General features: G+C 71.8%; 106 protein-coding genes (1 of these 106 only partly in view). 48 read left to right on the top strand and 58 right to left on the bottom strand.

Features of this window, described 5'->3' with window-relative positions; all coding sequences use genetic code 11:
* Positions 1–380, bottom strand: partial view of a tetratricopeptide repeat protein gene (locus tag ACTWPV_RS37245; RefSeq protein ID WP_443155389.1) — the start only. It extends 1,006 nt beyond the left edge of the window; the window shows 380 of its 1,386 coding nt (coding positions 1–380); it begins with the start codon at positions 378–380; its stop codon lies beyond the left edge, outside the window.
* A 240-nt stretch (positions 381–620) separates the two neighbouring features.
* On the opposite strand from ACTWPV_RS37245, the gene ACTWPV_RS37240 reads away from it, so the two are divergent.
* Positions 621–905: a hypothetical protein gene (locus ACTWPV_RS37240; RefSeq protein WP_443155388.1), complete on the top strand. Its 285-nt coding sequence runs from the start codon at positions 621–623 to the stop codon at positions 903–905.
* 133 nt (positions 906–1,038) lie between these two features.
* Here the strand turns inward: ACTWPV_RS37240 and ACTWPV_RS37235 are convergent, their stop codons facing one another.
* The 6 genes from ACTWPV_RS37235 to ACTWPV_RS37210 form a co-directional block, all read right to left on the bottom strand.
* The gene (locus ACTWPV_RS37235) at positions 1,039–1,977 is read right to left on the bottom strand and encodes an urease accessory protein UreH domain-containing protein (protein ID WP_443155387.1); all 939 of its coding nucleotides are present in this window, start codon (positions 1,975–1,977) and stop codon (positions 1,039–1,041) included.
* A 320-nt stretch (positions 1,978–2,297) separates the two neighbouring features.
* Positions 2,298–2,597 carry an SHOCT domain-containing protein gene (locus ACTWPV_RS37230; protein WP_443155386.1) on the bottom strand — a complete coding sequence of 100 codons (300 nt, stop codon included), beginning with the start codon at positions 2,595–2,597 and terminating at the stop codon, positions 2,298–2,300.
* A 235-nt stretch (positions 2,598–2,832) separates the two neighbouring features.
* The gene (locus ACTWPV_RS37225; protein WP_443155385.1) at positions 2,833–3,204 is read right to left on the bottom strand and encodes a VOC family protein; all 372 of its coding nucleotides are present in this window, start codon (positions 3,202–3,204) and stop codon (positions 2,833–2,835) included.
* Positions 3,188–3,952 carry a class I SAM-dependent methyltransferase gene (locus tag ACTWPV_RS37220; RefSeq protein ID WP_443155384.1) on the bottom strand — a complete coding sequence of 255 codons (765 nt, stop codon included), beginning with the start codon at positions 3,950–3,952 and terminating at the stop codon, positions 3,188–3,190. The genes ACTWPV_RS37225 and ACTWPV_RS37220 overlap by 17 nt, the downstream gene beginning before the upstream one ends.
* 46 nt (positions 3,953–3,998) lie before the next feature.
* A complete protein-coding gene (locus ACTWPV_RS37215; protein ID WP_443155383.1) occupies positions 3,999–4,454 on the bottom strand; it encodes a Clp protease N-terminal domain-containing protein in 456 nt (151 codons plus the stop codon).
* A gap of 8 nt (positions 4,455–4,462) precedes the next feature.
* Positions 4,463–4,666, bottom strand: a complete 204-nt coding sequence (locus ACTWPV_RS37210) for a helix-turn-helix domain-containing protein (RefSeq protein WP_165974823.1) — start codon at positions 4,664–4,666, stop codon at positions 4,463–4,465.
* A gap of 51 nt (positions 4,667–4,717) precedes the next feature.
* Here ACTWPV_RS37210 and ACTWPV_RS37205 point away from each other — a divergent pair, with 51 nt between their 5' ends.
* On the top strand, positions 4,718–6,187 hold the full coding sequence (locus ACTWPV_RS37205) for an FAD-dependent monooxygenase (protein WP_443155382.1): 1,470 nt from the start codon (positions 4,718–4,720) through the stop codon (positions 6,185–6,187).
* A 124-nt stretch (positions 6,188–6,311) separates the two neighbouring features.
* On the opposite strand, the gene ACTWPV_RS37200 is transcribed toward ACTWPV_RS37205, so the two are convergent.
* Both ACTWPV_RS37200 and ACTWPV_RS37195 read right to left on the bottom strand, forming a co-directional pair.
* A complete protein-coding gene (locus ACTWPV_RS37200) occupies positions 6,312–6,959 on the bottom strand; it encodes a response regulator transcription factor (protein ID WP_347616335.1) in 648 nt (215 codons plus the stop codon).
* Positions 6,956–8,062 carry a sensor histidine kinase gene (locus ACTWPV_RS37195; protein WP_443155381.1) on the bottom strand — a complete coding sequence of 369 codons (1,107 nt, stop codon included), beginning with the start codon at positions 8,060–8,062 and terminating at the stop codon, positions 6,956–6,958. The genes ACTWPV_RS37200 and ACTWPV_RS37195 overlap by 4 nt, the downstream gene beginning before the upstream one ends.
* A gap of 47 nt (positions 8,063–8,109) precedes the next feature.
* Here ACTWPV_RS37195 and ggt point away from each other — a divergent pair, with 47 nt between their 5' ends.
* Positions 8,110–9,888: a gamma-glutamyltransferase gene (gene ggt, locus ACTWPV_RS37190; RefSeq protein ID WP_443155380.1), complete on the top strand. Its 1,779-nt coding sequence runs from the start codon at positions 8,110–8,112 to the stop codon at positions 9,886–9,888.
* On the opposite strand, the gene ACTWPV_RS37185 is transcribed toward ggt, so the two are convergent.
* Complete coding sequence (locus tag ACTWPV_RS37185) at positions 9,878–11,326, bottom strand: flavin-containing monooxygenase (RefSeq protein ID WP_443155379.1); 1,449 nt, start codon at positions 11,324–11,326, stop codon at positions 9,878–9,880. The genes ggt and ACTWPV_RS37185 overlap by 11 nt on opposite strands.
* 136 nt (positions 11,327–11,462) lie before the next feature.
* Positions 11,463–11,636 carry a hypothetical protein gene (locus tag ACTWPV_RS37180; RefSeq protein WP_347643405.1) on the bottom strand — a complete coding sequence of 58 codons (174 nt, stop codon included), beginning with the start codon at positions 11,634–11,636 and terminating at the stop codon, positions 11,463–11,465.
* A 129-nt stretch (positions 11,637–11,765) separates the two neighbouring features.
* Here ACTWPV_RS37180 and ACTWPV_RS37175 point away from each other — a divergent pair, with 129 nt between their 5' ends.
* Together ACTWPV_RS37175 and ACTWPV_RS37170 are read left to right on the top strand one after the other, a co-directional pair.
* Positions 11,766–12,548: an SURF1 family protein gene (locus ACTWPV_RS37175; RefSeq protein ID WP_443155378.1), complete on the top strand. Its 783-nt coding sequence runs from the start codon at positions 11,766–11,768 to the stop codon at positions 12,546–12,548.
* A gap of 3 nt (positions 12,549–12,551) precedes the next feature.
* Entirely contained in the window at positions 12,552–12,863 is a 312-nt protein-coding gene (locus ACTWPV_RS37170) for a DUF3817 domain-containing protein (protein ID WP_347643407.1), read from the top strand.
* Positions 12,864–12,881: 18 nt separating this feature from the next.
* Here ACTWPV_RS37170 and ACTWPV_RS37165 read toward each other — a convergent pair whose 3' ends face one another.
* The 3 genes from ACTWPV_RS37165 to ACTWPV_RS37155 form a co-directional block, all read right to left on the bottom strand.
* Positions 12,882–13,076: a hypothetical protein gene (locus ACTWPV_RS37165; protein ID WP_132340063.1), complete on the bottom strand. Its 195-nt coding sequence runs from the start codon at positions 13,074–13,076 to the stop codon at positions 12,882–12,884.
* 123 nt (positions 13,077–13,199) lie between these two features.
* Entirely contained in the window at positions 13,200–14,297 is a 1,098-nt protein-coding gene (locus tag ACTWPV_RS37160; protein WP_443155377.1) for a protein kinase domain-containing protein, read from the bottom strand.
* Positions 14,298–14,306: 9 nt separating this feature from the next.
* Entirely contained in the window at positions 14,307–15,161 is an 855-nt protein-coding gene (locus ACTWPV_RS37155) for an arylamine N-acetyltransferase family protein (protein WP_443155376.1), read from the bottom strand.
* Positions 15,162–15,233: 72 nt separating this feature from the next.
* On the opposite strand from ACTWPV_RS37155, the gene ACTWPV_RS37150 reads away from it, so the two are divergent.
* From ACTWPV_RS37150 to ACTWPV_RS37125, 6 genes are read left to right on the top strand one after another with little or no spacing between them, the layout of a single operon-like run.
* Complete coding sequence (locus tag ACTWPV_RS37150) at positions 15,234–15,917, top strand: response regulator transcription factor (RefSeq protein ID WP_443155375.1); 684 nt, start codon at positions 15,234–15,236, stop codon at positions 15,915–15,917.
* Positions 15,914–19,408: a DUF4153 domain-containing protein gene (locus tag ACTWPV_RS37145; protein WP_443155374.1), complete on the top strand. Its 3,495-nt coding sequence runs from the start codon at positions 15,914–15,916 to the stop codon at positions 19,406–19,408. Before ACTWPV_RS37150 ends, ACTWPV_RS37145 begins: the two co-directional genes overlap by 4 nt.
* An 8-nt stretch (positions 19,409–19,416) precedes the next feature.
* A complete protein-coding gene (locus ACTWPV_RS37140) occupies positions 19,417–21,003 on the top strand; it encodes an N-acyl-D-amino-acid deacylase family protein (RefSeq protein ID WP_347643411.1) in 1,587 nt (528 codons plus the stop codon).
* A 56-nt stretch (positions 21,004–21,059) separates the two neighbouring features.
* Positions 21,060–22,136 (top strand): alanine racemase, encoded by a 1,077-nt coding sequence (locus ACTWPV_RS37135; protein WP_443155373.1) that lies wholly within the window; start codon positions 21,060–21,062, stop codon positions 22,134–22,136.
* Between the two features lie 6 nt (positions 22,137–22,142).
* The gene (locus ACTWPV_RS37130; protein WP_165975130.1) at positions 22,143–22,526 is read left to right on the top strand and encodes a RidA family protein; all 384 of its coding nucleotides are present in this window, start codon (positions 22,143–22,145) and stop codon (positions 22,524–22,526) included.
* A gap of 9 nt (positions 22,527–22,535) precedes the next feature.
* Positions 22,536–23,726, top strand: a complete 1,191-nt coding sequence (locus ACTWPV_RS37125; protein ID WP_347643413.1) for a hypothetical protein — start codon at positions 22,536–22,538, stop codon at positions 23,724–23,726.
* A gap of 44 nt (positions 23,727–23,770) precedes the next feature.
* Here ACTWPV_RS37125 and ACTWPV_RS37120 read toward each other — a convergent pair whose 3' ends face one another.
* Positions 23,771–24,385, bottom strand: coding sequence for a LysE family translocator (locus ACTWPV_RS37120; RefSeq protein WP_443155372.1), 615 nt, complete (start codon positions 24,383–24,385; stop codon positions 23,771–23,773).
* A gap of 102 nt (positions 24,386–24,487) precedes the next feature.
* Between ACTWPV_RS37120 and ACTWPV_RS37115 the strand changes: the two genes are divergently transcribed.
* On the top strand, positions 24,488–27,259 hold the full coding sequence (locus ACTWPV_RS37115; RefSeq protein ID WP_443155371.1) for a helix-turn-helix transcriptional regulator: 2,772 nt from the start codon (positions 24,488–24,490) through the stop codon (positions 27,257–27,259).
* Between the two features lie 240 nt (positions 27,260–27,499).
* Here the strand turns inward: ACTWPV_RS37115 and otnK are convergent, their stop codons facing one another.
* The 10 genes from otnK to ACTWPV_RS37065 form a co-directional block, all read right to left on the bottom strand.
* The gene (gene otnK / locus ACTWPV_RS37110) at positions 27,500–28,729 is read right to left on the bottom strand and encodes a 3-oxo-tetronate kinase (RefSeq protein WP_443155370.1); all 1,230 of its coding nucleotides are present in this window, start codon (positions 28,727–28,729) and stop codon (positions 27,500–27,502) included.
* Positions 28,730–28,913: 184 nt separating this feature from the next.
* A complete protein-coding gene (locus tag ACTWPV_RS37105; protein WP_443155369.1) occupies positions 28,914–29,873 on the bottom strand; it encodes a hypothetical protein in 960 nt (319 codons plus the stop codon).
* 70 nt (positions 29,874–29,943) lie between these two features.
* Complete coding sequence (locus ACTWPV_RS37100) at positions 29,944–30,711, bottom strand: MauE/DoxX family redox-associated membrane protein (protein WP_443155368.1); 768 nt, start codon at positions 30,709–30,711, stop codon at positions 29,944–29,946.
* 10 nt (positions 30,712–30,721) lie between these two features.
* Positions 30,722–31,321 carry a cell wall protein gene (locus ACTWPV_RS37095; protein WP_443155367.1) on the bottom strand — a complete coding sequence of 200 codons (600 nt, stop codon included), beginning with the start codon at positions 31,319–31,321 and terminating at the stop codon, positions 30,722–30,724.
* A gap of 10 nt (positions 31,322–31,331) precedes the next feature.
* Positions 31,332–31,781, bottom strand: coding sequence for a hypothetical protein (locus ACTWPV_RS37090; RefSeq protein WP_443155366.1), 450 nt, complete (start codon positions 31,779–31,781; stop codon positions 31,332–31,334).
* Positions 31,782–31,922: 141 nt separating this feature from the next.
* On the bottom strand, positions 31,923–33,182 hold the full coding sequence (locus ACTWPV_RS37085) for a cytochrome P450 (protein ID WP_443155365.1): 1,260 nt from the start codon (positions 33,180–33,182) through the stop codon (positions 31,923–31,925).
* Positions 33,179–33,778: a GTP-binding protein gene (locus ACTWPV_RS37080; RefSeq protein ID WP_443155364.1), complete on the bottom strand. Its 600-nt coding sequence runs from the start codon at positions 33,776–33,778 to the stop codon at positions 33,179–33,181. The genes ACTWPV_RS37085 and ACTWPV_RS37080 overlap by 4 nt, the downstream gene beginning before the upstream one ends.
* Complete coding sequence (locus ACTWPV_RS37075) at positions 33,759–34,112, bottom strand: DUF742 domain-containing protein (RefSeq protein WP_443155363.1); 354 nt, start codon at positions 34,110–34,112, stop codon at positions 33,759–33,761. Before ACTWPV_RS37075 ends, ACTWPV_RS37080 begins: the two co-directional genes overlap by 20 nt.
* Positions 34,109–34,537 (bottom strand): roadblock/LC7 domain-containing protein, encoded by a 429-nt coding sequence (locus tag ACTWPV_RS37070; protein ID WP_443155362.1) that lies wholly within the window; start codon positions 34,535–34,537, stop codon positions 34,109–34,111. Before ACTWPV_RS37070 ends, ACTWPV_RS37075 begins: the two co-directional genes overlap by 4 nt.
* Positions 34,538–34,605: 68 nt before the next feature.
* Positions 34,606–36,222, bottom strand: coding sequence for a sensor histidine kinase (locus tag ACTWPV_RS37065; RefSeq protein ID WP_443155361.1), 1,617 nt, complete (start codon positions 36,220–36,222; stop codon positions 34,606–34,608).
* A gap of 355 nt (positions 36,223–36,577) precedes the next feature.
* Between ACTWPV_RS37065 and ACTWPV_RS37060 the strand changes: the two genes are divergently transcribed.
* Positions 36,578–37,615 (top strand): endo-1,4-beta-xylanase, encoded by a 1,038-nt coding sequence (locus tag ACTWPV_RS37060; RefSeq protein WP_443155360.1) that lies wholly within the window; start codon positions 36,578–36,580, stop codon positions 37,613–37,615.
* A 27-nt stretch (positions 37,616–37,642) separates the two neighbouring features.
* Here the strand turns inward: ACTWPV_RS37060 and ACTWPV_RS37055 are convergent, their stop codons facing one another.
* Genes ACTWPV_RS37055 through ACTWPV_RS37040 form a run of 4 tightly spaced genes read right to left on the bottom strand, consistent with a single transcriptional unit; the run spans position 37,643 to position 40,750 of the window.
* The gene (locus tag ACTWPV_RS37055; protein WP_443155359.1) at positions 37,643–38,872 is read right to left on the bottom strand and encodes an MFS transporter; all 1,230 of its coding nucleotides are present in this window, start codon (positions 38,870–38,872) and stop codon (positions 37,643–37,645) included.
* Entirely contained in the window at positions 38,872–39,315 is a 444-nt protein-coding gene (locus ACTWPV_RS37050; protein ID WP_347643427.1) for a MarR family winged helix-turn-helix transcriptional regulator, read from the bottom strand. Before ACTWPV_RS37050 ends, ACTWPV_RS37055 begins: the two co-directional genes overlap by 1 nt.
* Before the next feature lie 35 nt (positions 39,316–39,350).
* Positions 39,351–39,881: a GNAT family N-acetyltransferase gene (locus tag ACTWPV_RS37045; RefSeq protein WP_443155358.1), complete on the bottom strand. Its 531-nt coding sequence runs from the start codon at positions 39,879–39,881 to the stop codon at positions 39,351–39,353.
* A gap of 11 nt (positions 39,882–39,892) precedes the next feature.
* Positions 39,893–40,750 carry an SAM-dependent methyltransferase gene (locus ACTWPV_RS37040; protein ID WP_443155357.1) on the bottom strand — a complete coding sequence of 286 codons (858 nt, stop codon included), beginning with the start codon at positions 40,748–40,750 and terminating at the stop codon, positions 39,893–39,895.
* Between the two features lie 201 nt (positions 40,751–40,951).
* On the opposite strand from ACTWPV_RS37040, the gene ACTWPV_RS37035 reads away from it, so the two are divergent.
* Together ACTWPV_RS37035 and ACTWPV_RS37030 are read left to right on the top strand one after the other, a co-directional pair.
* A complete protein-coding gene (locus ACTWPV_RS37035; protein WP_443155356.1) occupies positions 40,952–41,947 on the top strand; it encodes a hypothetical protein in 996 nt (331 codons plus the stop codon).
* A 136-nt stretch (positions 41,948–42,083) separates the two neighbouring features.
* On the top strand, positions 42,084–44,873 hold the full coding sequence (locus ACTWPV_RS37030) for a BTAD domain-containing putative transcriptional regulator (protein WP_443155355.1): 2,790 nt from the start codon (positions 42,084–42,086) through the stop codon (positions 44,871–44,873).
* Here ACTWPV_RS37030 and ACTWPV_RS37025 read toward each other — a convergent pair.
* Positions 44,809–45,573 carry an NADPH-dependent FMN reductase gene (locus tag ACTWPV_RS37025; protein ID WP_443155354.1) on the bottom strand — a complete coding sequence of 255 codons (765 nt, stop codon included), beginning with the start codon at positions 45,571–45,573 and terminating at the stop codon, positions 44,809–44,811. The genes ACTWPV_RS37030 and ACTWPV_RS37025 overlap by 65 nt on opposite strands.
* Between ACTWPV_RS37025 and ACTWPV_RS37020 the strand changes: the two genes are divergently transcribed.
* The gene (locus tag ACTWPV_RS37020) at positions 45,560–46,231 is read left to right on the top strand and encodes a TetR/AcrR family transcriptional regulator C-terminal domain-containing protein (protein WP_443155353.1); all 672 of its coding nucleotides are present in this window, start codon (positions 45,560–45,562) and stop codon (positions 46,229–46,231) included. The genes ACTWPV_RS37025 and ACTWPV_RS37020 overlap by 14 nt on opposite strands.
* Before the next feature lie 54 nt (positions 46,232–46,285).
* Complete coding sequence (locus ACTWPV_RS37015; protein ID WP_443155352.1) at positions 46,286–47,230, top strand: alpha/beta hydrolase family protein; 945 nt, start codon at positions 46,286–46,288, stop codon at positions 47,228–47,230.
* Between the two features lie 40 nt (positions 47,231–47,270).
* On the opposite strand, the gene ACTWPV_RS37010 is transcribed toward ACTWPV_RS37015, so the two are convergent.
* On the bottom strand, positions 47,271–47,681 hold the full coding sequence (locus ACTWPV_RS37010; protein WP_443155351.1) for a DUF7144 family membrane protein: 411 nt from the start codon (positions 47,679–47,681) through the stop codon (positions 47,271–47,273).
* A 325-nt stretch (positions 47,682–48,006) separates the two neighbouring features.
* On the opposite strand from ACTWPV_RS37010, the gene ACTWPV_RS37005 reads away from it, so the two are divergent.
* The gene (locus ACTWPV_RS37005; RefSeq protein WP_443155350.1) at positions 48,007–49,455 is read left to right on the top strand and encodes an ankyrin repeat domain-containing protein; all 1,449 of its coding nucleotides are present in this window, start codon (positions 48,007–48,009) and stop codon (positions 49,453–49,455) included.
* A 72-nt stretch (positions 49,456–49,527) separates the two neighbouring features.
* Here ACTWPV_RS37005 and ACTWPV_RS37000 read toward each other — a convergent pair whose 3' ends face one another.
* Both ACTWPV_RS37000 and ACTWPV_RS36995 read right to left on the bottom strand, forming a co-directional pair.
* Positions 49,528–49,866, bottom strand: a complete 339-nt coding sequence (locus ACTWPV_RS37000; protein WP_347643437.1) for a YciI family protein — start codon at positions 49,864–49,866, stop codon at positions 49,528–49,530.
* A gap of 148 nt (positions 49,867–50,014) precedes the next feature.
* The gene (locus tag ACTWPV_RS36995; protein WP_443155349.1) at positions 50,015–51,151 is read right to left on the bottom strand and encodes an MFS transporter; all 1,137 of its coding nucleotides are present in this window, start codon (positions 51,149–51,151) and stop codon (positions 50,015–50,017) included.
* Between the two features lie 204 nt (positions 51,152–51,355).
* On the opposite strand from ACTWPV_RS36995, the gene lnt reads away from it, so the two are divergent.
* The gene (lnt, locus tag ACTWPV_RS36990; protein WP_443155348.1) at positions 51,356–52,900 is read left to right on the top strand and encodes an apolipoprotein N-acyltransferase; all 1,545 of its coding nucleotides are present in this window, start codon (positions 51,356–51,358) and stop codon (positions 52,898–52,900) included.
* Positions 52,901–52,933: 33 nt separating this feature from the next.
* Here lnt and ACTWPV_RS36985 read toward each other — a convergent pair whose 3' ends face one another.
* Together ACTWPV_RS36985 and ACTWPV_RS36980 are read right to left on the bottom strand one after the other, a co-directional pair.
* Complete coding sequence (locus tag ACTWPV_RS36985; RefSeq protein WP_443155347.1) at positions 52,934–53,185, bottom strand: hypothetical protein; 252 nt, start codon at positions 53,183–53,185, stop codon at positions 52,934–52,936.
* 136 nt (positions 53,186–53,321) lie between these two features.
* Positions 53,322–54,377, bottom strand: a complete 1,056-nt coding sequence (locus ACTWPV_RS36980) for a LacI family DNA-binding transcriptional regulator (RefSeq protein WP_443155346.1) — start codon at positions 54,375–54,377, stop codon at positions 53,322–53,324.
* A gap of 170 nt (positions 54,378–54,547) precedes the next feature.
* Between ACTWPV_RS36980 and ACTWPV_RS36975 the strand changes: the two genes are divergently transcribed.
* The 5 genes from ACTWPV_RS36975 to ACTWPV_RS36955 are packed head-to-tail and all read left to right on the top strand — an operon-like array spanning position 54,548 to position 64,036.
* Positions 54,548–57,706, top strand: coding sequence for a family 78 glycoside hydrolase catalytic domain (locus tag ACTWPV_RS36975; RefSeq protein ID WP_443155345.1), 3,159 nt, complete (start codon positions 54,548–54,550; stop codon positions 57,704–57,706).
* A 14-nt stretch (positions 57,707–57,720) separates the two neighbouring features.
* A complete protein-coding gene (locus ACTWPV_RS36970; RefSeq protein WP_443155344.1) occupies positions 57,721–58,611 on the top strand; it encodes a carbohydrate ABC transporter permease in 891 nt (296 codons plus the stop codon).
* Complete coding sequence (locus ACTWPV_RS36965) at positions 58,608–59,432, top strand: carbohydrate ABC transporter permease (RefSeq protein WP_443155343.1); 825 nt, start codon at positions 58,608–58,610, stop codon at positions 59,430–59,432. The genes ACTWPV_RS36970 and ACTWPV_RS36965 overlap by 4 nt, the downstream gene beginning before the upstream one ends.
* 49 nt (positions 59,433–59,481) lie before the next feature.
* Entirely contained in the window at positions 59,482–60,924 is a 1,443-nt protein-coding gene (locus ACTWPV_RS36960) for an ABC transporter substrate-binding protein (RefSeq protein WP_347643445.1), read from the top strand.
* Between the two features lie 13 nt (positions 60,925–60,937).
* Positions 60,938–64,036: a DUF5722 domain-containing protein gene (locus tag ACTWPV_RS36955; protein ID WP_443155457.1), complete on the top strand. Its 3,099-nt coding sequence runs from the start codon at positions 60,938–60,940 to the stop codon at positions 64,034–64,036.
* A 64-nt stretch (positions 64,037–64,100) separates the two neighbouring features.
* Here ACTWPV_RS36955 and ACTWPV_RS36950 read toward each other — a convergent pair whose 3' ends face one another.
* Complete coding sequence (locus ACTWPV_RS36950) at positions 64,101–64,703, bottom strand: response regulator transcription factor (RefSeq protein WP_443155342.1); 603 nt, start codon at positions 64,701–64,703, stop codon at positions 64,101–64,103.
* Between the two features lie 353 nt (positions 64,704–65,056).
* On the opposite strand from ACTWPV_RS36950, the gene ACTWPV_RS36945 reads away from it, so the two are divergent.
* The 4 genes from ACTWPV_RS36945 to ACTWPV_RS36930 are packed head-to-tail and all read left to right on the top strand — an operon-like array spanning position 65,057 to position 67,605.
* Entirely contained in the window at positions 65,057–65,941 is an 885-nt protein-coding gene (locus ACTWPV_RS36945) for an ATP-binding cassette domain-containing protein (protein WP_443155341.1), read from the top strand.
* Between the two features lie 34 nt (positions 65,942–65,975).
* Positions 65,976–66,695, top strand: coding sequence for an ABC transporter permease (locus ACTWPV_RS36940; protein WP_443155340.1), 720 nt, complete (start codon positions 65,976–65,978; stop codon positions 66,693–66,695).
* A 48-nt stretch (positions 66,696–66,743) separates the two neighbouring features.
* On the top strand, positions 66,744–67,184 hold the full coding sequence (locus tag ACTWPV_RS36935) for a helix-turn-helix transcriptional regulator (protein WP_443155339.1): 441 nt from the start codon (positions 66,744–66,746) through the stop codon (positions 67,182–67,184).
* A 10-nt stretch (positions 67,185–67,194) separates the two neighbouring features.
* The gene (locus ACTWPV_RS36930) at positions 67,195–67,605 is read left to right on the top strand and encodes a VOC family protein (RefSeq protein ID WP_443155338.1); all 411 of its coding nucleotides are present in this window, start codon (positions 67,195–67,197) and stop codon (positions 67,603–67,605) included.
* 32 nt (positions 67,606–67,637) lie between these two features.
* Here ACTWPV_RS36930 and ACTWPV_RS36925 read toward each other — a convergent pair whose 3' ends face one another.
* The 10 genes from ACTWPV_RS36925 to ACTWPV_RS36880 all read right to left on the bottom strand — a co-directional run bounded on the left by ACTWPV_RS36925 (position 67,638) and on the right by ACTWPV_RS36880 (position 76,331).
* Positions 67,638–68,258, bottom strand: a complete 621-nt coding sequence (locus tag ACTWPV_RS36925) for a dihydrofolate reductase family protein (RefSeq protein ID WP_443155337.1) — start codon at positions 68,256–68,258, stop codon at positions 67,638–67,640.
* Entirely contained in the window at positions 68,258–68,764 is a 507-nt protein-coding gene (locus ACTWPV_RS36920; protein WP_443155336.1) for an SRPBCC family protein, read from the bottom strand. The genes ACTWPV_RS36925 and ACTWPV_RS36920 overlap by 1 nt, the downstream gene beginning before the upstream one ends.
* Complete coding sequence (locus ACTWPV_RS36915; protein ID WP_347616298.1) at positions 68,764–69,111, bottom strand: ArsR/SmtB family transcription factor; 348 nt, start codon at positions 69,109–69,111, stop codon at positions 68,764–68,766. The genes ACTWPV_RS36920 and ACTWPV_RS36915 overlap by 1 nt, the downstream gene beginning before the upstream one ends.
* Before the next feature lie 104 nt (positions 69,112–69,215).
* Entirely contained in the window at positions 69,216–70,421 is a 1,206-nt protein-coding gene (locus ACTWPV_RS36910; protein ID WP_443155335.1) for an erythromycin esterase family protein, read from the bottom strand.
* An 82-nt stretch (positions 70,422–70,503) separates the two neighbouring features.
* Positions 70,504–71,247, bottom strand: a complete 744-nt coding sequence (locus tag ACTWPV_RS36905) for an ABC transporter ATP-binding protein (RefSeq protein WP_443155334.1) — start codon at positions 71,245–71,247, stop codon at positions 70,504–70,506.
* Positions 71,244–72,344, bottom strand: coding sequence for a FecCD family ABC transporter permease (locus tag ACTWPV_RS36900; protein WP_443155333.1), 1,101 nt, complete (start codon positions 72,342–72,344; stop codon positions 71,244–71,246). Before ACTWPV_RS36900 ends, ACTWPV_RS36905 begins: the two co-directional genes overlap by 4 nt.
* A complete protein-coding gene (locus ACTWPV_RS36895; RefSeq protein WP_443155332.1) occupies positions 72,341–73,348 on the bottom strand; it encodes an ABC transporter substrate-binding protein in 1,008 nt (335 codons plus the stop codon). The genes ACTWPV_RS36900 and ACTWPV_RS36895 overlap by 4 nt, the downstream gene beginning before the upstream one ends.
* A 229-nt stretch (positions 73,349–73,577) precedes the next feature.
* Complete coding sequence (locus ACTWPV_RS36890; protein WP_443155331.1) at positions 73,578–74,333, bottom strand: helix-turn-helix domain-containing protein; 756 nt, start codon at positions 74,331–74,333, stop codon at positions 73,578–73,580.
* A 418-nt stretch (positions 74,334–74,751) separates the two neighbouring features.
* Complete coding sequence (locus tag ACTWPV_RS36885) at positions 74,752–75,963, bottom strand: RNA polymerase sigma factor (protein ID WP_443155330.1); 1,212 nt, start codon at positions 75,961–75,963, stop codon at positions 74,752–74,754.
* Positions 75,960–76,331: a YciI family protein gene (locus ACTWPV_RS36880; RefSeq protein WP_347774481.1), complete on the bottom strand. Its 372-nt coding sequence runs from the start codon at positions 76,329–76,331 to the stop codon at positions 75,960–75,962. Before ACTWPV_RS36880 ends, ACTWPV_RS36885 begins: the two co-directional genes overlap by 4 nt.
* A gap of 285 nt (positions 76,332–76,616) precedes the next feature.
* Between ACTWPV_RS36880 and ACTWPV_RS36875 the strand changes: the two genes are divergently transcribed.
* Positions 76,617–79,595, top strand: coding sequence for an FAD-binding and (Fe-S)-binding domain-containing protein (locus ACTWPV_RS36875; RefSeq protein WP_443155329.1), 2,979 nt, complete (start codon positions 76,617–76,619; stop codon positions 79,593–79,595).
* 4 nt (positions 79,596–79,599) lie between these two features.
* Here ACTWPV_RS36875 and ACTWPV_RS36870 read toward each other — a convergent pair whose 3' ends face one another.
* Both ACTWPV_RS36870 and ACTWPV_RS36865 read right to left on the bottom strand, forming a co-directional pair.
* The gene (locus tag ACTWPV_RS36870) at positions 79,600–79,797 is read right to left on the bottom strand and encodes a hypothetical protein (protein ID WP_347643461.1); all 198 of its coding nucleotides are present in this window, start codon (positions 79,795–79,797) and stop codon (positions 79,600–79,602) included.
* A 261-nt stretch (positions 79,798–80,058) separates the two neighbouring features.
* The gene (locus ACTWPV_RS36865; RefSeq protein WP_443155328.1) at positions 80,059–81,315 is read right to left on the bottom strand and encodes an erythromycin esterase family protein; all 1,257 of its coding nucleotides are present in this window, start codon (positions 81,313–81,315) and stop codon (positions 80,059–80,061) included.
* Between the two features lie 372 nt (positions 81,316–81,687).
* On the opposite strand from ACTWPV_RS36865, the gene ACTWPV_RS36860 reads away from it, so the two are divergent.
* Together ACTWPV_RS36860 and ACTWPV_RS36855 are read left to right on the top strand one after the other, a co-directional pair.
* Positions 81,688–82,287, top strand: a complete 600-nt coding sequence (locus ACTWPV_RS36860) for a hypothetical protein (protein ID WP_443155327.1) — start codon at positions 81,688–81,690, stop codon at positions 82,285–82,287.
* A gap of 81 nt (positions 82,288–82,368) precedes the next feature.
* Positions 82,369–82,584 carry a hypothetical protein gene (locus tag ACTWPV_RS36855; protein WP_347643464.1) on the top strand — a complete coding sequence of 72 codons (216 nt, stop codon included), beginning with the start codon at positions 82,369–82,371 and terminating at the stop codon, positions 82,582–82,584.
* A 155-nt stretch (positions 82,585–82,739) separates the two neighbouring features.
* Here the strand turns inward: ACTWPV_RS36855 and ACTWPV_RS36850 are convergent, their stop codons facing one another.
* A complete protein-coding gene (locus ACTWPV_RS36850) occupies positions 82,740–83,942 on the bottom strand; it encodes a hypothetical protein (RefSeq protein WP_347643465.1) in 1,203 nt (400 codons plus the stop codon).
* 190 nt (positions 83,943–84,132) lie between these two features.
* On the opposite strand from ACTWPV_RS36850, the gene ACTWPV_RS36845 reads away from it, so the two are divergent.
* Positions 84,133–84,717, top strand: coding sequence for a hemerythrin domain-containing protein (locus ACTWPV_RS36845; protein WP_347643466.1), 585 nt, complete (start codon positions 84,133–84,135; stop codon positions 84,715–84,717).
* A 34-nt stretch (positions 84,718–84,751) separates the two neighbouring features.
* Here ACTWPV_RS36845 and ACTWPV_RS36840 read toward each other — a convergent pair whose 3' ends face one another.
* Complete coding sequence (locus ACTWPV_RS36840) at positions 84,752–85,657, bottom strand: DMT family transporter (protein WP_347643467.1); 906 nt, start codon at positions 85,655–85,657, stop codon at positions 84,752–84,754.
* A 69-nt stretch (positions 85,658–85,726) separates the two neighbouring features.
* Between ACTWPV_RS36840 and ACTWPV_RS36835 the strand changes: the two genes are divergently transcribed.
* From ACTWPV_RS36835 to ACTWPV_RS36815, 5 genes are all read left to right on the top strand, one after another.
* Complete coding sequence (locus ACTWPV_RS36835) at positions 85,727–86,314, top strand: TetR/AcrR family transcriptional regulator (RefSeq protein ID WP_347643468.1); 588 nt, start codon at positions 85,727–85,729, stop codon at positions 86,312–86,314.
* 100 nt (positions 86,315–86,414) lie between these two features.
* Complete coding sequence (locus tag ACTWPV_RS36830; protein WP_443155326.1) at positions 86,415–87,023, top strand: glyoxalase; 609 nt, start codon at positions 86,415–86,417, stop codon at positions 87,021–87,023.
* A 342-nt stretch (positions 87,024–87,365) separates the two neighbouring features.
* Positions 87,366–88,403 carry a LacI family DNA-binding transcriptional regulator gene (locus tag ACTWPV_RS36825; RefSeq protein WP_443155325.1) on the top strand — a complete coding sequence of 346 codons (1,038 nt, stop codon included), beginning with the start codon at positions 87,366–87,368 and terminating at the stop codon, positions 88,401–88,403.
* Positions 88,404–88,578: 175 nt separating this feature from the next.
* Complete coding sequence (locus tag ACTWPV_RS36820; protein ID WP_443155324.1) at positions 88,579–90,780, top strand: rhamnogalacturonan lyase family protein; 2,202 nt, start codon at positions 88,579–88,581, stop codon at positions 90,778–90,780.
* A gap of 49 nt (positions 90,781–90,829) precedes the next feature.
* Positions 90,830–91,300, top strand: a complete 471-nt coding sequence (locus ACTWPV_RS36815) for a TspO/MBR family protein (RefSeq protein ID WP_443155323.1) — start codon at positions 90,830–90,832, stop codon at positions 91,298–91,300.
* A gap of 87 nt (positions 91,301–91,387) precedes the next feature.
* On the opposite strand, the gene ACTWPV_RS36810 is transcribed toward ACTWPV_RS36815, so the two are convergent.
* Together ACTWPV_RS36810 and ACTWPV_RS36805 are read right to left on the bottom strand one after the other, a co-directional pair.
* Positions 91,388–92,263, bottom strand: a complete 876-nt coding sequence (locus ACTWPV_RS36810) for a DUF4394 domain-containing protein (RefSeq protein ID WP_443155322.1) — start codon at positions 92,261–92,263, stop codon at positions 91,388–91,390.
* A 199-nt stretch (positions 92,264–92,462) separates the two neighbouring features.
* Entirely contained in the window at positions 92,463–92,774 is a 312-nt protein-coding gene (locus tag ACTWPV_RS36805) for a hypothetical protein (RefSeq protein WP_443155321.1), read from the bottom strand.
* A 93-nt stretch (positions 92,775–92,867) separates the two neighbouring features.
* On the opposite strand from ACTWPV_RS36805, the gene ACTWPV_RS36800 reads away from it, so the two are divergent.
* Positions 92,868–93,797, top strand: a complete 930-nt coding sequence (locus ACTWPV_RS36800; protein ID WP_443155320.1) for a helix-turn-helix domain-containing protein — start codon at positions 92,868–92,870, stop codon at positions 93,795–93,797.
* A gap of 258 nt (positions 93,798–94,055) precedes the next feature.
* On the opposite strand, the gene ACTWPV_RS36795 is transcribed toward ACTWPV_RS36800, so the two are convergent.
* Positions 94,056–94,418 (bottom strand): MerR family transcriptional regulator, encoded by a 363-nt coding sequence (locus ACTWPV_RS36795; protein WP_443155319.1) that lies wholly within the window; start codon positions 94,416–94,418, stop codon positions 94,056–94,058.
* Positions 94,419–94,469: 51 nt separating this feature from the next.
* On the opposite strand from ACTWPV_RS36795, the gene ACTWPV_RS36790 reads away from it, so the two are divergent.
* Positions 94,470–95,567: an alkene reductase gene (locus ACTWPV_RS36790; RefSeq protein WP_443155318.1), complete on the top strand. Its 1,098-nt coding sequence runs from the start codon at positions 94,470–94,472 to the stop codon at positions 95,565–95,567.
* Positions 95,568–95,576: 9 nt separating this feature from the next.
* Here ACTWPV_RS36790 and ACTWPV_RS36785 read toward each other — a convergent pair whose 3' ends face one another.
* The 4 genes from ACTWPV_RS36785 to ACTWPV_RS36770 all read right to left on the bottom strand — a co-directional run bounded on the left by ACTWPV_RS36785 (position 95,577) and on the right by ACTWPV_RS36770 (position 99,251).
* Entirely contained in the window at positions 95,577–96,401 is an 825-nt protein-coding gene (locus ACTWPV_RS36785; protein ID WP_443155317.1) for an ion transporter, read from the bottom strand.
* A 121-nt stretch (positions 96,402–96,522) separates the two neighbouring features.
* A complete protein-coding gene (locus tag ACTWPV_RS36780) occupies positions 96,523–97,242 on the bottom strand; it encodes a haloacid dehalogenase type II (RefSeq protein ID WP_443155316.1) in 720 nt (239 codons plus the stop codon).
* Positions 97,239–97,889, bottom strand: a complete 651-nt coding sequence (locus tag ACTWPV_RS36775; protein ID WP_443155315.1) for a GntR family transcriptional regulator — start codon at positions 97,887–97,889, stop codon at positions 97,239–97,241. The genes ACTWPV_RS36780 and ACTWPV_RS36775 overlap by 4 nt, the downstream gene beginning before the upstream one ends.
* Before the next feature lie 111 nt (positions 97,890–98,000).
* Positions 98,001–99,251, bottom strand: coding sequence for a S1C family serine protease (locus tag ACTWPV_RS36770; RefSeq protein WP_443155314.1), 1,251 nt, complete (start codon positions 99,249–99,251; stop codon positions 98,001–98,003).
* 357 nt (positions 99,252–99,608) lie between these two features.
* On the opposite strand from ACTWPV_RS36770, the gene ACTWPV_RS36765 reads away from it, so the two are divergent.
* The 6 genes from ACTWPV_RS36765 (at position 99,609) to ACTWPV_RS36740 (ending at position 104,839) form a co-directional block, all read left to right on the top strand.
* Positions 99,609–100,040, top strand: coding sequence for a S26 family signal peptidase (locus ACTWPV_RS36765; protein WP_443155313.1), 432 nt, complete (start codon positions 99,609–99,611; stop codon positions 100,038–100,040).
* Positions 100,030–101,925: an ABC transporter ATP-binding protein gene (locus tag ACTWPV_RS36760; protein ID WP_443155312.1), complete on the top strand. Its 1,896-nt coding sequence runs from the start codon at positions 100,030–100,032 to the stop codon at positions 101,923–101,925. Before ACTWPV_RS36765 ends, ACTWPV_RS36760 begins: the two co-directional genes overlap by 11 nt.
* Positions 101,898–102,059 (top strand): hypothetical protein, encoded by a 162-nt coding sequence (locus tag ACTWPV_RS36755; RefSeq protein ID WP_347643489.1) that lies wholly within the window; start codon positions 101,898–101,900, stop codon positions 102,057–102,059. Before ACTWPV_RS36760 ends, ACTWPV_RS36755 begins: the two co-directional genes overlap by 28 nt.
* Before the next feature lie 23 nt (positions 102,060–102,082).
* Complete coding sequence (locus ACTWPV_RS36750) at positions 102,083–102,268, top strand: hypothetical protein (RefSeq protein ID WP_347643490.1); 186 nt, start codon at positions 102,083–102,085, stop codon at positions 102,266–102,268.
* A gap of 473 nt (positions 102,269–102,741) precedes the next feature.
* A complete protein-coding gene (gene sigJ / locus ACTWPV_RS36745; protein ID WP_347643491.1) occupies positions 102,742–103,614 on the top strand; it encodes an RNA polymerase sigma factor SigJ in 873 nt (290 codons plus the stop codon).
* Between the two features lie 79 nt (positions 103,615–103,693).
* Positions 103,694–104,839 (top strand): NAD(P)/FAD-dependent oxidoreductase, encoded by a 1,146-nt coding sequence (locus ACTWPV_RS36740; protein ID WP_443155311.1) that lies wholly within the window; start codon positions 103,694–103,696, stop codon positions 104,837–104,839.
* Between the two features lie 93 nt (positions 104,840–104,932).
* Here the strand turns inward: ACTWPV_RS36740 and ACTWPV_RS36735 are convergent, their stop codons facing one another.
* A complete protein-coding gene (locus tag ACTWPV_RS36735; protein WP_443155310.1) occupies positions 104,933–105,934 on the bottom strand; it encodes an ArsR/SmtB family transcription factor in 1,002 nt (333 codons plus the stop codon).
* 139 nt (positions 105,935–106,073) lie between these two features.
* Between ACTWPV_RS36735 and ACTWPV_RS36730 the strand changes: the two genes are divergently transcribed.
* From ACTWPV_RS36730 to ACTWPV_RS36720, 3 genes are all read left to right on the top strand, one after another.
* Entirely contained in the window at positions 106,074–109,067 is a 2,994-nt protein-coding gene (locus ACTWPV_RS36730; protein ID WP_443155309.1) for a BTAD domain-containing putative transcriptional regulator, read from the top strand.
* Positions 109,068–109,232: 165 nt separating this feature from the next.
* A complete protein-coding gene (locus ACTWPV_RS36725) occupies positions 109,233–110,504 on the top strand; it encodes an FG-GAP-like repeat-containing protein (RefSeq protein WP_443155308.1) in 1,272 nt (423 codons plus the stop codon).
* 62 nt (positions 110,505–110,566) lie between these two features.
* A partial coding sequence (locus ACTWPV_RS36720) for a hypothetical protein (protein ID WP_443155307.1) occupies positions 110,567–111,288 on the top strand: 722 nt, incomplete at its 3' end.

Genomic DNA, 111,288 nt, shown 5'->3' with positions numbered 1-111,288 from the left:
CCGTCGCGCGCCGCGGCCTCGAACCAGCCCCTGGCGGCCTCCGCGTCGCCGCGCTGTTCGAGCAGCAGCGTCGCCAGGTTGGCCGCGGCCTCGGCGTCGCCGGTGCTCGCGGCCAGCTCGTACCAGGAGACGGCCTCCTCCAGGCTGCCGTGCTTCTCGTGCCAGATGCCCAGGTTGTAGGCGCTGTCGACGTTGCCGCCCGCGGCGGCCCGCTCCCACCAGTGCTTGGCGGCCGTGCGGTCACCGTGCTGGGCGTAGAGCCTGCCGAGCCGGTGCGCGGCCTGCGCGTCGCCCGCCCGCGCAGCGGCCAGCAGCTCGTGCTCGTCTCCCATCCGTGGCGCCGGTACGGCCGGCGCCGTCACCTCTCCTTGCCAGGCCATGGCGACAGAGTGGCACGTGATCACGCGATCGCGAACCGTAATCGCCGACAAGTGCTCCAGGGTGCACGCCGGGGCGCGGTCTCTCGTCGCGCCGTTGTGTCCGCTGAAAGTCCTCATGAGGCCCTGGCCCGGTCTGTCCGGGCGCATGACGATGAAGATCGCACACAGTAACGCCGCTCACTCCTGGAGCTGGACAGCGGCTCCGTACAAGGCGGGAGCGCACCCGAAGGGAGAAAGACGATGATGCGTAAGAGGACCGCCACAGGCATCCTCGCGGCCGTCGTGGCTGCGACCGGGCTGTGCCTGGCCTTCCCCGGAACCGCCGCCGCGGCAGCCTGCGACGGAGTGGCGCCCGGTGCCGGGCTGTCATCGCCATCCGTGTGGTGGTGCGAGGGCTACTACATGACCTGGCAGGAGTGCCGCGACGCGGGGGCGGCGTACGTGGGTGCTCAAGGCGCGAGGGCGTGGGCTTGCGATGAGGTGGGTCCCCCGAACTACCCCTGGGGGCTCAGCATCCTGGACTGAGGCAGCGTCGCGGATCGTCGCTCCTCCATGCCCGTATGAAGGGGCGGCGACCAGGGGTGCTGACCAGCGACAGAACAACGGCCCCGAGCGGTGCGACCGGCAGCACCGCTCGGGGCAGGCCGGCGAACCGGGTTCAGGAGAAGGTGAGGATCCCGGAGTACATGCCCATGCCGCAGACGTAGCGCAGGCTTCCCGGTGGATGCGGCGGCAGGCGTACGGTGGCCGGCAGCGCGACGTCACGGCCGCCGATCACGACGGTGTCCGTGCAGCCGTGCTCGGCCACCTTGAAGACGACCTCGACGGGGACGCCCGCGCGGGCCGACACGATCGCCGGGCGGTAGCCGTCGCGGGTGGCCCACACCGTGACGGTCTGGCCTCCCGGCCCGGTGACCGCCTGTGCGGGGTCGGGGGCGGGCAGCCAGCCGCCGAGGCTGACCCCGGAGGCGGCGGTCCAGAGCCCGGCGGAGATCGCGACGACCCCGGCCAGCCTGGCAAGCCGGGTGCGGGAGACCCGCCGCAGCACGTAGCCGAGCAGCGCGAACGCCGGAGCCGTACCGATGACGAACCCCGCCATGGCCGCCGCCCCCGCCACCGGCGACCCGCTGGAGACCGCGACCAGTTCCACGCCGAGCGTCACGCCGCAGGGCACCAGGATGGTGGCCGCGCCCAGCAGCGGCGCCTTGTACCTGGACAGAACCCCGAACGGAGTCCTCAGCGAAGCCTCGGACGGGGCTTCCGACGGGGCTTCCGACGGGGCCGCCGCGCAGCCGGCGTGCCCGCGCCGCATGAGCCGGATCGCGAACACGATCACCGTGAGGCCGGCCACGACGAGCAGCACGGCCCGCGCCCGCGGCGGCAGGGTGACGGCCGAGCCGAGCAGCCCCAGCAGCGCGCCGGCGATCGTGTGGGAGGCCAGCCGACCGGCCAGGAACCAGGCCACGAGCGCGGGATCGCGCCCGTGGCGGCCGTCGGCGAGCCCCATGAGCAGCCCGCCCTGTGCGGCGGTGCACGAGGCGGTGCCGGCCACGAGCCCGGCGGCGACCCCACCGGCGAGCAGGGCGGCGGCGCTCACGCCCAGCGGGCGAGCGCGGCGCGGCCGGCGAACGTACGGCGGAAATCGGTGCTGGACCGCATTGTCGTCCCCACTTCCTACGAAGCCCGTACACGCAACGTAACCCGGCGCCCCGCTTGCGGCGAGTGACAGTTGTCGCACCGGCGGTGACGTTTGGGTGGAAGCGACGCAAGGCCCGGGGTTGCGGAGATCCGACCCGCTGCGGGGTGAGGTCGCGCATCGCGTGGGCACACGAAAACGGCGGTTCGGGGCGCGGGTGGCGCGCCGCGAACCGCCGCTCGAGCGGCACGGGAATCCCGGAGGTCAGGCCGGGGAGCAAGTCACGATGCCCCGCTCTTGAGAACGGAGAGCTTCTCGTAGTATTCGTCGTCGCCCATCTCGCCGCGGGCGTACCGCTCGGCGAGGATCCGCTCCGCGGACGCGGTGGGCGACCCGGCAGTCCCGGCAGCTCCGGCGGGCCCGGCCGGGTGAGCGTGCCGAGGGCCCCACCAGCCCTTGCGCCGGGCGGTGATGGCGAGTGCCACGACGCCGACCCAGAACAGGCCCCAGAACAGCGGGATGATCGGCCAGAACCCGCCGGAACCGCCCCAGTGGGGCACCAGCAGTGCGATGGTGTTCATGTCTCCTCCTTGACGGTTGCCTCCAGAATCCGCCAAGGGGCCGTCCGGCGAATCGCACGCCGGGTCCTGTTTCCCCTGCGCCCGAGGGAGTGCTCAGGGCGGGCCGGTGTACGCCCGACGAAGTAGGCGCGACGCTCGACCTGGTCCGCTCGTCCGCGACCCGGGAAGGCGGGCGCGGCTCTTCGCCTGGGCCGCTCGTCCGTGCGCGGCGCCTTCTACCGTCCGCGAGCCCGGGTCAGAACACGCAGAACTCGTTGCCCTCCGGGTCGGCCATGACCACCCAGTCGTCGTGGGTGGCCACCACCCTGGCGCCCAGCTCGGTGAGGCGGTCGATCTCCACGCCGGGGTCGTCGGAGTCGACGTCGAGGTGGAGGCGGTTCTTGACCACCTTGTGCTCCGGCACGTGCTGGAACCACAACCGGGGCGGCCCGCCCTCGACCAGCACCGTCGGGTCGTCCTCCGGGTCGTCGATCCCGTCGGCGCGCAGCCGCGCGAGCTCGGCCTCGTCGTAGGGGGCCACCGCGTAGCCGTCGAGCACCGCCGCCCAGAACCTCGCCAGTGAGGCCGGGTGCCGGCAGTCGACCACCACGTCACGCAGTCTGGCCATGACGTTTCCTCGCTTCGATCAGGAACCTGGCGGAGTGGGCCACGAACGGTCCTTCGCTTTCGATCCGGTCGTGCAGCGCGCGCAACCTCTCCTGGTGGTGCTCGACGGAGAAGCCCGGCACGATCCAGATGACCTTGCGCAGGAAGTAGACGACCGCCCCGATGTCGCGGAACTCCATGCGCAGCCGCTCCGACCGCAGATCGACCACTTCCAGCCCGGCGGCCTCGGCCTCCTGCCCGACCTGCTCGGGGTCGCGGGCCGAGCCGTCGAGCGGGCCGAGGAAGAACTCCGCGAGCTCGAACACGCTCCTGGGCCCGACCTGCTGGGAGAGGTAGGAGCCGCCGGGGCGCAGCACGCGGGCGATCTCCTTCCACCACGTCTGCACGGGGTGGCGGCTGGTCACCAGGTCGAAGACGTTGCTCGCGAACGGCAGGCGCGGCTCCTCGTCGTCGGCCACCACCCAGGCGCCGCGCCGGCGCAGCCGGGAGGCGGCCAGCTTGAGGTTGGGCGGCCACGACTCGGTGGCCACGGTGACCGGCGGCAGCGTGGGCACCCCGGCCAGGATCTCGCCGCCGCCCGTCTGGATGTCGAGCACCGACCCGACCGTGGCCAGGCGCTCGCCGAGCAGCCTGGCGTAGCCCCATGAAGGGCGCTCCTCGGTGGCCCGGCCGTCGAGCCAGGAGAAGTCCCAGCCGTCGACGGAGACGCCGGCCGCCTCCTGGACGAGGTCGTCGTACGTGCGCCGCATCCTCCGACCCTGTCAGGGGCCGGGCCCGGCGTTCAACCATATTTCGTCACGCGAGGCGGCCACGCACCGCCGCGCGGTCGATCCCGAGCTGGTCGATGACCTGTGCGGCGGGATCGGGATGCGCCTGCGCCAGCAGGCCGAGCGCCAGGTGCCGGGGCATCTGCGCCTCCCGCGTCTTCATCGTCGTGGCCTTGATGGCCTGGTTGAGCACGGCGCGGGCGCTGGAGGTGAGCGCGGTGTCGGGGACCCGCGGATGTTTGCGCGGCGACTTGGGCACGTCGCCGACCTCAAGGCCCAGCATGCGCAGGGCCGCCCGGTCGAGCTCGTCGAGCGCGGCGCGGGCGGCGGCCGTGTCGACGCCCAGTCTCCGCGCGGACTCCTCGTGGTGGAGGAGGCCGAGCAGCAGGTGCTCGGTGCCCATCCGGCGGTCGCCGCGGAGCCGGGCCTCCTCGAACGCGGCCTTGATGATCACTGTGACCGTGCTCTTCTGTCTGCCGAACATCGCCGGCCTCACTTCCCGTATTTGGCGTGCACCGACTGCCGCGACATGCCGAGCGCGTCGCCGATCTGCTCCCAGGTCCAGCCCTGCTCCCTGGCCAGCGCCACCGACGTCGCCTCGACCTGCTCGGCCAGCCGGTGCAGCGCGCCGACCGCCCGCAGGCCCATCGCCGGGTCTCCGGCCCTGATCCGCTCGGACAACTCCGTAACATCCACGCTGTCAGGCTAGCTTGACAGCCGGAGAATTGTCAATCTAGCCTGACAGGCATGGAAGACGTGTTGATCGTGGGGGCCGGGCCCGTGGGGCTGATGCTCGCGTGCGAGCTGAGCCTGGCGGGAGCCCGCCCGACCGTGCTGGAGAAGAGGACCGAGCCGAGCGAGCTGCCCAAGGCCAACGGGCTCGGCGGCCAGATCGTCGACTTACTCGACCACCGGGGGCTGCTGGGACGTTTCAGCGCGGGCAGCCCGTTCGCGGGCCGGGCGCCGGGGTTCCCGTTCGGAGGGGTGCCGCTGCGGTTCGACGGGCTCGACGACATCGCGCTTCGGCTGCTGCTCATCCAGCAGCCGCGGCTGGAGCGGCTGCTCGCAGAGCGGGCACGGGAGCTCGGCGTCGAGGTCAGGTGGGGACGCGAGGTGCTGTCACTCTCCCAGGACGAGGAAGGAGTGACGCTCGACGTCGCCGGCGACGGGACCGTCAGGGCGCGGTACGCGGTGGGCTGCGACGGCCCCCGGAGCCTGGTCCGCGAGCAGGCCGGGATCGCCTTCCCCGGCACCACCGACGACGAGGGGTTGACGATCGGCCACTTCAAGGCCGACGTGAAGGTGTTCGACTCCCTGGAGGGCGACGGCCTGCAGCCCGGCTGGAACCGCACGCCGCACGGCCGCGTGCTGCTCACCTCGCTCCACGACGGCGTGCTCGTCGCCGGCGTACGCGAGCGCGGCGGGCTCCCCGACGGCCCGGTGACGCTGGAGGGCTTCCGCTCCGCCGTCCGCCGCGTCCTGGGCCGGGACGTGCCGCTCGGTGAGCCGATCTGGATGTCCAGCACGGCGACGCAGGCCAGGCTGGCCGAGCGGTACCGCGCCGGCCGGGTGTTCCTGGCGGGGGACGCCGCCCACCTGTTCCCCGCGGGCGGGTCGGCGCTCAACGTCGGCATGACGGACGCGGCCAACCTCGGCTGGAAGCTGGCCGCCGCGCTGCGCGGCCGGGCGCCCGCCGGGCTGCTCGACACGTACGAGGCCGAACGGCGGCCCGTCGGTGAGCGCACGCTCCTGCAGACCCGCGCTCAGGCGGCGATCGACCGCGCGGAGGGCGAGGACGGCGCGGCGCTGCGCGAGCTGCTCGCCGAGGTGTTCGCCTTCGAGCAGCCGGCCCGCCACCTGGCCGGGTTGTTGCACGACGCCGGTGCCCGCTACGGCTCCGGGGACCATCCGCTGACCGGCCGGTTCGTCCCCGACCTCGTCCTGGACGACGGGCGCCGGGTCGCCGAACTGATGCCAGCGGGCCGTCCCGTGCTCCTCGACCTCGGCGGCGGCGCCGGGCGGCCCGGCGACGTCGGCGGTGGAGCGGGCGGTGGCGCGGGCGTGCTCGACGACGAGTGGATCGAGGTGGTCAGGGCCCGCTGCGACGACCCGCCCGCCGACGCGCTGCTGATCCGCCCCGACGGGTACGTGGCCTGGGCGGGCTCGGGGGACATGACGGGCCTGGCCGCCGCGGTGACCTCCTGGTTCACCCCCTAGGCAGCTCACGCCCGGCCCTGCCGCAGCACCGGGGACGGACGCGCTGCGTCAGCGGGCGGCGTACACGCATGCCGTCTGGTTAGCCAGAACGCAGTTAGCCCAACTCCATTCCGGCTGGCTGATTTCAGGCCCAGCCCGGCTTCACCAGGCCGGACTCGTAGGCGATGACGACGAGCTGGGCGCGGTCGCGGGCGTGCAGCTTCATCATGGCCCGGCTCACGTGCGTCTTGGCCGTGGCCGGCGACATGAACAGCTTGGCCGCGATCTCGTCGTTGGTCATGCCGGTGCCCACCAGGGCGAGCACCTCCCGCTCGCGCTCGGTGAGCTGGTCGAGCCCGTCCACGGCGACCGGGGCCTTGGCGCGGGTGGCGTACTCCGCGATCAGGCGGCGGGTCACGCTGGGCGACAGCAGCGCCTCGCCGGCCGCGACCACCCGGACGGCCTGGATCAGCTCGGCCGGCTCGGTGTCCTTGACCAGGAAGCCGCTGGCGCCGCCGCGCAGGGCCTCGAAGACGTACTCGTCCAGCTCGAACGTCGTCAGGATGATGATGTGCGGCCCCGGCGGCATCTGGCGGGTGGCGGTCAGCCCGTCGGTGCCCGGCATGCGGATGTCCATCAGCACCACGTCGGGCTGGTGCTCGCCCGCCAGCCGCACCGCCTCCGCGCCGTCGGAGGCCTCGGCCACCACGGTCATGTCGGGCTGGGCGTCGAGCAGCGCCTTGAAGCCCGCGCGCACCAGTGCCTGGTCGTCGGCCAGCAGCACCTTGATCATGGGGTCTCCTCAGGTAGGGGGAGCCGGGCCTCGACCTGGAAGCCGGTGCCTGACGGGCCTGCGACCAGCGTGCCGCCCAGGGCGGAGGCCCGCTCGCGCATGCCGGGGATGCCGTTGCCGCTGCCGGCCTCGGACAGGAGGGGGACGTCCGTCGCGCCCGTGTCGGCCACCGCGACGACCAGCTCGCGCTCGCCGTATTCCAGGCGCACGGAGACCTCGGAGCCGGGGGCGTGCCGGGCGGCGTTGGTGAGCGACTCCTGCACGATCCGGTACGCGGCCCGCTCCACCTGGGACGGCAGCGGCCGGGAGCCGACGCGTTTGAGCGTCACCTGCACACCGGAGCGCTCCACCAGGTCGTCGAGGCGGTCGAGCCCGGAGGTGGGGGCACGGGGGGCGCCCTCGCGCAGGACGTTCAGCACCGAGCGCATCTCGCCGAGCACCTCCTTCGACGCCGTCTTGATGGTGGACAGGGCGGTCCTCGCCTGCTCGGGGTTGGCGTCGATGAGGTGCAGCGCGGTGGAGGCCTGGACGTGGATGAGGGAGATGTTGTGCGCGAGCACGTCGTGCAGCTCCTGCGCCATGGTCAGGCGCTCCTCGCTGGCCTGCCGCCTGGCCTCCTCCTCCGCCGTGCGCTCGCGCTCGGCCCGGCGTTCCCTGATGATCCTGACCAGCTCGGCCAGCACCATGAGCAGCATGATGAAGGTCAGGATCCACACGCTGTGCAGGACGTCGCGGTTGCCCATCAGCCAGGCGTAGGCGATGAACGACACCAGCGTCGCCGCCGCCATGATCCAGGCCATCAGCCGCCTGCCCCGCGTGACGAGCAGGAACAGCAGGACGGCCGGGCTGATGAAGCTGGGGCCGTAGGCGTACCCGGCGATCAGGAACAGGTCGTTGGCGGCCAGCGCGACGGCGGTCGTGAGCAGCGGGAAACGCCGGTGCAGCAGGATCGCCATCGGCCCGACCAGCAGCAGCCCGTAGGCATAGGGGTCGAGCGGCTCCCTGAAGAGCCGCTGCCCATAGGAGGCGCCCTTCGCGATGACGAACTGGGCGGCGGTCACGATGAGGGCGAGGTAGGGATCGAATCCGTACTTCCTGCGCACGTCAACCACGCTAGATCAAGGCTTTGACCAGCGCATCATCCCTGCGTGTGAGGGGGCCCTACCACGACGGGCGTACCTGGGTCATCGTGGACACCATGCGCCGAGTGATCGTTCCCGCAGCAACAGTCCTCGTCCTGCTCGTGCCGGCGGCGCCCGCGCCGGCCCGGCCCCAGCAGAAGGTACCGGTCGCGGAGGGGTACGGCGGCGCCGTGGCCACCGTCGACCTCGACGCCTCCAAGGCCGCCGTCTCCGTGCTCAGGAAGGGCGGCAACGCCATGGACGCCGCCGTCGCCGCCGGCGCGGTGCTCGGCGTCACGGAGCCGTACTCGTCGGGCCTGGCCGGCGGCGGCTTCATGGTCTACTACGACGCCAGGAAGCGGAAGGTCTTCACGATCGACGGCCGCGAGACCGCGCCCCGGGCGATGACCGCGACGACGCTGGAGGGCATCCCGTTCGAGGAGGGCGTCACCAGCGGCCTGTCCGCCGGAGTGCCTGGCACGGTCGCGAACTGGGACCTCGCCCTGCGGAAGTTCGGCACGATGTCGCTCGGCAAGGCGCTGCGCCCCGCCATCGAGGTGGCGTCGAAGGGCTTCGTCGTCGACCAGACCTTCCACGACCAGACCGCCGCCAACGCCGGCCGCTTCAAGGACTTCACCTCCACCGCCAAGCTGTACCTCCCGAACGGCGCCCCGCCGCCCGTCGGCTCGGTCTTCAGGAATCCGGAGCTCGCGGCCACGTACCGCGAGCTGGCCAGGCGCGGCCCCAGCTGGTTGTACGGCGGTCAGCTCGGCAAGGAGATCGTGGCCACCGTCAAGCGCCCGCCGGTCACCCCCGGCAGCACCCGTGACGTCCGGCCCGGCCTGATGGAGCTGTCCGACCTGCGCGCCTACCGGGCGCTGCTGCGCGAGCCCACAAAGATCTCCTACAGGGGCATGGACGTGTACGGCATGGCCCCGCCGTCCTCCGGCGGCTCCACGGTCGGGGAGGCGCTCAACATCCTGGAGGCGCTGCCCGAGGTCGGCCTGCACGAGTATCTGGAGGCGTCCAGGCTGGCCTTCGCCGACCGCGGCGCGTACGTCGGCGACATCCCCGGCGTGCCGCTCGAGCAGTTGTTGTCCGACGGTTTCGCCAAGGAGCGGGCCTGCCAGATCGGCGACACGGCGATGGCGCACCCGGCCGCGCCCGGCAGCCCTGACGGCCAGTACGAGCCGTGCCCGCACCCTACGGGCAGCGCCGCGCCGATCGCGACGGAAGGCCCCGAGACCACTCATCTGGTCGTCGCCGACCGCTGGGGCAACGTGGTGGCCTACAACCTGACCATCGAGTCCACCGGCGGCAACGGCATCGTCGTGCCGGGGCGGGGTGTGCTGCTCAACAACGAGCTGACCGACTTCACGTTCGGCCCGGCGCCCGGCGACCCGAACCTGCCGGGCCCCGGCAAGCGGCCGCGCTCGTCGATGGCGCCGACGCTGGTGTTCGACCACGGCAGGCCGGTGCTGGCGGCCGGCTCGCCGGGCGGCTCGACCATCATCACGACCGTGCTGCAGATCATGGTCAACCGGTACGAGTTCGGCATGAGCCTGCCGGACGCGCTGGCCGCGCCGCGCGCCACTCAGCGCAACACCGAGCAGACGCAGGCCGAGCAGGCGTTCCTGGACGAGCACGGGGCTGAGCTGGAGGCCAGGGGGCACGGCTTCGCGCTCAACCCGGAGATCGGCGCCGCGACGGCGCTGGAGTTCGTCGGCAGGGGCCGGATCCAGGCCGTGGCCGAGCCGAGCCGCCGGGGCGGCGGCAGCGCGATGGTCGTGCAGCCGGCTAGAAGATGAGCTGGTAGGCGCCGGGTTTCACCTTCCGCGTACGCGCCCAGTACTCGAAGGTGAAGCCCGGCCAGATCGTCCTGTTCACTCCGTGCTCGTCCAGATACCAGGATCGGCAGCCGCCCGCGTTCCACACGAGCGGGTCGAGCCGTTCGCGCAACCTCCGGTCGAACGCCCGTTGCGCTTGCGGCCTGACGTCGAGGGCCCTGGCCCGGGTCCTGGACAGCAGGCGCAGGCAGCCGATCACGTACCGCACCTGCGACTCGATCATGAAGGCGACGGAGTTGTGCCCGAGGCCGGTGTTGGGGCCGAGCAGGAAGAACAGGTTGGGGAAGCCGGAGGTGGTGATGCCGTAGTAGGTCTGGATGCCGTGCTGCCAGGCTTCCTGGATCTTCACGCCGCCCCTGCCGACGATGTGCTGCTCGGCGAGCGAGTCCAGCACCCGGAAGCCGGTGCCGTAGATGATCGCGTCGGCGGGGTGCTCGCGGCCGGCGGCGTCCACGATCGAGTGCGGCCTGATCCGCGTGATCTCGTCGGTGACCAGGTTGACGTCGTCCCTCATCAGGGCCGGGTAGTAGTCGTTGGAGATCAGGATGCGCTTGCAGCCGATGAGGTAGCCGGGGGCGAGCCTGCGGCGCAGGTCGGGGTCGGGGACCTGGGCTGCCAGGTGTCTGAGCGCCAGCTTCTCGTGCACCTTCATCAGCCGCGGGTCGACGGCGAATCCGAGCGCGCGTGACTCCAGGGCCCAGTAGAGGGCGGTGCGCAGCGTCCTCGCCATGCCGGGCAGGCGCAGGGCGTCGCGGGCGCGGGGCGGGATGGCGAAATCGGGTTTGGGGTGCAGCCAGGGCGCCGTGCGCTGGAAGACGGTGAGCTGGCGGGTGACGGGGGCGATCTGGGGGACGAACTGTACGGCGGAGGCGCCGGTGCCGATGACGGCGACCCGCTTGCCGGTCAGGTCGACGGTACGGTCCCAGGAGGCGGAGTGCATGGCCGGTCCGGCGAACGACTCGCGTCCCGAAATTTCGGGGTATTTGGGGATGTGCAGGGCGCCGATCGCGGAGACCACGGCGTTCGCCCGCAGCGTGGCGCCGTCGTCCGTGGTGACCGTCCAGTCGCGGCGGGCGTCGTCGTACTCGAGGGCGGTGACGTGCTTGGCGTACCGGATGTGCGGGGTGACGCCGTGCCTGTCCGCGCATGACCGCAGATAGTCGTGGATCTCCCGCTGCGGCGCGAACATCCGCGACCAGTCCGGATTGAGGTCGAACGAGTAGGAGTACATGTGCGACGGCACGTCGCACGCGCATCCGGGATAGGTGTTGTCGCGCCAGGTGCCGCCCAGGTCGCCGGCCTTCTCCAGGATGACGAAGTCGTGGTGGCCGGCTGCTTTGAGCTTGATGGCCATGCAGACGCCGGCGAGGCCGGCGCCGACGATCACTATCCCAGCCATGTGACCTCCGCGGCGCATCTATTGGACATTATGTCCAATGTACGGAGCGGTCGCGGACCGGGTCCAGAGTGAGAACCATCGCAGGAACGACGAAAACCCGCCACGGCCTCCGCGGCGGGTCGTCCTGGCCGGATGCCTACTGGAGCAGGAGGAAGGCGACGACGCCGACGATCACGACCGCGACGACGACGGCGATGATGGGAACGATGGGCGACTTCTTCGGCGGGACCGAGGCTTCCTGCTCGCGCCGCTGCGCGAACGCGCGGAACTGCTGGGTGTTGCCCGCCGGGTCGATATGCTGGTCAGACATGAGCAGCAGCTTAGCGTGAGCGCCTGTGACATTTGCGGAGTTTGGCGGGATCTGTAGGGGTGGGGCACGCCCTGCCGCAGGGGCGGCCTGATTAGGGGACCACCCCACCCGGCGGATAGTTTTGACAACATGCTGAGGACCCTGCTCTCCCCGCGCATGCTGGGGCTGCACCTGCTGACCATCGGGGTCCTCATCGCGTTCATCCTGCTCGGTCGCTGGCAGCTCGGCGTCTTCAACGACTCGGGGAAGCCGCGCGCCTCCACCGACCCCGCGCCTGTCGCGGTCACCACGCTCGCCCAGGTGAGCTCCCAGCTGAACGGTGAGGCCGTCGGCCGCAGGGTCACGGCGGAGGGCTCCTATGACGCCGGCCGCCAGCTCCTGGTGGCCGACCGGCGGCCCGACGTCGACGCCCCCGGCGGCAACGTCTCCCGCGACCACGGCTACTGGGTGCTCACGCCGCTCCGGCTCGACGACGGCACGCTGATGCCGGTGGTGCGCGGCTGGGTGAAGACGCCGGACGATCCCGCGGTGGCGGCCGTTCCCGAGGGCCGGATCGCGGTGCCGGGGAGGCTGCGCCCGCAGCAGGGCACCGACAGCGTGCAGCGCCGCGGCGAGGGCCTGCCGGCCGGTCAGGTGCAGACGGTGTCCACGGGCGAGCTGGTCAACCTGTGGACGGGGCAGAAGGTGCGCGCCGGCTATGTCGTCGCACAACCGCCGTCGGGCTCGCTGGCACAGGTCAAGGTCGACCCGCCCGTGGTCGGTGGCACGCTCACCTGGCGTAACCTCGCTTACGCCGCCAACTGGTGGATCTTTGCCGGATTCGCCGTTTTCATGTGGTTCCACTTCGTACGCGACGCCGTACGAGCGGATCGGGACCGTGGCAAGTCCCCTGAGATGGCTCTGGAAGGTTAAATCGTGGAATCGGCTCTGAAGCCCTTCCGGGTGCTGGCATACGTGGTCGGCGTCATGCTGCTGGTGTTGTGCGTCGGCATGGTGCTGCGTTACGGCTTCGACGAGCCGGCCCTGTCGAAGATCATCGCCCCCATCCACGGCGGGCTCTACATGATCTATCTCGTCACCGTCATGAACCTGGGCATGAAGGCACGCTGGACGTGGCCGTACATGCTCGGTGTCATGCTGGGCGGCACGGTGCCGTTCCTGTCGTTCTACGTCGAGCGCAGGGTGACCCAGCGGGTGCAGGCGGCGCTGACCGCGGCGGAGGCCTGAGGCCTCCGCCGGGCGGGCTCAGCGGCCGATGCCGCGCTTGCGCGCCCTCTTGAGGCGCTCGCGCTGTGACGGGTCGAGCATCAGGTAACCGATCACCGGAGCGGCGACCACGCCGAGGACAACCAGCAGGGTGACAAAGCCGGTGCCAAAGATCATCAGCGACAGCAGGACCGCGGCGCCTGCGCCAATGGCGTACTTCTGGACTGGCGACATCCTCAACATCCTCCGAACGCGGAGCGCGCGCCCCGCCTCTTCCACATTGTGCGTCGCCTGTCCAACGAGTGGGGCCGCCGCCGTTGTTCCGCTCGCGATGTATCGCAATCGTTGCGCAGTCTTTCAACCCTGTCGAGCCATGATCGCGAGAAGGCCGGAGCGGAGCTCGTCGGGCGTCGGGCGGTCCTGCGGATGCCCCGCGAGCAGCCGTAACAGGACAGGCGCCAGCGCTCCCGCCCTCGTCAGCCGCGCGCCAGGGGCGGGGGGAGCACCTTCGACCGCGGCGAAGAGCGTCGCGCCCAGCGACCACAGGTCGGCCTCCTGGCTCTGGGTGGCCTCGGGGGCGGTGTAGGCGGGCAGCGTGCCCGCGCGCAGCAGCGGCAGGAGCCGCGCCCGCCCGCTCCCGTCGATCATGACGTTGCCCGGCTGCACCCCGCCGTGGAACTCGCCGACGGCCAGCAGCCCGTCGAGCAGGGCCAGCCCGATCGCGGCCGCGCCCGCGGGCGGCAGCGGGCCCGAGGCCGCGATGACCGCGTCGAGCGGGCGGTCCACGGCCAGCCGGTCGAGCGTCTCGCGCACCACGTCCATCGGCGGCGCCCCCGCCGGGTGCAACATCGCCCTGACCAGGGACCTGAGCGGGTCGGCGCCCTCCGCGGGCATCTGGCCGGGCGGGCGGCCCTCGATCGCGAAGTGCAGCGTGGCGGCCATCGACCACAGGTCGGCCGACGGCAGCATGCTGAGGCTGGGGAAGCCGAACCCCGTGAGCACCGCCCGCCCCGTCGTGGTGAGCAGCACGTTGCCGGGATCGACCCGCCCGTGCACGACGCCCGCCTCGTGCGCCGTGGCCAGCGCCGTCAGGACGCACACCCCGACCCGCGCCGCCTGCGGGACGGGCAGCGGCCGGCGCGAGCGCACGGCCTGCTCAAGCGAGGCGCCCGAGACGAACTCCATCACCAGCCACGGCGTGCGATCCTCGATCACGACGTCCAGCACCCGCACGATCGAGGCGTGCCGCAGCGTGGTGGCCCTGCGGGCCTCGTGCAGCGCGGCGTCGCGCAGCTCGGCGGGCACGCGCAGCCGCCTGACCGCGACGTCGCGATGGCGAACCTCGTCGAAGGCCAGGAGGACGGACCCCGCGCCCAGGGGGTTGAGCAGCCGGTAGCGGCCGGCCAGCTTGCTGGTCTCACCCATCTCGAGGTGCACGATAGCGCCCGTGCGCACGCGTGGCCATCATGCGGGATCGCCTGCCAGCCAGGCCCTGTGCGCCTCGTCGATCTTGCGCCAGAGCTTCTCCTTCTCCTCGGGGCTCACGTCGTCGAGCGGCAGCGCGAACACGTCCGCCAGGGCCGCGAAATAGTCGCGGGCCGTGTCCAGCATGATCGTGTGCGCGCCCGTCCCCACGCGGCGCAGCTCCAGCCCGCGCAGGAGGTCGACGCCCGAGCCGTCGCGCCGTTGCACGACGGCGACCCGGACGAACCCGGACGTCGGAGACGTCGTCAAATGGTCATGCATGCTGACGAAGGCCGATATATCCGTGGGCGCCGGATCAAAATCCATACCTTCGAACGAACCACTCGGATCGTGGTCGAACCGCCAGCCGCCGGGCGCGACCTCCGAGGGGCGCAGCCCGTACGTGAAAGGGCCCTGCCGGGAGGAGCCGGCGACCAGCGGGATCGGCTCGTGGAGGCCGTCGCCCAGCCCGACGTCGACCAGCCACTCGCCGCCCGGGTTGCCGTCAGCCGGCAGGCCGCGCACGGTGAGCACCAGGTGGTTGCCGGTGACGCCCGGCCCGATGCCGCGAGTCTGGACGCCGCCGACATGCCGGGTCACGTCGTAGCCGAGCGCCCCGATCAGCTCGGAGAACGCGCCGTTGAGGTGGTAGCAGTAGCCGCCCCGGCCGCGGATGATCCGCTCGGCCGACTCGACGGGATCGACGGTGGTGGGGCGGCCCAGCCAGATCTCCAGGACCTCGTACGGGACCCGTTCGACGTGCGCGACGTGCAGCGCCCGCAGGTTCTCGACGCTGACGGGAGCGCCTCGCAGACCGGGCAGGCCGAGGCGGCGCAGATATGCGGCGGTGTTCACCCGCCCAGTCTGCACCGGATGTGCACAGATTCAGCAGTGTCGTCTGCACAGGGCGCTTCTAGGCTTCCGTACGTGGCAGAGCAGCGGCGCATCCTCGTGGTCGAGGACGATGTGACGATCGCCCTGGCCGTCAGGAACAGGCTGGCGGCCGAGGGCTTCCACGTCAGGGTGGCGGGCGACGGGCAGGACGCCCTCGTCCAGTACGGCAGGGCCGAACCCGACCTGGTGATCCTCGACCGGCTGCTGCCCGGTCTCGACGGACTAGAGGTGTGCCGCCGGATGCAGGCGGCCAGGCCGGTGCCCGTGCTCATGCTGACCGCGCTCGGAGACGAGACCGACGTGCTCGTCGGGCTCGGCGTCGGCGCGGACGACTACCTGGCCAAGCCGTTCAGCATGCGCGAGCTGGTCGCGCGGATCCACGCGCTGCTGCGCCGGGTCGAACGCGCCTCCCAGCTCGCCGTCGAGGACACCGTGATCAGGGTCGGCGAAGTCGAGATCGACACCGCGGCGCGCAGGGTGTTCGTGCGCGGCGTGGAGGCGCAGCTCACCAGGACGGAGTTCGACCTGCTGCGGCGCCTGGCCGAGCGGCCGGGACAGGTCTTCGAGCGCGACCGGCTGCTGTCCGACGTGTGGGGCTTCTCCGAAGCCGCCGCGACCAGGACCGTCGACAGCCACGTACGGGCGCTGCGCCGCAAGCTCGGCTCCGACGTGGTGCGCACCGTCCACGGCGTCGGCTACGCGCTGGTGCGCCAATGAGGCCGCTCGACTTCCTCGGCCGGATCAAGGTCAAGCTCGGCATCGTCATCGTGCTGGCCGTGGGCACGGCGTTCGTGGTGAACGAGGTCGGCATCGCCTCCGGCCTGGCCGGCGAGGTGCGCATCGCGGTCGCCGTCGTCCTGGCGTTGATCATGGTGCAGGTGCTGGCCATGGGCATGACCAAGCCGCTGCGCCAGATGGCCAGCGCCGCCCAGACGATCGCCAAGGGCAGCTACACGCTGCGCGTCAGCGCCACCTCGCGCGACGAGGTGGGGGAGCTGGCCAGGGCGTTCAACGCGATGGCGGCCGACCTCGGCGAGGTCGACCGGCAGCGGCGCGAGCTCGTCGCGAACGTCAGCCACGAGCTCCGCACGCCCATCACCGGGCTCCGCGCCATCCTCGAGAACGTCGTGGACGGCGTCTCCGCGCCCGACCCCGTCACCATGTCGACGGCGCTCGCCCAGACCGAGCGGCTCGGACGGCTCGTCGCCCAGCTGCTCGACCTGTCGCGGCTGGACTCCGGGGTCCGCCTCATCGAGCCCGAGCCCGTCGAACTGGCGCGGCACGTCGAGCAGGCGGTCCGCGAGGCGTCGCTGGCCCGCGACGACGTCACCATCCGGTGGGTGGTCCCGGGCCGGCTGGGGGTGCGCGCCGACCCCGACCTGCTCGCCCAGGTCCTGTCCAACCTCCTCGACAACGCCGTACGCCACAGCCCGCCGGGCGGCGTGGTCACCGTCAGCGGCGCCGAAGAGGGCGACGCGGTACGGCTCGCCGTCACCGACCCGGGGCCCGGCATCCCGGCGGCGGCCAGGGAACGCGTCTTCGAACGCTTCTCCCGGCTGGACGCGGGACGCACCGCCGACGCGGGAGGCGCGGGACTGGGGCTGGCCATCGTGAAGGAGATCGTCGAGCTGCACGGGGGTTCCATCCGCATCGACGACCGGCCGGGGTGCCGGATGGTCGTCGAATTACCAGGGAGGACGACGATGGCGGACACGCCATTGGAACACGAACGAAGCACGGGGGACGAACGGTCGCCGGCCGTCGGGAGCGAGGCGCTGGAAAGGGACGTCGCCGATCCCGCCGCTGATCCCGCCGCTGATCCCGTCGCCGACCGCGGCACGGTCACCGCATCGGCGCCTGAGGGCGCTCCCGCACCGGCCGGCGCTCCGACGCATGAGGCCGGTTCCGCGCCGGCTGCCGCTTCCGCACCGGGAGCCGCATCGGAGGCCGTTCCAGCGGCGGGGGCCGTTGCGGGGCTTGTCGCGGGACGGGGGACCGACGGTGTGGAGGGCGCGGTCGCGACGGCGGACGGCGGAAGGTCACAGCCGGGATCTCCGGGGACATCTCCGGGTACTCAGGCCGCTCCCGCCGGCGCCGTGATGAGCGTCGCGACCGGACCTTCGTCCCCGGGTGGCGGCGGGGATCCGGCGCCTGCCGAAGGCGCCACGACAGGGCGCGCACCGGAGGCCGGCCGTGGTGTCGAGGGCGCTCCCGCGGCGGACGCCGGTGCCGTTGCGGCGGCCTCGGCGGGTCATGCGGCCGGTGGCGTCGTGGCGACGGCTGGGGGGAGAGCCGTGGACGCGACCGTGCCCGGCGGGTCGCCGCCCGTCGGCGCGAGCTACGCCAGGATGATCGGCGGCGGGGTCATCGGGGTGCTGGCCGGGTTCGCGGTGGGGCTGTTCGCCGCCGCGTTCGCCGGTATCGCGGTGGGAGCCGGATTCGCCCTGGTCACGCTCGTGGTGAGCGTCGCCGTCATGGGCGCCGTGGGCGTGGCCATGGGGGCGGGGTCAGCGCGGCGCACAGCTGCGGTGGCGTACCAGGTGGGTCCCTACCGCGGGCAGGCGGGAGGCGCGGGCTGGCAGGCGGGGGCGATGGCCGGTCACGGCGGCGCGGCGTCCGGACCGTCACGTCCCGCAGGCGGCCAGGCCGGACCGGGCGTCCCCGCGGGGCCGGGCGCCTACGCGGGCCCGGGTGTTCAGGTGGGGCCTGGGGGCGGGCCGGTGGGGCCGCCGCCGTACGTGCCGCCGCCGCTGTTCCCCAAGCCCGACCTGCCCGACGCGCCCCGCTGGTTGTTGCCCGCCGCGGTGGGGGCCGGGGTGTTCGCGGCGGTGGCGTTGCCGGACGCCCAGGTGGGCCTGGGGTTCGTGCTGGTGGCGCTGGTGCTGGGCGCGGCGGCGTTCCCGGCGGTGACGCGCCGGATGACGCCGTGGACGGTGGCGTTCGGGGTGCTGGCGTATTTCCTGATCGCCATGGCGGCGGTGCGCGACGCCGACTGGCTGGTCGCGATCCTGCTCGTGGCGGGGGCCGGGCTGGGCGCGCTGGCGGTCTCCGGGGCGGGCGCGGGCTGGCTGGGCGTGATCAGGGGCGGCGTGTCCGTGGTGCTCGCGCTGGGCCCCGTGCACTGGTTCCTGGCCGGGCCGCTGAAGAAGCTGACGGCCAGGCGGCGCGTCATGCCCACGCTGGCCGCCCTGGCCATCACGGCGGTGCTGCTGGCGGTGTTCGGCCTGCTGTTCGCCTCGGCGGACGCGGTGTTCGCCAGCTATCTGGAGCGGCTGACCACCACGCCGGACTGGGTGGAGTCCGCGCCGCTGCGGATCTTCCTCTTCGTGCTCTTCGCCGTGCTGCTGGCCGCCGTGGTGCTGGTCGCGCTGCGGCCGGTGAACGATCCCGTGGGGCCGCAGAAGAAGTTCAAGGTGAGCAGGAGCATCTGGCTGGTGCCGCTCACGGCGGTGAACCTGCTGTTCGCGTCGTTCGTGGCGGTGCAGATCACGGCGCTGTTCGGGGGCGATGCCCGGGTGCTGAGGACGGCGGGGCTCACCTACGCCGAGTACGCCAGGCAGGGCTTCTTCCAGCTGGTCGTGGTCAGCGTGTTCGTGCTGGGCATCGTGGCCGTGGCGGGCGGGCTGCTGAAGGCGGAGCGGCGCGAGCGCTGGGTGCTGGCGGGGCTGCTCGCGATGTTGTGCGGGCTGACGATGGTGGTGCTGGTGTCGGCGCTGCACCGCATGAACCTCTACACCGACGCCTACGGCCTGTCCAGGCTGCGGTTGTCGGTGCAGGCCACGGTCTGGTGGCTGGGATCGTTGTTCGCGCTGGTGCTGCTGGCCGGGGCGGTACGGTTCGCGGGGCGCGGCTCCGGCTGGCTGCCGCGTACGGTCGTGCTGGTCACCGCGCTCGGCCTGGGCGCGTTCGCGGTGGTGAACCCCGACCTGCGGGTCGCGTACTCGCAGGTGGAGGTGCGCGGCGGCACCCAGCTGGACTCCGACTACCTGGGCGATCTCGGCGCGGAGGCGGTGCCGGCCCTGGACCGGCTGCCCGAGCCGCAGCGCAGTTGCGTGCTCGCCGACGTGGTCGAGGCCAACGGGCTGGACCGTCCCGATCCGTGGAACGGCTGGAACCTCGCCCGCTCGCAGGCCCGCGACCTGCTGGCCGAACATCCGGTCAACGAGTCCGTGGAGTGCGGCCAGAAGCCGTACCGCGGCTCTGATTGAATCCTTGGGTGAGGTTCGACGTAGTCATCAGCGGCGGCAGGGTGCTCGACGGCACGGGCGCCCCGCCGTTCCGGGCGGACGTGGCGGTCTCCGGCGACAGGATCGCGGCGGTCGGCAGGTTGGGCGATGCGCAGGCCGAGACCGTGATCGACGCGACGGGCCGGTTCGTCGCGCCCGGCTTCGTGGACTGCCACGCCCACGGTGACGCGGCCGTGTTCGACCCGGTCGTGCAGCGGGCGGCGCTCCGGCAGGGGGTGACCACGTTCGTGCTCGGGCAGGACGGCCTGTCCTTCGCGCCCGGCTCGGCCGCGACCGTCGCCTACGCCGCCCGCTATTTCGCCGCCGTCAACGGGCCGCTGTCCGACGGCGCGCTGTCCGACGGGGCGCCGCGGGGCGGGGCTCTGCCCGGCCGGGCTCCTCAGGACGGGCCGCTGACCGTGGGAGAGCTGCTCGACGGCTACGACCGGGCGGTGGCGCTGAACACCGCCTACCTCCTGCCGCACGGCACCATCCGCTACGACGTCATGGGCCCGTCGCCCGCTCCCGCTTCGGCGGGCGACCTCGCGGCGATGGTGCGGCACGTCGAGCGCGGGCTCTCCGAGGGCGCGGCGGGCCTGTCGAGCGGGCTCGAATACCTGCCGGGCCGCTACGCCTCCGCCGAGGAGCTGGCCGCGCTGTGCGCCCCGCTCGGCGGGCTCCCCTACGTCACCCACATGCGCGCCTACGGTCCGCAGGCCGGGGTCGGCATGGCGGAGGTCGTGGACATCGCCCGGCGCTCCGGCGCCGCCGTGCACGTCTCCCACCTGCACGGCCCCGCCGGCGTGCTGCTGCCGCTGGTCGAGCAGGCGCTCGGCGAGGGCGTCGACCTGACCTTCGACACCTACCCCTACCTGCGCGGCAACACGATCCTGGCCATGGTCGTGCTGCCGCCGTCCGTGCCCGGCGCCGAGACCGACCGCGCCCTGGAGATGATCGCCTCGGACGGGCTGGACGACTGGTGGCCGACGCTGGCCGGCACCTGGCCGAGGCTGACCGTCTCGCACGCGCCCGGGCTGGAGTGGGCGGAGGGCCTGACCATGGTGGCGGCGGCCGAGCGGGCGGGGCTGGACCCGGCCGCGTTCTGCCGCCGCCTCCTGACGGAGACGCGGCTGGAGGCGGGCGTGGTGTCCGCCCGCCCCGACGAGGGCCCCGAGGGCGAGGAGTCCGTACGCCGGATGTTGCGCCATCCGTCCCAGACCGGCGGCTCCGACGGGATCTATGTGGGCGGTCATCCGCATCCGCGTGGGTTCGGGGCCTTCGCCCGGTTCCTTGGCCGGCATGTCAGGGAGCTCGGCGACTGGACGTGGGAGCAGGCCGCGGTGCATCTGGCGGCGCATCCGGCCCGGCGGTTCGGGCTGGCCGACCGGGGGCTGGTGCGGGGCGGGTTCGCGGCCGACGTGGTGGTGTTCGACCCTGACACGGTGGCCGACCTGGCCACGTACGCCGCTCCGCGCACGCTCGCGTCCGGCGTGGACGACGTGCTCGTGTCGGGGGTGCGCGTGCTGGCCGGGGGAGAGCTGACCGGCGCCACATCTGGGCGGGCGCTCAAGCCGTGATGCCCGGGATGCCCGGGATGTCAGGATGGCGTCGGACGCTGAGGGAAAGGGAGCTTGTGCAGGAGACGCTCGGGCGGTCGATCTTCGACGGAGCGCTCGGTTTCCCGCTGATGGTGGTGCGCCAGGACGCGCTCGAGCACAACGTGGCGACGATGGCGGCCTTCGCCCGCGACCACGGCATGGAGCTCGTGCCGCACGTCAAGACGCACATGTCCGCCGAGATCGCCGCGCTCCAGCTCGGAGCGGGCGCCTGGGGTCTGACCGTCGCCACGCTGCGCCAGGCCGAGGCGGCCAGGGGGTTCGGGGCGAGCCGGATCATGGTCGCCAACCAGGTCGTCGACCCGGCGGGGCTGGCCTGGGCGGCCGGCGAGCTGGAGCGCGATCCCGCGTTCGAGTTCCTGAGCTTCGCCGACTCCGTGGCCGGCATCGGCATCCTGGCCCGCCACGCGGGGGCGCGGCCGTTCCGGGTGCTGGTGGAGCTGGGGCACGAGGGCGGGCGTGCCGGGTGCCGTTCGCTGGACGACCTGCTGGCGGTGGTGGCCTGCGCGCAGGAGACGCCTGGGGTCGAGCCGGCGGGGATCGCGGGGTACGAGGGCGCGCTCAAGACCGCCGACGATGTGCGGAAATATCTGGACTCGTTGCAGGAGGCGCTCGCCTACCTCCGCGTCCGCGACCCGATCCTGACCGTGGGCGGCAGCCAGTGGTTCGACGTGATCGGGCGCGAGCTCGTCGCCACCCAGGCCCGCATCCTGCTGCGCAGCGGCGCCTACGTCACCCACGACGACGGCTACTACCGCGAGCGCACGCCGTTCACCCGCATCCAGGGCGAGCTGCGGCCGGCGCTGGAGGTGTGGGCGCACGTGCTCTCCACGCCCGAGCCGGGGCTGGCGGTCGTCGGCATGGGCAAGCGGGACGCGCCGTACGACGAGGGGCTGCCCGTCCCGCGGCGCGCGGGCGTCACCGTCACCAGGATGCAGGACCAGCACGCCCTGGTGCGCGGCGACGGGCTGGAGGTCGGCGACCTGCTGGCCTTCGGCATCTCGCACCCGTGCACCGCGTTCGACAAGTGGCGCGAGCTGCCTCTGGTGGACCAGGACTACCGTGTCGTGGGCACGATACACACCAACTTCTAGGGAGAAATCGTGAAGAAGGAGCTCAGGACCACCGAGGGCGCCGCCCCGATCGGCGCCTACTCCCAGGGTCTCGTGGTGGGCGACTTCGTCTACACCTCCGGCATGGGGCCGATCGACCCGCAGACCGGCGAGGTCGACGGCGACGACGTCGCCACCCAGACCCACCGGGTCATGCGCAACCTCGGCGCCATCCTCGCCGCGCACGGCCTCGGCTTCGACGACGTGGTCAAGGCCACGGTCCACCTCCAGCACCTCAAGCGCGACTTCGCCGCGTACAACGAGGTGTACAAGTCGTACTTCAACCCGCCCTTCCCCGTACGCACCACCGTGGGGTCCGAGCTGATGGACATCCTGGTGGAGATCGACTTCGTCGCGCACAAGAGCGCTTAAGGTCTGTTTGTGGACAGTTCGGTATACGCCTTCGTCGAGGACCTGCGCGGCGAGGGCGTCGAGCGGGTGCTCGACAACATCAGCGCGTACGGCGTGCGCGGCGTCACCGTCGGCGCCGTGCACCACGCCTCACGCGACGTCACCCCGCACGGACTGTCCCGGCTGACCGTCCGCCACGACGGCGCCCACTTCACCCCGCCACCCGACCTGTTCGCCGGGCTCCGGCTCGCTCCCGTGCCGGGCTACCAGGATGCTTTCGACGGGCTTCGCGAGGCCTGTGCGCAGCGCTCCATGAAGCTCCACGGATGGACGGTCTTCCTGCGCAACGCCACGCTCGGCGAGAGACATCCGGACGTGACCGTCCGCGACTGCTTCGGCGACCGTGGCTCGCTCGCCGACCTGTGCCCCGCCCACCCCGACGTGCGCGAATACGCGGTCGCGCTGGCCAGGGCGGTGGCCAGGCTCGGAGTCGACAGCGTGGTGGCCGAATCGCTGCACTTCAGGCCGCTCAGACCGCAGCGCTCGTTCGTGCCGCTCGGGCCGATGGACACCTACCTGTTCGGGCTCTGCTTCTGCGACTACTGCATGCGCAGGGCCACCGACCTGGGCGTGAACGCCGACGTGGCGCGCGACGAGTGCGCGAGGATCGTGGGCGGCGTGCTCGACGGCGACCCGGCCGCGCAGGGCGAGGTGACCAGGGCGGCGCTGACCGCGTACGCGGGGCCGGAGGTCGTGGCCTACGCCAGGGCCCGGTCGGAGACCGTGACCACGCTCGTGTCCGAGGTGGCCTCCGCCGTCGCGGACGAGGGCTCCAAGCTGGTGTTCATCGACTCCACGGGCGCGGTCAAGGGCTACGCCGACGGGCTGCCCACGCCGGGGCTTGCCGCCCATGACGCCTGGCAGCTCGGCGTCGACCTGGTGGCGCTCGGCGACCTGGTGCCCGCCTTCGGGGTGCTGGCCTACGCGCGCGACGCGGCCAGGGTGGCCGACGACGTGGCAGCCTACCTGCGGTCCGTGGGCAAGGATCGTGAGGTGCGTGCCGTGCTGCGGCCGGGGCATCCCGACAGCGACTCGGCCGACCGGCTGGTGGCCAAGGCCCGCGGCGCCAAGGCGGCGGGCGCGCTCGCGGTCGACTTCTACGCGTACGGGCTGGCGCCCCACCCCGTGCTCGACCGCATCCCGGCCGCGCTGGCCCTCTGAACCGCCGTACCCGTCCCGCGGCGCGGCTTCGGCACCGGCACGGATCATCTTCTTCCGGCGAACGCGGTGGCCACTCCCAGACCGAGGTAGACGACGCCGCTGACGTACCGCAGCGCCCTGGCCCTGCGGCGCAGGCGGCGGCCCAGCGCGCCGGCGGCGAACGCGTACACGACGTCCGACACCAGCCCCAGGAGCAGCGCCGTGAGCCCGAACACCACCACCTGCACGGTCGGGGAGCCCGCGCCCGGGTCGACGAACTGCGGCAGGAACGCCAGGAAGAACAGCGCCACCTTGGGGTTGAGCACGTTGACCAGCACGCCTTCGAGGAACACCTTGCGCAGCGGCTGCCGAAGCGGTGTCCCGGTCTCGGCGTCCTTGCCGGTGAACGCGCGGATGCCCAGGTAGACGAGGTAGGCGACGCCCGCCCACTTGACGATCGCGAAGAGCGCCGCCGACTGCGAGATCACGTACGACAGGCCCGCGGCGGCCGCCGCGATGTGCACGAGTGTGCCGATCTCCACGCCGAGCGCGCTGGCCAGGCCGGCCGCCCGGCCCTGGGCGAGGCCTCTGGCGGTGATGTAGAGATGGTTCGGCCCCGGGATGAGGATCAGGGCGAGCGAGGCGGTCACGAAGAGGGCGTACGTTGTTGGAGGAATCACGAAAGAGCAGCGTAAAATGCTTTTGGTAGGGAGATCAGGGCCAATCGGAGGCCGTTTCCCCGGACCAATAAAGTGTCGGAGGGGCGTGGCATCGTTTCTGGCGTGAAAGGTCTCCTCGTCGGGCGCTCTGCCGAGCTGGCCAGGCTCGTGCGGGTGGTGCGGTCGGCCGCCGACGGCATGGCGGGCGTCGCCCTCGTCGGCGGTGACGCCGGCATCGGCAAGACCCGGCTTGTCACCGAGCTGGTCGCCGAGGCCCGTGAATGGGGTTTCCACGTGCTGGCCGGCCAGTGCGCCGAGCTGGGCGACGCGCTGCCCTACCTGCCGCTGGCCGACGCGCTGCGCGGCGCGGAGCCGAAGGTGCGCGAGGCCGCCGCCGCCCATCCGATGCTGGGCCAGCTGCTCCCCGGCACGGAGAGCGCGCAGTCGGCGGGCCTCACCCAGCAGCGGTTGTTCGGGTCGCTGCTCGGGCTGCTGGCCGACGTGCAGCCGGTGCTGTTCGTGATCGAGGACCTGCACTGGGCCGACCGGTCCACCCGTGACCTGCTGGTCTTCCTCAGCCGCATGGTGCAGACCGAGCGCGTCTGCGTCGTCGGCACCTATCGCACCGACGATCTCCACCGCCGCCATCCGCTGCGCTCGGTGCTGGCGGAGCTGAAGCGGCTCCCGACGGTGACGCACGTCGAGCTGGGGCCGCTGAGCGAGGGCGACATGTCTGACTATGTCGCCACGATGGGTGAGGTGGGCGTCCGGGAGCTCGGGCTCATCGTGTCCAGGGCCGACGGCAACCCGTTCTACGCGGAGGAGCTCTTCGCGGCCATGGCCGAGGGTGACGAGCTGCCCGACGAGCTCGCCAGCCTGCTGATGACCAGGGTCGAGGTGCTGTCGGAGGCCGGGCAGCGCGTGTTGCGGGCCGCCGCCGTGGCGGTGCGCAGGGTGGAGGACGCGCTGCTGCGGGAGGTGTCAGGGCTGCCGCTGGCGGAGTTCGAGGAGGCGGTGCGGGAGATCGTCTCGCGCGGGCTGCTCAGGGTCGACGGCTACGGCTACGCCTTCCGCCACGCGCTGCTGCAGGAGGCCGTCTATACCGACCTGCTGCCCGGCGAGCGCACCAGGCTGCACGCCGCCTTCGCCCGGTTGCTGTCCTCTCCCGCCGAGCTGGCCCACCACCATCTCGCCGGCCACGACCTGGCCGGGGCGCTGGCGGCCTCCGTCGAGGCGGGCCGCCAGGCCGCGCTCCTCGGCGCGCCCGCCGAGGCCCACGAGCACTACGAGCGGGCGCTCAGCCTGTGGGAGCGGGTCGACGGGGCGGCCGGGCTCGCCGGGGAGAGCCGGGAAGGGCTGGCGTTCCGCAGCGCCGTCACGGCGGCCGACAGCGGCGACAACCACCGGGCGATCATCCAGCTCAGGGCCCTGCCACCGACGTCCGAGGTGCTGGAGCGGCTCGCCTACTACCTCTACGAGGTCGACGACCGGCAGGCCGCGATCGCGGCGGCGGAGCGCGCGGTCGAGACGGCGCGCGACCGGCCCGAGCTCGCCCGCGCCCTGGCCACCCAGGCCCGCACGCTGCTCTGGAGCCCCCGCCACCACGAGATCGAGGGCCTCACCGCCCGCGCGCTCGACGTCGCCCGCGCGTCCGGGGCCAGAGACGCCGAGGTCGGGGCGCTGCTCACGCTGGCCACCTACGTCGAATACCGGGGTGACGCCGGCAGGGCCCACGAGCTGGTCAACATCGCCGCTGCCGAAGGCTCCGGCGACCTGGCGATGGACCTGCGCGCCCGCTTTCACCACGCCCGCATCCACTACGAAGGCGGCCTGCTCGACCACGCGGCGGAGGTGACCGACGAGGGCATCCGCATGGCGTTCGAGACCGGCCTCAAGTGGAGCACCTACGGCACCGACCTGCGCTTCCTGCGCTTCCTCATCCACTACGTCGCGGGCGAGTGGGACGAGGCGGAGACGGTCGCGGGCGGCTTCCCCGCCCGGGTGGGCACGCTGCCCGAGGCCATCCTGTCGTCCTTCGCGCTGTTCGTCGAGGTGGGGCGCGGCCTGCCGGCGGTGGAGAGCCGGCTGGGGTGGTTGCGGCCGTTCTGGTCCGACGACCTGGCCGCCTACATGTCCCGGGGGCTGGCCGCCGAGCACGCCCTGTGGAACGGCGACCCCCAGGCCGCGCTCGACCACGTGCACGCGGTCATGGCCCGGCTGACCGACGGCGAAGCGGGCAACATCCGGCTGGCCGCCATCGGGCTGTGGGCGCTGGCGGAGCTCGGCAGCACCGACGGCGCCGACGCCCTGCGCCGCCGCGCCCGCGACGCCATCGAGGCCGGCCCCACCGGCGAAGGCAACCATCTCGGTCCCGAGGGCCGGGCCTGGGGCCTGCGCGTGGAGGCCGAGTGGCACCGCGCGCACGGCCGGCTCGACGTGGAGCTGTGGCGGCAGGTGGTGGAGACCTTCGACTACGGGTTCGTCTACGAGACGGCCCGTGCCCGCTGGCGGCTGGCCGAGGCGCTGCTCGCCGCCGGCGACCGCGAGGAGGCCCAGGCGGAGTGGGATCTCGCCAGGGAGACGGCGGGCAAGCTGCGTGCCGCGCCGCTGGAGAACGCGCTGCACGAGTTCGGGCGCAGGGCCCGCTTCGGGGACGCGGGGCGCGGGGGCCGTTCCGGCGCTGGCCACAGGGCCGGCGGCGGAGGGCTCACGGCCCGCGAGTCCGAGGTGCTTCGCCTGGTCGCGGAAGGGCTCACCAACCGGGAGATCGCCGAGCGGCTGTTCATCGCGCAGAAGACCGTGAGCGTGCACGTCTCCAACATCCTGGCCAAGCTGGAGGTGTCCACCCGCACCCAGGCCGCCGCGGCGGCCCGCCACCGGGGGCTGCTCGACTGAGTGCGTGGCCAGACCAGGGATACGCCCGCTGAGTGCGTGGCCAGACCAGGGATACGCCCGCTGAGTGCGTGGCCAGACCAGGGATACGCCCCGCGCCGCCGCCCGGCCCTCCCACTCGACCGGGTCTTCGTGAGGGCCCGGTCGGCGGGTTCGGCTCGCAAGGTCGTTGTGAGGGTCCGGTCGACGCTCGGGCTCGCGGGGGTCATTGTGAGGGCTCGGCCGGCGGCTCGGGCCTGCGGGTTATCGCGAGGCGTCCACCAGCAGGCCGGCGTCGCCGAAGTTGCCTGACTTGAGCAGGAGCGCGAGACCGGAGGCCGTGTGGATCCAGGGCACGCCGCGCGCCGCCTCCACGCCGATCAGCCCGCCCGGCACGCCGAGCGCGCTCACGATGGCCCCCGAGGTCTCGCCGCCGGCCGAGACCACGCGGGTGACACCCCGCTCGACCAGCCCCTGCGCGACGCGGCCCAGCGCCGACTCCAGGATCGCGGCCGACTGCTCCGCGCCCACGACCTCCTGCACGCGGCGCAACACCGAGGGTTCGGCCGATGCGTAGACGAGGGGCGCTCCGGCCTCGACATCCAGCGTGTCGTACCAGGCGAGCGCGTCCCGGGCGAGCGACCCGGGGTCCTGGTCGGCCAGCGCGTCCAGCCGGTAGGCCGGCCTGCCCGCCTCGATCATGGCGGCGACCTGCTCCAGCGTACGGGCCGAGCAGCTGCCCGCCAGCACCGCCGCGGCACCCTGCGGCGCCGGGGCGGGCGGGTCGTCGTGCCCGGACCGCGCGTGCGCCGCGGCGAGCCCGCCGGCGAGCCCGGCCGCGCCCGCGACCAGCGGCGCGCCCGCCAGCGCCTGCCCCGCGGTCACGAGGTCGGCGTCGTCCACGGCGTCGACGAGGGCGTAGCGCACGCCCTCCGCCCGCAGCTCGGCCAGCCGCCGCCCCATCGCCCCGGCCCGGACCTGCGCCAGCGTCACGACGCCCGCCCGGTGCGCGCTCTGGCCCTCCATCAGGCGCGGCAGGTACGAGTCGGTCATCGGGGTCAGGGGATGGTGCCGCATGTGCGATTCGGAGAGCAGCACGTCACCGACGAAGAGGTAGCCGTTGTACTGCGTGCGCCCATGCTCGGGCGAGCTGGGCGTCATGGCGACCAGGGGCACGTCCATGGCGCCGGCCAGGGCGTCGAGGACCGGCCCGATGTTCCCCTCGGCCGTGGAGTCGAACGTGGAGCAGTATTTGACGTAGACCTGGCGGACGCCGCGCGAGCGCAGCCGGCCGAGCGCGGCGAGCGACTGCGCGACCGCGTCCGCCCTGGGGGCGGTCCGGGTCTTCAGCGCGATCACGACCGCGTCGTGCCCGGGTGGTTCCGCCGCCTCCGGCGGAAGCCCGAAGAACAGCACGGTGGGGATGCCACGGCGGCGCAGGGCCACCGCGACGTCGGTCGCACCGGTGAAGTCGTCCGCGATGGCGCCGATCATCGAAGCCCCGAGGCCTGGTGGGAGTCGAACATGATGCAGACGCTATCGGCGTGCGCCGCCGCTGCTGACCGGGGGGCATCGTGTGTGTCCCCGAGGTTCGGGGGACTCGGGACCCGCGGTCTCGGGGCTCAGGACGGCCGCCGTGCGCCGCCGTGGCCGCCGTCCACCGGCTCGGCCCGGGGACTCACAGGTCGCGGAAGAGGAAGTAGTTCTTGTGGTCCGCCTGGAGGTAGTGGTGGAACTTCGTGGCCTTGGCACGGGCCGTCCTGTCGGCGGTGACGGCCGTGACGACGACGTACTTCTCGACCGCTCCTGAGCGGATCTTTCCGTAGACGAAGTCGTCGAGCACCTGGTCGCGGCGCCACTTCACGGCCTTGGCGGGCAGCTTGGCCAGGCGCGTCGCGGCGGTCTTGGCGGCAGCCTCGTTCGGGAACGACATGATGACCTGGACCGCCTTGAGATGCCCCGAGTAGGCCGAGTAGGCGAGCTCGACGGCGCGCTCGCACTGGTTCCTGGCCAGCTCGCCCTGCCCGTCCAGCGTGTCGCAGCTGTCGTACGTCCAGCCGCCCGTCTTGTCGGCGGTGAAGCTCACGCCGTCCAGGCGGAACTTCCAGTGGGGGAACTCGTCGTGCGTGATCGGCGCCCCGGGCTCGGGGCGGTTCGGCTCGCCGGGGTTGGTGCTCGGCTGTGCTGAGGGTTCCGACGTGGGATCGGCACTGGGCTCGGATGGAGGGCTGGACGTGGGGCTAGACGTGGGGCTGGACGTGGGCTCGCCGGACGCCGAACTCGACGGAGCGTCCGACTGCGACGGGGAAGGGGTCTGCAGGGCGACGGTGGGGACCGGGTCCGGGGCACCCGTGTACGCGTACACGCTGTACGCGCCGCCGGCCAGCAGGATCACCGCCACGGCCGCGACCACGCTGACGATCAGCACCTTGTTGGGCTGCTCGGGCGGGGAACCGTACGGGATCGGGCCGGAGTAGCCGGGCGGGCCGTACGGCGAGGCCGGGACCGTCGGCGGGTCGTAGCCGCCGCCCTGAGGAGATCCGTAGCCGCCCTGGCTCGGAGGAGGCCCGTAGCCGCCCTGGCCGGGCGGGGGACCGTAGCCGGGCTGTGGTTCCTGAGGCTGCGGAGGAAATCCCATCACCCCATTGTGGGGGTATTCATCCCTTCTGTACCACCTGCCCCGGCAATGCGTGCCCGATGGCCCCCGGTCAGACGCCCGTCGGCTCGCGGACCAGGCTGACCCGGACGGTCGAGGGGTCCTCGCCGGTGAGGGGGACGGCGAAGACCGCCGTCCGCTCGCGTGCCCCGTAGACGACGAAGCGCAGGCCGTCCTCGTCCCAGGTGTCCTGGACGTCCGTGGTGAGCTGCGCGGACGCCGAGCAGTACGCGGGGCTGCGGTAGAGCAGGTGCAGCGAGGTCGCCAGCGGGACCTGTGCCGGAGGGGGAGCGGCGAGGGGGCGGCGCAGCCGTACCAGGAGGCGCCGCGAGGGGACGAGCCAGTGGCGGTCCAGCTCCGCTGAGAGGGCCAGCAGGACGGCGACCTCCGCGAGGGCGAGCGCCGCGAGCGGCGGGCCGGGGTCGGCCGGGAGCGCGAGCAGGCTCGCGACGAGCAGGAACGCCGCGCGGGCGAAGGCGCGCAGGTCCACGGGGCGGGAGTGGGTGCCGAGGCACCCGCACGACGCGGTGGGCGCGGCGACGTGCGCGTAGGCCAGGTACGCGAGGAAGCCGGCGCAGAGCGCCGCGGCGGCCGCGGCCTCCAGCGGAAGGAGGGGTGGGAGCAGGAGCGCGGCGGCCACCGCGAGTTCTGCGAGCGCCACGAGCCGGAACGCGGGGACCGCGCGCGCCGGGCTGACCAGCCGGGCCAGGGCGGTGTGCCCCGCCCCTGCCCGCATCCGCCGGCTGAGCAGTTTCATCAGGCCCGCCCAGACCAGGAAGAGGGCGATCACGTACGGCTGCGACGCGGCGATCCCGTGCATGTGGACGCTCCTAGTGCGGGGAGAAGACGGTGGCGATGTCGACCTCGTTCGTGTCCGGCCGCCAGGCGCCCAGGATCTGCACGTGCTGGCTCACTTTCAGCATCGACAGGTCCTCGGACGGCGGCGCGTCGGACCGGATGGCGACCGACTTCCCGGCCACGACGTGGCAGAGCACTTCCTTGCCGTGGTGGTCGAGGTGGAGGGTCTGGTCCTTGATGTTCGTGATGTGGCCCTTGATGTTGACGATGTTCAGCCACACCGATTCGGCGGCGAGTTCGCCGTCCGGCATGCGCACGCCGCGGGCGTAAAGGCCGTCACCGGGCTTGGCCTGGTCGAACGGTACGGGGCCCAGCTTCCACAGGCTCGTGCCGTCGACGACCCTGATGCGGTGGAACACCGCGTTCGAGCCCAGGACGAGGAGCGTGTTGTCCTTGATCGAACGGATGCGGCCCTCGGCGAAGTCGGGGTCGGGGGCGCCGGGTTCGAGGTCGGGGCCTGACGTGGTCGCGAAGGCGGCCTCGGGGCCGAGCGAGCCCAGCGCTGTGGCGGCGACCACGCCGGCGCCGCCGCCGAGCACGGCGGACTTGAGCAGGTCTCTTCTGCTTCTCATCGTCGCCCCCTCACCCGGTCGCGATCTCGCACGGCCGCAGGCCGGTGGACAGGCTGGCGATGCGGCTGTAGGCCGCCGGGGTGAGGTCGATCAGCCGGTTGTTCGCGCAGGTCGAGCCGCAGCAGCTGCGCTCGCCGCAGAACAGGTCGGTCTGCGGGCCGCAGTCGGCGATCGCGGTGACGACGCTGGCGCCACCGCACAGGGACGTGGTGCGGTGCCGGAATCCGCAGGTCCTGCGGGAGAGGCTGACGCCGCACCTGTCGGGACGGGTGATCGACCAGCAGGCGTCGGAGGCGTTCGGCCAGGCGTGCTGCAGGCTTCCCGAGTTGCAGGTGCCGCAGGCGCCCTTTCCTGTGCTGCTGCACGGTCCCCATGCGGTTCCGCAGCAGAACCAGGAGACTTCGCCTTGGACGGGGCCGAGTAAGTCGGCGGCAGGGTCGGTGGACGGGTTACGCGCCATGCGCGTCCTCCTAGGGGGTGGGCTCCGGACGAACCTTGAGGAGGTACTGAAACTTTCCGACTCGATCTATGAGTACCATGTAAGGATTTTTCGTCAATATCCCAATTGAGTCGGGATTCGCCCGGTATGATCCCTCCGGCGTTACACCAAGTCCCAGGAGCCCTGCCGGGGAGCGGTCGGGCTGAAGTGCACCGGCAACGTCTCCAGGTTCCGCATCCACATCGACCGCCGCCAGCGCAGCGCGTCCGGCGGGACCGCGAGATCCACGTCGGGCAGCCGGTCGAGGAGCACCTCGACCGCGGTCTCGGCGATGACCTCGCCGAGCTCCGGCGCGGGATAGGGGCAGCTGTACTCGCCGTGCCCGAAGGACATGTGGGCCCGGTTCGCGCCGGGATCGGACTCGTCCGCCGGCTGCACCTGCGGGTCGGCGTTGGCGGCGGCCAGGCCGAGCACCAGCAGGTCGCCCTTGCGGATGCGGCGCCCGCCCAGCTCGCACTCCTGGGTCGCCCAGCGTCCCGGCGCGTTGCGCAGGGGCGGATCCCGCCACAACACCTCGTTCATGGCCTGCCCGACGCTGCTGCGGCCGCCCTGCAAGGTGATCGAGAACCGGTCGTTGACCAGCATGAGGCGGAGCGTGTTGCTGATCCAGCCCGCGGTCGGGGTGTTGGCCACGACGAGCATCACCCCGAGATCCATGTCCGCCTCCTCGTCGCCGAGCCCCGCCGGGTGCGCGATCAGCCGCGAGGCGATGTCGTCGCCGGGAACCTCCCGCTTGGCGGCCATGAGCGTGCTCATCCTGTCGCGGAGCCAGGTGTAGGCCGCGTAGGTCTCGCTGGTGGCGTCGAGCACCACGTTGACGTTCGTGACCACGTCGTCCATGTCGGCCTCGGGCATCCCCATGAGCCGGGCGATGACCTGGGCCGGGATCCGTCTGGCGTACTGGGTGACCAGGTCGGCCCTGCCGTCGCCGGCGAAGCCGTCGATCAGCTGGTCGGACACCTGCTCCGCCAGCATGGCCAGCTCCGTGCGGTCTACGCCGTCCATGGCGTCGCCGATCGCACCCGTACGCCGCTGCCGCTCCGCGCCCTCGGTGAACAACACCGTCGGCTGCCAGCGGAAGGTCGCCGTCAAGGGCCCGTCAGGGGGCACGTGGTCCCACACGTTCCAGCGCCTGGAGTCGCGGCCGAACAGGTGCGGCATGCCGAACACGTGGTGCAGCTCGCGGTAGCCGATCACGAACCACGCGGGTACGCCGTCGTCGAGCAGCACCGGCACCACGGTGCCGTGCTCGCGCCGGAGCCGCTGGTAGAGCTCGTCCGGGTCCTCGTCGAGGGCCGGCCCGTGGAGCGGCACGGCGTCGGCGTGGTCGGGATAGCCGGACAGCGCGGCCTTCTCCGTCATGACAGGGTCTCCTGGGCGGGGGCGTACCAGGTGGTGAGGTGGCGCAGGAGCGTGACCAGCACGTCCTTGCAGGAGTGCCGGAGCCGGGCGTCGCAGTCGACGAGCGGCACCGAGGGCGGCAGCGACAGGGCATCGCGTACGGCGGCCACGCCCGGCCCTTCCGTGAACCGGTTGACGGCCACGACGAAGGGCATGCGGTGGTGTTCGAGCCGGTCGATGGAATACCACGAGTCCTGCAGCCTGCGGGTGTCCACCAGGACGACCGCGCCGAGGCTGCCCGAGAAGAGCTGGTCCCAGACGTACCAGAAGCGCTGCTGGCCGGGCGCCCCGAACAGGTAGAGCACCTTGCTCTCCGTCAGCGTGATCCGGCCGAAGTCGAAGGCCACCGTGGTGGTGGTCTTGCCGCGCACCCGGCGGGTGTCGTCGATGCCGGCGCCCGCCTCGGTCATGACCTCCTCGGTGCTGAGCGGGCGGATCTCGCTCACCGCGCCGACCATGGTCGTCTTGCCCACTCCCAGGCCGCCCACGATCACGATCTTCAGCGCGTCCGCCGCGGTCGCGCGCAGCGGTGCGCGCTCAGATGTTCTGGAGGGCAACCAGCACCTCCTTCAGCAGCTCAGGACTCGGCCGGGCCGACCGGAGCGCGGACGGATGGCGTACGGTGATGCGGCCCGTGTCCAGCAGATCGCACAGCAGGATCTTCACCACGCTGACCGGCAGCCGCAGCTGCGCGGAGAGCTCCACCACCGCCGTGGGCCGCCGCGTCAGCCGGAGGATCTTCGCGTGCTCCGATTGCATGCCGGGGGCGGGCTCGCACTCGCTGACGATGAGCGACACCGAGTCGAAGGTGCTCTCGTCGGCGCGGGTGCGTCCCCCGGTGACCATGTAGAGCCGGTCCGGAGCCTCGTCGTCGACGGGCCGCTGCCTCATCTGGAACCGCCGGCCGCCGGCCGCGGCGCCGCGCTGAGGTAGGTGCCGATCTGCTCGACCAGCTCGTTCATGTTGTGGCCGACCAGGCCGACGTCCGCGTCCTCCGCGGCGATCACGGCCAGATGGGCGCCCGCGCCCGCGGGCACGATCAGCAGCAGGCCGCCGGGGAACTCCACCATCGCCTGCCCGGACCCGATGGTGGTGCCGAACTCGGCCGACGCGCTCACGGACAGGCTCTGGATCCCGGAGGCCAGCGCGGAGAGCTGGTCGGCACGGTCCCGGTCGAGCCCGGAGGTGTGGCAGAGCTTGAGCCCGTCCCTGGTCAGGACCAGCACGTGGGCGATGCCCGGGGTCTTCTCCCTGAGGTTCTCCAGCAGCCAGTCGAGACTGCTGTCCGTGGTCGTCAAGGCGTCCGTAGAGTTCATCGGGAAAGAATGGGGCGCAGCGTCCCGCACGTCGGCCCCTGCCTCCTATCTGTGAATCGGAAAGCCGGTCAGGAGTCGGGGCTCGCGGCGGGCCCGCGCCCGCCGGCCTGGCGGAACGCGGCGAACCTGGCGGCCGGGTCGCCGCCGTCGCGTACGCGCTCGGCGGCCGGGGCGGGCCTGTCCCTGGTCGCCTCGGCGAGGGTCTGGCCGCGGCGCCGCTTGGGCAGCGGCCCCTGGGTCTCCTCCTCCGGATCGGGCGCCGGCGGCGCGGGGGCGGGCACGGCGGGCGCAGCGGGCACGGCGGGCGCGGCGGGCGCGGTGGCCACGGCGGGCGCGGTGGCCACGGCGGGCGGCTCGTCGTCCGGGCGCGGCTGGGTGATCAGGCGGCGCGGAATCAGCACCACGACGCCGGTGCCGCCTCTGGCCGAGGGACGGAAGCTGACCATCAGTCCATACTTGTCGACCAGGCGGCCCACCACGGCCAGGCCCAGCCTGGTGCCCGACAACATCCGCAGGTCGAGCGGCTCGGACACCAGCTTGGCCGCGCGGTGCCGCTCCCGGGAGCGCATGCCGAGGCCGCTGTCCTCGATGGTGACCACGACGCCGTTGTCCTCTTCCTCGACGTAGACGTGGACCTCGGTGCCGTGGGCGGAGAAGGCGGCCGCGTTGTCCATCAGCTCTGCCAGCGCGTGCATCACGCCCTCGGCGGCGTACCCGGCGACCGCGACCGTGCTGGTCGAGTGGAGCCGGACGCGCCGGTAGGCGCCGATGCGGCCCATGGCGCCGCGCAGCACGCTCTCCATCGTGATCGGCCTGGTCCACCTGCGTCCGGAACGGCCGCCGCTCAGCAGGGCGATGTTGTCGGCCAGCCGGCCCGTCTGGGAGACCCGGTGGTCCAGGTCGAGCAGGTCGGCGAAGACGTCCTCCTGGTCGCCGTACCGCTCCTCCAGTTCGCGCAGCCGGGCCAGCAGGCTGGTCGCCTGGGCCTGGACGCGGGCGGCGGCGCCTGCGCAGGCACGCATCGCCGCCGTGCCCTTGCGCTCGCCCTCGCCGATCTGCCGCGCCGCCTCGCTCAGCAGCCCGCGCAGCGGGCCGTGCACCGGCTGGCGCACCTCCTTCAGGGCGTCGTCCACCGGCTGGTGGCCCGACTGGACGCGTTTGACCAGCTCGGGCAGCGCCTCGTCGGCCAGCCTGACGACCTCGGCCTCCAGCGACGCGCCCGCCGCCCGGGCGGCGGCGGCCTCGCGGGCGAGCAGGTCGAATTCGTGGCCGGCCGCCTTGACCAGCCGCTGGAGCAGGTCGTCGGACGGTTGCGTCACCTTGGCGAGCGCGTCGACCGTGGGCACGCCCTCGCGTACCTGGCCGCCGAGCTCCGGCAGGGTCTTCTCGGCCAGCCGCAGGGCCTCCCGCTCCAGCAGGGCGACCCGCCGGCCGTCCCGGTCCGCCTGCTCGCGGAGCGCGCGGGTGGCCGCCTGCTGGTGAGCGAGCGCGGCGGCGGCGCAGGACAGCAGGGCCGCCGCCACTCCGCCGACGGCCGCCACAAGTCCGGTAGCGCCGGAAGGGGCCAACGAGAGCACCCAGAGCCAGGCCGGCACCGTGACGACCAGTCCCCCGAGTAACGCGAGGGCGGCGCGGTGCCGCGGGGTGAACGTTCGCGGAGCGGAGGAAGAGGCAAGTGCTGACATCGGTGGTCCTCAAGGCCGTGACGGCCAGGCGAGCGTGTCTAACCAGGCGTTCCCGCGGGGGGAACGCTGTGTTGCCGCCTCGCGACTGATCGCGTAGCAGGCTGGGGACAAACCGTAGCATCGGTGCACCATTAAGAACAGACAGCAACGCTCTAACCTCGCGCCTCATCAGTATCACCGCAAAGATCAACATTTCGCCGTATGGGGTGAAAGGTGCGGTGTGCCCGGGGTGGACAGGGTGTTGACGAAGGGCTGCGGAGCGCTTACGTTTCCCGCGACCGCAGAAATTATCGACGTATATCAGAAAATTTCGGAAACGCGGTCGCCCCCGCACGCTTCGCATCGGAGGTCGCCGGTGAAGCCCCTCATCATCGCCCTGGCGCTCATGCTCGCCCTGCCCGCTCCCGCGTACGCCGGCCCGCGCCAGCCGCGTGACCTGCGGGAGCTGGCCCACCAGCACGGCATCAGGATCGGCACCGCCGTCGACATCGCCGCCCTGCGCGACGAGGCCGACTACCGCAAGGTGCTCAACCACCAGTTCAACCACGTCACCGCCGAGAACGCGATGAAGTGGGAGTCCGTCGAGCCGGAGCGCGGCGCGTACACCTGGGCCGACGCGGACGCCCTCGTCCACAACGCCCACCGCAACCGCCAGCGCGTACGCGGCCACACCCTCGTCTGGCACAACCAGCTCCCGGCCTGGCTGACCGAGGGCGTCGCCGACGGCTCGATCACCCCGGCCGAGCTGAAGCGAATCCTGCGCGACCACATCACCACCCAGGTCCGCCGCTACAAGGGCAAGATCAGGGCGTGGGACGTCGTCAACGAGGTGGTGGAGGAGGACGGCAGCCTGCGGCAGAACATCTGGCTGACGAACCTCGGCCCCGGCTACATCGCCGACGCCTTCCGCTGGGCCCACCGCGCCGACCCGCACGCCAAGCTGTTCATCAACGACTACAACATCGAATGGAACACCCCCAAGATCGAGACCACGCTCTCGCTGGTCAAGGACCTCCAGGCGCGCGGCGTGCCCATCCACGGCGTCGGCTTCCAGGGACACCTCGGCATCCAGTACGACTACCCGGGCGACTGGGCGAACGTCATGCGCCGCTTCGCCGACCTGGGCCTGGAGATCGCGGTCACCGAGCTGGACGTGCGCATGGTGCTGCCCGTGACCCCCGAGAAGCTGGCCACCCAGGCCGACTACTACCGCCGGGCGCTCACCGACTGCCTGAGCGTCGAGGCCTGCAAGGAGTTCACCGTCTGGGGCTTCACCGACCGCCACTCGTGGGTGCCGGGCTGGTTCGACGGCGAGGGCGCGGCGTGCCTGCTCGACGAGAACCTGGTGCCGAAGCCCGCCTACCGGGCGCTGCTCGGAGCGCGGGCGCGATGACCTGAGCCGTGCTGGAGCCCGTCGATCTCAACTCGTGGTGGCTCCGGCCGGTTCGCCCGCGTGGGCGTCGGCTTCGGCCTGGTTGCGCTCGGCGCGCGCCAGCTCGCGGTGACCGGTGGCGAGGATGGCGATGCCGAGCAGGATCGCGCAGCCGCCGATGAGGAACGGCACGTGCACGTTGAAGTGCTCGGCGAGCTTGCCGGCCGCGAACGGCGCCAGCCCGCCGCCGATGAAGCGCACGAACCCGTACGCCGCCGAGGCCACCGGCCGCTCCACGGGCGCGACCATCATCACGGCCTGGGTGGTCAGCGTGTTGTTGACGCCGATGAACACGCCCGCGACGATCACCGCGGTGATCAGGACGGGCGGGCTGTCGGTGAAGGCGGCGATGACGAAGACGACCAGCGCGAACAGCGCGAGGTTGCCGTAGAGCGTGCGGGCCAGGCCGAGTTTCCGCTGCAACCAGGGCGCGCCGGCCACCGAGAAGATCGCCACCATAAGGCCCCAGCCGGTGAAGACGAGCCCGAGGTGGATGGCGTCCAGCTCCATCGGGAAGGGGGCGTAGCCGAGCACGGTGAAGAAGCCCCAGTTGTAGCAGAGCGCCGTCAGGCTCATGATCAGCAGGCCGCGGTGGCGCAGGGCCCTGATCGGATCGAGCAGTGAGGTCTTGCGAGGTGGTCTGGGCTGGGGGCGTACCAGCAGGATGGTCGCGACCAGCGCGACCGCCATCAGCACGGCGACGCCGTAGAACGGGCCACGCCAGCTGATGTGGCCGAGCGCGCCGCCGAGCAGCGGGCCGACCGCGATGCCCAGGCCGAGCGCGGCTTCGTACAGGATGATCGCGCCGGAGAAGCCGCCGCTGGCGGCGGCCACGATGACGGCCAGCGAGGTCGCCACGAACAGCGCGTTGCCCAGGCCCCAGCCGGCGCGGAAGCCGATGATGCCGCCGATGCTTCCCGAGCTGCCGGCGAGCGCGCTGAAGACGACGATCAGCACGAGCCCGGCGATCAGTGTCCACTTGGCGCCGATGCGGCTGGACACCCAGCCGGTGACCAGCATGGCGACCGCCATCACCACGAGGTAGCTGGTGAACAGCAGCGTCACCTGGCTCGGCGAGGCGTTCAGGTCGGCGGAGATCGCGGGCAGGATCGGGTCGACGAGCCCGATGCCCATGAAGGAGATGACGCACGCGAACGCCACCGCCCACACGGCCCTGGGCTGGCGGAACGGGCTGCCCGCCGCGTCGGCCCGCGTCATCAGGCCGCCCCCTGGTCCGGCGGCGTGGCGCCGAGGGCGCGGGCGGTGAGCCGTTCGAGGGCGGGCAGGGCGGCGGCGATGGCGGCGCGGTCGGCTTCCGAGAGCTCGGCGAGCAACTCGGCCAGCCGCTTGGCCTGCGTGCCCCGCCGCCTGGCCAGCTCGGCCCGTCCGTGCTCGGTGATGGCGACGACCACGACCCGCCCGTCCGCGGGGTCGGCCCGCCGCTCGGCCAGCGACTCGCGCTCCAACCGGGAGACGAGCTGGGTCATGGCGGGCTGGGTGACGCCTTCGAGCGTGGCCAGCTCGGTGAGGCGGCGGGCGCCCAGGCGTTCGAGGTTGGCCAGCGTGGACAGCGCGGTGATCGACAGGTCTCTGGGCACGTCGATCAGGCGCATCATCGTCCTGACCCGGCCGAGCCCGGCGGCCAGCTCAAGATGGCTCATGGGTGCGGAATCCATAAGCCTTTTATATCATCTGCTTATATAGATCCGGCTCGCCGTCCTCTCGTGAACACCGCCACCTTCGCCTCCGGGCCGATCAGGCGCTCCCAGCCGAGTCGTTCGTACACCCTGATCGCGCCGGAGGCCTGGGGCGAGGTCAGCAGCCAGCCGCGCTGCGCGCCCTCGCACAGCAGGTCGAGGATCTGGCCGGCCAGCCCTCGTCCGCGCGCGTGCGGGGCGACCGCCAGCTCGTCGACCTCCAGAGCGCCGACCAGGAGCCGTTCGGCCTGCTCGCCGAGCTCGCCGCGCACCCTGTCGTACGCGCGGCCGGTGGGGAAGGGGCTGCGGGTGGGCCACGCCGTGCCGAAGCCCAACGGCCTGCCGTCCTGTCCGGCCAGCACCGCGACGAACCCCGGACGTTCGGTGTCGGTGGCCAGGCGCCGGGCGAAGTCCGCGACGCCGGATCCGTCCTCGTTCCACGGCGGTTCGGTGAAGGCGACGCCGTAGATGTCCATCAGCTCGGCGGCACGGGCCCGCGCCTGCTCGCCGGTCAGCCGTTCCAGCCTCACCCCTCCCGCCGTCATGGCTTGCGGCCGAGCCCGGCCAGGACGTTGTGACGGGTGAGGTTCTGGCGGATGAGGTCCTCCGGCTCGGCGCGCCAGTCGGCCAGCGGGACGAGCCCGGGCTCCACGAGCTCCATGTCGCCGAAGTACGACCGGATCTCCTCGCGGCTGCGCCAGCGCCCGGCGCCCAGATTCCGGTTGAAGCTCCGCTCGGCCTCCTCGGCGATCTCGGACGCTTCCGGGTGCTCGGCGCCCGGGTTGTGGAAGTGCACGACGGCCAGGTGGCTGCCGGGGGCCAGCGCCCGGTGCAGGCGGGCCATCACGCCGCCGGGATCCTCGTCGTCGGAGAGGTGGTGCAGGACGGAGACGAGCAGCAGCCCCACGGGCCGGCTGAAGTCCAGCAGCCCGGTGACCTCGGGGTTCTCCAGGATCTCCGCCGGGTGGCGCAGGTCGCCCGCCACCACGGTGGTGACGCCGTTCGTGGCCAGCAGCGCCCTGCCGTGGGCCAGCACGATCGGGTCGTTGTCGACGTAGGCCACGCGGGCCTCCGGCGCCTTCGCCTGCGCGATCTCGTGCACGTTGCCCTGCGTGGGCAGCCCTGAGCCGATGTCCAGGAACTGCCGGATGCCGGCCTCCGTGACCATGTGCTCCACGGCGCGGCGCAGGAAGGCCCGGTTGGCCCGCCCCGCCTCGCGGGCGTCGGGGGCGATCCGCAGGGCCTCCTCGGCGACGGCGCGGTCGACGGCGAAGTTGTCCTTGCCGCCGAGGAAATAGTCGTACACGCGGGCGATGCTGGGCTGGGTGGGGTCGATGCCCGGCGGGACCACGCCGTCTCCGGCCTCGTCCCATCCTGTGGCCTGATCGCCGTCACGCATGGAATCTCACGCCTTCATCGACCTGGGGCTGGACTGATCATCGTACGGGAACGGCCGTTATCGGCATATGTCCGGGCTGGTGTCTTTCTCGCCCCGCCGATGCCTTCACGTCCCTGCCGACCGCACCGCGACGTTGCCAATTTTACTTGGCTGAGTTACTTTTTACCTCGCCAAGTAAAAGTCAAGGGCGGGAGCCGTGTCATGACGGGAACGGGAACGAAGGGGCGCAAGAGAGCCGCGTGGACACTGGTCGCGCTGGCGCCGATCTGCGCGGAGATGACGTTCGGCGCGCTTCCGCTGAGCATGATCTGGCTGCTGCCGCTCCTGGTGCCGATGTACGGCGCGGGCGTGCTGCTGATCAGGGAGGCGGTGCGCCGCACCGGCGGCAGCTGGCCGAGCCTGCTCGTCCTCGCCCTGGTGTACGAGCTCGCCGAGGACGGCATCGGGCTGCAGGCACTGACCAGCCCCACCCTCTATCACGCCGCCGAGTGGGGGCCGCGCGTGTTCGGCCTCAACACGACCTACTGGGAGTCGCAGATCGGCTACCACGCCGTGTTCAGCGTGATGATCCCGATCATGCTCGCGGATCTCCTGCACCCGGCCCACCGCGACCGCCCCTACCTGCGGCGGGGCGGGCTGGTCGGCGTCGGCGTCGTCGCGCTCCTCGGTGTGGCCATGTTGCGGGTGCTCATCCCGCCGGTCATGGATCCGGGCTACCAGGCGCCGCTGCCTGCGCTGGCCGCGTTCGCCGTGGCGGGCGCGGTGCTCTCCGTACTCGCCCTGAAGGTGCTTCCCGGCCGTACGCCGGCGCCCCCGGCCGGCGCGAGCGCGCCGAAGCCCGCCGTCGTGGGCCTGCTGGCCGCGCTCGCCACCGCCGCCTTCCTCGGCCTGCTCATCCCGATCGTCCCGGCGTTCGGTGGCAGGGGCTGGTGGGCGGTCGTGGCGATGATCCTGGCCGCCGCCGTCGCCGTCGCCGCCGTCGTGCTGCTCCACCGCTGGTCCGGCGCGGGCTGGACGGACACGCACCGGGTCTGGCTGGCCGGAGGGGCGCTGGTGTCCCACACCCTGTTCGGCGCCGCCGTCATGGCCACGACCACCTTCGATCGCGTGGGCCTGGTCGGCTGCGCCGTGCTCATGGCGCTGCTGCTGGCCCTGCTCGGGCGGCGCGTCGAAGGCCGCCTCGTGCCGTCAGGCTGACCCGGGGGGTGCCGCCCGCGCGGTGCTGGGGCGCGCACTCCCGAGCGGTCGTGTAGACAGAAGTCCTGACTCGGTGCGCTGTCGGCCGGTAACATCGAACTTCGCGTGATGTGAACTTTTCGCGGGGTGGCAATCGGTGGCTGATCTATGGTTCGGCGTCCTCGGCCCGCTGGACATGCGGGCCGGCGGGCGGAAGATCCCCCTGCACGGGCCTCGCCAGGAAAGGGCGCTCGCGGCCCTGCTGCTGAGCGCCGGCCACGCGGTGACGGTCGACCGCCTCATCGAGGTCGTGTGGGAGGAGCCGCCCGCCTCGGCCCGCCGCCAGATCCAGGACCTGGTGTCGAAACTACGGCGGGCCCTGGCCGCCGCCGGGGCGGGTGGCGACGTCATCACCACCGTACGCGGCGGCTACCAGCTACGGTCCGGCGCCGGCCGGCTGGACGCGACGGAGTTCGAGGAGCTCGTCGCGTCCGCGCGCGACGCCGAGCCCGCGCACGCGGCCGCCGTGCTCAGGCAGGCGCTCGCCCTGTGGCGGGGCGATCCGCTGGGCGGCGTGGACTGCCCAGCGCTGGCCGGCGACGTGCGCACCCTCCAGGAGAAGCGGCTGGCGGCCTGGGAGGAGTGGGCGAAGCTCGAGCTGGCCGCCGGCCGCCACCACGAGGTCACCGCCGAGCTGACCGCCCTGGTCGAGCGCCATCCGCTGCGCGAGTCGCTGGTGGCGTCGCTGATGCGGGCCATGACCGCCGCCGGCCGCGCGGCCGACGCGCTCGACGCCTACCACCGGGCGCGGGAGAAGCTGCGGGACGAGCTGGGCCTCGATCCGGGAAAGGAGCTCCAGACCCTGTACGAACGCATCCTGCGGGCCGCCGAGCCCGGCCCGCTCCCGGAGCAGCCGCCCCCGCCCGTCGCCGCGTCCCAGCTGCCCATGGACGCCTTCGGTTTCGTCGGCAGGGGCGGCGAGCTCTCCCGGCTCGACGGCCTGCTGGATCACGCCGCGCTCCAGCCGACGGCGGTGGCGATGGCCGTCGTGTCGGGTAGCGCGGGCGTCGGCAAGACCGTGCTGGTGACGCACTGGGCGCACCGCGTCCGCGACCGTTTCCCCGGCGGGCACCTGTACGTGAACCTGCGGGGATTCGATCCCGGCGGGTCGATGGTGGCGCCGGAGGAGGCGGTCCGCGGGTTCCTGTTCGCGCTCGGGGTGCCGCCGCAGGGCGTGCCGTCCGGCCTGGACGCGCAGACGGCGCTCTACCGCAGCCTGCTGGCCGGCCGCCGGATGCTGATCGTCCTTGACAACGCCCGCGACGCCGGCCAGGTGCGCCCGCTGCTGCCGGGCTCTCCCGGCTGCGTCGTGGTGGTGACCAGCCGCGACCGGCTGCCCGCCCTGGTCGCCAAGGAAGGCGCCGTCTCGCTGCCGCTGGACCTGCCGACGAGCGGCGAGGCCAGGGAACTGCTCGCCCGCCAGCTGGGGGACACGCGGGTCGCCGCCGAGCCGGACACCGTGGACGAGCTCATCGCGAGATGCGGCCGGCTGCCGCTGGCCCTGGCGATCGCCGCCGCCCGCGCTGCCGTGCGGCCCGGCGTCCCGCTGGCCGCCATCGCGGACGACCTGCGTGAGGCTCCCGGGGTGCTGGACGCGCTCGACGCCGGGGACCCGGCGACCCGGGTCAGGGCCGTGTTCTCGTGGTCGTACCGGATCCTCGGCGACGAGCCGGCGCGCATGTTCCGAGTGCTGGCGACGCACCGCGGGCCGCGCATCGGCGTCGCCGCGGCGGCGAGCCTGGCCGGCATCCCCCTACGCGATGCCCGCTCGTTGCTGGAGAGGCTGGCGGGCGCGCACCTCGTCACCGAGGACGCCCCCGGCCGGTACGCCTTCCACGACCTGATGCGCGCGTACGCCGGAGAGCTGGCCGGCCTCCACGATCCGCCCGAGGAGCGGGGCGCAGCCCGGCGCCGCCTCAACGACCACTACATCCACACCGCGGAGCAGGCCGGCCGGCTGCTCGACCCGCACCAGGACATCCCCCTGGACGAGCCGCCGGCCGGTGTCGTCGCCGAAGAGCACCACGACCAGCGGGAGGCGCTGGCGTGGTTCGCCGTGGAGCACGCGGCGCTGCTCGCCGCCGTCGAGGACGCGGCGCGGTCGGGGCTGGACGCGCAGGCGTGGCGGCTGGCCATGGCGCTCTACGACTACCTGGATCTGCACTCGCACCTGCACGACCAGGTCGCCGTCCAGACCACCGGCCTCGAGGCGGCCCGGCGCCTCGGCGACCGGGCGGCGCAGGCGCACGCCCGCCGCCGCCTCGGCTGGGCCTTCCGCCGCCTCGACCGCCACGACGACGCCCACACCCACCTGCGGTCGGCCCTCGACCTGTACGAAGCCCTCGGCGACGAGCGCAACCGGGCGCACGTCCACGGCAACCTGTGCGGCGTGCTCGAACGGCAGGGCCGGTACGCGGAGGCGCTCGTCCACGCGGAGCGAGCCATGGAGCTCTACACCGAGGCCGGGCTGCCGGCCTGGCAGGCCCGGGCGCTCAACGCCGTCGGCTGGCTCCACGGCCTGCTGGGCGACTACGACAGAGCCCTCAGGCACTGCGGCCGGGCGCTGTGGATGCACGAGGAGTCGGGCGATCGGCGCGGCCAGGCGGCCACCTGGGACAGCCTGGGCTTCGCCCACCACCACCTCGGCTCGCACCAGCAGGCCGTCGTCTGCTTCACCCGCGCCATCGACCTGCTCAGACACCTCGGCGACCAGTACGGTCAGGCTGAGACGTTGCTCCTGCTCGGCGACGCCCACCAGGCCGGCGGTGAGACCGGCGAGAGCCTGCGCGCCTGGCGGGAGGCCCGCGACATCCTCGTCCAGCTCAACCACCCTGATGCCGGCAAGGCCCTCGCCCGGCTCGGACGCGACCTGGCGCCCGGGCGGTGACCAGGACGCGGCCGCTCCGGAGGTGTACCGCTCTGCTGGCGCTCGCCCAGCGCTGCCATCCCGACACCCTGCGGCAGGTGCGCTGGGCGAACGCCCGGCTGAAGGACTCGGCGACCCAGGCGCTGGTGAGCTGACGCGCCCCTGATCGCCCGGCGTCAGCGGAGCGCCTCCCGCGGGGCGTCCGCGCGCAGCGGCCTGAGCGCCCGTGACCAGCTGATGACCTCGTCATCAGCTCGACGAGGGTCTCCTCCTGGTGCGGGCCGGGGGTGATCACGCCGGGGTCGGTGGGGCCGGTGAGCTCGAAGTCGGTGAACGCCGACAGCGCGACCTGGGTGCGGACGTTGGCGACCTGGAGCTCGGTCATGGACAGCCGCAGCTGCTCCACGGCGCGGGTGCCGCCGTGCACGCCGTGGCTGACGAACCCGGCCGCCTTGTTGCTCCATTCGGCGAACAGGTAGTCGATCGCGTTCTTCAGCGCGGCGGGCATGCCGCGGTTGTACTCCGGCGTGACGAAGACGAATCCGTCCAGGGACGCGATGGTCCGCGCCCAGCGCCGGGTGTGCGGGTGGCGATAGTCGCCGAACATCGCGGGCACGGGCTCGTCCAGCAGGGGCAGCCCGTGCTCGGCCAGATCGACGACGTCGAAGGAGGCCTGTCCCGCCGCGACGGCGGCGTGCTGAGGTGAAATGACCAGCGACAACAGGGCGAGACGTCGCCCCCATGGAGGGCTGGCCGACAAGCGCAGAGCCATCCTCGCGGGCGCTCTGACCGTGTTCGCCCGCGACGGCTACACGCGTGCCGGCATCGACGCGATCGCCGCGGCGGCCGGGGTGTCCACGCGGACGATCTACAACCACTTCGCCGACAAGGCCGAGCTCTTCCAGACGGTCATCAAGGAGAGCGCGGGCCGGGCGGCCGACGCCCAGATCGCCATCATCGACCGGCACCTGCACAAGATCACCGATCTGGAGGCCGACCTCGTGGAGTTCGGCCGAGCCCTCACCGCCCCGATGGCCACCGAGCACGCGGAGCACTTCGCGCTCGTCCGCCAGGTCAACGCCGAGGCCGGGCACATCCCCCAGGCCGCCATCGACGCCTGGCAGGAGATCGGTCCCCGGCGCGTCCAACGCCGGCTCGCCGAGCACCTGCGGCAGTGGACGGCGGGGGGCCTGCTCCACGCGGACGACCCCGAGCGTGCGGCCGTCCAGCTCATGTTGCTCATCTCAGCCGCCGGTCCGCCCCACCACGCTCCCGCCCCCAGTCGGCGGGAGGCCGACCAGGTGATCGCCTCGGGCGTCCACGTCTTCCTGTACGGCTACGGCGCTGACCGCCTCATCCCTGACGAAAGTCAGGGGTGAGGCTGGTCTTTCGGGCATGCCGGGCACGGTGCCGCAGTTCCTACGCTGCTACGCATGATCAGTGCCATCCGCGTCTCCGCGGCCGCCGCCCCTTACATGACCACCGGCGAGGCCCGTCTCCTGCTCAAGGGCCAGAAGCTCGACACCCGCTTCGAGGCGGAGCTGCTCGCAGGGGTCCGTACGAACGCCCGCGCCGGCGCCGCCCCCGCCGGCGGCCGCCACCCCCTGGTGGTGCTCTCCCCGGGCTTCACGCTCAACCGCGCCACCCTGACCACGCTCGCCGAGGAGCTCGCATCGAAGGGGTACGTCGTCGCGCTCGTGGACCACGCCTACGAGTCGTACGGCACCAGCTTTCCCGGCGGTCGCATGCTCACCTGCGTCGCGTGCGAGAAGGTGGAGAGCGCACCCTCCGACGCGGCGAGCAAGAAGCTGCTCGCCAGGGCCGCCGCCGGCCGGGCGGCGGACCTCTCCTTCGTCGTCGACGAGCTGACCCGTACGGCCTGGAAACGATCGAAGATGATCGACCCGCGGCGGATCGGCGCCGCGGGCCACTCGCTCGGCGGCAACGCCGCGGCGAGCCTCATGGCCCGGGACCGCCGCGTCCGCGCCGGGGCGAACATGGACGGCACGTTCTTCGCGCCGGTGCCGAAGGCAGGACTTGGTGGACGGCCGTTCCTCATGCTCGGCACCGAGGCCCACTCGCCGGCCGGCGACGACACGAGCTGGCCTCGGGACTGGCGGCGCCTGGACGGCTGGAAACGCTGGCTGACCGTGGCCGGCTCCGGCCACTTCACCTTCATCGACCTGCCCGTCCTGGGCGGCCAGGTCGGGATGACCGACCCCTCAGCGCCGCTGCCGGGCAAGCGCTCGGGCGAGATCACGACGGCGTACGTGGGCGCCTTCTTCGACTGGCATCTGCGCGGCGAACACCGGCCGCTGCTGGACGGCCCGTCCACCGCCAACTCGGAGGTCACCTTCCACAACCGTTCACCTCAGTGATTCGCCCGTGCCGGGCGAGGGGCTCCGCCTGACCGCATCCTCACGGTCGGTCGGCCTTGGCTTCGCTGCCGTGGACGATGAGCGCGTACAGCACGAGCACGTCGACCGCGATGACGGCCAGCGACCACCAGGGGTTGACGGCGATCCAGGTCAGTTGGGTGAGGGCGTTCAGCATCACCAGGATGACGCCGACCACTCGGGCCCAGCTCTGGCCGGCGGTGAGGGCGATGCCCGTGGCCAGGACGAGCACGCCCAGGAAGAGATGGAGCCAGCCCCAGGTGGTGACGTCGAAGAGCAGCAGCCGGTTGGGCGTCTGTACGTAGATCCGGTTGGCGAGGACGGCGGCCAGACCGGTGATGATGTTGAACAGCCCGGCCAGGACCATCATCATGCCGCCGAACCAGATCCAGCCGACCCAGCCGGTCACCTGCCGCGCAGGGTGGTAGGTCATGGAGAACCCTCCCTCTGAGCTCCTGGCTTCGTGGATGGTGACGTTGCTTCCCTCGCCGACCGGGCAATCACGACATAAAGGGACGTAGCGGCAGGTGAGGGGACAGGATTGGGGGCGAATTTCCCTTGTCTTGAAGAAACAGGCATCGCGCCGGTCGCGGACCTGCGCGAGTCCCCGAGGCAACGTACGCTGGACGGTGCGCGCTCAGGACGCCACCGGTCCGCGGAAAGGGCCAAGCCCACCTGACGGTCACCGAACGACCCCGGCCCGACCTCTTTTCCGGCCTGACCATGCGGACACCAGGCCAGACGGAAAGGAGGCCATCGTGCCCATCCACCGCCTGCCCGACAACCCCCGCATCCAACGGCTCCGCAAGCAGGCCAAGACCCTCCTCCAGCAGATGAGGGCGGGCGCTCCCGAGGCGCGCGGACTCGTCGCCGAGTTCCATCCCCGGCCCCCGCGGACGCCCAGGCTGTCCGACGCGCAGCTCGTCACCGCCCGCATGTACGGCTTCGCGAGCTGGCCCCGGCTGAAGGAGCACATCGGCACCGTCGAGCGCTACACCCGCTCGCCGCACCGTGTCGCGCCGCGCGAGGACCCGCAGGAGGAGTTCCTGCGGCTCGCCTGCCTCACCTACGGCCAAGGCGACCGGGGCAGGACCGGTGAGGCCGGCCAGCTGCTCGCCCGGCACCCGTGGCCGTCCACCGCGAACGTCTTCACGATGGCGGCCACCGGCTCGGCCGGTGCCCTGGCCGGCGCGCTGGCCGCGGACCCCGGCCTGGCCCGCGCGCAGGGCGGCCCGTTCGGGTGGGAGCCGCTGCTGTACCTGGCCTACGCCCGCCTCGACCCGCCCGGCCGGCCCGTGGAGGCGGCCCGGCTCCTCCTCGCCCACGGCGCCGACCCGAACGCCGGCTTCCTGTGGGACGGGCTGGCCTCCCCGTTCACGGCGCTCACCGGCGCGTTCGGCGGCGGCGAGGGAGACCAGCCGCCGCACCCGCGGGGTCCGGAGCTGGCCAGGCTGCTCCTGGAGGCGGGCGCCGACCCCAACGACGGCCAGGCCCTCTACAACAGAGGGCTCGGCGGCTCCTTCTCCGACGACACCGCCCACCTCGAGCTGCTGCTGGAGTTCGGTCTCGGGCGCGGGGAGGGCGGGCCGTGGCAGGTCCGGCTGGGCCCGGCGCTGCGGTCGCCGCAGCAACTGGTGCGCGACGAACTCGCCACCGCCGCGCTGCGGGGCGGCCCGCGCCGGACCCGGCTGCTCCTCGCGCACGGCGCGGAGGCGGACGGCCTCGGCGGGCATCCCGCGTTCGGCGGGCGCACGCCGTACGAGCTGGCCGTGCTGCACGGGCACACCGAGGTCGCGGAGCTCCTCGCCGCGGCGGGCGCCTCGACCGTGCTGGACGAGGCGGACGCGTTCACCGCCGCCTGCATGCGTGCCGACGCCGGCGCGGTGGCCGCGTCAGGACCGGCGCCACTGGCCCGGGCGCTCGCCCGCACTCCCGGCCTGATCACCAGGGCGGCCGAGCTGCGCAGGCCCGCGGTGGTACGGCTGCTGGCCGGACTCGGCTTCGACGTGAACCACCTGCATCGTGCCACCCCGCTGCACGCGGCGGCCTGGAACGACGACGTGGAGACCGCGAGGACGCTCGTCGAGCTCGGGGCCGACCTCACGATCAGGGACGCCGAGCACGACTCGACCCCGCTCGGCTGGGCCGAGTACGGCGGCAGGCTCCGCGTGGCGGCGTACCTGCGGGGCGCGGAGCAGCACGAGTGACCTGCGTGCCGGGCTCCGGGACGAGGACCGCGCGGCCGGCCCGCGGCCGCGCGGCCGCGGGCGAGTCCTCGCTCACGAGATCGGGCGGATCTCCACGAGCGGGCAGGCCGGCCACGAGCGGACCAGCTCCAGCGCCTCGTCCAGGTCGGCCACCTCGACCTCGGCGAATCCGCTGACCACTTCCTTGCCCTCCACGAACGGCCCGTCCGTGACCACCGGCTCCCCGGGGCCGAGCCGCACCGTGGTCGCGGTGTGCACCGGCGCCAGGTGGGTGTGGTGGGTGATCTTTCCGGCGTGCTCGGCGAACCAGCGGCCCACCGCCTCGAAGGCGGCATCCCGCTCCTTCTCGCCCATCTCCTCCAGCTCCTTGGCGAACTCCTCGGTCTCCACGAACATCAGCACGTACTTCACGCGTGTCCTCCTCCATCCGTCGGGTGGGTCAGGGCGATAACGCGTCCTCGAACTCCGGCCCGAGCCCGGCGTGTGCCCTCCACTCAACAAGACGATCGGAACGCGCGCCCACACGACACCTCGACGGCGGGAGACGAAGAGGTACGGGCTACCGCAGCCGGCCGCTGAGGGCCGCCGTGGCGCAACAGACCCCGCCGGTCACGATCGCCGCCGTCAGCACCGTCACCGAGCTCCATCCGCCCGTCTCGGCGACCCACAGGTACGTCGGCGCTCCGAGCAGCGTGCCGAGGCTGCCCGACTGCGTCACCGCTCCGACGCTCCACGCGATGCGGTCGCCGGCCACCGCGGGAAGCGCCGCGAACACCGCCGAGACGGCCAGCCCGTTGACCACCAGCACCCCTGCCGCGCATACGGTCGCCACCGCCACCGGAGCCTGCGTGAAGACGCCGGCGGTCAAGGGGATCACGAGCAGGGCCGCGGTGATCAGCCGGCCCGGCCGGATCCGGGCGCGCAGCGCCGCTCCGGCCGCGAGGCTGCCCAGAACGCTGGCCGCCGAGACCAGCCCGGCCAGCGGGCTCGCCTGTGATCCGGGCACGCTCCGCTCGGCCGCCAGGTACGCCGGGAGCACGGTCACCAGGCTCACCCCGACCGAGGCGATCAGCGCGAACCCGGCCGCCAGGGCGGCTACCGGCCACGTCGCGCCGGGTCCGCGACGCGAGCAGGCCCGGCCGTTCTCCCGGCCGGGCCGGTCGTCGCGCGGCAACGTCCCGGCCAGCGCGGCCACCATCAGGGTGATCGCGCCCACGCCCGAGACCTCGGCGCGCCAGCCGGTGACCAGACCGCCGCCGGCGCCGGCCAGCGCGAGCCCGGACGGGATGCACACCCCCCACAGTGCCAGGGCCGTCTGCCGTGACCTGCCCTCCAGCAGGCGAGCCAGCAGGCTCGGCCCCGTGATCACCACGAGGGCGTAGCCGGCCGCCTGGATCGCCCGCAGGGCGAACAGCGCCGCCGCGCCTCCGGCGAGCGGTGCTGCCAGCCCCGCCACGCCCAGAGCCACCAGACCGGCCACGAAGATCCCGCGCAGCCGATGCCGATCCACCCATAACCCCAGCGGCAGGCAGGTGAGCCCGGCGACCAGCGTGATGGCTGACGACAGCAGGCCCGTGGCGGTGAGCGACAGGTCGAATTCCGCGCCCACCGAGGCCAAGAACGGGACGAATTCCCCCAAGGCCATGCTGGCCGCCGTGCCTGCCGCCACCACGGTGACGATCGTACGAACGCTCAACGGGCACGCACCTCCCACAAGTCGGGAGGCGCGACCGGCGAGCCGGCCCGATCCTCAAGCCCGGGTGGGCGACGCCTCGACGAGGATCCTCGGGGTGTGGAGTGGCACGAACCACCCGACAGCACCCTATCCCGCGGGCTCCGCGGGCTCCAACGCCCGCCGGCCAGGTGGTGAGCCGATCCGGCCGGCGGGTAGGGGGCGCCTGTGCGGGCCACGTCCACCCCTCCCGCGAGGGCCACCCGGGCGGTCCGCCTGCGCGGGCGTGTCCTCGCCCTGGTGGCGGGGGCCTGCCTGGCGCCGGCGTTTCCCGCCGTCGGCGCCTGGTGGTGGGCGTGGGCCGGGCTGGTTCCGTTCGTCGTGCTCGCCGCGAGGGCGGGATCGTACGCCGAAGCGGCATGGCGCGGCTGGTTCGCGGCCGTGGGCTTCTTCGCGGTCCTGCACCACTGGGTGCTCCACTCCCTGGGGGTGTTCGCGCCGCTCGTGCTGGGGATCGCGGGCCTGTCCTGGGTGCCGTTCGGGCTTGTCGCGTACGGGCTGCTCCGCCGGGTCTCCGCGGCCCGGGTCGTCGCGGCGCTGCTGGTGTTGCCCTCTACCTGGGTCGTCGTCGAGGTCCTGCGCTCGTGGGAACATCTGGCCGGTGCGTGGGGGGTGCTCGGTTCGAGCCAGTGGCGCGTGCCGCCCGTCCTCGCGCCGGCCGCGCTCGGCGGCGTGTGGCTGCTGAGCTTCGTGCTGGTCGCCGTCAACGCCGGGCTCGCCGCCGCCGTGCTGCCCGGCGCCGGGCAGCGAACCCGGCTGGTGGGCGCGGGGGCCGCCGTAGCGCTGGCCGTGCTCGCCGTCGGCTACGGGCTCGTACGGCCGGAGCCCGCCGTGACGGGCACCATGCGCGTGGCCGGGGTGCAGACAGGCGACGTGCCCGGCCCGGCCCGGCGCCTGGCCGAGAACCTGCGGCTGACCCGCGAGCTCGCCGGCCGCGATCACGACGTCGTCGTCTGGGGGCAGAGCAGCGTGGCGTTCGATCCGGCGCGGCGGCCCGACGTGGATCGCCGGCTGCGGATGGCCGCCGCCGAGGTGGGCAGCGATCTGCTGGTCAACGTGGACGCCAGGGGCTCATCCGGGCAGATCGCCAAGACGACGTACCAGTACACCGCGGATGGCGTCGTGAACACCTACGTCAAGCAGCGACTGGTGCCGTTCGGCGAGTACATCCCGCTGCGGCCGTTGCTCGGCTGGCTGGCCGATCACACCGACGCGGCCGCGGAGGACCGGTCCACCGGCGGCGGGCTCACCGTCCTGGACGTCGCAGGTCACCGGGTCGGCCCGCTCATCTCCTACGAGTCCGCCTTTCCCGACATGCGGCGCCGGCTGGCCGTCATGGGCGTGGACCTCACCCTCGTGCAGGGCTCGCTCACGACGTTCCACGGCAGCTGGGCACACGCGCAGCAGGCCGGCCTCGAAGCCGTGCGCGCGGTCGAGTCCGGCCGTCCTGCCGTGCTCGTGGAAGCCGGCGGGACCTCGGCCGCGTTCGACGCCCGGGGCAGGCCGCTGGCCTGGTACGGCCCCGGGTACCAAGGTGCCTTCGTGATCGACGTGCCGCTGTCCATGGAGGTCACGCCGTACGTCCGGCTGGGGGACTGGGTGCCCGTCATGGCCGCCGGGATCCTGGCCGCGAGCGGCGTCGGGCTCGCCGCCCGGCGGGCCCTTCGGAGGAGGGACACCCTCGGCGGGGACGGCGACAGGCGTACGCGGTGACGGCGCGGCGCGATCAGTGAGTCGCCGCCTCCCCTACGGGCGTGACGCTTCGATCAGCCGCCGGTGCGACTCCAGCAGGCCCTCCGGCAGGTCGTCGGGGGCGCACCAGCGGGCCTCCAGGATCTCCATCGGGTTCAGCCGCATCGTGCCGCCGCCGGTGTACCCGGCCGCGTACGCGTCCTCCACCCTGAGCTGGAACCCGCTCCTGAGCTGCACCATCTCGCCGACGCTCACCTCCAGGCCGGTCTCGCCCTCCGCCCTCCGTCGTCCTTGACGGGGAAGCATACCGGGGCGCCGCCGAGGCCGCGTATCCATGGGCGGCTGCGCCGCTTCAGACAGCACGGCGGTCGGCTCGGAGCGCACCGCTCGGGGCCGGCCTTCGTCGTGGAACAACCCGCCGCACGACGATGCCGGACACCGCCTACTGGCCCGGCCGGGACAGGGAGGCGCCGGTCGACGCTCTGACGATGAGCTCCGGCTGGAAGACGATCTCTTGGTGCCAGTGGCCAGGGTCGCCCCGGGCGTCGGTGAGCAGCAGCTCCGCGGCGGCGTGGCCGAGCTGGTGCTTCGGCTGGCGGATCGAGGTCAGCGACGGCGACAGCGCGGCCGCGAACTCCACGTCGTCATAACCCATGACCGCCATGTCGTGCGGGACGCCGATGCCGCGCTGCTCCAGCCCGCGCAGCGCGCCCAGCGCCACCGTGTCGTTGACGCAGAACAGCGCCGTCGGCCCCTCGCGCAGGGGCAGCCGCTCGAGCGCGGCCTCGCCCTCGCGCGGGGTGAGCGCGGGCAGGGTGACCTCGGTGATCACCTCGCCGGGGTCGAGCCCGGCGGCGCGCACCGCGTTGTCCAGCCCTTGGCGCCGGTCGGCGCACTGGCGCACGATCGACGGCCCGTTGAGGAACCCGATGCGCCGGTGGCCGAGCGACAGCAGATGGGCGCCCGCCAGCTCGCCGCCCCTGACGTTGTCGACCGCGACCGCGCAGAGCTGGGAGTCGGCGCCCGGCCGGTCGAGCAGCACCATGCCGATGCCGCGCCGGCGCAGCTCCACCAGGTGGGAGATGTCGTCGCCCGCGGGCGTGATGAGGATGCCGGGCACCCGGTGCTGCTCCAGGATCTGCAGGTAGTAGGCCTCCTTCTCGACCGAGTCGCTGGAGCTGCAGAGCACGAGCAGCAGCTCCTCCTGCGACAGCCGGGTCTCGATGCCGGGCAGCACCTCGGTGAAGAACGGGTTGCCGATGTCGCGAACCATGACGCCCACGGACCGGCCCGCACCGCCGCGCAGCTGCCGGGCGGGAGCGCTGGGCACGAACCCCAGCGCCTTGATGGAGGCGCGCACGCGGCGCAGCGTCGGCTTGGCGACCAGCTCCGGCCGGTTGAGCACGTTGGAGACCGTTCCCACGGACACGCCGGCGTGGGCGGCGACGTCGACCATGCTGAGCCGGCGGCGCTGGGCCGGCTTGTGGATGTCGGTCACCGGTGGACAGCCCTTCTGGTCACCTGGCAGGAACACCCAGTGTAGCCATTGAAATGTTTCATCTACATGACACCCGTGCTCCGATTCTCCAGGCAGGCATTGACGCGGGTACCTCTACCTGCTTACGGTGCGCGAGGATTGAAATGTTTCAAATAGTTGGGAGCCCCTGCATGCAGCTGGCCGTGACCGATCCCCGGGTCGAAGGACTGGCCGAGCCCTTGGCCCTGGATGTGAGCGCTCCGCTGTTCTCGTGGCAGATCACCGGGGCCGGGCGCGGGCGCGCGCAGAGCGCGTACCGGGTGATCGTGGCGCGGGAGGGCGATCCGGCCGGCGAGGGGGCCGAGCTGGTCTGGGACAGCGACGCCGTGACCTCGGCCGTCACGTACGACATCCCGTACGGCGGGGCGGAGCTGCGGCCGCGGACCCGCTACGGGTGGCGCGTCAAGGTGGCCGACGAGAGCGGCACCTGGTCGGAGTGGGGTCCCGCCCGCTGGTTCGAGACCGGGCTCGGCGACACCGCCGGCTGGACGGCGGGCTGGATCGGCACGCCCGTGGTGCCCGGCTCGGAGCGGTTGCCGTCGCTGGAGAACGTGCCGCGCATGTGGGTCGCCGGCCGGCTCGGGCCGTCCCCTTCGCCGCTCGGGGCGTTCCGTACGCGGTTCGAGGTGCCGGGCGGGGCACGGCCGCTGTCGGCGCGGCTGGTGATAGGCGGCGGCCACGAGGTGGCGGCGTACGTCAACGGTGCGCCGGTCGCCGGCGAGTCGCGGGACGGCGCGTTCGTGGCCGACGCGGGCGACCTGGTGGTCCCGGGCGAGAACGTGCTGGCGATCAGGGCCGGCGGGTCCGGGCTGTGCGTGCGGCTGGAGGTCGTGGTCGAGGGGCGGCCGGCGCTGGCGCAGCTCGTGCCCGTGGCGGCGGCGGGCGGGGTGACCGTCACGTCCGGCGGCAGGTGGCGGGCCGGCGACCGGCCCGAGGACGGGTTCGAGCAGCCCGGCTTCGACGACTCGGGGTGGTCGCTGGCCGAGGAGGTGGGCCTGCACGGCGACCCGCCGCACGGCCGCGAGCCGATCGCCGACCGGCCCAGCCCCTACTTGCGGCGCGAGTTCGACGTGCCGTCGCCGGTGCGCAGGGCCAGGCTCTACGCCACCGCGCTCGGAGTCCACGAGGTGCACGTGAACGGCAGCCGGGTGGGCGCCGACCACCTGGCGCCCGGCTGGACCGACTACCGCCACCGGATCACGTACCAGGCCTACGACGTCACAGAGCTCGTGTCGGAGGGCCGCAACGCGATCGGCGCGATCCTCGCCGACGGCTGGTACGCGGGCCACATCAGCTGGTTCGGCCCCTTCCAGTACGGCCGCAGGCCGGCCTTCCGCGCCGAGCTGGAGATCCTGCACGACGACGGCAGCGTGACCCGGCTGCGCACGGACCCGGGGTGGCGGGCGGGGACGGGCGCGATCCGCTACGCCGACCTGCAGAACGGCGAGCGGCAGGACCTCGCCGCGGAGCCGCACGGCTGGACGGCTCCCGGGTTCGACGACTCCGGCTGGGCGCCCGCGGTGCCCGTGAGCCCGCCCGCGGGCCGGGTGACCGCCGCCGTCGCGCCGCCGATCCGGGTGCACGAGGAGCTGGAGCCCGTCGCGGTGTGGGAGCGCAGCCCCGGCGTGTGGATCGCCGACTTCGGCCAGAACCTGGTCGGCTGGGTCCGGCTCACCGGCCGCGCCGGCCGGGAGCGCCCGGTGGTGCTGCGCCACGCCGAGGTCCTCGACCACGAGGGCGGGCCGCACCTGGCCAACCTGCGCTCGGCCCGCGCGACGGACGAGTTCCTGCCGAGCGGGGACGGGCCCGAGACGTTCGAGCCACGCTTCACCTTCCACGGCTTCCGCTATGTCGAGGTGTCGGGGCTGCGCGCGGCCCCGGAGCGGATCACGGCCAGGGTCGCCCATGCCGCGATGGAGCCGGCCGGCGAGTTCACCTGCTCCGACGAGCGGCTCGACCGGCTGCAGCGCAACATCGTGTGGGGGCAGCGGGGCAACTTCCTGGCCGTCCCCACCGACTGCCCCCAGCGCGACGAGCGGCTCGGCTGGACGGGCGACATCTGGGCGTTCGCGCCCACGGCGCTGTTCAACTACGACGTCGCCCGGTTCCTGCGCAGCTGGCTGGACGACGTGGTGGCCGCGCAGGGCGACGACGGCGCCGTCACGCACGTGGTGCCCGACGTGCTCTCCGGCCGCGGGCTGTCGCCCGACGCCAAGGAGGCGGGCTCGCCCGGCTGGGGCGACGCGCTCGTGATGCTGCCGTGGGCGATGCACCGGCTGCGCGGCGACACGCGGGTGGTGGCGGCCTGCTTCGAGCCGATGGCACGCTGGCTGGCGTACCTGGACAAACGCTCCGACGGCGGGATCTTCCCGGAGGAGGGGTTCGGCGACTGGCTGGCGACGGGCGCCGAGACGTCCAAGCGGCTCGTCGGCACCGCGATCTTCGCGCTGTCCGCGCGGCAGCTCGCCGGGCTCGCCGCCGTGCTCGGCCGCGACGCGGACGAGCGGGCCTGCCTGGAGCTGTACGGCCGCGTACGGGAGGCGTTCCGCGCGGCCTTCGTCGAGGGCCCCGGCGTGCTGGCGGAGGGCACGCAGACCGCCTACGTGCTGGCCGTCACGGCAGGGCTGTTCGAGGAGCACGAGTTGCCCAGGGCGGCCGCCCGGCTGGCCGGCGACATCGAGGCCCGTGGCGGCCACCTGTCGACGGGCTTCCTCGGCACGCCGTTCCTGCTGGACGCGCTCACCTCGACCGGGCGGCTGGACGTGGCCTACCGGCTGCTGACGCAGGACACCTTCCCGTCCTGGCTCTACCCGGTCGTCCACGGCGGGGCGACGACCATGTGGGAGCGCTGGGACTCATGGAGCCACCACCGGGGGCTGCAGGACCCGGGCATGAACTCCTTCAACCACTACGCGTACGGCGCCGTCGGCGACTGGATGTACCGGACGGTCGGCGGGCTCGCCCCGGGGTCGCCCGGCTACGCCGACGTCGTGGTGCGGCCGCGGCCGGGCGGCGGAATCACCTGGGCGACGACCGCGCACCGCACCCGGCACGGCCGGGTGGAGGTCGCCTGGCGGCTGGAGGGCGACCGCTTCGCGCTGGACGTCGTCCTGCCGCCCAACACCCGCGCCGAGGTGCACGTGCCCGCGCCGCCCGAGCGGGTGACCGAGGGCGGCGTGCCGGCCGGCCAGGCGGAGTGCGTGACCTTCGACCGGCTGGACGGCGGGGGAGCGGTCTACCGGGTCGGCTCGGGGTCGTACGCGTTCCGGGCGCGGGACACGGCAAGCTGAGAGGCAGTTCGATCGTGACCAGCACAAAGGCGCGCCGCCGGCCCCCGTGGGGGGTCTACCTCGTCCTCCTCCCCACGTTCGCCCTGCTCGCGGCGTTCTCGTACTACCCGGCGCTGAACGGCATGGTCCACTCGCTCTTCGAGTGGCGGCCGGGCTTCGAGTCGCCCTTCGTCGGCTTCGAGAACTATCTGACGATGCTCGGCGACGACCTGTGGTGGGCCTCGTTCCGCAACATCGGCGTCATCTTCGTCTGGGCGGTCACGCTCATGTGGGTGTTCCCGCTGCTGGCGGCCGAGCTGGTGATGTCGCTGTCGAGCGAGCGGCTGCGCTTCGTGTTCCGCACGCTGCTGATCCTCCCGCTGGCCTTCCCCGCGGTGGTCAACGTGCTGCTGTGGCAGTTCATGTACGACCCGCGCGACGGCGTCATCAACAGCGCGCTGCGCGCGATGGGGCTGGACGGGCTGGCGGGCAACTGGATCGGCGACCCCGACACCGCGCTGGTCGCGCTGATGACGATCGGCTTCCCGTGGGTGGCGAGCCTGCCGTTCCTCGTCTTCCTGTCGGCGTTGCAGAACGTGCCGGCGGAGATCTACCAGGCCGCCGAGGTCGACGGCGCCGGCCGGCTGCGCCGCTTCTGGAGCATCGATCTGCCGATGATGTTCCAGGACGTCAAGCTGCTGTTCGTGCTGGCGGTGATATCGGTGCTGCAGTACGGCATGCAGGCGCACATCATGACCGGGGGCGGGCCCGACAACGCCACGCAGGTGCCGGTGCTGCGCATGCTCGACGCGGCCTTCGTGGACACGAGCTGGGGGTACGCGGCGACGCTCGGCACGGTGCTGTTCGTGCTGACCCTCGCGGTCAGCCTGGTCGCGCTGACGCTGGGCAGGAAGGCGGACGCATGAGCCGCACGCGCAGGACAGACCTGGTGGCGGGGGCCGTGCTGGCGGTGCTGGCGTTCGCCGGGCTGTTCCCCTACCTCTTCATGCTGGCGGCCTCGGTCAAGGACAACGAGCAGTTCTTCGCCGGCTACTGGTCGCCCGCCTGGCCGTTCCACCTGGACAACTACGCGGTGGCCTGGGAGCAGGTCAGCCCCTACCTGTTCACCTCGTTCGTGGTCGCGGGGCTGGCCATCGCCGGCACGCTGGTGCTGGCCCCGGCAGCGGCGTTCGTCTTCGCCCGCTTCAGCTTCCCCGGTCGCGGCGCGCTGTTCGGGCTGATCGCGGCGCTGCTCATGGTGCCCTCGATCACCAGCCTGGTCCCGCTCTTCGTGCTGATGCGGGATCTGGGCATCCTGGACAGCAGGCTCGTGCTGATCGTCCCGCACGTCACCGCCAACACGGTGCTCGGGATCGTCATCATGCGCACCTACATGGTGCAGGTCCCTGAGGAGATCTTCGAGGCGGCCAGGGTCGACGGCGCGGGCGGGACCCGGCTGTTCCTGGCCTTCATGCTGCCGCTGTCCCGGCCCGTCATCGGCACGGTGGCGCTGATGACGGTGCTGGGCGTGTGGAACGACTACTTCTGGCCGCTGCTCACGGTGCAGACCGATGCGTACCGGACGATCCCCGCCGGGCTGGCGTTCTTCGCCAACCAGAACGCGCAGCAGTGGGGTCCGCTGTTCGCGGGCTACGTTCTGGCCAGCCTTCCGCTGGTGGTGCTGTTCACGTTCCTGTCGAAGTGGTTCCTGGCCGGCATCCAGGGCGGCATCGTCTCCGGCAAGTGAGGGGCGCGGTTCGTTGAAACGTATCAACCAAGAAAGGAAGCGGCTCCCCATGAGAACACCCCCCAAGAGCGGGCTGGCGGCCTCGGCCCTGCTGCTCGCGGTGACCGGCTGCGGCCTGCTGGGCACCGGCGACACGTCGGCGACCGGCGCGGGCGGCAAGATCACGATCACTCTGGCCGGCCCCAACCAGTGGAACGCCAGCGGCAGCAGCTTCGGCCCGGCCTGGGAGGCGCTCGTCGACTCCTTCGAGAAACGCGAGCCGGGCGTCGAGGTCAAGACCCAGGTGCTGCCCCTCGACGGCTTCTCGCAGACGATCACCACCCAACTCGCCGCCGGCACCGCGCCCGAGCTGGTCTTCAACCAGCCGCCGCACAAGGCTCACGAGGTGCACGCGCTCGACGCCGAGCTGCAGAAGCCCAACCCGTACGTGCCGGGCAACCAGCGCTGGATCGACGTGTTCAGGAAGGAGTACTACGGCCCCGGCGTCTCCAAGGCGCTCAGCAAGGAGAGCGGCAAGCTGGAGTACATCCCGTTCAACCTGGTCGCGATCGGCCTGTTCTACAACAAGGACGCCTTCGCCAAGGCGGGCATCGAGCAGCCGCCGGCCACGTGGGAGGACTTCAGGTCCGCCTGCTCGAAACTGAAGGACGCCGGCTTCGACCCGGTCGCGCTCGACAAGGGCGGCCTGGCCGCGGGCTGGACGTGGGAGGCGGTCAGCACCCAGCTCATCGACAAGTACTACGACGAGTGGAACCAGTTCGACGCCACCGGCGAGCCCGGCAAGGCGCCGACCGTGACCGAGAAGTCGATGAGCAAGGTGATCAAGGAGGGCACGCTCACCACCAGGACGCCCGAGGTCGCCGAGTCGCTCAAGATCTACAAGGAGTTCTTCGACTGCGGCACCCCCAACTGGACGGGCGTGGCCGACGGCGGAGCGACGGTCGGCTACCGCGACTTCGTCTCCGGCAAGGCCGCCATGTCGTGGGGCACCGACTTCGCCGTCGAGGCGCTGAAGGCGGACGCGAAGTTCCCGCTCGGCACGATGCCGTTCCCGACGATCACCAAGGACACCACGTCGCTGTCGACGGACGCCCCCGCCCGTTACGGCGCGTCGATCGGCGGCACCAGCTACATGATCCCGTCGACGGTCAAGGACGAGAAGTACGCGGCGGCCGTCAAGTTCCTGCAGTACATGAGCTCGCCGGCGATCAAGCCGTGGCTGGACGCGACCGGCGGCCTGCCCGCCGTCGAGGGTGTCGAGCCGTCGGCCGAGACCGCGGGGCTGCTGGAGGGTGAGTGGGGCAAGCCGTTCCGGGTGACCGCGCTGCCCGGCGGCCCCGAGGGCACCTCGTTCCGCGACGTGTTCGACGGCTACCTGCTGGGCGAGCGCTCGCTGGAGGCGGAGCTGGCCGACCTGCAGAAGTGGTGGGAGCGCGGCATCGAGGCCGGGATCAAGAAGAACGCCTGGGGCGACGAGGACTGGGCCAAGTAGGAGGTAGTTGACAATGCGGTTATTGATCGCCCTGGCGCTGGCCGTACCGGCGATGTTCGTGAGCCTGCCCGCGCACGCGGCGGCCCCGCGCGAGGGGACCGGCGGGGTGACCGGAGTGGAGGTCGGCGAGAGCGTGGTCACCATCACGGGCACCGCGTCCGGGCAGGTCGAGCTGTACGCGCTCGACACGTGGCAGGACACGCACACCGGAGAGACGCCGGTCGCGACCGTCGAGGCGGGCGAGTTCCGTGTCGAGGTGCCGCGCATGGACGGAGACCAGGACCGGCTGTACGACAAGTTCCTCGCGGTGGGCGCGGAGGGGCCGCTGGGCGAGGTGCACTATGCCGACCAGTTGAGCTTCGCGTCCACCAGTCAAGCCCCATATCCCGAAATGTCGGGCAAAAAGGGTCTGCAAGTGCAGATGTCCGATGATGCCGAGGAGATCGGCGTCCAGCACGCCGGCATCAACCTCGCGCTCGACTCGGTCATGATGGCCGGGCCCGGCGAGCCCGGCAACACCATCGAGTTCGTCTCCCAGGGAAAGACCTACTACTTCGACCGCGGCGCCGTCGCCGGGCTGGACGCCCAGGTCAAGCCGCTGTCGGACAACGGGATGCTGGTCAACCTGATCATCCTCGTCTACAACAGCACCGCCCCCAACTCCGCCGCCCGCACCCTCATCCACCCCGAGGCCGAGCTGGGCAAGGGCACGGTCTACGCGTTCAACACCAAGACGGCCGAGGGCGAGGCGCACTTCACGGCCGCGATGGAGTTCTTCTCCCAGCGCTACAGCCGGGCCGACGCCAGGCACGGCCGGGCATGGGGCTGGATCGTCGGCAACGAGATCGACGCCCAGCAGTTCTGGTACAACATGGGCCCGCAGGAGCGGGACGTCTTCCTGGAGCAGTACACCCGGGCGATGCGGCTGACCTGGCAGGCCGTGCACAAGGCCGACGCCGCCGCGCGCGTCTACACCTCCCTCACGCACTTCTGGACCGGCGCGGCCAACGACGACCCGAAGTACACCTACAAGGGCCGTGACGTGGTCGACGGGCTCAACGCGCTCACCAAGCGGCAGGGCGACTTCGACTGGAACATCGCCTACCACCCGTACCCGGAGAACCTCTTCAATCCGGCGTTCTGGAACGACAAGACCGCCACGGACGGCTTCGACACGATGCGGATCACCTTCAAGAACATCGAGCTGCTGCCGCGCTACCTCGCCCAGGACCACCTGACGTACGGCGGCGAGCGGCGGCGGGTGATCCTCTCCGAGCAGGGCCTGAACTCGCAGGACTACTCCGACAAGGAGCTGAAACTGCAGGCCGCGGCCTACGCGTACGCCTACTACAAGGTCGCCTTCGCCGACGGCATCGACTCCTTCATCCTGCACCGGCATGTCGACCACAAGCAGGAGGGCGGGCTCCGGCTCGGGCTGTGGACGTGGGACGAGGAGCACACGGCGGCGTCCAACGCGGGCGAGCGCAAGCCGATCCACGAGGTGTTCGCCGGCATCGACACCGAGCGGTCGCTGGAGGTGACCGAGTTCGCCAAGGAGATCATCGGGATCTCCGACTGGAAGGACGTCATCCCCGGCTTCGACCCGGCCGAGCTGGCCGTCAGGAAGCCGCCGGCCACGGTCGGTGTGCAGCTCGACGCCAAGCCGGTGGCCGAGCGGGTGATCTCCGATTTCGAGACGGACACCGGCGGCTGGCGGCCGTCGGACAACGCCGCCGGGGTGGAGCGCGTCGCCGTCGACGGCGGGCACGCGCTGCGCGTCCGCTTCGACCGCGACCTGCCCGGCTGGTCGCAGTACGCCAAGTCGTACAAGGGCGCCGACGTGGTGTTCGGCGAGCCGCTCGACGCCACGCGCACGTCGCGGCTCTCGGTCTCGATCAGGGTGCCGGAGAACGCCGACGACGGCTTCAAGCCGGGCAACGCCTTCTCCGCCAAGATCCGCGTGTACGGGCGCGACGGCGCCGTGGCGGAGGGCGTCGGCGCGATCGACCCCGCGCTCGGCTGGAACCGGCTCACGCTCGACCTGTCCCGCTGGGCCCCGCGCGAGGCGATCTCCAGGGTCAAGGTGTGGGTGCGCGGCTCGGTCGGGTCCGACTGGGCGGGCTCGTACGAGATCGACCGGCTCGGCCTCGCCACCACCGCGGTGCCCGGCCCGGACCGGCGCAACATCGACGTCACCGCCGCCACCGCCGAACGCGGCCGGATCGGCTCCACGGTCACCTTCACCGTGACCAACCGGGACGTGCTGCCCATGGCGGGCAAGGTCCGGCTCACGTCCTGCGACGGCGTGACCGTCGACCCGGACGCGCTGCGGGTGACCGGCCTGCGCACCGGCGCGAGCCGTACGTTCGAGACGAGGCTGACCGCGTACGAGCCGGCGGACCAGGAGCATCCGGTCGTGTGCGCGTCCTACTCGCGCCAGGAGCAGCGGGTGACGTTCCGGCTGCCGCCGGAGGCCGGTTCCGTGCCGCCATCCCCTGACGCCTTCGCCAACCTGGAGCTCGACGAGACCTTCGACAGCGCCGGGGACTACCAGGTGCACCGGGCGGAGCCGGAGAACGAGGAGCTGCCGCAAGTGACGTACGCGGACGGCGCGCTGTCGGCCGCCCACCCGTCGGCGGGCTGGTTCGGCCTGATGTCGTCGAGCGTGTCGCCGCGTAACCCGGCGTTCAGCACGGCGATCACCATCAGGAAGTTCCAGGGCGACTCCACCGACATGGACACCGTCTACGCGGGCCTGGTCCAGGACGGCAGGACGGACGTGGTGGCGTTCTACGTGAACACCCAGAAGTCCGTGGGCTTCGAAGTGCGCGGACCCCAGGTGCCGGGCGGGCTCGCGGTCTTCGGCGTCAAGCAGGGCGTGAGCATTCCCGACGGCGGCCGGTTCGCGCTGTCGCTGGTGGGCGACCGCGCCGCCGTCTACGCCGACACCGGGTCAGGCTGGGAACTCGTCACCGCCGCCACGCTGGAGCACCTGCCCGCGCTGTCGGACCCGGAGGTGCGGGCCGGCTACCGGTACGGATTCGGCGTGCGCGGCGACGCGGGGGCTGGCCCGCTGCAGCTCGACGCGGTGGAAGGACGCAGCATCTCGTGAGGTTCGCGGCCCGGGGGCCGGCCGGCGGACCCCCGGGGCCAGGCGAGGGCTCGCGCCGGACCGCTCACAACCAGTCGTGTTCGCGCGCGTAGCGTGCCGCTTCGTGCCGGGTCCTGGTCTGGGTCTTCTGCATGGCGTTGGAGAGGTAGTTGCGCACCGTGCCCTCCGCCAGGTGGAGCCGGGCGGCGATGTCGGCGACCGAGTAGCCCTCGCCGGTCGCCCGCAGCACATCGATCTCCCGGTCGGTCAGCGGGCAGTCGTCGACGACGGCGAGTGCGGACACGTCCGGGTCGATCCAGCGTTTGCCCTCGTGCAGCGTCGTGATGACCGAGGCGATGTGCGCCGGTTCCGCGGACTTGCTGACGAAGCCCTGCACCCCGAGTTTCAGCGCCTTGCGGAGCACGCCGGGCCTGGCATGGCGGGTCACCATGAGGATCACCTGGTCAGGACGTTCCTTGCGGAGCTCCGCGACCGCGTCGAGCCCGTCCATGCCGGGCATCTCCAGGTCGATGACGAGCACGTCGGGCCGGTGCCGCAGCGTGGCCTGTACGGCCTGCTCGCCCCCTTCGGCTTCGGCGAGCACGGTGATCTCGCCTTCGAGGGGCAGCAGCGACGCCAGCGCCTTGCGGAGGAGGGCCTCGTCGTCGGCGAGCACCACGGTGGTCATCGTCGTCCTTTCACGCGTCAGTGGCCGGCGTCCGACCGGCCGCGCGGGAACGCCGCAGCCGTGAGGTCTTCACCACGTGCAGCGTGTGGCCCTGGATGCCGTGACACCGGAGAGCCGGTCCTTCGCCCACCCACACGACGGGCACCAGCCCGGTCGCCACGCCCGGACTCAGGACGAAGAGGCTCATCATGTGCGGCTCCGGGCTCCAACGACAAGGGTCTTCCGCCAGTATTCTGCCGTTTCGTCCGTCTCGACAGTGACGCTGCGTCATGTCATCGCGGAAGAAACGTCATGGTCCTGTCATGACGCGGTCCCACTGGTGGACGAGCGTGGCAACGGATGGGATCAGGTGCATGGCCTCCACACCAGTCATCGACGTCGAACGTCTGAACCTCAAGTACGGCGACTTCCACGCCGTGAAAGACCTGTCCTTCCACGTGCGGCCCGGGGAGTTCTACGCCCTGCTCGGCACGAACGGAGCGGGCAAGACCTCGACCCTGGAGGTCGTCGAAGGCCACCGTACGCCCAGCTCGGGCACCGTGCGGGTCTTCGGGCAGAGCCCGCGCGACCGGCGGGCGGTGCGGTCCAGGATGGGCATCATGCTGCAGGAGAGCGGGTTCTCTCCCGACCTGACGGTGAGGGAGTCCGTACGGCTGTTCGGCAAGCTCTCCCAGCGCACCGACAGGGTCGAACGCGTGCTCGGCGTCGTCGACCTCACCCGCAAGGCCGGTACCAGGGTGTCGCAGCTCTCCGGCGGCGAGAAGCGGCGGCTCGACTTCGCCACCGCCGTGTACGGAACGCCCCAGCTGCTCTTCCTCGACGAGCCCACCACGGGGTTGGACATCCAGTCCAGGGACGACCTGTGGGACGCCGTGGACAGGCTGCGCGACGACGGCTCGACCATCGTCCTCACCACGCACTACCTGGAAGAGGCCCAGCAACGCGCCGACCGCATCGGGCTCATGCACCGAGGGGCCTTCCACAGGGAAGGGACCGTCTCCGAGCTGACCCGGACCCTGCCCGCCGCCATCCGCTTCTCCCTGGCCGCTCACGCACCCGTGCTGCCGCTGCAGGCCACGCGCGAGAGCGACGGGACGTTCCGCATCGAGACCTTCGGCCTGCAGAAGGACCTGCACACCTTGCTCCGATGGGCGCAGGACCACGCCGTGGAGCTGGAGGGGCTCGAAGCCGGGCCGACCCGGCTGGACGACGTCTTCCGCGCCCTCGGCAGCGACTAGACCACCCCTCTCACCGAGAAAGGGACATTTCGCCATGCTCTCGATCGCTCTCAGCGAGCTCGTCCAGATCTTCCGGAACCGGCTGGTTCTGGTCACCAGCCTCGTCATGCCCGTGGCGGTCAGCTCGTTCTTCATCTACCGGCACGACGTCTTCGCCGCTCTGGGCAGCCTCGGATACATCGCGGCGGTGGTGATGTTCACCGTGGGGGCCTTCGGGCTCTACGCCACCACGGTGACCACGCTGGCAGCACGCCGGCAGAACCTCTTCCTCAAGCGGCTGCGCTCCACCGCGGCGGGCGACACCGGCATCCCCTCCGGGCTGCTCCTCCCGATCACCGTCATCTCGCTGCTCCAGGTGGCCGCGATCATGACCGTGCTGGCCACGGTCGCGGGCGCGCCCGACAACGTTCTCCTCCTGGCGGCGGCCGTGCTCGCGATGGTGATCATGATGCTCGGCCTGGGACTCGCCACGGCGGGCCTGACGAACTCCGCCGAGCACGCCCAGGTGACCACGCTGCCCGTCAGCATCGGCACCATCGCCGTGGCCAGCTGGGTGGGGATCTCAGGCACCGAGGAGCTCGCCCTGCTCAAGCGGCTGCTTCCCGGCGGCTCGGCCACCGAACTCGTGGTCAACGCCTGGAACGGCGGCGTCCCCCTCGCGGACTCCCTGCTTCTCCTCGGGCCCACGCTGGGCTGGGTCATCGTGGCCGTCACGCTGGCCTCCCGCATCTTCCGGTGGGAGCCCCGCCGGTGACGTACCGCCATTCCCGCAGGTCCGGTAGGGCGGGTATACCCTTTCCCCATGACCCGGCAAGACCTCGCCACCCTCGTGCACCTGAGGCGGGCTCGGGATCTGATCGACCGCGAATACACCCGCCCGCTCGACGTGCCCACGCTGGCCCGCCACGCTCTCATGTCGCCGGCGCACTTCTCGCGGCAGTTCCGGGAGGCCTACGGCGAGACGCCGTACAACTACCTCATGACCCGCCGCGTCGAACGCGCGATGGCGCTGCTGCGCACGGGCGTCAGCGTGACCGACGCGTGCATGGCGGTGGGCTGCACCTCGCTCGGCTCGTTCAGCTCCCGGTTCACCCAGCTCGTGGGGGAGACGCCGAGCGCCTACCGCGCGCGGGAGCACCGCGCCGTGGCGGCGATGCCCCCGTGCGTGGCGAAGGTGCACACCCGGCCGACCAAGGACGCGCCGAGCAGGATCGAAGAAGCGGACAGCGAGCCGGTTACCTAACGTTTTCCGCATGACCATCTCACTCCACAACTGCCACATCACCGTGCACGACGTCGACGAGGCGCTCACCTTCTACCGCGACGCGCTCGGCCTCGAAGTGCGCAACGACGTGCCCTCCGGCGAGGGCCGCTGGGTCACCCTCGGCAGCCCCGGCCTGCCGGCCCCCGAATACGTGCTCTCCACCCCGCACTCCGGACGGTCGGAGGCCGACGGCGACGCCCTCCACGACCTGCTCACCAAGGGCCTGCTGCCGATGATCGTCTTCCGCGCCGACGATCTCGACGCGACCTTCGAAGCGGTTCGCGAATCCGGCGCCGAGGTGCTGCAGGAGCCCATCGACCACCCCTGGGGAACGCGCGACTGCGCGTTCCGCGACCCGTCGGGCACCATGGTGCGCATCGCGCAGGCCCCGAAGGTCTGAGCGCTGTTTCCTGGATCAGGAGGAGTGCGCCTTCACCGCCCCCGGACCGCGTAGGTCAGATGGGTCACCCGGTGCGTCGGCTCCGCGCGGACCGGCTCCAGGGCCACGCGGCCCGCGTCCACGCCCTCGAACAGGCGGATTCCGGAGCCGAACAGCACGGGTGAGAGCGCGATCGAGAACTCGTCGACCAGGCCGGCGTTCACGTACTCCAGGATCGTCGCGCCGCCGCCGGCGATGCGGACGTCCCGGTCGCCGGCGGCCTCGCGGGCCTGGTCGAGCGCGGTCTCGATGCCGTCGTTGACGAAGTGGAAGGTGGTGCCACCCGGCCGCTCCCACGGGTCACGCTTCTCGTGCGTCACGACGAAGACCGGCGTGTGGAACGGCGCCTCCTCCGGCCACATCCGCTCGCCGGCGTCGAACATGCGCTTGCCCATCACGCTCGCGCCGGTGCGCTCGAACGTCTCCCGCACGATGTCGTTGTCGCGCCCTTCCTCGCCGCCCGCGCCGAGCTTCAGGTTCTCCCGGAAGAACCGCTGCGGGAAGATCCACCGCTGCAGTTCCATCCACTGCCGCCCCATCAGGTCCCCGAGGGACTCGGGTGCGATGAAACCGTCCAGCGACATCGACACGCTGAAGAACACCTTCCCGGCCATCAGTCCTCAGCTCCCTTCCGAACGATCTCGGTGACGTAGGCAGCCAGGTTGCTCAGGGTCTGCCGGCCGCCCTCGATCGCGTGGTATTTCTCGACCGCTTCGTCGCGCAGTTCCTTGGTGGGGAACACCGTGCGCATCTCGATCCGGGTCGCCGCCCCGTCGGGTGCGAACGCGAGGACCGACTCGAAGGCGTTCGGGTCGCCGCGGTGTTCGCCGTGCAGCAGCGTGATCCGCTCCGGCGTGGCGATCTCGGTCCAGGTGATCCACTCCTGGTAGTCCGTCCCGTCCGGTCCGTGCATCACGAAGTCCCACTCCCCGCCGACGCGGAACTCGAAGGATCGCGTGGTGGTGGTGAACCCCTCCGGCCCCCACCACCGCGACAGGTGCCGGACTTCGGTGAATGCCTTGAACACCAGCTCCCGCGGGGCGTCGATGACCCGGGAGATCACGATCTCGCGGTCGGCCGTCGCCGACTGCGCCGGCGCTCCGTGTCCCTGCTCGCTCATCAGTTACCGCCTTCTTGCCTTGCCTGCTTGAGGTCCTGCACGTACGCGTCCAGCCGGTCGAAGCTCTCGTTCCAGAACCGCTCGAACCCGCCGGTCCACTCGTGGATGGGTCGCAGCCCGCGGGCGTCCAGGCCGTACAGGCGCTGTTTGCCTGCCTTGCGGTCCCGCACCAGCCCGACCTCCCGGAGCACCCGCAGGTGTTTGGACGCGCGCGGCTGGGTCATCCCGAGCTCCTTGGCCAACTCGGTCACCGGCCGCTCACCCGCCCGCAGCAGCACCAGGATCTCCCGGCGCTGCGGCTCGGCGATCGCGTTGAAGACGTCCGACGTCGTCGCTGCTCGTGCCATGGACAGCAATCATATGCCGATATAGGCATGCGTCAAGTCGTAGGCATCGGGCGGTCGTGATCCTCACCCCGCGACGCCGGGCGTGAGGACGGCGGAAGCGAGGATCAGCGGTTGCGCGGCACGTCCTTGACGAACACGATCCCGTCGTTCCCGGTCAGGTGAGCCGGGTTCAGCGGGAAGTAGCCGTACCAGGGGGACAGGCGAGGGGCGGGCGGCTGGTCGCCGACTGCGGCGGCCAGCAGGCGGGCGTCGACGACGTAGTGGTCGTGCGGGATCGTGGCGAGCAGCCCTTCGAGGGTGTCCGGGGGAGGGGCGCCCACCCCCTGGTGCCGGATCGTGCCGATGGCCGTGGCCAGGAAGGCGTACCCCTCGCCCAGGCGGGCGCTCACGAGCGCGCCGGCGCTCCACCATTCCGGCCGCAGGTCGCCCAGCCGCATCGTGCTCTTCTCCCGCTGGAGATGGGCGTTGTGGGCGTGGACCAGCGTCGGGCCCCGCTCGGCGAGCGCGAGGAGGTTGGCGGCCATCATCGAGTCCCGAAGGCCCAGCAGCCGCGCCACCCGGCCCGGTGCGGTGTCGGCCATCCAGAAGTGGTAGCGCAGCAGGCCGGTGGCGGTGCGCCCGTACAGGCGCGCCCGGTCCCAGTCGTCGCGCGAGGACGCCGCCATCAGGTGCGGCGTCTCGGCGTCGAGCAGCGCCACCAGGTCGTCGGCGAGCAGCCGCAACTCCCTGGACTCGGCCGACCGCCCCGAGGACCGGGACGGGTCCATCATCGCGGCGGGCTCGGTCCACCGGTCGTCGGCCCCCAGCAGGCGGTCGAGCGTTTCCGCGGAGCAGGGGAGCAGATCCGGCTCCAGCCGGGCCGCGAGGTAGCCGTGGAGCGCGGTGATGGCCTGCCGGGGGCTCGCGGCGCCGGTCATCTCCAGCGGGCCGTCGAAACCGGCGAAGCGCAGCCGCTCGGCCGCGGGCCGGCCGTCGTTGTACGCGCGCATCCAGCGTACGAGCTCGCGGTTGGCCGCGGACGCACCGAACCCGTGGCTGAACCCGCGCTCCATGACCTCGTCGAGGCTGCCCGTGCCCGAGCTGACGTGGTCGTCCACCACCAGGCCCGCCATGCAGTCGCTCTCGATCGCGATCGAGCGGTAACCCTCCTGCTCGACGAGCTGCCGGAAGAGGTCGTTCCGCTGGTGGAGCAGGATGTCCTCGCCGTGGGTGGGCTCGCCCAGGGCGAGCAGCCGCGGGCGGGCCGGCAGCAGCCTCATGATGGCGGCGGCCTCGACGGCATGGGCGATGTCCTGGATGCCAGTGGCCATGCCTTCAACGGTATCGCTGAACCTCAGGTGGAGACTTTTCCGCGCCAGCGCCTGCCGGAAGGGCTGAAAGTCTCAAGCCGTATCACTCCTCCTCCTTGAGCCGTTCGAAGACGAGCTGGGTGCGGCGGACGGCGCGCACCCCGTACACGTCGGCGATCAGGTCGGGGGTGAGGACCTGGCCGGGCGGGCCGCCGGCGAGAACGCGGCCGGCGCTCATGACGTACAGGCGGTCGCAGAACGCGGCGGCCTGGTTGAGGTCGTGCAGCACGGCCAGCGTGGCGACACCAAGCTCGCGCACCAGGTGCAGGATCTCCAGCTGGTGGCGGATGTCCAGGTGGGAGGTGGGCTCGTCGAGCAGGAGCAGGCGGGTCTCCTGGACCAGGGCCCGGGCGATGAGCGCGCGCTGTTTCTCGCCGCCGGACAGGGTGGCATAGACGCGGGCCTCCGCGCCCGCGAGCCCGACGCGGTCGAGGGCCCGCGCGCACCGCTCCTCGTCGGCGGCGGGGACCCGTTCGTACGGCGTGCGCCCCATCAGCACGACCTCGCCGACGGTGAAGTCCAGCTCGGAGGGCGTCTCCTGGGCCACGACGGCGGTTCGCCGGGCGGACTCGCGCCAGGACAGCCCGTGCACGTCGTCGCCGTCCACGCTGATGAGCCCGGCCGAGGGACGCAGCGCCCGGTAGATCGTGCGCAGCAGGGTGGACTTGCCGCATCCGTTCGGGCCGACGAGGGCGACGAACTCGCCGGCGTCGACCAGGAGGTCGGCCTCGTGCACGATCGGGCGGCCGTCGAGGCGCACGGAGACGCCGCGCAGGTCGAGCATCATGCGACGGTCACCGCCCGGTCGACCGAGCGCCGGCGCAGCAGCCACAGGAAGAACGGCACCCCGAACAGCGCGGTGACGATGCTGAGGGCCAGTTCCTGCGGCGCGTTGACGGTCCGCGCGGCGACGTCCACGAGCTGCAGGAACGCCGCGCCGAGCAGAGCCGTGACCGGGAGCACCCTGCGGTGGTCGGCGCCGACGAGCAGGCGGGCCGCGTGCGGCACGATCAGCCCGACGAACGCGATCGCGCCGCTGGTGGCCACCAGGACGCCGACCAGCAGGGAGGTGAGGACGAAGAGCGTGATCCGCAGGCGGTGCACGTTCACACCGAGGGAGACGGCCGTCTCCTCGCCGGCGGTGAGCGCGTTCAGCTGGCGGTGCTGCAGCAGCAGGTAGACCAGGCCCGCGACCAGGACGACGGTCGGCAGCGGCAACATGTGCCAGCGGGCCCCGCCCAGGCTGCCCATGAGCCAGAACAGCACCTGCTGCGCCGCCCGTCCGCTCTGCGCCTGCTGCAGCACGAAGCTGTAGAGGGCCTGGAAGAGGTACGCCAGCGCGACCCCGGCCAGCACCAGCCGTGACGGGGTGAGCCGGCCCGAGCGCTGGGCCAGCGCGTACACCAGGCCCAGGGCCAGGAGCGCGCCCGCGAAGGCGGCGCCCGACAGCGACAGCCCGCCCAGCGTGGAGGCGCCCAGAATGAGCACGAGCACCGCGCCGAAGGACGCGCCGGACGAGATCCCGAGCAGGAACGGGTCGGCCAGCGGGTTGCGCACCAGCGCCTGCAGCACTGCTCCGACCACCGCCAGCCCCGCCCCGACCAGGAGCGCCAGCAGCGCGCGCGGCAGCCGGAACTCCCACACGATCTGCGCCTGCACCGGCGTCCACGTACGCGGGAGGAGGCCGGGCACCAGCCGGTCGGCGACGATGCCCCACGCCTGCGGCAGCGCGACGTGCACGGCGCCGATGCTCACCGCCAGCCACGTCGCGGCGACCACGGTCACGGCCAGCGCGACGACGAGCGCCGCGAACCGGCCGCCGCGCCGGCGAGGCGTTCCGGCGCTCGCGGCCTGGGCCGGCGCCTGCCGAGTCTCGCTGGTCATGAGGGGAACGCGCCGGGGTGCAGGAAGCGGGCGATGTCGGTGATGGCCAGGAGGTTGCGGTAGCCGGGATGCTGGGCCGCGACCGGCACGGGGAGCACCCGCTTGGCCCTGGCCGCGGGGCTGTTCCTGGCGATGGCGAGGGCGTCGGCGGTCTTGGCCTGCACGGTCGGCATCGTCTCGCCCCGTAGGGTGGCGTACTCGCTGACCAGGATGGCGTCGGGCTGCGCGGCGCTGATCTGCTCCACGCTGACCTCGGTGTAGTCGCCCTTGACGTCGGCCAGCACGTTCACCCCGCCGGCGGCGGTGATCATCTGGTTGGTGATGCCGGCGCCGCCGTAGGCGTTGACCGGGCCCTTGCCGCCGTCGGTGGCCAGCACCTTGACCGGTGGCCGGCCGGAGACGCGCTTGCGCGCGTCGTCGAGCCGGCCGCGCAGCTCGGCGGCCAGCTTGCCGGCGCGGTCGGACACGCCGAAGATCTTGCCGAGGTTGTGCAGGTCGGTGAAGGTGTCCTCGAGGGTGAACTCGAGCGTCTCCTCGGGGCTGCACCAGCCGCCCAGGATGTACACCGGCGAGCCCGCGGCGTCCAGCTCCTCCACGGTGGCGTAACCGCCGCCGGCGTCGAAGGAGGCCATCGCGTTGTCCAGGACGAAGTCGGCGCCCTGGGCGAGCATGACCTCCTTCTGGGGGAGCATGATCGTCGGCGAGATCTCCGGGATCTTGTCGTACGGCTCCTTCTGGCCGGGCAGGAACGCGCTCTCGGAGAAGTTCGTACGGCCAGCGATCCGGTCGCCCAGGCCGAGGGCGAGCAGCGTCTCCAGAGACGGGTGGTAGCCGGTCACGACCTTGGCGGGCGGCCGGTCGAAGGTGAGGGTGCGGCCGCAGTTCTCGACCGTGACGGGGAATCCGGGCGGTGGCGCCGCGGCGGAACCGGTCTCCTGGGTGGCGGGCGCCTGCCCGCAGGCGGTCAGCGTCAGGGCCGCCACCAGGACGAGCAACCTTCTCATGATCCGGCGGCCGCCTTCGTCGGCACGCTGTCGCGAGTGATCGGCATGGCTGGGGTGCGGCTCATGTGGTGAGTCTCCGGAGGTGAGAGGTCGAGCGATGGTGCGACGAACGACCTCATTCTGCACATATGCCGCAATTGCCAGCAAGCTGCATCAGCCTGCCGCACCTCGCCGCGCAGGCCCTGCTGCTCAGGAGATGCCGGTCAGGAGGCGCCGGCCGGGGCGGACCTCACCCCGGCTCCGCCAGCGCCCGGCGCCTGAAGCCGCTGGGCGACAGGCCGAACGCGCGGCGGAAAGCCCGGCTGAAGTCAGCCGGGTGGGAGAAGACCCAGGCCGCGGAGACGTCCTGGATGGAGACGCCCCGCAGCGCCGGATCGGCCAGGTCACGCCGGGCGCGTTCCAGCCGCTGCCGCCTGATCCAGGCGCTGACCGTGAGGTCCTGCTCGGCGAAGAGCCCGTGCAGGTGGCTGAGCGAGATGTTATGGGCGGCGGCCACCCTGCCGGGCGTCAGATCGGGATCGCGGAGATGCCACTGGATGAAGGTACGGATGCGCTGGTCGAGCACGTCCCTGCCGGACCGTTGCCGCATGCCGCCGTGACCGCCCTCCCCCAGATGGTGGAGCAGCGCGGAGACCAGCCCCACAAGCGCCATCCCCACCCGCGGGCCGTCGGCGGGCCGCAAGCCCTCCCGGTCGTTCCACACGTCGGTGACGAAATCGGCCAGCAGCCGGGCGATCCCGCTCGTGGCGGGAACCTCCCGGCACGTCAACCCGGCCGGCGGCTGCACGAGAGCCTTCGGGACGATCACGCAGGCGCTCCCCGACGCCCACCGGGTCCCGCGCGCGGGGCCGTACAGGAACAACGCGCCGCCCTCCTGCCGCCCCAAGGGGACGACCAGCGCGTACGCGTCCTCCTCCACGACCGGGACCTCCGGGTCGCCCACCAGGGTCAGCCCGCCGAGCCGAAGCCGCCGCGTCCCGATCACGGGGCCGCAGCCCTGGCCGCTCCGCAGGGCGCCACGCCCGCCGGGACGGTCGTCGTCTCACGGGGCACGCGGCTCCCCCTGTTCGCTCGATCGCACGGCATCGGGCGACCATCGTCAGGAGGTGCGGTGAACCGTCGCTGAAAGCGCTCTGAAACGGCTCGGTACCGGTCCCGGCAGTCCTGTGGAAAACTGCGTGACCATGACGAGCGAGCCCGAGCCCACGCCGTCCGGTCACCAACCGCCGCCACCCGACGGCTCGGCCACACCACAGCCCGAGCCGCTCGAGCAGGACGCGAGCGTTTACTGGACGCCTGCGCCGCGGACCGTGACGATCGCTTCCCGTGCTCTTCGTCGTCCCGGCGATCGTGCTGCAGTTCCTGCCCGGCAGCAACGCGTGGTTCCGCGCGGTCAAGGAGGGCTAGGGTCGCACCCGCCCGGTCCGTGACTCCAGATAACGTTGCTCGGCGATGCTCGCGGTGGCCTTCGCGGCGCGCCGGTAATGCTCGTACGCACCGGCCGTGTCGCCGGTCTGCTCCAGCAGGTGAGCCCGTACGGACAGCAGCCGGTGATGGCCGGCCATCCGCTCGTCGCCGTCCAACGTGGACAGCAGGGCCAGCCCCGCGGCCGGGCCCTCGGTCTCGGCGAGCGCGATCGCCCGGTTCAGCGTGACCATCGGGTTGGGCGCGATCCGCTCCAGGATCAGGTAGAGCGCGTGCACCTGCGGCCAGTTGGTCTCCTCCGCCGTCGCCGCGTCGGCGTGCGTCGCGGCGATGGCGGCCTGCAGCTGGTACGGCCCCAGCGCCGGGGCGGCCAGCGACGCCTTGACCAGCTCGATGCCCTCGTCGACCAGGGCGCGGTCCCACGTCGAGCGGTCCTGCTCGGCCAGCGGCACCAGGTCGCCCGCCGCCGTCGTACGCGCCTGCCTGCGGGCGTCGGTCAGCAACATCAGCGCGAGCAGCCCGGTCACCTCCCCGTCGCCGGGCAGCTGCGCGTGGACCGTCCTGGCCAGCCGGATCGCCTCGTGCGCGAGGTCGACGCGGTGCAGCTCGCTGCCCGACGAGGCGGTGTAACCCTCGTTGAAGATCAGGTAGAGCACGTGCAGGACGACCCGCAGCCGCTCCTCCCGCTCCGCGCCGTCCGGCAGGCTGAACGAGCTGCCCGCGGCCTTGATGCGCTGCTTGGCCCGGCTGATCCTGGCCGCCATCGTGGCCTCCGGCACCAGGAACGCGCGGGCGATCTCGGCGGTGGTGAGGCCCCCGACCGCCCGCAGCGTCAGGGCGGTCTGGGAGGCCGCGGTCAGCGTCGGATGGCAGCACAGGAACAGCAGCAGGAGCGTGTCGTCGGTGTCCGGCACGTCCTGCGGCGCCACCTCGGCGGCCGTCGCCGACTCCCGCTCGCGGCGCGCGTGGTCACTGCGCACCTGGTCGATGAGCCGCCGGGACGCGACGGTCACCAGCCAGCCGCGCGGGTTGCCCGGGACCCCCTCGGCCGGCCACTGCACGGTGGCGGCGAGCACGGCCTCCTGCACGGCGTCCTCGCACCCCTCGAACTGGCCGTGCCGGCGTACCAGCGTGCCGAGGACCTGCGGCGCGAGCTCGCGCAGCAGGTCCTCGACGGCCGGCGCCGTCATGCCTCCGACGGCCCGTCAGCGAACATGACCTGCCGCACCTCGACCCCCAGCCCCTGGATCGCGGCGTCCGGGATCCGCGCCGCCAGCTCGATCGCCCGCTCCTTGTTCTCGCAGTCGATCAGGTAGAAGCCGCCCAGGAATTCCTTCGACTCCAGGAACGGGCCGTCGGTGACCACGGGCTGGCCGTTGCGCACGGACACCACGGCCGCCTGGGACGGGTCGACCAGCGCCTGCGTGTTGATCAGCTCGCCGGACTCCTTCAGCGCCTCGATGAACCTGGCGTGACCCTCGCCGATCGCCGCCTTCTCCTCGTCGGTCAGCGCGTCCAGCACGGCCGGGTTGATGTGCATGCCGATCAGGAACTTCATGTCGTACTCCTCGTGTCGCGCGGAGCCCCGGCCGGGGCCCCTTCGACCGGTTGGTCGGAGCCGCCGCCGTCGCCTTGACATCCCCGCCGGAACTTTTCGGACGAGATCTGCTCGCCCGTCGCCCTGGCCCGCGATGTCGTCCTCCCTGTCGTCGCAGGATAGGCGAGCCGTGGGAGCGGACCGCGCCGTAAAGAAGCGATCTCCCGTGAGGCCGGGATTCAGGCCCGCGCGAGGGGGCAGGCGGCAATCCGATGACACGTCGTCCCAGCCGGGGAAGTGATGGCCATGGCCAGGACCGAGCACCTTCCCACCCCCGTACGCCGCCGCGACGGCCAGCCGTACGTGCGCGTGCGGGACCTCGAGCGGGACCTGAGGTCCCGCGTGGACGGAGAGGTACGCTTCGATCCCGGCAGCCGCGGCGCCTACTCGACCGACGGCTCCAACTACCGGATGGTCCCGCTCGGCGTGGTCGTGCCCCGCACGGTGGAGGCGGCCGTCGAGGCCGTGGCCGTCTGCTGCGAGCACCGCGCGCCGATCACCTCACGTGGTGGCGGCACGAGCCTGGCGGGGCAGGCCTGCAACGTCGCCGTGATCATCGACTGGTCGAAGTACTGCGACCGCCTGGTCTCCGTCGACGAGCAGGCCGCGACGTGCGTGGTCGAGCCCGGCATCGTCCTCGACGAGCTCAACCGGCGGCTCGCGGGCACCCGCCTGATGTTCGGGCCGCGCCCGTCCACCCACTCCCACTGCACGATCGGCGGCATGATCGGCAACAACTCGTGCGGCTCGACCGCCCAGGCCTACGGCAAGACCTCCGAGAACGTCGCCCGCCTGGAAGTCCTCACCTACGACGGGACGCGCATGTGGGTCGGGCCCACCAGCGAGCAGGAGTACGAGCGCATCCTCGCGGAAGGCGGCCGCCGCGCCGGCCTCTACCGGCGGCTGCGCGAGATCGCCGGCGAGCACGCCGGCGAGATCGTGACCCGCTTCCCCGACATCCCGCGCCGGGTGTCCGGCTACAACCTCGACCAGCTGCTGCCCGGCGGGCCCTTCGACCTGGCCAGGGCGCTGGTCGGCTCGGAGGGCACGCTGGTGACCGTGCTGCGGGCGGAGCTGAAGCTCGTGCCCGTGCCGGAGCACGAGACGCTGGTCCTGCTCGGCTATCCCGACGTCGTCGCCGCCGCCGAGGCCGTGCCGCGCGTCGCCGCCCACCGCCCGCTGCAGCTGGAAGGGCTGGACGACAGGCTCATCGGCGACGAACGCCGCCGGCACATGAACGCCGAGGCGCTGGCCCGGCTGCCCGAAGGCGGCGGCTGGCTGATGGTGTCCTTCGCCGGCCGCACCCGGCAGGAGGCCGACCGGCACGCCCACGCCCTCATCGGCGACCTGCGCGGCAGCAGGCACGAGCCGCACGTGTCCTCCTTCGACGAGGGAAAGGCCGAACGTCAGCTGTGGGCCCTGCGCGAAGGCGGGCTCGGCGCCACCGCCCGTGTCCCGGACATGCGGGTGACCTGGGAAGGGTGGGAGGACTCGGCCGTACCACCGGAGCGGCTCGGCGAGTACCTGCGTGACCTGCGCCGCCTGTTCACCGAGTTCGGCTACGGCGAGGCCGCGCTCTACGGGCACTTCGGGCAGGGCTGCGTGCACACCCGCATCCCCTTCGACCTGGTCACCGCCGACGGCGTCGCCGCCTTCCACGCCTTCCTGCGCCGCGCCGCCGACCTGGTCGTCTCCTACGGCGGCTCCCTGTCCGGCGAGCACGGCGACGGCCAGTCCAAGGCCGAGCTGCTCCCCGTCATGTTCGGCCCCGACGTCATGACCGCCTTCCGCGAGGTCAAAGCCCTCTTCGACCCCGAGAACCGGATGAACCCCGGCAAGATCGTCGCCCCGGACAGGCCCCCGAACTCGGCGACGGACGACCTGCGCCTCGGCAGCGCGTGGACGCCCGCGGAACCCGCCACGGCATTCGGCTACCCCCACGACGAGGGCAGCTTCCAATGGGCCGTGATGCGCTGCGTCGGCGTCGGCCAGTGCCGCAGCCACACCGGCGGCGTCATGTGCCCCTCCTACCGCGCCACCGGCGAGGAGGAGCACTCCACCCGCGGCCGGGCCCGGCTGCTGTTCGAGATGCTCAACGGTCACGCCGACACCCCCGTCGCCGGCGGCTGGCGCTCCGATGCGGTACGTGACGCGCTCGACCTGTGCCTGGCCTGCAAGGGTTGCAAGCACGACTGCCCGATGAACGTGGACATGGCGACGTACAAGGCCGAGTTCCTCGCCCACCACTACGCGCACCGGCTGCGCCCCGCGGCCCACTACAGCATGGGCTGGCTGCCGCTGTGGGCCCGCCTGGCCGCCTTCGCGCCGGGCGCGGTCAACGCGCTGACCCACGCTCCCGGCCTGGCCGGGCTGGTCAAGCGGCTGGGCGGCATCGAACCCCGCCGATCGTTGCCGGTCTTCGCGCGTACCCGCTTCAGCGACTCCTACCGGCGGCGGGGCCCGCGCGGCACCGGCGAGCGCGGCAGCGTGCTGCTGTGGCCCGACACCTTCACCGACAACCTCGCGCCGCGCATCGCGGCCGCCGCCGTCAGGGTGCTCGAAGCCGCCGGATACCGGGTGCTCATCCCGCCGCGCACCCTGTGCTGCGGGCTCACCTGGATCTCCACCGGCCAGCTCGGCATCGCCAGGCGGATCTTGCGCCGCACCCTGCGCACGCTCGCCCCGCTGTTGCGGCAGGGCATCCCCGTCGTCGGCCTCGAACCCAGCTGCACGGCGGTCTTCCGCGACGACGCTCTCGCCCTGCTGGCGCACGACCGCGACGCCGCACGCCTGGCCGAGCAGACCACGACGCTGGCCGAACTGCTCACGCGTGCCGACGGCTGGCAGCCGCCCGCCATCGACCGTGACGTCCTCGGCCAGCCGCACTGCCACCAGCACGCCGTCCTCGGCCACCAGGCCGACCAGGATTTGCTGGCCCGCGCCGGGGCCCGGCTGAGCACCGTGGGAGGCTGCTGCGGCCTGGCGGGCGACTTCGGCTTCACGGCCGGGCACATGGAGGTGTCACTGGCCTGCGCCGAGCATGAGCTGCTGCCCGCCATTCGCGGGGCCGGCCCGGACACGGTGATCCTGGCCGACGGCTTCAGCTGCCGTACCCAGATCAACCACACCGCGCCCGAACGCCGCCCGCTGCACCTGGCCGAGCTTCTCGCCGCCCACCTGACGCCAGGAGCCGACCCGGCGGCGTCGCCCCTCGCACGGCCGTGAATGCTCAGCCGAGGAGGCCGGGAAGGATGCCGAGCGACCCTCCGCCGCCCAGGATTCCTCCGAGGAGGTTGCCCACCAGGGCGAGCAGCGAGCTGAGCAGGTCTTCTGACGGGGCCGGAGCGGCGGCGGCGGGAGTGGCGAGTACGACGGTCAGCATGGCGCCGGTGGCCAGGATGGCGGTCATACGGGCGGTGGACTTCATGGTGCCTCCACAGGCAGTAACGGAAGTAATTATCGGTTACCCTATGCAAAGTTGATGTTGCTCACTGTGACCGCCTCGCCCGGTCTGCTCGTCAGGTGGGCCATTTCCGCCCCGGCGGCGAGCTCACACCGGATCGGGCAGGCTCATCGTCGCCAGCCGCGTCCGGTCGGCCAGGACCGTGACGCCGGCGATGGGCGCCGGCAGGCCGGCGAGACCTGGTGAGCAGGGGGCGTCGTTCGCCGGCGGGTGACCCGCCGTCCGTCACAACGGCGTGACCGGGCCGGCTTTCGGCACGTACACCAGGGCGTCGTAGGCCAGGGCGGGTGTCATCGTCACCGTGTAGGCCGAGCTCAGGTGGCTGTAGACCGACCGGAACGCGTCGCCGACGCTGCCCATCGGGATCTCCGAGGCGAGCAGTTCGCGGTTGCCGGGCCTGGCCGAGGCCCGCGCGACGTTGACGTAGCCCAGCGGCTCGTCGCCGAACAGCTTGGCCAGGGGCGAGTCGTGGCTCACGGTGAACCGCTTGCGCTGCCCGGAATCTTCGTCCTTGGCCACAAAGGTGCTCTCGCCGAACTCCGTGCCGATCGTGAAGTAGTCCTTGCCGTACGTCTTGGCCAGCCGCCGTCCCATCGACGCGAACGAGAACGCGGCGCCGCTCTTGTCGATGTGGCCGTTGTGGCCGCACACCATGATCTTCTTCCGTCCCTGGGATCTCTCCAGGGCGGCGATCCAGCCGACGTTCTCGGCCATCCAGGCGTCCCGCTTGCGGGAGTAGTCGCCCCCGGACACCTGCAACCGCGCGCCGCGCAGGATCGTCTCGGCGTGGTGCACGGCGAGCACGAACGATCCCTCGGAGGTGCGGCTCACGTACGTGTCGCGATGGTCCTTCATGTGGGAGACGAGCCGTTCGGCGGCGGTGGCGGCCGCGGTCACCTTCGCCTTGTCCTGGCTGGACCTGGTGGCATCGGTGAGGTCGGCCAGCGACTCCTCGGCGTGGCGGACCCGGGCGGGGTCGGCCGTGGCGAGATAGCGCAGCAGCCGTTCCTTGTTGCGGTCGTAGCGCTGCATGTCGAAGCCGTAGAGGCGCACCTTGTCCGCGTCGGGGAGAGCGGTGTTGTGGTCGTGGATCCATTCGATCAGATCCGCCATCTCGCGGGTCCGGTAGATGTCGAAGCCGAGCGCGGCGGCCGCGGCCCGCGCGCTGCCCTCGCCCTTCATGACATAGTCGTTGGCCGCCGCCGTGCCGCCGAAGTCGGCCTCCAGGGCGACCGTGCGGAAGCCGTGGTCCGTGACCAGCTTCCTGATGATGAGCGCGCGGGTCCGGACGAACTCCTTGTTGCCGTGCGTGGCCTCGCCGATCCCGACCACCCGTTTGCCGGCGGCGTCGGAGAGCGGGGCCCGGTCGAGGGGGACCACGGCGTCGGGCGTCACCCGGGAGGTGTCCACGCCTGCGCAGCCGGTGGCCAGCAGAGCGAGCAGGGAGAGGTTGGCGAGCGTTCGGGCGAGCTTGCGGCTCATGTGAATTCACTTCCTTGACGTCCGGGGAACGCCCGGCCGACGGTGAAGGGCACGCCGTCAGGCGCCCTCACGTCCTCGGGGAACTGGCTGACGTGGTCGAACTCGATCACGCGTCAAGTCCACAGGACGCGCGGTCACCGGGTCATCGAACCTGGGCCGAGCGCGGCCGTGCGCAGGGTTAGACCGGCCGCCCCGGTTGTGGACCTGCGGCCACCCGGATGGGGGCCTGGGTAGCGCGGATGCGCGGCACCGCAACCCTCGCTAGAGTTCTTTGCGATCATCGACGTTGATCGCGCCATCGATGGCTCTCGCCCTGTGGGGCTGCGGGCACGGCTGGGCGGTCGTGCAGGGTGGACACCGGGGGAGATGGGTTTGGCCGGCCGTAGCAGAGGGCGGCCGGGCTGGCTCCACGTGGGCGCGCTCGAGCGCCGGCTGACCCGGGCCTGGAATCCCGGCACCTTCCCGCCCGCCGAGGTCCTCCTGGCCATCATGACGTTGTCCGCCGTGCCGCGAGCCTTAGGGGCCCGCCTGGCCGCCCACCTGGACGGCGGCATCGTGGTCGGGCCCGGCGCCGTGCCCGACCTGCCCGGCTTCGAGGCTCTTCGCGGTGTCGCGCTGCCGGTCCAGCAGGGCGGCTGGGAGCGCAGCGCCGGCGTCTACGACCCCAACCGGCGGCGCGTCGGCGTCGGCAGCGTGCCGTCTCCGTCGGTCAGCGTGGCCGGGCACGAGCTGGGGCACGCCACGGATCATCTGGAAGGCATGCCGTCGCGCGGCGTGTTCTGGTCGCGGTTGCACGCGTCGCACGCGCCGCATCTGGCGCCGCCCTTCCGGCAGGACGCGGCCGAGCTCTATGCCGAGGCCTTCGCCTGCGTGCTCACCGGGAGAGCCCGCCGCCTGATCAGCTTATTCGGCGACGAGGACGCCGCCCAGCGTGCCTATCTATGGGTTTCGGGACGCTATGGGATGGGCTGACCGGATCTCCTTGCCCTGCTGAACGCGCGCGCTATTCTGAGGGGGGAACCGGTGACCGGTGCGACGGGAGGGACGCAGCTCATGACCGCCATCATGCTGGCCGGCGGAGTCCTGCGGGTGCCCGAGTCGAGCGTGTTGCCGGACGGGACCCGCGTGGACGGCACGCGCGACATCGCCCCTGACGCCCCCGACTACGCGACCTGGCTCCCGTACGTGATTCCCGAGGGAGCCGCGTGGCATGGCAACACCGACGACGAGAGCATCCTGGCGCGCTGGCGAGCGGCCGCCAGCGCCTGACCGGCGTCCCCGTCACGTTCCCGTAGCCGCCGGGCCCCCTCCTCCCAGCTCACCCTGCCGGACGGACCGGTGGCCGACGACCGACCGGCGCCTCGAGTGACGGCCGGGCACCCCTCGCTGCCCGGCCGTGCGCGATGACGCCGCCTCGAAGGGCATCAGCGGTTGGACGCCAGGCTGTGGACCGGGTGCTCCCCCTCGGTCTGCAGCCGGTACTCGTGGCCGGACTTGGCACGGTTGTCGTCGATGACCCGCTCGGAAGGCGCCTTCTCGCCGCCCATGATCGCCTCCTGCATCTTCTCGAAGCGTTCGTGCGCCTCCTGCACGTAGCCGGTGCCCAGGGTGGTGTAGTCGATCTGGGTGGCGATGAGTTCGCGCACGTACTGCTTGTTGGGCTCGAACGTCACCGGAGCGGGAAGCTCGGGCGCGAGCACCTGCTCCGGGTCGCGGCCGTCGTGCCGCTTGAACAGCTCGGCCGCCAGCCGCAGGTGCTCCAGTTCCATGTTGAGGTGGAGCTCCCAGATGTTCTTCACCTTGGGGTCGGACTCGGTCTCCATGAACGAGTGGTAGAGGTAGCACTCGTTGTACTCGTGGTTGAGCAGCATCTCCCACCAGCTCTCGCCGGGGTCGACCAGCGACTCGTAGTGGGTGACGTGTTCCTCCTCGACGAGGCCGATCTCCTGGTAGAGCTGCCGGGCGATGGGCTCCATGTACATCGGGCCGACGTTCATGTAGAAGTTCATGGTCTGCTGCTCGGCCGACATGATGGTCAGCGCGTGCAGCTTGGAGATGGGCGCGGCCGAGCTCCTGTCGTAGGGCTCGCGTACGTTGTCGACGGGGTTGCGGTGGTGCAGGTAGGTCGGCCGGCCGGGCATCACCTCGGTGAGCTGGTCGACGATCTTCTCGGCCTTGCGGTGCTCGATCATCTCGTAGAGGTTGGCGTAGCGGTAGAGGTGGTCGAAGTCCTCCAGCACGCCGAACTGGTAGGCCTGCTTCAGATACGCGTCCGGCTCCATCCGGGCCACCCACGCGGTCAGGTCGACGGCGACCTGCTCGTAGGCCATGGTGGTCTCCAGCACCGACGCCAGGCCGGGCAGCAGCCAGTTGACCGCCTTCTGCTGCTGCGCCTCGATGTAACGCACGCGGGCCAGTTGCTGTTTCAGCTCCACGTCGGGACAGTGGCGGGCGAGGTGGTGGCTGAACATGATCGCCTCCACCTCGATGCCGTTCATCGTGATGATCCGGCACCGCGTGTACGGGTCGGCGTGATCGGGATCGGTTGGCGTGACGTTGAGCTCACGCCAGTTGCGCAGCTGCTTGTCCAGCGGGATGCCCCGCTCCTGTAGCGGATTGAAGGTCATGTGCGTGCGCTCCTTCGCGCTGGTCAGAGAGGTGCGGAGGCCCCGCCCTACCCGAGGCTTCCCGGTCCGGTCTCTGCGCGCTCCCGCCCGAGATTCCGGATTCGGTAAGCATTTCCGCAGTCCTTGACGTGCGCCGGCGTGCCGCTCCTTCCGTCGGGTAGGCCACGCCTGGACTCGGAGGAGGATCGCCATGACCGACCAGAAGACGGCGCCGGAGACGATGGACGAGACGGACGTCATCGACCTGCTGCAGGCCCAGCACGGAATGATCCGGGACCTGTTCGACGAGGTCGAGCAGGCGCCCGCCGGCCGGCGCGACGAGGCGTTCAGCCGGCTGGTGCGGATGCTGGCCGTGCACGAGACCGCCGAGGAGGAGATCGTCCACCCCCACGCCCGCCGCACCATCGACGGCGGCGACGCCGTGGTCGACGACCGGCTCGCCGAGGAGAACGAAGCCAAGGAGATGTTGTCGCGGATGGACGAGGCGGGCCCGGACGCCCCCGACTTCCTGCAGAACCTGGCGACGTTGCGCGCCGCCGTCGAGGCGCACGCCCGCAGCGAGGAACGTTACGAGTTCCTCCAGCTCCGGGCCCACACCAGCCCGGCCGAGCGGCGCAGCATGGCCGCCGGGGTCAAGGCCGCCGAGGCTATGGCCCCCACGCACCCGCACCCGGGCACCGAGTCGGCCGTCAAGAACGTCCTGGTCGGGACACCGGTCGCGATGATGGACCGCGTCCGTGACGTGGTTCGCCAGGCGATGGGCAAGAATCCCTGACCGTGACGGCGCGGCCTCCGAGGAGGTCTCGCCCTCACCCGCGGGTGCTCGATACGAGCGAGTTCTCGCGGGCCGGCGAGACCTCGCCGCGGTAGACGATGACGACCGCGGCGAGGCAGACGCCCAGGCCGAGAGCGGTCTGCACGTGGAAGGGCTCACGGAACATGAGCGCTCCCCACACCGCCGTGACCGGGGCCATGAGGAACATGAGCGTGTTGACCTTGGTGACTCCGGAGCGCCTCAGGATGAGCCAGTACAGCCCGTACCCGCCGAAGGTGGACAAGGCCACCAGCCAGGTGATCGCGATCCAGAACGAGGTGTCGGCGGGCGGCAGCGCGGCTCCCGCGCTCACGGCCAGCGTGGTGAAGATGACGGCGCTGGTGGCGCAGTGCACGGTCATCGACACCGCGGGGGCGATCTGCGTACGGGAGCGGCCTTGCAGCAGCGTGGCCGCCACCAGCGAGAACATGCCGAGGAGCGGGATGAGATAGGCCCACCAGGAAGCGCCGGCGCCGGACGTGGCGTCGGCCAGGGTGACCACGGTCACGCCGGCCACTCCCAGCCCCAGGCCGAGCCACTGCTTGCGTGCGACGGGTTGATGCAGCAACGGTCCGGCGAGTGCTCCGGCGACGAGCGGCTGGACGCCGTCGATCAGAGCCGTGGTGCCGCTGGAGACCCCGAGCTGGATCGCGTAGTAGACGGTGAGCAGGTAGCCGCTCTGCGAGAGCACGCCGATCATGGCCTGCCGGGCGACGTCGCGCGCGGTGAGGCCTCTCCACGACGTTCCCGAGAGGGCGGCGATGGCCACCAGGACGACGGCCAGGGGCAGGAAACGCCACATCAGGATCGTGACCGCGGAGGCGGTGCCCACGCCGAGCTTCGCCCCGATGAAGCCGGAGCTCCAGCAGAGCACGAAAGCGATCGAGAGCAGGAGATTCACGACGGCGTCCTTAACTATACCGATCTGTATACCTTTCCCTTCACTATACAGATCGGTATAATCAGTGTCATGGGCAGCAGCGACAGGCTCCAGCGGATCACGATGACGCCCGCCGCGCGGCGCGTCCTGGAGGCCGCCGCGCGGCTGTTCTACGAGCGCGGCATCCATGCCGTCGGGGTGGATCTGATCGCCGCCGAGGCCGGGGTGACGAAGAAGACCCTCTACGACCGGTTCGGCTGCAAGGAGCAGATCGTCGTGGAGTATCTCGCGGATCGCGACGAACGCTGGCGCGCCTTCCTCGCCGGCCACCTGGACGCCGCGGAGCCGGCGCCGGCGGCGCGCGTCCTGGCCGTCTTCGACGCGTCACGCGAGTGGGCCGCGCAGCACAGCCACAAGGGGTGCAGCATGGTCAACGCCCACGCCGAGATCAGCGATCCGTCCCACCCGGCCTATCCGATCATCACGGGGCAGAAGCAGTGGATGCTCACCCTGTTCACCGACCTCGCCCGGGACCTCGCCCCCGAGAGGGCCGCTCACCTGGGCCGAACGCTCATGCTGCTCCACGAAGGAGCGCTCGTCGGCCAGGGCCTCAGCATTTTCGCCGACCCCATCGGCCATGCCCGCGAACAGGCCGAAACCCTGCTCGCCGCCACGTGAGGCCCCATGAGCGCGCGATCGGAACGAGCCCCGTCCCGGCGTGACAACCGGTCAGAATCGGAGAAGCGGGGGTCAGCGGGCCGCAACTAGCGTGACGGTCATGGCTTCCATCACATGCGTCACCTTCGAGGTGGCCGGCACCGCGGCCGCGGGCCACTTCTACGCCACCGCCTTCGATCTGGGCGACCAGGTGCGGCTGCGGTCCCCGGCGGCGCCGGCGACCGGCTTCCGCGGGTTCACCCTGTCGCTCGTCGTGTCCCAGCCGGCCACCGTCAACGCGCTCATCGACGCCGCTGTCGGCGCCGGGGCCACGGCGGTGAAGCCTGCCGCGAAGTCGCTGTGGGGCTACGGCGGCGTGGTACAGGCCCCGGACGGGACGCGTCGGACGGTCGCGTCCTCGTCGAAGAAGGACACCGGCCCGGCCACCCGGCAGATCGACGAGATCGTGCTCCAGCTGGGCGTCACGGACGTGGCCGCTAGCAAGCAGTTCTACGTCGACCGCGGCTTCGCCGTGACGAAGAGCTACGGCCGCAGATACGTCGAGTTCGCCGCTCCGTCCAGCCCCGTCAAGCTCTCCCTTCTCAAGCGGCGCGCCCTCGCCAAGGCCGCCGGCGTCGCTCCTGACGGCACCGGATCGCACCGGCTCGTCATCGGCGGCGACGCCGGGTCCTTCACCGATCCGGACGGCTTCGCGTGGGAGAGCGCATGACCGCCGCCTGACAGCCCTTCAGGGGAGCCTGTCAGGCCGGCGGGCCACAGCGCGTCGATCAGCGCTTCGGCCCGCACCATCCGTCCAGGGGAGAGGGCGAGCCTGGCCAGCAGCATGCGGACACGGAGACCTCCGATCTCGATCGGCGTCCCGTCATCGGCGTGGGCCCGTACCGGCCCCAGCAACTCGATCCGCACCCCACCAGCCTCTCAGGAGGTCGTCGAGTGGCCGAACGCGGAGCGTGGGTGCGTTACGCCGCAGTGACGATCACGCGTGGTGTTCCGCTGACCGATCGGGAACGCGAACGAGGTCTCCGTCGAAGGCGCCGGATATGGTGCTGCGGTGAGTGGGGACGCCTCGACCGAGCCGCGCCGCCCCGGCATGCGCCAGGTCGCCCGGGAGGCCGGGGTCTCGCCGACGACGGTGAGCAACGTCCTCAACAGTCCCGAGCTCGTCGCCGAGGAGACCCGCCGGCGCGTGCACGCGGCGATGGAACGCATGGGCTACCTGCCCGACAACGCCGCCAGGCGGTTACGAGGGATGCCCAGCCCGCTGGTCGGCGCGGTGACGCTGGACATCGCCGGCCCGTTCTTCACCGAGGTGTGCCGCGGGGTGGAGGACCGGCTGCTCCAGGACGGTTGCATGCTCATGACCTGCAGCACCGACCTGCAGCCGGGGCGGGAGCGGCACTACCTGCAGGAGCTGGAGAAGCAGCGCGTGCGCGGCGTGCTCATCACCCCGGTCGAGGCCGACCTGGATCCGCTGGTCTCCCTGGCCGGGCGCGGTGTCCCGGTGGTGCTGCTCGACCACAGGTCCGACGGCCGGCTGTGCTCGGTGTCGATGGACAACCAGTGGGGCGGTGAGCAGGTCGCGGCACACCTGATCGTGCTGGGGCATCGGCGGATCGCCCTGCTCAGCGCGTCGATCGAGGTGCAGCAGACGGCCGAGCGCCACGCCGGGGTGCGTAAGGCGTTCCTGAAGGCCGGCCTGGACCCGGACCGGGGCGTGCTGGACGTCCGCGTGCCGTCGCCCGACATCACGGTGACCGCCGCGGCGGCGCTGGAGGACGTCCTGGGCGCGGCCGATCCGCCGACCGCGATCATCTGCCTCAACGACACCGCGGCGCTCGGAGTGATCGGCGGCCTGAAGGAGCGGGGGATCGCGGTGCCGGGGGAGATGTCGGTCGTGGGGTACGACGACGTGGCGTTCGCCGCGCAGCTGGCCCCGTCGCTGACCACCGTGTGGCAGCCGAAGCGCGAGCTGGGCCGGGTCGCGGCCGAACTGCTGCTGGACGAGACCCGGCCGGGGCACCGCCATCAGAAGCTGGTCTACCGGCCGCGGCTGGTCGTTCGCGAGTCCACCGCTCCGCCCTGCCGCTGATCCGTTCGGGTCACGAAAGTTTCAGCGACGTGGAAGGCGCTTTCCGCCACTGACCTGAAAGGTAACAACCACCCGCCGGCTGGGCGGCGGTGTCTCGTTGACACCCTGGTCAGTGCCTTCTTACCGTGTGGGCGCTCGGCACCTCATCGGGATCCGTACACCGATTGGACGTTCAATGAAACGTTTATCCCGTCCAGCGCTGCTCGTCACAACGCTCGGCAGCACCGTGTGCCTGGTCGCCGCGGCCGCCGTCGGCCTGCAGTCGCCGGCCTCCGCCGCGGTGGCCTGCGAGGTCGACTACGCCGTCGCCGCCCAGTGGTCCGGCGGGTTCACCGGCAACGTGACCATCAGGAACGTCGGCGAAGCCGTCAACGGCTGGCACCTGGACTGGTCGTTCACTGCCGGACAGCGGATCACGCAGGCGTGGAACGCCACCGCCACGCAGAACGGCTCCGCCGTCAGGGCCGAGGACGCGGGCTACAACGCCGCGATCCCGCAGGGCGGAAGCACGACGTTCGGCTTCAACGCCTCATGGAACGGCTCCGGCAACCCGGCGCCCGCCTCTTTCGCGCTCAACGGCGTCACCTGCACCGGCGACTCCGGAGAGCCGACCCCCACGGTCACCCCCACTGGCCCGGCGGACGCCAAGCAGGCGGAAGACCTCGACCGCGGCCTGATCAGCGTCCGCTCCGGCAACGGCAACCTGGTCTCCTGGCGGTTGCTGGGCACCGAGCCGCGCGACACGTCCTTCACCGTCTATCGAGGCGGCACGCGCGTCGCGACCGTCACCGACTCCACCAACTACCTGGACTCCGGGGCGGCGCAGGACGCCTCCTACACGGTCCGACCGGTCACCGGCGGCACCGAGGGCCCGGCCTCCGAACCCTCGCTCCGTTTCGCGAACGGCTATCTCGACGTGCCCCTCTCCCCGCCCAGCTCGGGCCACCACGCCAACGACGCCTCCGTCGGCGACCTGGACGGCGACGGCCGCCTCGACCTGGTGCTGAAGTGGGAGGCCGACAACTCGAAGGACAACTCCCAGTCCGGCACCACCGACGTGGTCTACATCGACGGGATCAAGCTGGACGGCACCCGCCTGTGGCGCGTCAACCTGGGCCGCAACATCCGGGCAGGCGCCCACTACACGCAGTTCCAGGCCTACGACTACGACGGCGACGGCAGGGCCGAGGTCGCCATGAAGACCGCCGATGGCACCGTCGACGGCCGCGGCACCGTCATCGGCGACGCGAGCGCCGACTACCGCAACTCCTCCGGCTACATCCTGTCCGGGCCCGAGTTCCTCACCATGTTCGACGGCCGGACCGGCGCCGCGCTGTCCACGGTGAACTACGACCCGCCCCGCGGCAACGTCTCCTCCTGGGGCGACTCCTACGGCAACCGGGTGGACCGCTTCCTGGCCGGCACCGCGTACCTGGACGGGCAGCGGCCGAGCCTCATCATGGCCCGCGGCTACTACACCCGCGCCGTGATCGCCGCCTGGGACTTCCGCGACGGCCGGCTCGTCAAGCGGTGGACGTTCGACAGCAACGCCTCGGGCAACGGCTCGTACGCCGGCCAGGGCAACCACAGCCTCACCGTCGGCGACGTGGACGCCGACGGCCGCGACGAGATCGTCTACGGCGCCGCCGCCATCGACGACGACGGCGGGCGCCTGTGGAACGTCGGATGGGGCCACGGTGACGCCGCCCACCTGGGCGACCTCGATCCCCGCCGCGCGGGCCTGGAGTACGTGAAGATCTCCGAGCCGGCCGACCGGCCCGGCCTGTACATGGTCGACGCCCGTACCGGACAGGTGTTGTGGCAGACCGGCACCGGTTCGGGCTCCGACGGCGAGGGGCCCGGGCGCGGCGTGGCCGGCGACATCTACGCCGGCAGCCCCGGCGCCGAGTCCTGGGCCGCGGGGGCGGGGCAGAACGGGCTGCGCGACACCTCCGGTACGGTCGTCGGCCGCCAGCCGTCCTCGGCCAACTTCCTGTCCTGGTGGGACGCCGACCCTGTGCGCGAGCTGCTGGACCAGACCAGGATCGACAAGTACGGCACCGGCGGCGAGACCCGCCTGCTGACCGCCTCCGGCGTCCACAGTAACAACGGCACCAAGGCCACTCCGTCACTGTCGGGCGACATCCTCGGCGACTGGCGCGAGGAGGTCATCTGGCCCACCACCGACGACCGCGCCCTGCGCATCTACGCCACACCCCACGCGACCACCACCAAGATCCACACTCTGCTGCACGACCCGCAGTACCGCGTGGCCCTCGCCTGGCAGAACACCGCCTACAACCAGCCGCCGCACCCGAGCTTCTTCATCGGCGACGCCATGGGCACCCCGCCCCAGCCCGACGTCTACGTGCGCTGACCGCGCAGGCTTCACGTGCGGTGGCGTCGCTCCTGGGCAGGAGACGGCGATGACAGGAAAACTCCTCCTGAAAACGGCTCTCGCGGTGACCGCCACCGCCGTCGCCGGAGCGCTCGCCACCGACGCGCGCTCCGGCTGGTACCAGCGGTTGAAGAAGCCGTCGTGGCAGCCGCCGCCCCAGGCTTTCGGCCTGGTCTGGACCCCTTTGTACGCTCTCATCGCCTATGCGGGCGCGCGGGCCATCTCTCGCGGTGACCAGGACGAAAGCCGGGCGTTCCGGAGTGCCCTGGCCGGCAACCTGGTGCTCAACGCCGCATGGCCGGCCCTGTTCTTCCGGGCCCGCAACCCGCGCCTGGCGCTCGCCGAGATCCTCGTCCTCAACGCGTCCAACGCGGTGCTCGTCCGGCGGGGATGGTCAGCCGATCGCCGCGCGGGCCTGTTCCTGCTGCCCTACGCGGGCTGGACGGTGTTCGCCACCGCACTCAACACCGACATCGCCCGCCGGAACCGCGACGGATGACCCGGCCGCCGCGGCGGTCCGCGCACAGCGCCGGTGAGCCCGCGCGGAAGGCGGCACGGGCTCACATCAGCGGGCGGACGAGGCGGTTCAGTGGGTGTCGAGAGCGACGGCGATGTCGGTGATGGTCAGGGGGAACGGGTCGCTGATCGGGGTGGCGGCGCCGGTGAGCAGGTCGACCGTGTTGAGCGTCGCGTCACCGTTCACGACGAGGGTGGCGAAGGCCGAGTTCGAGACGGTCTTGCCGTTGCTCAGGTCGCTGTAGACGTCGATGCCCGCATTCGTGGCGACCGGCATGCCGAGCGCGCCGGTCGGGGCGAGCAGCCCGTTGTTGGCCGGTGACTGGACGACGATCTGCGCGGTGGTGGTGTTGACGTCGAACAGCGTGGTCGCGGTGTCGCCGTTGAGGTCGTTGTTGGTGTAGGCGGCGGCGGTGACCCCGGAGGCCGGCGAGCCGGGGCCGTTGCTCAGCGAGGTGTCCGACACCGTCGTGCCGTCGTTGAGGTTGTGCCGCAGGTTCTGGCCGTTGTCACTGATCACGCGCAGCCGGTCGGCGGCGGGGTTGAAGTCGACGCCGAACGCGGTGCCTTTGAGCCCCATCTGGAGCTGGGAGACCTTCGTGACGACCACGTCCTGGTTGCCCGTCGGGAGCGAGATCGTGTAGATGCCGCCGTGGTTGCCGACGGGGTAGAACTTGCCGTCCTGCACGCGGAAGTCGATCCCGATCACGAAGGTGTCGGTGACCAGCCCGGTGATGCGCCTGACCCAGTTGAGCTCTTCCGGCTTGTCGGTGGTGAACGTGGCCATCAGCCGGCCGTCGTCGGTGATCCCGTACGCCCGCAGCGAGGGAGCCGCGGCCGAGGGGGAGCTCGCCGCCTGGCCGGTTCCCGCCGGCCCGACAGCGAGGGCCGCCGCTGTCGCGAACCCGATCAGTAAGGCAACCTTTTTCGTGATCTGTCCTCGCATTGGGTGCTCCTCCATCGAGTTGTGCCGGCCCTTTCACGCGGCCCTTGCCGCCTGCGTTCACCGGCGTGCTGCAAGCAGCAACAGCTTGTCCGGAGACGGCGGACATGTCCTCGTGACAAATGTCAAAGTGCCCTGCCAGGAGCGGGGCCGCCTTTGTCATCAAGCGCAACCGCCGCGTCACACCCGAGGTGGGGACCGGCTAGATGCTGCCCTTGCGCTCGATGACGAGGATGCGGGCCATGGGTACGGGATGCGCGACGTGTTCGTCACCCGGCTCGGCGTAGCAGATGCGGCCGGGGGTGAGCCGCTCGACATGTTCCCGGCCGTCGCGGCGGTAGTGCATGTCGACGACGCCGTCCATGACGGCGAAGACCTCCGGCCCGTCGTTCACGTGCCAGATGTAGGGCTCGTCGGTCCAGTGCAGCCGGACGGTGGCGTTGTCGATCTCGGTGATGTCGAGGGCGCCCCATGGACGTTCGGCGGTGAACGAGGACGCGTCGAGGAACAACATGGCTTCTCCCTGCCTTGACGTGCATCGTCATCCTCGCCGGGCGACGGACTGGTGACGAGTGACAGAAAAGCCTATTAGCGTAAGAATCCTGCCATGCATCGTGTTGTGGGTCTGGCCCTGCCGAAGGTGGTCGCCTTCGACCTCGCCATCCCCGCGGAGGTGTTCGGCGGCGAGGAGTACTCGTTCGCCGTCTGCGCCGAATCGGCGGGGCCGGTCCCGTCGACCACGGGCTTCGACCTTCACGCACCGCTGGGGCTCGACGCTCTCGACACGGCCGGCACGATCGTGGTGCCGGGTTACGCACCCCTGGTGGAGCCCTCCTTGCCGGTGCTCGACGCATTGCGCGCCGCCTCCGCACGCGGTGCCCGGATCGTCTCGGTCTGCACGGGTGCCTTCGCGCTGGCCGCGGCGGGATTGCTGGACGGCCGCCGGGCGACCACTCACTGGATGGACACCGCCGACCTCGCCGCCCGCTACCCGGCTGTCGACGTCGACCCCGACACCCTGTACGCCGACAACGGGAACGTGCTGACCAGCGCCGGATTCGCCGCCGGCATCGACCTGTGCCTGCATCTGGTGCGCACCGACCACGGCCCGGAGGCCGCGATCCGGGTCGCGCGGCGGCTGGTCGTCGCACCACACCGGGAGGGCGGTCAGGCCCAGTTCCTGCAACGGCCGCTGCCGTCCAGCGGCGAGGGCATGGCCGCGGTGTGCGCCTGGGCGCTGGACCACCTGTCCGAACCCGTCACCGTCGCCGACCTCGCCCGCCAGGCGGGATCGGCGCCGCGGACGTTCGCCCGCCACTTCGCCCGGGAGACCGGCACCACCCCGCTGCGCTGGCTGGCCGCCCAGCGCCTTCTCGAAGCGCGCAGGCTGCTGGAGGGCACCGACCTGCCGGTCGACGAGGTGGCCCGGCGCTCCGGCCTCGGTACGGCCGCCAACCTCCGGCAACACCTGTCACGCGACGCGTCCACCACCCCCACGGCGTACCGCCGTACGTACCGCGGCCGCCGACCGCGCTGACAGCTTCCGCCGCCCGCGCCGGTTCGCTCCCTTCGGGGCCGCCGCCTGAGCTTGCCCGCCTCCCCTCGCGGGCGGTCCCTCCGAAGCCGAGTCGAGCGCGGTATGTCTGGATCCGTGGGTGGGTGGTCCTTGCAGACATCTCCGGGAGGCCTGGACCTGACCGGCGGCCCCGACGAACTGCCCGCGGGATACGCGCCGGCGGCCGGCACGACTGGTGGAGCGCCGATCCGCCATCGCGGCGGGGCGCTGGGTGGATCATCACCCGCGATCCTGGGCTTCCCTGATGACGTCGTCGAGGACATCCCGGGAACGGACGAGGTCGCCGATCATGCGGTCGATGCGCTCACGTTCCTTCGTGAGCTGGTCGGCCAGCCACGGTGTGGCCGTTACGGCCGCGCCGCCCTTGCCGTCGCCCAGGCACGGGAGCAGCTGGGCGATCTTGGCGCTGCACAGCCCGGCGGCGAACAACTCCTGGATGCGGATGACCCGCTCCACGGCCCCGTCGGCGTAGTCGCGGTGGCCGCCAGGGGTGCGCTCCGCCTGGAGCAGCCCTTGCTGCTCGTAATAGCGCAGCGACCGCTCGCTCACGCCGGTCCGCTGAGCCAGCTCACCGATCCGCATGCCGTACCTCGGGTTGAACCTGACACCAATGTCAACTCTTACCGTACCGGCATGACTGATTCCTTGCTGCTCACGCCCTGCCGGCTCGGCCGCCTGACGCTCCCCAACCGTATGGTGATGGCCCCGATGACGCGCTTCCGCGCTCATGAGGACGGCACCCCGCTGCCGATCGTCGCCGACCACTACGCGCAACGAGCGGGTGCCGGCCTCATCGTCACGGAAGGCATCTGGCCCAGTGCCCGCGGCCAGTCGGGATGGCGCATGCCGGGCCTGGAGACGCCAGAACACGTCCGCGGCTGGCGCGCCGTCACGGAGGCCGTGCACGCGGCCGGTGGCCGCGTCTTCGCCCAGCTCATGCACGGTGGCCGGCAGGGTCACCCCTTGTCGCGCCTGGCCGCCGACGTGCCTTCAGGCCCGTCGGCCGTGCCCACGCCCGGTCCGGTCCACGTACGGGACGGCGGCAAGGCCGATCCCGTCACGCCCCGTGTGATGACCAGGGCGGACATCCGGCAGGCCGTCCTGGACCACGTCGCCGCCGCCCGCAACGCGATGGCGGCGGGCTTCGACGGGGTCGAGTTGCACGGCGCCAACAGCTACCTGATCCACCAGTTCCTGGCCGACAACACCAATCTCCGCGACGACGAGTACGGCCCCGGCACGGCTGGAGGCCGCGTCCGCTTCCCCGTCGAGGTCGTCACCGCCGTGGCAGGCGCGATCGGCGCCGACCGCACAGGGCTGCGCCTGTCGCCGGGCAACCCGCAGTTCGGCATGGTGGAGAGCGACCCCGGCCCCGTCTATCGCGACCTCGTCGAGCGTATCGACGGCCTCGGCCTGGCCTACCTGCACCTCACCGACGGCGACCGCTATCCGGCTCTGGCCGACCTGCGGCCCCGCTGGCGGGGCACCCTCATCGCCAACGTCGGGGAGAACCGCCCCGCCACCAGCAAGGAGGCCGGCGAGGCCACGCTCGCCTCCGGACTGGCCGACCTGGTCTCCTACGGCAGGGCGTTCATCGCCAACCCCGACCTGCCGGCCCGCTTCGCCCGTAACGCCCCTCTCCAGCCGATCGACACCGCCCACCTGTACACGCACGGAGCCGCCGGGTACACCGACTATCCCAGCCTGGACGCCCTCACGCTCTGCCGGTGACGCAGCCGGTCAGCTCGCGTTCGACAGGCTGGGTGACGCTTCGGGGTCGTCCTCCTGCCCGCCGGTCCTGCTCTCGGCCCGCGGGGAAAGGGCGTCCAACTTGGCGTGCAGGCGCGCCAGCTCCTCCGTGATCGCCCTGAGCCGGTCGTCGGTGCGCTGCTCCTCCGCGGAGGTGCTCTCGTCGTCCATGGCGTTGACGACGACCGCGATGAACAGGTTCAGCACCACGAAGGAGGACACCAGGATGTAGGTCACGAAGAAGATCCATGCCCACGGATGGGCATCCATGATCTGGTCGGCGATGTCCGGCCAGCCCTCCCCGGTCATCACCTGGAACAGGGTGAACAGGGAGGTCGGAATCTCGGCGAAGTACGCCGGCGCCGTCCGCCCGAACCACTGGGTGGTCATCACCGCCGCCACGTACATGATGATGATCAGTAGGCCGAGGATGGAGGCCATGCCGGGAATGGCGGCCATCAGCGCGGAGATGACCCTGCGCATGCTGGGCACCGCGGTGACCAGGCGCAGCGCCCGCATGATCCGCAAGGTGCGGAGCACGGAGGCCGGCCCGGAGGCGGGCACCAGCGCTATCCCCACGATGGCGGTGTCGAACCAGTTCCACGGATCCTTGAAGAACGCGCCCCGGTGGGCGTAGAGGCGGGCGGCGAGCTCCAGGACGAACACGCCCACCACCACGCGGTCCACGACGTGAAGAGGCTCGCCGATCCACCCCATCACGAAGGAGGAGGTCTCACAGCCGATCGTGATCGCGTTGAGCACGATGACCGCCATGATCGCCCGCTCGAAGCGCGGGTGGGCGAGGAGAGCGCGCACGCGTTCTCGATCCAGCAACGTTCAGCCTCCAATGTCGGCGCCGGGGCGTCGATCATCGTATGAGGCGGGACGTGCTGGGCGACGACCGGCATGCTCGTCCGGGACCGTGCTCGGGCGGGCGTCAGGCGTTGCCGGCGTCGACCGCGTCCGCGAACGCGCGCATGGAGGTGAAGGTCCAGTCAGGGGTGACGCCGGCCGACGGCTCCGGTGTCGCGCCCCAGCCCGCGTTGTCGTGACGGCGGTTGATCCACACGGTGGGCAGGCCCGCGGCCTTGGCCGGCACGTGGTCATGGAACAGGCTCTGCGCCACGTGCAGCAGCCTGCCCTCGGCCACTCCGAGCCGCTCGGCCTCGCGCGCCAGCGCCTCGAAGTTGCGGGGATCGGGTTTGTAGGAGCCGACGTCCTCGGCGGTGAGGACGCTGGTGAAGGTGGTGCCGAGGCGCTTGTTGGAGCCGGCGAAGGAGGCACGGTCGACGTTGGACAGGATGATGAGCCGGTAGCGCCGCGAGAGCCGCTCCAGCGCCTCCGCCGAGTCGGGGAACGCCGGCCAGTCGGGCACGGAGACCGCCAGCGACTCGGCCTCGGCGTCGCTGACCGGCACGCCGAGCTGCGCGCCCAGGCCACGCATCGCCCGCGCGAGGATCCGCGGGTAGAGGTCGCCCGGGTGGTCGGCCTCGGCCTGCGCCTCGTGCGCGGAATAGGCCGTCAGCAGGTGCTCGTCGCTCATCCGCAGACCGTGCGTGCCGGCCCACGCGCGCAGCACGGTGGCGATGCCGGCCTCCCAGTCGATGAGGGTCCCGTAGCAGTCGAAGCTGAGGGCGTCGAAGTCGTTGAAGTTCACCGTGCGTGCTCCTGGATGAGGTCGAGGTAGAAACGTTCCGAGTCGTCGCAGTGGGCGTTCCAGGCGGCCCTGGCCTGCTGGACGTCGCCGGAGCGCAACGCATCGAGCAGCAGCTCGTGCTCGCGCGCCAGGTCGGAGACGCTGTCGTAGGCCGGGCGAAGCTGGGCGATGAGCAGGCGCAGCTCGGCGCTGAGCTCGTCGAAGGTGCGCAGCAGGCGGGCCGAGCCCGCGGCGACGAACACGGCCCGGTGGAAGGCCACGTCATGGCCGGCGACCACGTCGCACGAGACGTCGTCGCCCAGCGCGGAGAACGCCCGCGCCGCCGCGGCGATGCCGGCGAGGGGCCGGGCCCGCGAAATGATCATCTCGACGGCGATCGTCTCGATCGGGCGGCGCAGCCGGCCCAGGTCGATGGCGTCCTCGGCGGTGAACGTCCGGACCTGCGCGCTGCGTCCGCGCCCGCGATCGAGCAGCCCTTCTGCCACCAGCGTCTGCACGGCTGCGCGCACTGTGGGCCGGGCCACGCCGAACTCCTGCGACAGCTCGGTGTCGCGCAGTTGGTCTCCGCCTCGGTAGTGGCCGGACAACAACCGGCGGCGCAGCTGGTCGGCGACCGCGTCCGCCACGGTGACCGGGTGAATCGACATGGTAACTGTATAACAGCTATCCAGTGAGTCAGCCAAATCGAGGCCCGCACCCGCGGACCGGCCGGGAAGGCGGCATGGAGCTGCCGGCCACGGTCGCGCGCCGGCCTCGGGCTACCGCTTCTCCGCCATGACGACGGTCACGGTGTTCGGCTCGCCGTCCCGCTGGTAGGTGATCTGCACCCGCTGGCCGATCGTGAAGCCACGGACCTGCCCGACGACCGTGTCGCCGCCCGTGACCGGCGTGTCGCCGATCTTGGTGAGGAGGTCGCCCTGCTTCAGTCCCGCCTTGTCGGCCGGGCTGCCCGGGACCACCTGCCGGATCAGCGCGCCGGCCACCTGGCCCGTCGCGTCGGTGACGCTCACCCCCAGGTACGCGTGGCTCACCTTGCCCTTGCTGATGAGCTGCTCGGATACCTGTTTGGCGGTGTTCACCGGGATGGCGAAGCCCAGGTTGACCCCTTCGGGAGCGACGGCGCTGTTGATGCCGACCAGCTCGCCGGCGGCGTTGACCAGGGCGCCGCCGGAGTTGCCGGGGTTGATCGCCGCGTCGGTCTGGATCATGCCGCCGAGCGTGGTCGTCCCGCTCTCCTGCTCCTGCCCGCCCATGTCCGGGGGTGGCTGCCGTCCGTCCGGACCGTTCCCGGCGGTCACGGTACGGTCCAGCGCGCTGACGATGCCCGCCGTCACCGTGCCGTCGAGGCCGAGCGGGCTCCCGATGGCCAGGACGTCGTCACCGACCTTGAGCTGGTCGCTGTCGCCCAGCGTGGCTCTGGCCAGCCCGGTCACGCCTTCGGCGCGGATGACGGCGAGGTCGGTGGCCGGGTCGGTGCCCACCACGCCGGCCTGGGCGGTCCTGCCGTCGCTGAACTTCACCGCCAGGCGATCCTGCCCGGCCACGACGTGGTTGTTGGTGAGGATCAGCCCGTCCGCCGACAGCACCACCCCGGAGCCTCCGGCGGTCTGGCCCTGGATCATCACCACGGACGGCTGCACGAGTTCGGCGACCTGCGCGACCGTGTACGGGGCGGAAGCCGTACGGAACACCGGGTTGGGGCCGGCGACGGTGGTGTTCGCTGCCTGCCGGCCGGCCGCGACCAGGTGCGCTCCCACGGCGCCGCCTCCGAGCGCCGCCCCCGCGAGGGTGATCAACGCCGCCAGCGCCAGTCCGGCGGCCACCTTGCCGGTGAGGACGATCCCCGCCCGCCGCTGCGGGGCGGGAAGGGGAGCGGGAGGAGGCGGGGGCGGGAACCCGGGCGGGATGAACATCGGGCCCGGCGGGTGGAAGCCCTCACGGGTGGGCTGCGTGTCGCCGACCTGGTTCCGGCCGTAGGAGCCATGCTCGCGAGGCGGGTTGGTGTCCATGACGTCTCCTCGGGTCGGTCGAGCGGAGGCAGCCAGGCACGTTCGCTCCAAGCACGCGTGCGCCGGTCTGGTGAGGTTCATGGAACACCCGCGCGTGTTTCATCCCTGTTAGCTCGGCGGCGGAAGGAGCCGTTCCTGCACCTTGCCCGCGGCAGGCGGCGCCGGGCTAGTGGCGCGCGAGGGCCGAGCTAGCGGGATCGTGAAACATCCGGTTCGTGGATCTCCTGCGCGTCGCGTGACAGGTCCTGACCGGGACCGCGTCCGCTGTGTCACGGGGATCCGCACGTTGCTCACGGACAGGCCGGGGGAGGGCGTGTTGCAGTACTTGGTCGCCGTGCTGGCCGTGGTCGGGACGCCGTGAGGCGGGCGTTCCTCGCGGCGGCTTGCGGGCTCGCGGGTCTGGCCCTGCTGGCCGTACGGCTGCGCGCGACGTACATGGTGATCCGCGTCCACGGCAACAGCATGGCCCCGTCGCTGACCGACGGGGACCGGCTCCTGTCCCGGCGCACGCGTCTCGCGGCGCTGCGCACCGGGCAGATCGCCGTCGTCCTGAGCCCTCACCCGATCGGCAGCAAATATCTGATCAAGCGTATCGCCGCCCTGCCCGGCGACCCGGTCCCGGAGCCCGTCCGCGAGGCCGTCGACGACGACGTCGTCCCCGCCGGCAGGTTCGTCCTGATCGGTGACAACACCGAGGCCAGCTTCGACTCACGGGAGCACGGCTTCTTCCACGCCGACGATCTCCATGCCGTCACCATCAGGAAGCTGGTGGCGCGGCATGGCCGTTGAGGGGGTGCGCCTGACCGCCTCCGCGCGCGAGGCGGCGGCAACCGCGTGGAGCGCCGCCGCCGTTCCCGCGATCGGGTACGCGGTCACGCTGCTGGGCACGGCTGCGGCGCCGGTCGCGGCGGCCTGGCTGACCAAGCTGGTCATCGACGGCCTCACCGGGGCGGCCTCCCTGGCCGAGCTGCTGGGCCTGGCCGCGGGGCTGGCCGGCATCGGCGTCGCCGCCGCGGTCCTGCCGCACTGGTCGGGGTATCTCGGCAACCAGGTCGGCCGGGCCATGGTGGCCGCCACGACGGACCGGCTCTTCGCGGCCACGGCACGGTTCCCCGGGCTGCGGCCTTTCGAGGATCCGCGCTTCCTCGACCGGCTGCGCCTGGCCCAGGAGGGGGCGTCGAGGGCCGACAGCATCGTCACCGAGTCGTTCGGCCTGGTGCGCTCAGCCGTCACAGTGATCGGCTTCGTCGGGGCCGTGCTGGTGATCAGCCCGGCCATGACGCTGATCGTGTTGGGCGCCGCCGTGCCGGCGCTCGTCGCGCAGCTGAAGCTGTCACGCCAGCGTACGACGATGATGTGGGAGATCGGCCCGGCGGAGCGACGGCAGCTCTTCTACAGCAACCTGCTCAGCACGATCGAGGCGGCCAAGGAGATCAGGCTCTTCAACACCGGCGGATTCCTGCGCGGCCGCCTCATGGCGGAGTTGTCGACGGCTCATGAGGGCAGGCGGCGGATGGACCGCAAGGAGCTGTCGGCGGAGGGCGTGCTCGCCCTGCTGTCCGCCGTGGTGGCCGGGGGCGGGCTCGTCTGGGCCATCGCCGCGGCCCGGTCGGGCGCGCTCACCGTCGGGGACGTGTCGATGTTCACCGCCGCCGTCGTCGCCGTCCAGGGCGGGCTCAACACCCTGGTCACCGGCATCGCGATCGCCGATCACAACCTGCGGCTCTTCGGCCACTACGTGGCGGTGGTCAGGGCCGAGCCGGACCTCGTCGTGCCGGCCGAACCCGCGCCGCTGCCGCCGCTGCGGCGCGGGATCGAGCTGCGCGACGTGTGGTTCCGCTACAGCGACGACCATCCCTGGATCCTGCGCGGCGTCGACCTGTTCATCCCGTACGGCGCGGCCGTCGCGCTGGTCGGGCTCAACGGCGCCGGCAAGAGCACGCTCGTCAAGCTGCTCTGCCGCTTCTACGACCCGAGCCGGGGAACGATCCTCTGGGACGGGGTCGACCTGCGCGACGTCCGGCCGGACGCGCTGCGGGATCGGATCAGCGGCGTCTTCCAGGACCACATGACCTACGACTTCTCCGCCCGCGACAACATCGGCGTGGGAGACGTCGGCGCCCGTGACGACCTGGACCGGATCCGCGCCGCCGCGCGGAAGGCAGGGGTGGACGAGCTGCTCGCGTCCCTTCCCCGCGGCTACGACACGCTGCTCACCCGGATGTTCACCAGCGAGGAGGACCGCGAGGACTCCTCGACCGGGGTCGTGCTCTCGGGCGGGCAGTGGCAGCGAACCGCCCTGGCCAGAGCCTTCCTCCGCGACGGACGGGACCTGATGATCCTCGACGAGCCGAGCTCGGGTCTCGATCCGGAGGCCGAGGCGGACGTGCACGCCCGGATGCGCCGGCACCGCGCGGGCCAGACGAGCCTGCTCATCTCCCACCGGCTGAACACCGTGCGGGACGCCGACCTGATCGTCGTCCTGGAGGACGGGGTCGTCGCCGAGCGGGGAGACCACGACGACCTCATGGCGGTGGACGGCACGTACGCCCGCTTCTTCCGCCTGCAAGCCCGCGGTTATCACGAGATGGCTCTCGATGAAACCGCGCCCAGTGACTGCGAGGCAGCGAAGGAGGTGAGAACAGAATGCTGGACAGGCTCATCGACCGGTTGATCCCGACGGTCAAGGCCGCCGCGGCGTGCAGTCCGGTGTGCGTGCAGGTCAGCTACGACCCGAACACGGGGTGTTACAAGATGAGGTGCTACAACACCGACTGCAGCTACCGCTTGGTCACCCTGTGCGAATAGTCACCGGAGAGAAGGTGGGACGTATGAAGCTCATCACCGATCTGGCGGACCGGATCGTCGCCGCGGTCGTACCGACCGGCGACGCGCAGGCCGCCTGCACGGCACGTTGCATCCTCGACCACACGACCTGTACGGGCAGCATCTGCTGCTCCGTCTTCAAGTGCTGGAGGAGCGACTGCTCGGTCTACCACAGGAAGCAGTGCGCGTAGGCGGGTGAAGGGATCCTCCGGCAGGCTCCGGTCAGGGAGGCTCCGCCTTCCGGGGGATGAGGCGTGCGGCTGAAGGGCCCGAGGCAGGACCCTTCGGCCGCACGGTCCTGCGCGCCGATCAGCGCCGGTGGCGACGGCGACGCCGATGGCTTGAGGAGTCGTCGTTGTCCGGGTACGGTGTCGGCACGCTGAGGCGGGGCAAGGGCAAAATCCTGGCTGCGGTCAGGCGGCTCGGCGTTCTCATGTGGCTGCTCCTAACGTGGTGGAGCGATCGGCGCGGCTGCGGGTGCAACCTCGACATGGGGAGCTACCCAGGGCGCGAATGCGACAATCTGCGCAAAACGGACTCCAGGGCCAGGCTTTGACGCCCCAAAACGCTCGCTCCGCCACCGACCCCGCCCGCGGCGAAGGGCCCGGATCGGGTTGCCTATCATCGGCGGTCGGACACCGGGGCAGGCGGCAGGAGGTCGAGGATGGAGCCCACCGGCACGCTGGCGGAGGCCGACTGGAACGCGCACCGGCCCGCCGTCTTCGGGGCGGCCTACCGGATCCTGGGCACCGTCGCCGAGGCGGAGGACGTGACGCAGGAGGTCTGGCTGCGCGCCTCCGCCGCCGCCCTGTCCGAGGTGCGGGACCTGCGGGCCTGGCTGGTGACGCTGGCAGCCCGTACGTCCTACAACGTGCTGCGCTCGGCCCGCGTCCGGCGCGAGTCCTACGTCGGGCCCTGGCTGCCCGAACCGCTGCTGACCGGTCCCGACGCCGCCGCCCAGATCGTCATGGACGAGTCGGTGAGCACCGCGATGCTGGTGGTCATGGAGCGGCTGACCCCCGCCGAGCGCGTCGCCCTGGTGCTGCACGACGTCTTCGACTTCCCGTTCGACCGGATCGCCGAGGTGCTCGGCAACACCTCCGCGGCCAGCCGCAAGCTCGCCTCCCGCGCGCGGGCACGGGTCGCCGTCGTCAAGGAGCGGCCCCGGGCGTCCAGGGCCGAGACCGAACGCGTGCTCAGGGCGTTCAAGGCGGCCGCCGACGCGGGGGACATGGCCGCGCTCGTCGCGCTGCTGGCTCCAGAGGCCGTCTACGTCGGTGACGGTGGCGGCAAGGCGACCGCCGCGCGCAGGCCGGTGCGGGGTGCCGAGACGATCGCCCTGCTGGCGGTCAGGCAGATCCGGATCAGGCGTCCCGACGCGTTCGAGATCATCGAGGTGAACGGCTATCCGGCCCTGGCGACCTACCAGGGCGGCGAGCTGGTCTGGCTCGACACCCTGGAGGTCGCCGACGGCCGGATCACGGTCTTCAGGAGACTGGCCAATCCGGAGAAACTTCCCCGCATCGGTCACATCTGAGCCCGCCGTCTTGTCTCCCTGCCGCCCCCGGACATCTCCGGGGAGCGAAGGCTGAGAGAGGACATGGACGATGGCACACGTGGTGATCATCGGAGGCGGTTTCGCGGGCGTGTGGAGCGCGGCGGGAGCGGCGCTGGCACGTGGAGACGCGGATCTGCGCATCACGCTCATCGCGCCGGGCGAGCACCTGGTGTTGCGGCCCCGCCTGTACGAGCCGGAGCCGGACCTGGCCAAGGTGGAGCTGCGCGGCATCCTCGACCCGATCGGCGTCCGGCACCTGCGCGCCTCGGTGAGCACGATCGACACCGGCCGCCGGGTGGTGGTGGCCGACGGCGAGGAGATCGGCTATGACCGCCTGGTGCTGGCGGCGGGCAGCAAGCTCGTACGGCCCCAGGGCCTGCCCGGCGTCGAACGGCTCTTCGACATCGACACCCTCGAGGGGGCCCGGCGGCTCACCGGCCACCTGCGCGGACGGGAGGACTACTCGGCCGTGGTCGTGGGCGCCGGCTTCACCGGCCTGGAAGCGGCGACCGCACTGGCCGCCGGAGGCCGGGTCCTGCTGGTGGACCGGTCAGAGGTGGTCGCGGACCAGCTCGGCCCGGGCCCGCGCGAGGAGATCGAGGCGGCGCTGGACCAGCTGGGCGTCGAACGCCGGCTCGGCACGACGGTGACCGAGGTCGGCGACGGCTACGCCGTCCTCTCCGACGGCGCCAAGGTCGAGGCGGACGCGGTGGTCTGGTCGGTGGGCATGCGGGCGAGCGAGCTCACCCGGCAGATCTCCGACCGGCTCGACCACCTCGGCCGGGTGCCGGTGGACCGGCGCCTGCGCGCCCTTCCCGAGGTGTTCGCCGCCGGCGACACGGCCGCGGCGGCGTTCGACGCCGAGCACGTGGTCATGCAGGCCTGCCAGCACGCCACCCCCATGGGCAAGATCGCCGGGTACAACGCCGCCGCCGACCTGCTCGGACTGCCGCTGCGCGACTTCACCGCCGGGCCCTACGTCACCTGCCTGGACCTGGGCGCCGCCGGCGGGGTATTCACCAGGGGCTGGGACCGCAAGGTGATGGCCTCGGGCGCCGCGGCCAAGGAGGTCAAGCTGCTGATCAACCAGTGGATCCATCCGCCGGTCGACGATGCCGCGCAGATCCTCGCCGCCGCCGGCCGTGTCCTCATCGAGCTGCCCTTCTTCCCCCGGGACGAGGAGCGGACGGCCGCCGCCGTGTAGCCCGGCGCGGAACCTCGGCTGGGCAGATCGGGCAGGGGCAGCCCACGATCCTGCCCGACCGGTTCTGACTGCGGCGAGCGCGTGGCTGACCTCTCACGCCGGCGCTGAATCCATCCGGCCGCCGGCCAGCAGGGCCGCGCCGAGGGGCGTGACGGTGTGGACCACGTTTCCGCCGGACCTGCGGCTGACGATGAGCCCCGCCTCGCGCAGCACCTGGGTGTGCTGGCTCACGCCGGAGGGTGAGATCCCATGGTGGCGGGCCAGCTCTCCCGTGGTCACCCCCGCGACGGTGGATTTCAGTATGGCGGCCCTGGTGGGGCCGAGCAGCCGAGCGTTGGGGCTCTCGGACGGCTTCCTCGGCGTGGCCGGCGGGCGGTCCCGCTCGATCGGGTATACCAGCACCTGCGGTAGCTCCGGGTCGGCCAGCGCCACGGGCGCGCCCCAGCAGAAGTACGACGGAATCAGCACCAGCCCGCGCCCGTCGAGGTGCACGTCCCGGTGGACCGGGTGGTCCATGCTCAGTACGGGTGGCCGCCACCGGATGACCGGGCTGAAGCTCGCCAGCATGCGGCCGACCCCGCCGTCCAGGTACGCGCGCCCGCGCCTGGCCCGATCGGCGTCCACCATCGCCTGGATCTCGACCCAGTAGGGAGCGATGGCGGCATCGAAGTAGCCGCGAAGCCCGTCGCGCAGGTCATGGAAGGCGTCCATGCGGCCGTCGGCCAGGCCCCACGCCCATGACGGCGTGCCCGTCCGCCTCGCCAGCTTGTCCAGTTCCCTGCGCAGCAGCGGGCGCGGCGTGCTCAGCACGGCGTCGACCCCCGCGTCCAGCCCGTGCACGCCGGCGGGTGGCGTGAGGAAGTCGGGAAAGTACGACGAATGAGTGGGGAAGAGCGGGCCCAGGACGCACCGCACGGTGGCCAGGTTGTCCGACCTGGCCAGCTCTTGGCGGGTCCGGCGGCGCCACGTGGCGAACGCTCCTTTACCTCTGCGCCCCGCCAGCCGGAACATGCTGAGCGCGATCTCCCACAGCGGATCGGCTGTCGCGACTCGCGTACGGGCGAGGTCTTCGCTGGTGAAAAGGATCCGTAACATCGATCGTGGCCACCTTCCCGCTGTTCATCCCGGTCAAGCTGGGCTTTTAAGCCAGGACTGCAATGCCTGGACCCGCCGTGGGGCCTTGGAGGACGATTATCGGCCAACGGGGGCGAAGTGGGTAAAAGGGTGGGCGCGCATGGCGTTAAGATTCCAGCTTCTCGGGCAGGTCAGGGCCACGGTGGACGGGAAGGTGCTCCATCTCGGGCACCGCCAGCGCGGGCTGCTCGCGCTCATGTTGCTGCGTGCCAACGACACGGTGACCGTGGAGCGTCTGGTCGAGTTCTGCTTCTCCGGGCCGGTCCCGTCACCGGCGCGCCAGATCCGGAACACGGTGGGGCGGCTGCGCAGGGCGCTGGCCGCGGCCGGCTGCCCCGACGTGATCAGAACCATGCCCGGCGGCTACCTCCTGGAGGCCGGACCCGACACGCTCGACCTGCTGGAATGGGTCGCGCACGTGGAGGCGGGCCGCCAGGCGGCGGCGCAGGGCAGGGACCGGGACGCCGCCACGTCACTGCGACGCGGGCTGGCGCTGTGGCAGGGGCCGCTCCTGTCCGGGGTCGACTTCGTCGGTGTCGAGGCCGAGGTGGCCGCCATCGACGACGGCCGCAGGGCTGTGCTCGAGGAGTGCCTGGAGCTTGAGCTGCGGCTCGGCCGCCACCGAGAGCTGGTGGCCGAGCTGGCCGCGCTTACCGACGAGCATCCGCTCAGGGAGCCCCTGTGGGCGCTGCGCATGCTCGCCCTCTACCGGTGCGGGGCCAAGGCGGAGGCGCTGACCGTCTACCGCGAGGCGCGTGCGGCGTTCACGGATGAGCTCGGTCTCGAGCCAGGCCCGCGGCTGAAGGGAATGGAGCAGGCCATCCTCACCGATGACCCCGCCCTCGACCTGCGTGCGGAACCCTGCCCGAGACAGCTTCCCACCGACGTGCCGGACTTCACCGGGCGTGAGACAACGACATCAGAGCTGGCGGCGGTCCTGCTGCCGGAGTCCACGGACGCCGTGGTGCCGGTCGCGATCGTCACGGGCAAGGCGGGGGTAGGCAAGACCACGCTTGCCGTGCACGTCGCGCACCGCATATGTGAGCGCTTCTCCGGCGGTCAGCTCTTCGCCCGGCTGCGCGCCCTCCCTGACCGGCGGGTGGAGCCAGGAGAGGTGCTCGCGAACTTCCTGCGGGCCCTGGGCGAACCGGTGCAGGACCTGCCGGGAGGCGTGGAGGAGCGGGCGGCCAGGTTCAGGGAGCGCATCGCAGGGCGGCGGGTGCTGGTGGTTCTGGACGACGCGCTCGACGAAGCCCAGGTACGTCCCCTTCTCCCAGGTGACGCGGGGTGCGGGGTGCTGATCACCGCCAGGTCGCGGCTGGCCGGTCTGCCCGTTGCGGGCCGGGTGGAGCTGGCGGAGCTGGAGCCTGCCCAGTCCGTACGATTCCTGAACAGCGTCGCAGGGGCCGACCGGCTGCAGGCGGAGCCGGAGGCCACCGCCCAGCTCGCCCGGCTCTGCGGAAACCTCCCGCTGGCCCTCAGGATCGCCGGTGCCAGGCTCGCCAGCCGGCCACACTGGCGGGTCGGCCACATGGTGGAGCGGCTCAGAGACGAACGCCGCAGGCTCGACGAGCTCGCGCACGGTGACTTGGAGGTCCGCAGCAGCATCGCGCTGTCCACCGAGGGCCTGGACCCCGCCGCTCTCCGGTTGCTGTCCGCCCTCGCCCAGGCCGACACCTCTGAGATCCCCGGCTGGGTGGCCCTGGCCGCGAACGGCACGCAAGACCTCGTCGACAGCCTGGTCGACTCCCAGTTGCTCCAGGTAGCCGGGGACATGCGCTACCGCCTCCACGACCTGGTCCGCATCTACGCCCGCGAAGTCAGCCAGGCGGACGTCACACGGGTGCTGGGCGGCTGGTTGGCGCTGGTGGACCGGGCGCACCGCGCGACCCAGGGCGGCGACTACACCGTCGTGCACGGAGCGGCTCCCCGCTGGAACCCCCCTGGCATGGACATCGTCGACACCGACCCTTTGTCCTGGTACGAGATCGAACGCGCGAACATCGTGGCCGCCGTCCGCCAGGCCGCCGCGCTCGGCCTCGACGAGCTCTGCTGGGACCTGGCCGTGACCGCGGTATCGCTGTTCCAGACCCGCGGCCACTATGACGACTGGGAGGAGACACATCGAGTCGCGCTCCTCGCCACGCGCGCGGCGGGCAACATACGAGGCTCGGCCGCCCTGCTCACCGGGATGGGCCTGCTGGAGGCGTACCGGCACCGTTACGGACCGGCTACCGCAGCCGTCACGGAGGCTCTGCGTCTGTTCGAGCGCTGCGATGACCGGCACGGCTGGGCGCTCGCGCGCGCGGTGGCGGCCTTCACAGCGGGCATGAAGGGCCTGTACGGCGAGGCGATCGAGCAGTGCGAGACCGCGCTGCGCGCGATCCGCGAGGTGGGCGACGCGGGTGCGGAGATCCTCGTGCTCAGGCTGCTCGGGCAGCTCCTCATGGACGTCGGCCACCTCGACTCGGCCCGCCCCTACCTGCACGAGGCGCTCACCGCGAGCATGGCGCTGGACCGGCGCGCCCATCCTGAGGTCGTCTACCGGATCGGCGAACTGCTGCTCGGCTCCGACCGGCTCGACGAGGCCGAGCAGGCGTTCACCGACCTGCTCAGCACAGTGGAGGGCCTCGGCGACCTGCGGGGCGAGGCGTTCGCCCGCTACGGTCTCGGGTACCTCGAGATCGAGCGGGGTCGGCACGCCATCGGTGAAGAATTTCTCCGTCAGGCCATCGAGCTGGCGAGCGCCGTGGACGAGCCGCTGGTCGAGGCCAAGGCGTGGCTGGCGCTCGGCGCGGCCAGCAGGGCGCGAGGCGAGCACGAGATCGCGCTGCACCGGCTCGGCCGGGCGCACCGGCTTGCGATCTCGATCGACTCCCCCATCTGGGAGGCGCGCGCACTGCACCAGCTAGCCGAGGTGCACAGCGAGCGCGGCGCCAAGGCCGCGGCGGCGTCCGCCCAGGCGCGGGCCCGCGAGCTGCTGGCCGTCATCGGGGCCGTGAACCCCGACATCAGCGCGGGCGTCCCCGCCCGGCTCCGCTCTCGGGGACATGCCGGACGAGGTGACCCGCTGCTGGCCGGTCACGACGCTTGACGGGGCCTCGGTTCCTCCCGACTCTGTCCTTCATCCTTATGCCGGATCTATGACAGGGCGTCACTACGTTCCCGTGCCATGCGAAAGTTCTTACTCATCGTCGGTGTCCTGGCGGCCTGCGCGATCGCCGCGCCCGCCGAGGCCGGCGCCCGTCCCGACTTCCAGATGCCGTTCCTCTGCGGGGAGAAATGGCGCTTCGACACCTGGGGCCACTACCCGGCGCTCGACATGGTGAAGGAGCCGCAGAGCGCGACCGATGGCGCCAAGCTCATCGCACCCGCCGCCGGCACCGTGATCAAGTCGTACTTCGGCAAGGGCGGTGGCCACATGCTGAAGATCGATCACGGGGGCGGCTGGTTCACCGCCTACCTGCACCTCAAGTACCGCTCGGTCGAGGTGGGCGACCGGGTGCAACAGGGGGAGCCGCTCGGCGCGGTCGGCGGCACCGGCTCCAACGGCAACACCCCTCACCTGCACTTCGAGACGTGGTTCGACAAGAACGGCGACGGCAAGACCGGTATGGGCGCGCCAGGCGACGAGCGGGTGCAGACCGTCTTCAACGGTGTGCCGTACGGCAGTAAGAACGGGCAGACCTACCGTAACGTCGTCAGCCGCAACTGCGGCGCCGGCAGCAACCGTATCCCCGACGTAAGCGGCGACGGCTACGCCGACCTGCTCGCTGTCAAGGCCGACGGGTCGCTCCACTACTTCCCCAACAACTTCAACAGCTCGCGCCAGGCCCCGTACGGCGACAGCAGGAATGTCGGGGCGGGCTGGGCCACGATGAAACACGCCGCGATCGGCGACGTCAACGGCGACGGCTTCGCCGACATCCTCGCGGTCAAGGCCGACGGCACGCTCCACTACTACGGCAACAACATCAAGTCCTCCCCCACGGCGCCTTTCGGCAATGGCTATCAGGTGGGTTCGGGGTGGGCGGAGGTGAAGCATGTGGCCGTTGGTGATGTCAACGGTGATGGGTTCGCCGACGTTCTTGCGGTGAAGTCGGATGGGTCGTTGCAGTATTTCGGTAATAACTTCAGGGTGTCGCCGAGGGCGCCTTTCGGGAGTGGTTATCAGGTGGGTTCGGGGTGGGCCGGGATGAAACACGTCAGCTCTGCTGATGTCAACGGTGATGGGTTCGCGGATATTCTTGCGGTGAAGTCGGATGGGTCGTTGCAGTATTTCGGTAACAACTTCAGGGTGTCGCCGAAGGCGCCTTTCGGCAACGGCTATCAGGTCGGTTCGGGGTGGGCCGGGATGAAACACGTCAGCTCTGCTGATGTCAACGGTGACGGGTTCGCCGACGTTCTTGCGGCGAAGTCGGATGGGTCGTTGCAGTATTTCGGTAACAACTTCAGGGTGTCGCCCAAGGCGCCCTTCGGTAACGGCTACCAGGTCGGCAGCGGCTGGGACACCGTCGACCGCCTCCTCTGACCCACCAGACCACCGGCCCCGCGGCTCCGTTCCGGGGCCGGTCCCTCCTTGGAGCTCACACCATGCACGCATTCCTCGCCGCTGCCCTCATCTCGGTCTCGTTGGCCGGCGGTGCGGCCGATCCGATCGAGATCACAGCCACCAAACCGTGCGGCACCACCACTCCGGCCGACCACGCGCTGTCCGCCGAACTGGCGCCGCACATGACATCGAAGATGCGCAAGCAACTGCACCCCGACCGGATCACCTGCGCCCGGAAGGTCGTCGAGGCGGTCAAGGCCCGCGGATTCATCCCGAGGGCCGCGGTCATCTCGCTGGCCACCGTGATCGTGGAGTCGTCGCTGCAGAACTACACCAGCAAGGAAGACCACACCAGCCTCGGCCTGTTCCAGCAGCAGGACTGGTGGGGGAGCGCCGAGCAGCGCACCAACCCCACCTGGGCGACCAACGCGTTTCTCAACGCGATGCTGAAGAAGTTTCCCGGCGGAAGCTGGCAGACCACCCCGATCGGCGAGGTGTGCTGGCGAGTCCAGGTGCCACGGCCCGACCTCAACTACAAATACGCGCTGGAGGTGGACGACGCGACGACGCTGACCGACGCGCTCTGGCGCGGTGCCCGCCGGACGACCGATGTCAACGGTGATGGGTTCGCGGATATTCTTGCGGTGAAGTCGGATGGGTCGTTGCAGTATTTCGGTAACAACTTTAGGGTGTCGCCGAAGGCGCCTTTCGGCAACGGTTATCAGGTGGGTTCGGGGTGGGCCGGGATGAAGCACGTCAGCTC

The sequence above is a fragment of the Nonomuraea sp. KM88 genome, from assembly GCF_052245635.1.
Classification (GTDB): Bacteria; Actinomycetota; Actinomycetes; order Streptosporangiales; family Streptosporangiaceae; genus Nonomuraea.
Note: the sequence above shows the minus strand (reverse complement) of the source record. Positions and strands in the feature narration are given on the sequence as shown.

What these genes read in the sequence shown, in the direction of transcription:
- ACTWPV_RS37240 (WP_443155388.1), top strand. Translation starts at nt 621, where the DNA reads ATGATGCGTAAGAGGACCGCCACAGGCATCCTCGCGGCCGTCGTGGCT.
- ACTWPV_RS37230 (WP_443155386.1), bottom strand. Translation starts at nt 2,597, where the DNA reads ATGAACACCATCGCACTGCTGGTGCCCCACTGGGGCGGTTCCGGCGGG.
- ACTWPV_RS37225 (WP_443155385.1), bottom strand. Translation starts at nt 3,204, where the DNA reads ATGGCCAGACTGCGTGACGTGGTGGTCGACTGCCGGCACCCGGCCTCA.
- ACTWPV_RS37220 (WP_443155384.1), bottom strand. Translation starts at nt 3,952, where the DNA reads ATGCGGCGCACGTACGACGACCTCGTCCAGGAGGCGGCCGGCGTCTCC.
- ACTWPV_RS37215 (WP_443155383.1), bottom strand. Translation starts at nt 4,454, where the DNA reads ATGTTCGGCAGACAGAAGAGCACGGTCACAGTGATCATCAAGGCCGCG.
- ACTWPV_RS37205 (WP_443155382.1), top strand. Translation starts at nt 4,718, where the DNA reads ATGGAAGACGTGTTGATCGTGGGGGCCGGGCCCGTGGGGCTGATGCTC.
- ACTWPV_RS37200 (WP_347616335.1), bottom strand. Translation starts at nt 6,959, where the DNA reads ATGATCAAGGTGCTGCTGGCCGACGACCAGGCACTGGTGCGCGCGGGC.
- ACTWPV_RS37185 (WP_443155379.1), bottom strand. Translation starts at nt 11,326, where the DNA reads ATGGCTGGGATAGTGATCGTCGGCGCCGGCCTCGCCGGCGTCTGCATG.
- ACTWPV_RS37180 (WP_347643405.1), bottom strand. Translation starts at nt 11,636, where the DNA reads ATGTCTGACCAGCATATCGACCCGGCGGGCAACACCCAGCAGTTCCGC.
- ACTWPV_RS37175 (WP_443155378.1), top strand. Translation starts at nt 11,766, where the DNA reads ATGCTGAGGACCCTGCTCTCCCCGCGCATGCTGGGGCTGCACCTGCTG.
- ACTWPV_RS37165 (WP_132340063.1), bottom strand. Translation starts at nt 13,076, where the DNA reads ATGTCGCCAGTCCAGAAGTACGCCATTGGCGCAGGCGCCGCGGTCCTG.
- ACTWPV_RS37145 (WP_443155374.1), top strand. Translation starts at nt 15,914, where the DNA reads ATGAGGCCGCTCGACTTCCTCGGCCGGATCAAGGTCAAGCTCGGCATC.
- otnK (WP_443155370.1), bottom strand. Translation starts at nt 28,729, where the DNA reads ATGATCGGCGCCATCGCGGACGACTTCACCGGTGCGACCGACGTCGCG.
- ACTWPV_RS37105 (WP_443155369.1), bottom strand. Translation starts at nt 29,873, where the DNA reads ATGGGATTTCCTCCGCAGCCTCAGGAACCACAGCCCGGCTACGGTCCC.
- ACTWPV_RS37100 (WP_443155368.1), bottom strand. Translation starts at nt 30,711, where the DNA reads ATGCACGGGATCGCCGCGTCGCAGCCGTACGTGATCGCCCTCTTCCTG.
- ACTWPV_RS37095 (WP_443155367.1), bottom strand. Translation starts at nt 31,321, where the DNA reads ATGAGAAGCAGAAGAGACCTGCTCAAGTCCGCCGTGCTCGGCGGCGGC.
- ACTWPV_RS37090 (WP_443155366.1), bottom strand. Translation starts at nt 31,781, where the DNA reads ATGGCGCGTAACCCGTCCACCGACCCTGCCGCCGACTTACTCGGCCCC.
- ACTWPV_RS37085 (WP_443155365.1), bottom strand. Translation starts at nt 33,182, where the DNA reads ATGACGGAGAAGGCCGCGCTGTCCGGCTATCCCGACCACGCCGACGCC.
- ACTWPV_RS37075 (WP_443155363.1), bottom strand. Translation starts at nt 34,112, where the DNA reads ATGAGGCAGCGGCCCGTCGACGACGAGGCTCCGGACCGGCTCTACATG.
- ACTWPV_RS37070 (WP_443155362.1), bottom strand. Translation starts at nt 34,537, where the DNA reads ATGAACTCTACGGACGCCTTGACGACCACGGACAGCAGTCTCGACTGG.
- ACTWPV_RS37065 (WP_443155361.1), bottom strand. Translation starts at nt 36,222, where the DNA reads ATGTCAGCACTTGCCTCTTCCTCCGCTCCGCGAACGTTCACCCCGCGG.
- ACTWPV_RS37055 (WP_443155359.1), bottom strand. Translation starts at nt 38,872, where the DNA reads ATGACGCGGGCCGACGCGGCGGGCAGCCCGTTCCGCCAGCCCAGGGCC.
- ACTWPV_RS37050 (WP_347643427.1), bottom strand. Translation starts at nt 39,315, where the DNA reads ATGAGCCATCTTGAGCTGGCCGCCGGGCTCGGCCGGGTCAGGACGATG.
- ACTWPV_RS37040 (WP_443155357.1), bottom strand. Translation starts at nt 40,750, where the DNA reads ATGCGTGACGGCGATCAGGCCACAGGATGGGACGAGGCCGGAGACGGC.
- ACTWPV_RS37035 (WP_443155356.1), top strand. Translation starts at nt 40,952, where the DNA reads ATGACGGGAACGGGAACGAAGGGGCGCAAGAGAGCCGCGTGGACACTG.
- ACTWPV_RS37020 (WP_443155353.1), top strand. Translation starts at nt 45,560, where the DNA reads ATGACCAGCGACAACAGGGCGAGACGTCGCCCCCATGGAGGGCTGGCC.
- ACTWPV_RS37015 (WP_443155352.1), top strand. Translation starts at nt 46,286, where the DNA reads ATGATCAGTGCCATCCGCGTCTCCGCGGCCGCCGCCCCTTACATGACC.
- ACTWPV_RS37010 (WP_443155351.1), bottom strand. Translation starts at nt 47,681, where the DNA reads ATGACCTACCACCCTGCGCGGCAGGTGACCGGCTGGGTCGGCTGGATC.
- ACTWPV_RS36985 (WP_443155347.1), bottom strand. Translation starts at nt 53,185, where the DNA reads ATGCTTCCCCGTCAAGGACGACGGAGGGCGGAGGGCGAGACCGGCCTG.
- ACTWPV_RS36975 (WP_443155345.1), top strand. Translation starts at nt 54,548, where the DNA reads ATGCAGCTGGCCGTGACCGATCCCCGGGTCGAAGGACTGGCCGAGCCC.
- ACTWPV_RS36965 (WP_443155343.1), top strand. Translation starts at nt 58,608, where the DNA reads ATGAGCCGCACGCGCAGGACAGACCTGGTGGCGGGGGCCGTGCTGGCG.
- ACTWPV_RS36960 (WP_347643445.1), top strand. Translation starts at nt 59,482, where the DNA reads ATGAGAACACCCCCCAAGAGCGGGCTGGCGGCCTCGGCCCTGCTGCTC.
- ACTWPV_RS36955 (WP_443155457.1), top strand. Translation starts at nt 60,938, where the DNA reads ATGCGGTTATTGATCGCCCTGGCGCTGGCCGTACCGGCGATGTTCGTG.
- ACTWPV_RS36950 (WP_443155342.1), bottom strand. Translation starts at nt 64,703, where the DNA reads ATGACCACCGTGGTGCTCGCCGACGACGAGGCCCTCCTCCGCAAGGCG.
- ACTWPV_RS36945 (WP_443155341.1), top strand. Translation starts at nt 65,057, where the DNA reads ATGGCCTCCACACCAGTCATCGACGTCGAACGTCTGAACCTCAAGTAC.
- ACTWPV_RS36940 (WP_443155340.1), top strand. Translation starts at nt 65,976, where the DNA reads ATGCTCTCGATCGCTCTCAGCGAGCTCGTCCAGATCTTCCGGAACCGG.
- ACTWPV_RS36935 (WP_443155339.1), top strand. Translation starts at nt 66,744, where the DNA reads ATGACCCGGCAAGACCTCGCCACCCTCGTGCACCTGAGGCGGGCTCGG.
- ACTWPV_RS36930 (WP_443155338.1), top strand. Translation starts at nt 67,195, where the DNA reads ATGACCATCTCACTCCACAACTGCCACATCACCGTGCACGACGTCGAC.
- ACTWPV_RS36925 (WP_443155337.1), bottom strand. Translation starts at nt 68,258, where the DNA reads ATGGCCGGGAAGGTGTTCTTCAGCGTGTCGATGTCGCTGGACGGTTTC.
- ACTWPV_RS36920 (WP_443155336.1), bottom strand. Translation starts at nt 68,764, where the DNA reads ATGAGCGAGCAGGGACACGGAGCGCCGGCGCAGTCGGCGACGGCCGAC.
- ACTWPV_RS36915 (WP_347616298.1), bottom strand. Translation starts at nt 69,111, where the DNA reads ATGGCACGAGCAGCGACGACGTCGGACGTCTTCAACGCGATCGCCGAG.
- ACTWPV_RS36910 (WP_443155335.1), bottom strand. Translation starts at nt 70,421, where the DNA reads ATGGCCACTGGCATCCAGGACATCGCCCATGCCGTCGAGGCCGCCGCC.
- ACTWPV_RS36905 (WP_443155334.1), bottom strand. Translation starts at nt 71,247, where the DNA reads ATGATGCTCGACCTGCGCGGCGTCTCCGTGCGCCTCGACGGCCGCCCG.
- ACTWPV_RS36900 (WP_443155333.1), bottom strand. Translation starts at nt 72,344, where the DNA reads ATGACCAGCGAGACTCGGCAGGCGCCGGCCCAGGCCGCGAGCGCCGGA.
- ACTWPV_RS36895 (WP_443155332.1), bottom strand. Translation starts at nt 73,348, where the DNA reads ATGAGAAGGTTGCTCGTCCTGGTGGCGGCCCTGACGCTGACCGCCTGC.
- ACTWPV_RS36885 (WP_443155330.1), bottom strand. Translation starts at nt 75,963, where the DNA reads ATGACGGCGCCGGCCGTCGAGGACCTGCTGCGCGAGCTCGCGCCGCAG.
- ACTWPV_RS36880 (WP_347774481.1), bottom strand. Translation starts at nt 76,331, where the DNA reads ATGAAGTTCCTGATCGGCATGCACATCAACCCGGCCGTGCTGGACGCG.
- ACTWPV_RS36875 (WP_443155329.1), top strand. Translation starts at nt 76,617, where the DNA reads ATGGCCAGGACCGAGCACCTTCCCACCCCCGTACGCCGCCGCGACGGC.
- ACTWPV_RS36870 (WP_347643461.1), bottom strand. Translation starts at nt 79,797, where the DNA reads ATGAAGTCCACCGCCCGTATGACCGCCATCCTGGCCACCGGCGCCATG.
- ACTWPV_RS36865 (WP_443155328.1), bottom strand. Translation starts at nt 81,315, where the DNA reads ATGAGCCGCAAGCTCGCCCGAACGCTCGCCAACCTCTCCCTGCTCGCT.
- ACTWPV_RS36855 (WP_347643464.1), top strand. Translation starts at nt 82,369, where the DNA reads ATGACCGCCATCATGCTGGCCGGCGGAGTCCTGCGGGTGCCCGAGTCG.
- ACTWPV_RS36850 (WP_347643465.1), bottom strand. Translation starts at nt 83,942, where the DNA reads ATGACCTTCAATCCGCTACAGGAGCGGGGCATCCCGCTGGACAAGCAG.
- ACTWPV_RS36845 (WP_347643466.1), top strand. Translation starts at nt 84,133, where the DNA reads ATGACCGACCAGAAGACGGCGCCGGAGACGATGGACGAGACGGACGTC.
- ACTWPV_RS36835 (WP_347643468.1), top strand. Translation starts at nt 85,727, where the DNA reads ATGGGCAGCAGCGACAGGCTCCAGCGGATCACGATGACGCCCGCCGCG.
- ACTWPV_RS36830 (WP_443155326.1), top strand. Translation starts at nt 86,415, where the DNA reads ATGGCTTCCATCACATGCGTCACCTTCGAGGTGGCCGGCACCGCGGCC.
- ACTWPV_RS36820 (WP_443155324.1), top strand. Translation starts at nt 88,579, where the DNA reads ATGAAACGTTTATCCCGTCCAGCGCTGCTCGTCACAACGCTCGGCAGC.
- ACTWPV_RS36815 (WP_443155323.1), top strand. Translation starts at nt 90,830, where the DNA reads ATGACAGGAAAACTCCTCCTGAAAACGGCTCTCGCGGTGACCGCCACC.
- ACTWPV_RS36810 (WP_443155322.1), bottom strand. Translation starts at nt 92,263, where the DNA reads ATGCGAGGACAGATCACGAAAAAGGTTGCCTTACTGATCGGGTTCGCG.
- ACTWPV_RS36805 (WP_443155321.1), bottom strand. Translation starts at nt 92,774, where the DNA reads ATGTTGTTCCTCGACGCGTCCTCGTTCACCGCCGAACGTCCATGGGGC.
- ACTWPV_RS36800 (WP_443155320.1), top strand. Translation starts at nt 92,868, where the DNA reads ATGCATCGTGTTGTGGGTCTGGCCCTGCCGAAGGTGGTCGCCTTCGAC.
- ACTWPV_RS36795 (WP_443155319.1), bottom strand. Translation starts at nt 94,418, where the DNA reads ATGCGGATCGGTGAGCTGGCTCAGCGGACCGGCGTGAGCGAGCGGTCG.
- ACTWPV_RS36790 (WP_443155318.1), top strand. Translation starts at nt 94,470, where the DNA reads ATGACTGATTCCTTGCTGCTCACGCCCTGCCGGCTCGGCCGCCTGACG.
- ACTWPV_RS36775 (WP_443155315.1), bottom strand. Translation starts at nt 97,889, where the DNA reads ATGTCGATTCACCCGGTCACCGTGGCGGACGCGGTCGCCGACCAGCTG.
- ACTWPV_RS36770 (WP_443155314.1), bottom strand. Translation starts at nt 99,251, where the DNA reads ATGGACACCAACCCGCCTCGCGAGCATGGCTCCTACGGCCGGAACCAG.
- ACTWPV_RS36760 (WP_443155312.1), top strand. Translation starts at nt 100,030, where the DNA reads ATGGCCGTTGAGGGGGTGCGCCTGACCGCCTCCGCGCGCGAGGCGGCG.
- ACTWPV_RS36755 (WP_347643489.1), top strand. Translation starts at nt 101,898, where the DNA reads ATGCTGGACAGGCTCATCGACCGGTTGATCCCGACGGTCAAGGCCGCC.
- ACTWPV_RS36750 (WP_347643490.1), top strand. Translation starts at nt 102,083, where the DNA reads ATGAAGCTCATCACCGATCTGGCGGACCGGATCGTCGCCGCGGTCGTA.
- sigJ (WP_347643491.1), top strand. Translation starts at nt 102,742, where the DNA reads ATGGAGCCCACCGGCACGCTGGCGGAGGCCGACTGGAACGCGCACCGG.
- ACTWPV_RS36735 (WP_443155310.1), bottom strand. Translation starts at nt 105,934, where the DNA reads ATGTTACGGATCCTTTTCACCAGCGAAGACCTCGCCCGTACGCGAGTC.
- ACTWPV_RS36730 (WP_443155309.1), top strand. Translation starts at nt 106,074, where the DNA reads ATGGCGTTAAGATTCCAGCTTCTCGGGCAGGTCAGGGCCACGGTGGAC.
- ACTWPV_RS36725 (WP_443155308.1), top strand. Translation starts at nt 109,233, where the DNA reads ATGCCGTTCCTCTGCGGGGAGAAATGGCGCTTCGACACCTGGGGCCAC.